Here is a 111,240-nt window from a genome sequence, read left to right on the forward strand (position 1 = left end):
ACTGCTGATCTTCATGACGGCGCTCAGCGAACTCACCGTCTCGGCGCTGCTGTGGTCGTCCGGGTCGGAGACGATCGGCGTGGTGATGTTTTCCTTCGAGCAGGGCGGCGATTCCAACTACGCGGCGGCGATGTCCGTCATCACGGTCGCGGTCACCTTCGTGCTGATGCTGGTGACCAATCTGCTTGCCCCTCATCTTCCGAGTGGAGTTCTGCCATGGCGCGACTGACCCTGGACCATGTAACCAAGAGCTTCGCCGATTTCGACGCCCTGAAGGACGTATCGATCGACGTCGCCGACGGCGAGTTCCTGGCGGTGCTCGGGCCGTCCGGCTGCGGCAAGACCACGCTGCTGCGGCTCGTCGCCGGATTCGAGAAAGTGACGTCAGGCGAGATCCGTATCGGCAGCCAGATCGTGTCGGCCAAGGGCGGCAGCGTCGCGCCGGAAAAGCGGCGCGTCGGCATCGTCTTCCAGAACTACGCGCTGTGGCCGCATATGACGGTCGCCGAAAACATCGGCTATTCGCTGAAAGTGGCGAAGCTCGACAAAGCGGCGGCGCGCCGGAAGGTCGAGGACGCACTCACCCTGGTCAACCTGCAGGGCTTGGGCGAGCGCAGGCCCGCCAATCTCTCCGGCGGCCAGCGTCAGCGCGTTGCCTTGGCGCGTTGTCTGGTCGCCGCGCCGTCACTGGTGCTGTTCGACGAACCGCTCGCCAATCTGGACGTGCATTTGAGAGCCTCGATGGAAGACGAGTTCGCCGCCTTCCACAAGCGCACGGGCACGACCATCGTGTACATCACCCACGACCAGGCCGAGGCGATGGCGCTGGCCGACCGCATCGCGGTGATGGATCATGGGCGCCTTGCGCAGCTGGCGACGCCGCGCGAGCTCTATCATGAGCCGGCAAATGAGATGGTGGCCTCCTTCATTTCGCATGGGATTTTGCTTCCTGCCGATGTGCTGAGCGCCGAAGATGCCGGTCACTGCAAGGTCAGGGTTCTCGGAGCCGAGTTGGTCGTTCGCTGCCGGGCCGGTGAGCAGCCACGCGCCGGCGCAAAGATATGCTGCCGCTCGGCCGATCTCGACGTTTCGCCTGACGGACCCGGCTTTGACGGCCTCGTCAAGCGGGTGATCTACCAGGGTGGTGCCGCGCGCATCGAATTCACGCCTTCCGCCGGTCCCGATCTCACCTTGCATTTCGAACAGCCCGATCCGGTGATCCTGGAGAGCGGAGCCCAGGCACGGCTGCGCATAAAGTCCGGTTGGCTGATCCCGGGGGCAGCATCGTGATGATGCTGGACTTGCTTGGCGGCTTTGGCGAAAAGGGCCGCACCAGCCTCGCCGTCAGCAGCGGCAGTGATCGCATCCTGCTCGATATCGGCATCAAGGTTGGTGCCTCGGGGGCGGAATACTATCCGGCGCTCGACGGGTCGGTCGCCGACATCGACGCGGTCTTCGTTTCGCATGCGCATGAGGATCATGTCGGTGCGCTGAGCTGGCTGCTGTCGCGCGGCTATGCCGGCCCGATCTTCGTGACGGCCGAGACCCGCGACGAGGCGCCGGCGACACTTGCCGCCTATGCCGATCCCGCGGACTTCAAGCGTTTTCCAATTCCAGACGATCGTATCGAAATCTTCGAACCCGGCGACACGCTGAAAAGCGGCAATTTGGCGATCAGGACGGGACGGTCGGGGCATGTCGTAGGCGGCGTCTGGTTCGCCGTCGATGACGGGAAAAGCCGTGTCGCCTATTCGGCCGACGTGGTGCCGGACAGTAGCGTCTTCGTCATGGATACGATCCCGCACTGCGATCTTCTGGTCTTCGATGCCTCCTACGGCGCCGACCCTGTGCCGGGCGCGGCGCGGGCGCGCGAAATCTCGCAGTGGGTGGCAAGGCATTCAGATGGGTGCCTGCTGCCGACGCCGCTGTCGGGACGACCGCTGGAGCTGATCGCGGCCTTGCCGGGGCCGTTTGCCGTTCACGCCGGCATGCGCTTATCGCTGGAAGCGCAGATCGGCGCCACGGGGGCCTTGCTGCCAGGCGTTTCCGAACTGCTGCGTGCCCGCTTGGCAAGCGCCACCGACTGGACCGATGCCGATCCTTTGCCGGCCTTGCCGCTGCTCGCGGATGACGGCATGGGTGCGGCCGGTCCGTCGTCGCGCCTTCTGCCGCGCGCCGAACAGGCCGGGTTGCCGGTGCTGCTTACCGGACATCTGCCCGCCGGTTCACCGGGCGATCTCCTGCACAAGGCCGGCCGTGCCGACTGGGTGCGCATGCCCACCCATCCGACCCTTTCAGGCAATGTCGGTATCTGGGAGAAGGCGGGACGGCCCGAGGCGCTCGGTCATTCCTGCACCACCGATCTCCTGGATGACCTGAAAACCCACATCCCGTCGCTGCGCACGCAATGCCGTACCGGCCAGCGCATCGCGGTGCCGGCTCTAAATCAAGGAGATCGAGCATGATGTCGTCCGAAAAACCGCTTCACACTTTTCATGCTCTGGGGAGCGAACAATGAGAATCCTGATCTGCAACGATGACGGCATCGAAGCGCCGGGACTTGCCCGTCTCGTCAACGCAGTCATTGGTCTGAGCGACGATGTCTGGGTGGTGGCGCCCGATGGCAAGCGCACCGCCGCCGGATCTTCGCTGACGATCGCGAGACCTTTGACGATGCGGCGCGTCAAGCCGAATTGGTACTCCTGCTCCGGCACGCCGGCCGATTGCGTGGTGAGCGCGATGACATGGCTGTTTGCCGACGAGAAGAAGCCGGACCTCGTGCTGTCGGGCGTCAATGACGGCCGCAACGTCGCCGAGGATCTCGCCTATTCCGGCACGCTCGGCATTGCCCGGGAAGCGACCTTCTGGGGCGTCCCGGCGATCGGCTTTTCGCGTGTGAAGAATCCTGATTTTACCGATGGCGACGACCACTGGCTCGGCACGTTGATTGCTTCATTGTGGCAATCGCGCTGGGATTGGACGAGCGAGGGACATTGGCTCAGCGTCAACCTGCCGACGGCGCTGCCGGCCGAGATCCGTCAGCCACGCATAGGCCGCGACAAGATCGGCCGGACGGCCGAAATCCTGGAGAGCGACGGCGATCGCACCGTCATCACCGTGCCGCGCGGTCGTGCCCATGCAAGCGAGCCGGGCGACGAGAACGCTGCGATCGATGCCGGCTTCGTCAGCATCAACCGGCTGTACTGGTTTGGCGAAACGCCGCTGGACGAACGGTTTCTCGACGGGATCGCGAGCCAGCGGCAAGCTGGCTGATCCGAGGTCTGGATCGTCGAGCCGCTTGAACCGTGCCAGCACTTTGGTCTCTCCGGCCCGCGACCGTGGATCACCAACCTGTCAGCGGCTAAATCGCGTCAATCCAATGCTTATGCTTGAAGCCGCCGTTATTTCATTCCACATCGGGCGCAATGAACGGCAAGATACGAGAATGGTTTCGCAGTTGGCGATGGGCCTTGGCCGCATCGCTGATCCTGCATGCCTTGATCGCAGGGTTCTTGTTTTTTGGCCTGCCGAGATCCGAGCAGCAGCCGGATCAGCAGGAACAGCCCGTCAATGTCGCGATCGTGCCGCCGCCCGAGATGCCCAAGCCGAAACCTGCCCCAAAGCCGCCGGAGCCGACACCTGAAAAGAAGGCCGAAAAACCGCCTGAACAGAAGCCGCCTCCGGAACCGCCGAAACCGCCAAACGACCAGGTTCTGAAGCGCGTTTTCCAGTACGGCCAGAAAGATACCGGGCCGGAGAAATCGCTCGACGGTAGCAGCGCCAAGCCCAACACGCCGTCGCCGGCCAAGGATGAGGCGGCGAAGCCGCCTGTAGCACCCACACCCACGCCAACCCAGCCCGCCCCGGCTGCAACGCCACAGCAGAAGGCGGAGCCCAGCAAGTCTGATGAGAAGCCGGCCACCGTTGCGCCGGACGAAAAGCCCGCGCAAAGCGAGGAGAAGCAGGCGGCCGAGGATACTGACAAACAGCCGCCGGAGGTCGCACCGCAACCCGCCGAAAAGCAAGCGGTCGTGACGCCAAAGCCATTGGAGGCTGAGACCGGTGGTAAGCCGGCGCCTCCAGCCTCGGCCGAAAAGGCAAAGCCCAAACCTTCAAAGCCTATGAAGTTCAAATCCGCAAGAGCCTTGAAGGCCCCAGGCGGGAATGCAGGGAAGCCAGGTTCGACGAACAACGAGGTTGCGGGATCGCCGGTCTATTCCGGCCTTCCGGGCGTTAGAAAGCTTTACTCGCAGGGGGCAACCGGCAATGCGTTCGCCACAAGCTCCATGGAGAACGTGCCGCGCGATCAGCGCATTGCCAACCTTTGCGCCAACGTACTGAACCAGGAATTGCAGCAGGCCGACTATTCTCCCAAATGGCTGCCAACCATTCCGCTTAAGGCAGGCAACGTTCTCAGCCGACCGGAGGCGGCCTTCAGCACGATGACCACTTGGTACCAGCTGAGCTTCCGGTGCGAGGTCGATACCGAGGCGACGAGGGTCTTGTCGTTCAACTTCCGTGTCGGCCCTGTGATCCCACGCAGCCAATGGCCGCGGCCTCTCTAGAATTGCTCTAACCGCCAGCCTAGGCCGGCACGCCGAGCCCAGATAATTGCCGGCTAACTTCATGCCAGTCGGCGCAGACGAAATCGGCGCCGGCGGCCGTCAGCCGCGCGCCATGCTCGGCATAGGTATGGCCGCCGCCGGTGTAGCCGATCGCCGTCATGCCGGCGGCGACCGCGCCCTGGATGCCGAAGGGCGAATCCTCGATGACGATGCAATCGGCTGGATTGGCGCCCATCCTGGCGGCGGCGAACAGGAAGATGTCCGGCGCGGGCTTGCCGTTCTTGACCATCGAGGAACTGTAGATCGCGTCGCCGAAAAACCCTGCCAGGCCGGTGACGGTAAGGCTGTGGTTGATGCGCTCGACCGACGATGACGAGGCAACGCAGCGGTCGCCCTCGAGCGTTTCCAAGAACGCGGCAATTCCTGGTGTCGGCTTCAATTCCTCGGAGAACAGGATCTTGGTCTCGGCCCAGATGTCGCTGGCCGCCGAAGCGGGAAACTGGTGGCCGGTTAACTCTTTGATTCGAATGATAATGTCGGACTGCTTCATGCCGACGCACTGGGCGATGATGCCGCCATGGACGCCGGGCATGCCGTGCTTTTCATAGACGCGTTCATAGGCCCTGGCGGCCAGCGGCTCGCTGTCGACGAGGACGCCGTCGCAATCGAAAATGATGGGCCTTGGTCGCGCCACGCGCTTCTCTCCGGACTCGATTTCGCACATCGCTATCGGCAAAAAGTCAAATGTTCAATAGCGCGATGTTTGTGGTGGGGTCAAAGCTGGCGCAGCGCGTCGCTGGCGCGGGCGGATCCGAGCGCCCGTTGCATGGCTTGCCGGGACTGCGCGCGGTCCGGCGTGATCCAGTTCGGTTCCGCACCCAGGAAGCGGTCGAGGAAAGCCACCGCATAGGCCGGCATCTCGGTGACGTTCTCGCGATAGGACCACCAGGTACGCAGATCGTCGGCACATTTGTCGATGCTGGGTGCCGTGCCGAATTCCTGCTCGTAGATCGCCGAAATGACCGAGACGCAGTAGTTGGTGTAGAGGAACCCTTCCGGCCAGAAGCGGATGATTTCCAGCGTGCCGGCGTTCTGGTCCGTCTCGATGAGCTGCTCGAGGCCCGAGATTTCCCTGGCCGGTGCCTGCTTGATCAATTCGCGCAGCACGAGGCCGGCGGCAAAGACGATGAAGTCGGCGCGGTCGACCGCGGCGAAGCGCTTCTGCTCTTCCATGATCTCGACCCAGTCGAGAAAAGCCCGGGTCAGCTTCGCCTCGTCGATCTCGAAACGCACGCCGAACGTGTCCGAGACCACCTTGGCGCTGCCGCGGAAGGTGGCGCGGAACCAGCGCAGCTGCCGCAACCGGTGGCGCAGGTCGGGCATGAGGGCCAGTTCGTCCCTGAAGGGCAATTCCATTTCACGCATCCCGTTTCGTCACAGGCTAGCACAGCCATGCCGCCGCCGAAATCGGCCGACGGCCCTGTGGATGACCGTGACCAGGGTCAATATCATACATATTGACATTCGAGGAAACAAATGTTCTCACTTTGCTGTTGTCGCGCGCCGGTCCAAGGTGAGCTTCAACTGAGGCTTCGGGAGGAGAACCGAATGGCGATTTGGCAGTGGGGACTGCTTCTGCTGGTTATTGTGTGGGCGCTGCAGTCGCTCGGCGTCTGGCTGCAGATGCGGCACTATTCGGATGTCTTCCGCGGTGTCACCGACCAGTACAAGGATGGCTTTGTCGGAGCCGGCAATTTTCGCGGCCGGCTGGCCAAGGGCACCATCGCGCTGGTCGTGGTGACGCCTGACTTGGTCGTGCGCCGCGTGATGGTGATGAGCGGCCGTTCCGTCTTCACCAAATTCAAGAGATTTCAAGAATTCGAGGGCGTTGCCCCCCCTCGACTCCGGTCCAACCCTGCAATCATGGGGGAGGGGGAACCCGGTGTGGCCGAGGCCGTGAAGCGCGCGATCGAGCAGATCGACAAAGCACGGTCGGAGCCGGGGAAGAAGCCGGGCCTATCCGGTTTGAACGTAGCAAGGGCCTAAAGCACGCCGCGCACCGACTGGGATAAACCGGCGGGCGGCATAAGGAGGAGAAATGTCTGTATTTTCGTTGTTGGCGCAGCATGCCGACATGGCCGTGCACAATCTGCATGTCGCAGGTGCCATGGTCTCGGATGCTGCTTTGCATGGCAAGCTCGCCGTCGAGCATGCCTCCGACCATCTCGTTGTCCTCGCACAGGCGGACAGCGGACCGATCACAGTCGATCAGTTCAAGGAAAAGCTGAAAGAGGTCCAGCAGGAAGAGCAGCTCGGCTGGCTGACCGCCATCGGCAAATACTTCATTGGCATCTTCCAGAAGGGCGGCGAAGTGTTCGCCGGCTTCGTCACCGGCATCATCCCGACGCTGGTGGTGCTGATGACCGCCTTCTACGCCGTCACCGAGCTGGTCGGCGAAGAGCGCGTGCACGGCCTGGCGCGCGGCGCCGGCCGTATCGCGCTGACGCGCTACACGCTGCTGCCGCTGCTGGCGGTGTTCTTCCTCACCAATCCGATGGCCTATACGTTCGGATCGTTCCTGGAAGAAAAGCACAAGCCGGCCTTCTATGACGCGGCCGTGTCCTACGTGCATCCGCCGCTTGGCCTGTTCCCGCACATCAATCCCGGCGAATATTTCGTCTGGGGCGGCATTCTCGTCGCGCTTCTGGAGCTGGAAAAGAAGGGTGCGGTCGTTGCCGGTTACCACGTCAAGGTGGCGATCTGGTACGCCATCGTCGGCCTCGTCGTCATCCTGCTCAAGGGCATGCTGACCGAGCGCATCACCGCCATCATGGCACGCCGCCAGGGCGTCGAGTTGTAAGGGCGGGAGGACATCATGGCCAAGACATACAAAGCCGTACGCATCTCCAGGGGCAACACAGGCTGGGGCGGCCCGCTCGTCATCGAGCCGACAGCGCAGCGCGACAAGGTGGTCTCCGTCACCGGCGGCGGCATTCATCCCGTGGCCCAACTTATCGCCGACATGACCGGCGCCACGGCCGTCGACGGCTTCAAGGCGCCGCCGGTCGAAGGCGAGATGGCGGTCGTCGTCGTCGACTGCGGCGGCACCGCTCGCTGCGGCGTCTATCCGCGCAAGCGCATCCCGACCGTCAACCTGACGCCGGTCGGCCAGGCTGGGCCGCTCGCCCAGTTCATCACGGAAGACATCTACGTTTCGGGCGTGAAGCCGGCCAACGTCACAATGGCGGACGGATCCGAAGCGGTCACCACTGCGGGGGGAGCAGCATCGATGAGTTCGAACAATAACACTGCAGCCGCGGCACCACAGCCGCTGCCGAGCGAAGGCGGGCTTATCGGCCTGATCAGCTCGATCGGCCGCGTCATGGGTCGGGTGGTCGGCATCTTCTTCAATTCCGGCCGCCGCACCATCGACCAGGTCGTCCGCAATGTGCTGCCGTTCATGGCCTTCGTGACCATGCTCATCGGCCTGATCCTGTACACCGGCATCGGTGACGTGCTGGCCCAGCCGATGGGACCGCTGGCCAACAACATCGTCGGCCTGCTGATCATCTCGGCAATCTGCGGCCTGCCGTTCCTGTCGCCCATCCTCGGGCCAGGCGCGGTCATCGCGCAGGTCATCGGCGTCGCCATCATCGGTCCGCAGATCGCCAATGGTACGATTTCGCCGGCGATGGCTCTGCCGGCGCTGTTTGCCTACAACACCCAGGTGGGCTGCGACTTCGTTCCGGTCGGCCTGGCGCTGGGCGAAGCCAAGCCGAAGACGATCGAAATCGGTGTGCCGGCGGTGCTCATCAGTCGCCAGATCATGGGTCCGGTCTCGGTGCTGATCGCCTGGATCGTCAGCCTGATCGTGTTTTAAAAAGGCAAATTCCGGGGAAAGTGTTCCACGGTTTCCCGTCCGGAATTGCTTCAAAACAAAAGACATGGAGTGGCTCGCCGTTTCCATAAAACGATGAGCCACTCTCAGAAGAATTGAAAAATGAGGTTCGCCATATGACGGTTCTGTTGAGAACACGGGTCACTGAAATCGGCCCCGAAGTGGCGGATCTTGCCGAAGGGGGCGTGGTCATCCTGTTCGCGGATGGCTCGCCGCCGGAGCTGGCCGAGGTTTCCGTGCTCCACAAGATGGAGCACGGACCCAGCGACGGCGCGCCGCAAAAGGGCGCGTCGATCACCCTTGGCGACGTTTCCGCGACCATAACCGCGGTCGGCTCCAGCGCGTGGAGCAAGGTCCTCGAGATGGGCCATGTCGTCATCTCGTTCAACGGCGCCAGCGAGGCCGAGAGGCCGGGCGAGATCTGTGCATCGCCGGTCGATACACAAGCGCTCGTGGCGGCCCTGAAGACAGACGCGATCATCACCATCGCCGCCTGAAAGCATTCGCGCCGCTGCCCGTCTGGTCATGGCGCTAGGAAAAGCAGAGTATTTGCCATGGAACGCTCGACCATCGTCAGAGTGCATGAAGGTTTGCACGCCCGCCCCGCCACGCGGTTCGTCAAGCTCGCCAAGGGTTTCGAATCCGATGTCGAGCTGGTCAAGGACGGCAAGGCGGTCAGCGCCAAGAGCTCCGTCAAGCTGATGCTGCTGGCCGTCAAGGAAAACCAGGAAGTCACGGTGCGGGCGAATGGCGCCGACGCCATCGAGGCCATCGAGGCGCTGATCGGCTATCTGGAAAACCCCAAGGCCGGTCTCGACGATGAAGAACCGCAGACCCCGGCGAATGATGCCGCACCTGCACCGGCGCCTCAACCGGCGCCGGCCGCATCCAGCGGAGCAAACAGCTTGCGCGGTGTCGCTGCGAGCGAAGGGGTCGCCATCGGGCCGGCCTTCGCGCATTTCCCGCCCGACATTGCCGGGCAGGGCCGCATGTTGCAGGCCGACGAGATCGCCGGCGAGATCGACAGGTTCCGCTCCGCCATTGCAGCCGTCCAGGCGCGCATGGACCGGGCGTTGGCGCAGGACAGCCTGTCGGCCGGAGATCGCGGCATCGTCGCCGCGCTCAGGGATATCGCCGCCGACGACAGCCTGACCGGCGAGGCCGAAAAGGCCATCAGGGGCGGCAATGACGCGGTTTCGGCCGTCATCACCGCCGCCTCTACCATCGCCGCCGATTTCAGCGCCGTCGACGATCATTATCTCAATGCCCGGGCCGACGATGTCCACGCCGTCGGGCGGCAGATTTGCCTGGTGCTGCTGGGCCAAGACGACGTCAGCCTCGAAAACATTCCCGAAGGCGCCATTCTCATCGCCGACGACATCGGCGCCTGGGATCTGGCGCGCGCGCCGCTGAAACGCATCGGTGGGGTGGTTTGCGGCCATGGCGGCGCCACCTCGCACATCGCCATCATCGCCCGCTCGCATGGCATTCCGGCGGTGCTGGGCCTCGGCTACCAGGTCAATGCCCTGCGTGCCGCGCAAGAGGTGGCGCTCGATGGCAACAGCGGCCAGGTGATCGTCGACCCCAATGCGGCGGTGCGCGCCGATTTCGCCGGCCGCGTCGAAGCGGCGGCAAAGGAGCGTGCAGGGCTTAGCGTCTTCAAGACGGTGACGCCGAAGCGCGCCGACGGCAGGGTTATCGAGGTCGCGGCCAATATCGGCTCGCTGGAAGAGATCGAGGCGGCGCAGGAAGCCGGCGCCATGGGCGTCGGCCTGTTCCGCACCGAGCTTCTGTTCATGCGCCATATGCATCTCCCCTCGGAGGACATGCAGGCCGAGACCTATGCGGCGCTGGCCAAGGCCTTCGCACCCTACCCGGTCATCGTGCGCACGCTCGACATCGGCGGCGACAAGCCGATTGCCGGCATCGAATTCCCCGACGAGGAGAATCCTTTCCTCGGCTGGCGCGGCATCCGCATGTGCCTCGACCGGCCCGATATCTTCAAGCGCCAGCTCAGGGCGCTGCTCCGGGCAGCCGTGCACGGCAACATCAAGGTGATGCTGCCGATGGTGTCCGATATTTCCGAAGTCACGCGCACCCGCGCACTGGTCGATGAATGCGCCGCCGAGCTGAAGGCCGAAGGCGCACCTTACGCAACGTTCGACCTCGGCGTGATGATCGAGACCCCGGCCGCCGTGCTGATCGCGCCGGCGCTGGCAAAAGAAGTGGCCTTCTTCTCGATCGGCACCAACGATCTCACCCAGTACATCATGGCCGCCGACAGGCTGAACCCGACGGTGGCCAAGCTCAACGACGTCACCAATCCGGCCGTCATGTCGGCGATCGGGCTGACGGCCAAGGCCGGCGTCGCCGCCGGCATCATGGTCGGCATGTGCGGTGAGGCGGCCGGGCGGCCGGATCTCATCCCCACCTTCGTCGAGATGGGGCTGACCGAACTTTCGATGAGCCCGGCCTCGATCCAGCGCGCCAAGAAAACGATCATGGCCATCGCCGGGGACTAAATCCCTGAGCTACGGCAAATGCGCAAGCAGGGTGGCGAAGACAGGCGTCAGTTCATTGACCGGGCTCGCCCTGCCGCAGGCCTGAGCGATGCGGTCGTGACGTATATCGGCCGCCAGGATCGCGATCTCCAGCATGTCGGGCTCCGGCGCGCCGTCGCGGCCGGTCGTCGCCAGGCCGCAAGCCAAGACGACCGGTGCCAGACAGCTTATGTCGAGTGCCCGGTCACCCGCCGCCGTCGTTTCCGGGGCGGTTTCGCCAAAGCGGACCGGACGCTGGGCGAGGCACTCAACCAGCAGCGCCGAACAGGTGGCCGCGATCGCCTGCAGGCCGGCACCGGGCGCGGTCAGCGCGGCCAGCAGATCGCCATGCCGCTTGCGCATCGTGGCATGAACGGCGGCGAAATCGGCTTCATGGATACGGGCATTGTCGATCTTCAGCCCGGCAAGCACCGCCTTGGTCAGATAGTACATGTCGCGCCGGAACAGGCGCTCCGCGCTCAACTGCCGGTCCTCGTTTCCGGCCGGGAAATAGGTGCCGAGGCCCTTTACGGTCGTTCCGTCGACCTTGATCGGTCGCTCGTGCGGGACAAAGGATTCGGCGATCGACAGGGCTTCGTCTACGGCACTCGCGGCGTGGCTGAGCAGGCCTTCGATGCCTTTGCCCGGAAATGGCGGCAGATGGCTGGTGGCTTCGCGCAAGAGGCTGGCGTCGCCGGTGCCGTCATGGCGGCTCTGGCGGATGATGTCGCGGACTTCCCGCAACCGGTCCTTCAGGTTGACGCGGACATCTTCGGAGATTTGTCGGAGCATCGCGGGTCGCCTCGAAAGTGCCATGGAGGGCCGTCAGCAGCAGCCAGCCACCAACACTACATTGTTCCTATCGATTGGCAGATCAATAGGCGATACTAAAACGGCATGCAGAATCGGCAATGGCGTGCTGGTCCATCGCTGCGGGGGAGGAATGATTTGGGCAGGCGACGACAAACCGGAGAGGGGCGGGCCGACGAGGGGCGGATAGGAGCCGGAGCGACCGAGCAGGTCGCCAGCGAGAGCCGGACGGATCGCCTCAGGATCCGCGCCGCCTGGATGTATTTCGTCGAGCAGATGACGCAGAACGAGATCGCCGACGTGCTCGGCGTCGGCCGCGTCACCATCGTGCGCATGCTGGCAGAGGCCCGCGCGCGCAACGAGGTGAAGATCACCATCGAGAGCGAGCTCCTGGAGATCGTGCGGCTGGAGCGTGCGCTCGAAAGGACCTTCGGCCTGCAGCAGGCGCTCGTGGCGCCGCTGACGGCGGCCAATGCCGATCCGATCCCGGCAATCGCCGCCAAGACCGGCATGTTCCTGTCCGATGCGATGAAATCGGGCATGCGGGTCGGTGTCGGCTGGGGTGTAACGCTGTTCGACACTTTGCCGTTCATCAGCGCCAAGTCGCTGACCGATTTCAGCGTGATATCGCTGCTTGGCGGTGTTGGCGTCGCGCGCCGGGTCAACCCGGCCGAGTTCGCCTGGCGCTTCGCCCAGATCTTCCAGGGTGACGGCTATCTGATGCCGACACCGGCCGTCGTCGACAGCGTCGAGACCAAGATCGCGCTGGTCGAGCGCTGCGGCCTGCAGGAGATTTTCGAAATGGCCGACGCGCTCGATGCCGTCCTGCTGAGCGTTGGCGGCATCGCTTCGGCCACCACCTTCTCGCGCGGCGGCTTTCTCAAGGAAGCGGACCGGGAGGCCCTGCTTGCGCGTGGCGCGGTCGGCGACCTTCTATTCCATTTCTATGACCGCAACGGCGACCTGGTCGACCATCCCGTCAATAGCCATGTGATGTCGGTGGATGTCGATCGCCTGCGCAAGGCGCCGATCCGCATCCTCACTTCCGGCGGCGAGGAGAAGACAGCGGCGCTGCTCGGCGCCATGAACCTGATCGCGCCGACGATCCTGATCACCGACGAGGAAAGCGCAAGGCGCATGCTCGATGCGGTCAGCGGAAGCTAAAGGAAGCCGTGATGTAGTCCGGCCAGGCCTGCTGCTCGTCGAAAACGGCGGCAAGATCCGATGTGTCGGCCAGGATTCCGCTCAGCACCAGCGCCGTGGCGACGCCGGCGCCATTTCCGCCCGCAATGTCGTGCTCGACGCTGTCGCCGACGCAAACCACGCTGTCACGGTTCGGCGCGCCGGCCAGCGCCAGCGCGGCGTCGAAAATCGCCGGATAGGGCTTGCCGATGCGGGTGACGCTGCCGCCAAGGCTTTCATAGAGATCGGCGAGTTCCCCGGCGCCGAAGCGGGGTCCGACCGCTGTCAGCATGATCCTGTCGGGATTGGTGCAGAAGCATGGCACCTGCCGTGCCGCTGCCGCGGCCAGCAGCCTGCGGTAATGGTCGAGGTCGTAACGGTCACCCTCGCTGGCCGAGATCAGCACCAGTTCGGCGTCTTCGCCGGCCTCGGTCAGCACAAAGGGCAGGCCGTCGATCGCCGTGCGGTCGTTGTCGCGGCTGATCAGCAGGCATTTTGTCCCGGGCCGCAGCCTTCCCGATGCCGCCATGTCATTGAAGGAGCGCCATGCCACCTCGCCGGAGGACACAAAATGGTCCCAGCTTCCGGCGACGAAGCCGAGCTTGAGCAGGCGCTCCTCGTTGGGCCTGGCACGCTTGCCGGAATTGGAAATCAGCACCACCGTCTTGCCGGCGTGCTTCAGCGCCGACAATGCCGCCACCGCGCCGGGATAAGGGGCCTGGCCGTCATGCAGCACGCCGAACTGGTCGAGCAGGAAAACCTGATAACGCTCAGCCAGCGGCGCGATGCCGTCGAGACGTTCGATCCTTTTCGCGCTCATGCCAGCCCTGCCTTGGCCGCGCCCTTCAGCGCCAGCCTGGCGGTGCCGGCTGCAGCCTCGTCGGAGAGCGTGGGCAGGAAATCGACGCCGAGCTTGCGCTGCCGGATCGCCGTCCATGCCGGATTTGCCGCACCGCCGCCGACGCTCCTGACCGATGTCAGCGCAGGTGCGCCAAGCTCTGCCAGCCTGCTGTAGCCGAGCGCCTCGATCGCGGCCATGCCCTCCAACATCGCCTTGAGATAGTCGGCGTCGTCTGCCGGCCTAGGGGTGAGGCGCGGCGGCAATGCTGGATCGGCGATCGGGAACCGTTCGCCCGCCGTGCTCAGCGGATAATAATCGAGGCCAGTCTCGGTCGCAGGGTCGATCGCCGCGCTGAGTTCGATGATCCGCGCGAGCGGAAAATACTGAGCCAGTACCTTGCCGCCGGAATTCGAGGCGCCGCCTGCCAGCCAGGTGTCGCCGAGGCGATGGCTGTAGATGCCGAAGCGCGGCGCCGAGATCGGCCGGTCGGACAGGATCTTGATGGTCAGCGAGGATCCCAGTGCGGTGACGCCGTCGCCGATGGCCGTGGCGCCGGTCGCCAGGAACGAGGCGCAGCCGTCGGTGGTGCCGGCAACCACGGCCACATCGCGCGGCAGGCCGAACAGATCCGCCATGGCTGGGGTGAGGGTGCCGGTGATATCGCCGGGCTCGACCACGCGCGGCAGCAAGTCCATGTGCATGCCGGCGGCCGCGATCCAGTCCGGCCAGCGCCGGGCCTCGACGTCATAGCCCGTCTTCAGCGCGTTGTTCTCGTCGCTGACATCGAAGCGGCCGGACAGGTTTGCGGCAATCCAGTCGGCCTGGTGCTGCACCGCCGCGATGCCGGGCAGATGCTGGAACAGCAAAGCCTTGGCGAGGCCCGACGTCGCCCCGTGGGCGGCGCTAGCCTCCGGTGCCTCGCGCGCGATCGCGGCCAGGATACCGTCGTCGGCGACCTTGTCGTTGTACATCAGCGGTTCCGCCAGCGGCCGCCCGGCGACGTCGACCGGCAGCAGCGTGCCCGACGTGCCGTCGATGGCGATGGCGCGAACCGTGGCGCGGTCGATGCCTGAAAGCAGCTCCGTCAGCGCCGCCTGGACCGCTTGCCACCATGCCGAGGGCGCGCGTGGATCCTGGCTGAACGTGTCGAGGCGGACAGCGGACTGGCCGGCAATGGAAAAGTCCGGACGCATGGCGACGGCGCGCGCGCCCGACGTGCCGATGTCGATGCCGATGACAAGAGGCATCATGTCAGTCCTTTGCTAGCCGCCGGCCGCGTTGAGCTTCTGGCGATACTGCTCGGCGTCCCAGTTGACCAGTTCGTCGTTTTCGGCGGCGGTGAGATAGTTCAGCCGCGCCGCGACGTCGACGCGTGCCGTCACGTCGGCGAGGCAACGCTGCATGGCATCGGCGCCGGCGCTGGCGTCGCCGCGCATCAGGACGCCGGCGCCGGGAAACAGGATCGCCACTGGTGCGGCGCCGAGCCGCGCGACGACGCCGGCCGCGTCCTCGCCTGGCTTGGCCACGACCGAGCCCCGGCCGAGGAAGATGACATGGTCCGGATAGAGGCTGCCGGCCTCGGCCATGCGGCGGCTTTCCGGATCGAGCGCGACCGCATGCGCCTCGATATCCGCCGGCAATCGGTAGACGCTGTCGCCGGCAAGCGTTGTCAGGGCCACGATATCTGGCGCGGCGGTAACGCGTGCCGGCCGCGCCAGCAGCGACCGGACGCGGCGCAGCAGAAGGTCAGCCTCGGCCACGGTTTCGGCGGCGACGACCAGTCCGTGATTGCCAAGGATCAGCACATCGACACCGGGCCGCAGCTTCTCGGCAATGCCGCGGGCGAGCGGCAGACCTGGCCGGAAATAGGGGACATAGGCCCATTCGATGCCGTCCAGCCGCCTAGCGACCTCAGTCTCGCCATTGGCCTGCACGGCAAGCGAAATCGTATCGACGCAATGCACGTGCAGGACCACGCGCTGTGGCATCAAGGCATGCACCGTGGTCTCGATCGATGGGCGCAGGCCGCGCGGATTGAGTTCATCGATGGCAAAGGCCTGCGGCTTGTCGGCTGCCGGATTGCGCTCTTCGACCGCCTTGAGCAACGGCGCCATCGCTACCGGCACCATGATGTCGTCGCTGAGCGCATCCTTCAGCCATGTGCCCGAAGCCTTGATCCACAGCGTGTCGCCGGCCTTGAGCGAGGTGTTGCCGCCCGCCGCCTGGGTCATGTGCGGGTTCAGCCCGATGCCGGCTGAAAGCGCCCGCAAGGCTGCCAGTTCCTGTGCATCAGCCTGGTTTGCCATGGCGCCTTCTTCTCCCTGCACGAAATCCCGTCGCCGGGACCGACATTTGGCGGAGATATCGCAGATATGAGTGATCTACGTCAACAGTGATCTACTATCCTCAAAACAGCTTGCAATCCGACTAATGTTGAGTAAGTTGCGCCAATTGTCATGAAAAATGGCATTTCGGGAGGAAAGTGTTGAGCGACTTCGGCCGCCAGCGTCAGATCGTCGAACTGCTGCGGGACCGCCCGTTCGCCTCGGTGCGCGAGCTGCAGGAGCGGCTCGGCGTTTCGGCGGCGACGGTCAGGCGCGATATCGACAGGATCGATGAAGCCGGGGAAGCCCGGAAGGTCTATGGCGGCATCTCGGCGCTCGACGGCGCTTCCCATGCGGGCGTCGCCTATGCCCGGCCCTATGACGAGAACCGTGACCTCGCCGTCGAGGCCAAGCGGCAGATCGCGGCCGTTGCCGCTACCATGGTGCGCGACGGCGACGCGGTCATCGTCCATGGCGGCTCGACCTGTTTCCATCTCGGCGTCAAGCTCGCCGAGCGCAACATCCGGCTCTACACCAATTCGATGCCGCTCGCGGCCTATCTCAGCGACCATGGCCATTGCAGCCTGACGGTTGCCGGCGGCGAGTTGCATCGCGAGCCCGGCATCATCCATTCGCCGACCCAGGCCACCCTCTTCTACGCCTCGAAATTCTTTCTCGGCGCGCAAGGCCTCAATCAGGAAGGGCTGCTGGAATCGCACCCGCTGCTGGTGCGCTCCATCGTCGATCTCAGCCTGTGCGCCGACCAGATCGTGGTGCTGGCCGACAGCCGCAAGCTTTCCATCCACGCGCGCAATGTCTCGCTGCCCCTGTCGCGCATCGGCACGCTGATCACCGATGATGGCCTCTCCGATACCGATGCACGCATGCTGGAGGACGCCGGCGTCATGGTGCGGATTGCTTCCACCTTGGGAGCCGTCCCATGAAACTGGCGGTGCTCGACTTCGGCAAGACCAATTCGAAGCTGTTCGTCTTCGGCCAGGACGGACGCATCCTCGATGAGCGCCGGACCCAGCCGAAATGGACGCGCCAGAACGGCTTCAGCGTGCTCGACGAGGCCGACCTCCACGATTGGGCGCTCAGTGCCGTCACTGACGCGGTCGACAACCATGGTGTCGAAGGGATGATGGTATCCGGCCATGGCTGCACCTTTGCCCTGGTGGACGATAAGGCGCTGACGCACCCGATTCTCGACTACGAGCAGGAGCCGCCGGCCGAGATCGCCGCTCGGATCGATCCTCGCATTCCGGATTTTGCCGAGACGTTCTCACCGCGCCTGCCGCTCGGTTTCAACTATGGCCGCCATATGCTGTGGCTGCAGGAGGTCGATCCCGACGCATTCGCGGCGGCGACATCGATCCTCGGCTATCCGCAATACTGGAGCTGGCGTCTCGGCGGCAGGCCGGTTTGCGAAGTGTCCTATCTCGGCTGCCATTCGCATTTGTGGGCGCCGCGCAAGCGTGATTTCTCTTCGCTGGTGGATACCGAAGGCTGGCGCGGCCGGATGCCGGCGTTCGCGCGTGCCGGCGCCGTCATCGGCGAGCAGCGTCTGGGCGGCGCGGCGCGGCCGGTCGCCATCCACAACGGCGTCCATGACTCCAATGCTGCACTCCACGCCTATCGTCGGCAGGAACTTGGCCCACTGACCGTGGTGTCGACCGGCACCTGGGTCGTCGTGCTCAATCCCGACTGCCCGCTCGACGCACTCGACCAGGATCGCGACATGCTGGTCAATGTCGATGTCGACGGCGGCCCGGTGCCGACCATCCGCTTCATGGGCGGGCGCGAATTCTCCGTCATCAGCGATGGCTGGCAAGGCGCGATCCCGAATGGCTCGATCCAGCAGGCAATCGACGCAGGCATCATGGCGCTGCCGAGCTTCGCGCCGGGCGGGCCGATGCCGGATCGTCCCGGCCGGCTGCTTGGGCGCATGCCCGATGCCGGGGAGCGCGCGGCCGTGGCACTGCTCTATGTCGCACTGATGGTCGATCTCTGCCTCGACCTGATCCATTCGCAAAACACTGTCATCGTCGATGGCGGGCTGAACGTTGGCGGACTGCTTGCCGGACTGCTGGCGCAACTGCGTCCCGGCCAAGCCTTCATGCAGGGCGCCTCGCTGGAGGGCAGCGCCACGGGTGCGGCAGCGCTCGCCTTCGAGAGTGTCGGGCGTGAATTCGCCGCCGAGGTACCGGGACCGGTGACAGCGGCGCGCTTCACCGGCCTTGCCGGCTACCGCGACGACTGGCGCGATCTCGTCGCCGGCCGCGGCACGGCGGGCAAAGCGGTAGGAGGCGCGCGATGACCGCGACAGCCAAGCCCGAAACGACACGTCAGCCGGTGCTGGAGATGCGCCACATCTCCAAGACCTTCGGTGCGATCCGCGCCTTGCACGATGTCTCGCTCAGCGTCCATGCCGGCGAGTTGCACGCGCTGATGGGCGAGAATGGTGCCGGCAAGTCGACACTGATGAAGGTGCTGTCGGGCGCCTATCGGCCGGATCCGGGTGGCGAGATCCTGATCGACGGCGTGCCCGCGGCGACCGGCGATCCGATCAAGGCGCGCGCTGCCGGCATCGCGGTGATCTATCAGGAGCTGTCGCTGGCGCCCAACCTGACAGTGGCGCAGAACATTTTCCTCGGCAACGAGCCGCGGCGTTTCGGCATCGTCGACCGTGAGCAGTGCAACCGGCGCGCCAGCGAGATCGTCGGCAGGCTCGGCGTCTCCTTCTCGGCGCGCGTCCTGGTCTCCAGCCTGTCGCTCGGCGAGCGCCAGCTGGTCGAGATCGCCCGCGCTTTGTCGACCAATGCGCGCATCATCGTCATGGACGAGCCGACGACGTCGCTGACCTCGCGCGAGACCGACCGCCTGTTCGAGGTGATCGCGACGCTGAAGGCGCAAGGCATCGCCATCATCTACATCAGCCATCGCATGGAAGAGGTCTACCAGCTGGCCGACCGCGTCAGCGTGCTGCGAGACAGCGGCTATGTCGGCACGCTGGAGCGTGCCGATCTCAACGCCTCGCGCCTGGTGTCGATGATGGTCGGCCGCGACCTCTCGGCTTTCTACAAGAAGGACCATCGCCCGCCGGACGAAAAGCGCGCGGTCGCGCTCTCGGTGCGCGGCATGTCCGACGGTCGGCTGCTGAAGAACTGTTCGTTCGACCTCCACAAGGGCGAGGTGCTGGCCTTGGCCGGTCTCGTCGGCTCCGGCCGCACCGAACTCGCCCGGCTGATCTTCGGCGCCGACAAGCGCAGCGCCGGTACGGTTGAACTCGACGGCAAACCGATCTCCATCGGCTCGCCGCGCGAGGCGCTCGAGGCCGGCATCGCCTACCTCACCGAGGACCGCAAGGAACTCGGCCTGTTCCTCGACATGTCGATCTCCGACAATATCAGCATGGGCGTGCTGGCCAGGGACGCACGGGCGGGCGGATTCCGCGACTTCACCGCAGCCGATCGTCGCGCGGCAAAGGCCATTGCGGATCTCTCGATCCGAACCCGCTCGGCGCAGGCCAATGCCGGCTCGCTGTCGGGCGGCAACCAGCAGAAGGTGCTGCTCGCCCGGCTGCTGGAGACCGAGCCGAAGGTCGTCATCCTCGACGAGCCGACCCGTGGCGTCGATGTCGGCGCCAAGTCGGAGATCTACCGGCTGATCGACAACCTCGCCAACCAGGGCATCGCCATCCTGATGATCTCCAGCGAATTGCCCGAGGTGATCGGCGTCGCCGACCGCGTACTGGTGATGCGCGACGGCGCCATATCGGGCGAGGTGACGGCATCCGGGGGCGAGCCGCTTCGTCAGGAAGCGATCATGGAACTTGCGACGGGAGCGGCCCAGGAATGATCGACAGAACGACCGAGAAGACGACCGGGACGGCGGCAGTGGACCAGGCGGCGGTCAGGAGCCGGCGGCTGCGCACCGTTTTCGCCGCGCTGGGCATGCTGCCGGTGCTGGTGCTGCTGGCGGGCGGCTTCCAGTTCATCAATCCCCGCTTCCTCACCCAGACCAACTTGTTGATCGTCACGCAGCAATCGTCGATCAATATCGTGCTCGCCGCCGGCATGACCTTCGTCATCCTGACCGGCGGCATCGACCTGTCGGTCGGCTCTATCCTCGCCGCCTCGGCGATGGTGGCGGTGCTGGTGTCCCTGGTGCCGGACTGGGGCCTGCTCGGCGTGCCGGCAGCCATTCTCGTCGGCCTCGGCTTCGGCCTCATCAACGGGCTGCTCGTCGCCTACATCAAGCTGCCGCCCTTCATCGTCACGCTCGGCTCGCTGACGGCGGTGCGGGGCGTTGCCCGCCTGCTCGGGCAGGACACGACCGTGTTCAACTCCGACCTGCCGTTCGACTTCATCGGCAATGGGTCGCTGTTCGGCATTCCCTGGCTGGTGGTCATCGCGCTGGCGGTGGTGGTGCTGTCCTGGCTGGTGCTCAAGCGCACGGTGCTCGGCACCTGGATCTATGCCGTCGGCGGCAATGCCGAGGCGGCGCGGCTGACCGGCATCAAGGTGCCGCTGGTGCTGCTCTTCGTCTATGGCGTTTCGGGCCTGCTCGCCGGCCTCGGCGGCGCCATGTCGGCGGCACGGCTCTACGCCGCCAACGGCTTGCAGCTCGGGCAGTCCTATGAGCTCGATGCCATCGCCGCCGTGATTTTGGGCGGCACCAGTTTTGTCGGCGGCGTCGGCTCGATCTGGGGCACGCTGATCGGCGGCCTGATCATCGCCGTGCTCTCCAACGGGCTCATCTTGGCCGGTGTCTCGGACATCTGGCAGTACATCATCAAGGGATTGGTCATCATCGTGGCGGTCGCCCTCGACCGCTACAGGCTCCAGGCAGGGGCAAGAACGTGAGTGACCTGGTCGCCGGCGCAAATGCCGGCTTGTGTAACGCACCGTGAGAGGCGCGGGCAATCGGAGGAAGTAAGCGTAATGAAGACCATCGCCAAACTGCTCTGCGGCGCCGCATTCGCGGCCGTCGCCATCGCGCCGGCATCGGCCAAGGACCTCAACAAGGTCGGCATCTCGGTCGGCCTGCTCGGCAACCCCTTCTTCGTCGCCACCATCAAGGGCATCGAGGACGCTGCCAAGAAGATCAACCCGAAGGTCGAGGTGACGTCGGTATCGGCCGACTACGACCTCAACAAGCAGGTTTCGCAGGTCGATTCCTTCATCGCCGCCGGCGTCGACGTGATCATGCTCAATGCCGTCGACGCCAAGGCGATCGCACCGGCGGTGAAGAAGGCGCAGGCCGCCGGCATCATCGTTGCCGCGTTCGATGTTTCGGCGCCGGGCGCGGATGTCACCGTGATGACCAACAACGTCAAGGCCGGCGAGGAGGCCTGCCAGTACCTGGTCGACAACACCGGCGGCAAGGGCGACTACGTCATCCTCAACGGCCCGGCGTCTTCGTCGATCCTGGAGCGGGTGAAGGGCTGCAAGAACGTGCTTTCGCAGCATCCCGACATCAAGATCCTCTCCGACGACCAGAATGCCGAAGGCTCGCGCGACGGCGGCCTGAAGGTATTCCAGTCGCTGCTCACCCGCTTCGACAAGATCGACGCGGTGTTCGCCATCAACGATCCGACGGCGATCGGCGCGCAGCTTGCCGCCAAGCAGCTCAACCGTTCGGAATTCATCATCACCGCGGTCGACGGCGCGCCCGATATCGAAAAGGAGCTCGCTTCCGGCAAGTCGATGATCAAGGCCTCAGCCTCGCAGGATCCCTATGTGATGGCCGGCCAGTCGCTGACCATGGCAGCCGAGCTGCTGGCCGGCAAGAAGCCTGCGGAGGCCACCGTGCTGCTCGATCCCAAGCTGATCACCGCCGAGAACCTCAAGGACTACAAGGGCTGGACCGCGGCCCGCTGATCACTTCAACAGGCGCGGCCGGTTGATCCCGGCCGCGCCCATCCTTTTCGCCGCAATCCGGAGACGATCATGTCGCGCATCGGAATCCATTCTTTCGTCTGGTCGGCAAGCTCGGCGCAAGGCGAGCTCGAACGCACGCTGGCCAACACCAGGGAGGCCGGCTTCGATCTGATCGAATTCTCCTATCTCGACCCGGCCGATGTCGACATTGGCGGGCTTGCCAAGCGCATCGCCGATCTCGGGCTCGGGGTGACGATCAGCATCGGACTGCCCGCCGACGGCGACATATCGAGCGCCGACAAGGCGGTCGCGGCGCGTGGCGTCGAAATCCTGAACCAAACCATCGCGCTGACGCGCGACCTTGGCGGCCGCAAGGTCGCCGGCATCCTGTCGACCAGCCACGGCTTGCAGGTCGAGGCGCCGACGCGCGATCAATGGAACCGCAGCGCGGCGGCGCTGGCCAAGGTTGCCGAGACGGCCAAGGCGGCCGGGGTCACGCTCAATCTCGAAATCGTCAACCGCTTCGAAAGCAACCTCCTCAACACCGCCGCGCAGGGGCTCGCCTTCATCGAAGACACCAGCTCGGACAACATCTTCCTGCATCTCGACACGTTCCACATGAACATCGAGGAGGCCGATGTCGGGCTCGCCATCCGCCACGCGGCAGCCAAGATCGGCTATGTCCATATCGGCGAAAGCCATCGCGGCTTCCTCGGCACCGGCAATATCGACTTCGCGGCGATCTTCGATGCGCTCACGGCCATCGGCTATGCCGACGATCTCAGCTTCGAATCCTTCTCCTCGGAGATCGTCGACGAGAACCTGTCGAAGAAGACCGCCATCTGGCGCAATCTGTGGACGGACAACATGGCGCTCGCCAAGCACGCGCGCGCCTTCATCGGCCTTGGACTGGAGACGGCGCGGCGCAAGGCGGAACTCGTCTCGGCCAGGCACAAGCCATAGTTTCGTTCGTCGAGGCGACTGTCCGGATGTCAGGCGCTGGCGGCGCCGGCATTGCCCGTTGCGGGTGCATCGGATATCCCACCGTCCAGGCAGATCACGCCAGCACAATTGACCAGACGGAGCCCTGACATGACAGACCAGACGATCTTCAAATTCGGCCCGGTCGAACACGCGGAGGCCGGCGATCTCGCCGGCTGGATCGTGGTCGAGGGCAGGCCGACCATGCAGACCGCCGTCCAACACACGACCGAGGACGGCAAGGTGATGTCGGGCACGTGGCGGGCGACGCCCGGCACCTATCACGCGACTTATACCGACTATGAGTTCGTGCACATGATTGCCGGCCGCATCATCATCACCCCCGACGGCGGCACGCCGGTCGAAGTGGGTCCCGGCGACGCCTTCGTGGTGGAAGCCGATTTCAAGGGCACCTGGAAGATCATCGAGCCAGTGACCAAGCATTTTGTGGTCAGGGTTGCCTGAGGCGGGGTGACCCGTCTGGCCGCATGAAAGTCCCGCCATGGTTCGCCATGGCGGGCGAATGCTCAAGCGAACGCCTTTCGTGCCTCTGCGGGGCTCTGCCGTCCGGCTTGTGGAACATTCATCTGGTGCCAGCGTTTGCTCGTACGCTGTCTTTCAGGAATGCACTGCAGGCCGCGAAGGGGTGCGCGCTGCCTTTTGGAGGCACTACCATGAGCCGCAACCCACAAAGCACGGCACGTGTTGCCGGCCATCCCATCCACCCGATGCTTATTCCGTTCCCGATCGCCTTTTTTGTCGCCACCTTCGTTTGCGACCTGATCTTTTGGCGAACAGGCAATCCGGGATGGGTCACCGCTAGCCTTTGGCTGCTTGGGGCGGGCCTGATAATGGCCGCCTTGGCCGCGCTTGCCGGCCTGACAGATGTCTTGGGCGATGTTCAGATCCGCAATTTGCGTGATGCATGGCTCCACGCTGGCGGCAATGTGGTCGTCGTCCTGATCGAACTCTACAACTGGTACTCGCGATACGCCCACGGCGAGGCGGCGGTGGTGCCCACCGGCGTGATCCTGTCGTTGATCGTGGTTCTCATCCTCCTGTTTACAGGTTGGAAGGGCTGGGAAATGGTCTACCGACACCGCGTGGGTGTCGCCGATGGCTCGGAGGAGGTGCGCTGACCCTGAGCCGCGGTAAGCGTGATCGCTGATCTGTGCATTTTCCTTCGCCGGGGCATCGGCCGGGCCACTCGGCTAATGAGTCGTGAAGGCGTCTGCGGCGTTATCCAGGCGGCCTTGACATCAGCGATATGGCACTCGCCAGCCAAGCGATCTCATCGATCCCTACCAGCTAAGTATCCTTGATACACCGGATTCATCCCCTAGTTCTTTCGGGGGCGCGGCAATCGCGAGGTTGCTCGGGCAGCGGCGGTTCGCGCCGTTCTGACTGCACGCCGCGGAAGGACGGTTGCGCATCCATGGAGGTCGTCTTGCGTCAATCGCGTGGATTCGCTTGTGCGTATTTCGTCATAGCTTGCTCGATCGCGGTGGTTTGCGCAGGAGCTGCAACCGGCGGTCAGCACGGCGGGGGGCAGGGCGGCGGCCATGGCTCTGGTGGCCATAGTGGCGGCGGAGGGCATGGCGCTGGCGGCCAAAACGGCAGCTCACAGAAAGGGACTAGCAACAATCCCGGCGGCTCCGGTTCGCCAGCGGACGATGAGACCAGCACAACCGGCACGACGACGGCCCCTGGGGCGGCCACTGCCACCGCTGTCGCGTCCGCGAGAGGCGGACAGTCGCTCGACCTCCCGGCTGCTCTCCAGCCTCCCAGCGACAGCAACACTCTATCAACGGTCAGCCGAATCGAGCCGCTGCCGGGCGTCCCGGATGAAGTCGTTCGGGCCTGCCACGATGCCATCGAGTCGGCAGCCGCCCGGTTTGGCGCGACCAGCGTGCGCGTCAGCAGCGCGGGTCTCGTACGTCAGTTGAGTCAGGATACGATCTCGGCTCCCGTTGAGGTCAGCATCGACTATCTACGGCAGGGCAGCGTGGAAACGCGGCAGGCGCCGGTCAAATGCGAATTGAATGCGACAGGCAGCGTGATCGGGCTGACATAGCGCATCGCGCAGAATTCCTCGCCGATAGGGCGTGGCATTCATCCTTTGCCCGAAATGGCAACAGGCCTCGCGCGTACTGCGAAGGGGTGCGGGCATTCAAAGATCATGGCCACAGAAGGGACCGCTCGGCCGGAAATCACTGCGATGTCGCGTATGTCGGCAAGAGCGAATAGGGAAGAGTGATAGAACGCACCCGTGTCACCCGTGAAGGGTTGCGTACCTTGCCAGTCTTCTGGCTGACGGCCTTCACCTGGCCGGTAGCTGCCGCGCGGGCAGAACGTGGCTTCGCAGGCGGCTCGATCTGCGCGCTGCGACGCTCAGTCCTGAGCCTGTCATTGTCCGCGCGCGCGGCGGTCAAGTCGCGGGCAAGAGAAACAGTGGCTTCGCGTTGCTCGTCCAGAGCCTCCTGCAGCTTGGCGACACGCAGCAAAAGAGCTTGGGTGGCCGCGCGTTCGATGCGAGCCTTGTCGAGATCCTGACGATTCAAGACGGCTGTAGCACGTTCCCGTGCCAGAGCCTGTGCCGTCTCGGTCGTGGTCTGCTCGGCACGCTCTTTCGCTGAGACTGCTCTGGTGCGCTCCTGTTCAGCCGCCTCGCGCTCGATGCGAGCCTGTTTCAGCTCCTCACCGGCCGATGCTGCTGCAGCGCGTTCCCGTGCCAGCGCCCGCTCCGCGTCAGCTGCGGTCTGCTCCACTTGTTGTCTCGCCTTGACCGCGCCGGTCAGCTCCTGCTCAGCCGCATCCGCACGCTTCGAGAGTGCGGCATTGGCCAGTTTCGCTTCGGCGAGATCGCCACGAAGCTGTTCCGACCTCCGGCGCTCGTCGTCGAGCATGCCGCTCGCCTGCGCCAGTGAAGCCCTGGCCGCGGCGCGATCCTTGGCGGCGTCGGTCTCAAGCTGTTCAATTTGCGCCCGCGCTTGCGATAGATCGCGCGCCTGCCTCTGCGCTTGCTGCTGCTCGAGATGAGCAGCGGGCATCTCCTTGAAGACATAGCTGGTGGCCTCGCCGACCAGCGTGCGGGCATCTCCCGCAATGCGCCGCAACGCGTCAAGGGTGCGGGCTGCCGCGAGTTCGTTGCGCAATCGCTCCTCGCGTGCATTGGCGGCTGCCATGCTTGCCCTCAGCGTGTCGATCTGCTTGCTCGACTCGAGGAGTGCTCCCTGCAGGGCAGCGCTCCTGGCACGCTCGCCTTCCGCCGCCCGGTGTTCCTGGTCGGCCAATTGTCTCGCAGCGGCTGCCTGACCACGATCTGTCCCGGCTTGCGCCTGTTTAGCCGTGAGATCCGGGCCGAGCAATTCGACATTCGCCGGAAGCTCCAAGGGGTGCGAAAGGTCTCGATTGGTCTGGCTTTGGGCTTGCGAAATGGCGGGGGCGCTTTCGACCCAGGTTTGTCTCGTCGTCGCATAACCAATCGGCGCGGCCAGACAAATGACGGCGAGGCCCAAGCGGAGTACAAGACCGATCGGCCTGCGAACCACAGGGGCTGAGGCAGGCGCCATGGCCCCGTCGGGTTCTCCCATCTGAGCCGTGAAATTCAAACCGGGATCCGCGGCATAGGCCAATGGAGCAATTTTTCGCGGTGAAGCCTTATGGCGCAATTGATCCCATGCCGACCCGCAAATCCGCTTCCCACGTTCCTTGATCGTGCTGATGGACGCTGCAAGCCGGCCAGGCCGAACTTTGTTCGGTGCAGGAGCACCGGTCTCGACCACCGACGAGCTCCCGCGAAGCTCGGACGTCATGTCGAAATGCTCGATTCGCACTCCGAACCGAGAGTAGTTGGCATTTTGTGCCCGAACATCCAGGTCGACGGTATCCAAGGGGTTGGCGACCTTGGAAGGAACAGGCTCGGCGACAAGGCCGGCCGGGCTTTCCCATTCCCAAGAAGCGTCGTCGGGGGGACCGGATCTGCCTTCGTCAGGCGGCGCAAGGCGGCGCCGTCGCACCGCGGCAAAGATACGCCAGAGCACAAAAAAGACGCCCACCGACACGAGCGTCACCACTGCGCCCAGAATGGCCAGATTTACGTCGTTCGCGTGAATTTCGGCAAGATAATTTGGCATTGCCGTGCCCGTGCGGTCTGGGGTGTCCCGTGCGGTCTGGGGTGTATTGTCAAGTTCGCAAAGCGATGTCTGGTCATTCGCCTTGACCAAGGCCTTATCCCTCTCGAAGTGTCGCTTTCTTGGGCTCCTCCCGGCGCTATGCTAGTTGTTGCGGATGGCGGGGCGCCGGTCGCATGCCGATAGATTGTCGACCAAGGACGCATGCAGGGCCCTGAAATGCCGATTTGCACCTCTGCATATCAGCCTTGCGAGGGTTCGCCATTTCCCGGCTCTGGACTGTCCATCATGAACTTTAAGCTAGGTCACAGCGCACCACGGTCAACCATCATATGCTGTTTGAACAATCGAGTGGGGTGAGAGGTATCCGGCGGCAATAGCGTAGCTTGCTGAGCCGCCAGTTCCCGTTCGTCATCTTCCGCTGTTAATGGAGATGTCGAGGCCCAGACCGGCTGACGCTGGAAAATCTCGATCGAGAGCTTCCAGGCGGTTCAATTTATAACCGCCACCGGCTTTATTTGTATCTGATCTGCTGATACGTAACCCGTGTGACGAGCGCGGGCCATATGTCGAATGAAATCATGGTTGTCGATCCGCTTGAGCGGCTCGACTTGTTGAAGAGCCTTGCGAGCGAGGTCCGGGTTCGAATTCTCGATCTGCTGCACCGCAAGGGGCCGAAAAACGTCAATCAGGTGGCTGAAGAACTGGGTCTTCCACAATCGACAATTTCGGCAAACATCCAGGTACTTGTCGATGTCGGTTTGATCGAGACGAAATCACAAAAGGCGCGCAAGGGAAGCCAGAAGGTATGCTATTCGACCTTCTCCGAACTGGTTGTCGTCTTCAAGGACCGCACTCCGGCGCAGGATCTCAGCGTGATAGAAGTGGCGATGCCGCTTGGACTCTATACGAGATGCGAAGTCTCCGCTCCCTGCGGCCTGTGTTCAAGGGACGGCGTCATCGGGCTGCTCGATGTGCCCAATACCTTCCTCGATCCTGACCGTATGCGGGCCGGGCTGCTGTGGTTCACGCGCGGCTTCGTCGAATACCAGTTTCCCAACAACGCGACGCTTGCCAATGCCAAAGTCGGCGGGTTGGAACTGGCGATGGAGCTTTCGTCCGAGGTGCCGGGCACATCGAAGGATTGGCCATCGGACATCACGGTCGCGATCAACGGACACGAGATCGATACCTGGACGGCGCCGGCCGACTATGGCGACAAGCGCGGCAAGCATACTCCCGGCTGGTGGAAACTAGCCGGATCGCAGTATGGCGACCTCGTCCACTGGCGCGTCACGAACAACGGCACCTATCGCGGTAATGACAAGGTTTCCAGATGCTCGCTGGCTGATCTGGAACTCGAGCGACACCGCTCGATCCGGATACGAATCGGCGTGAAAGAAGATGCACGTCACCCCGGCGGCATAAACATCTTCGGCAGCGGCTTCGGCAATTACAGCAACGACATCGTTCTGCGCCTGCTAAAGGCCTGAGAGCATAGACCCTTGACGGGCGGACGAACTCCGCCCTTAACTGACCCACGCCCCGGATATAAACCGGAAAATCGGATTGATAATCCGCAGTGGGAGGGATCATGAAGGCCAGAGTCACGGCGAACGCGGCCTACGCCGTCGCGGATATCGACAAACGTCTTTACGGCTCGTTTCTCGAGCATCTTGGCCGGGCGGTCTATACGGGCATCTACGAGCCCGGACATCCGCAAGCGGACGCAGAGGGGATGCGCAAGGACGTGATCGAGTTGGTGCGTGCGCTCGACACTCCGATCTGCCGTTACCCGGGTGGCAACTTCGTGTCCGCCTACAATTGGGAAGACGGCATAGGCCCCAAGGAGAACCGCCCGCGGCGGCTCGATCTTGCGTGGCGCACCACGGAGCCGAACCTAGTTGGAATCCACGAATTCGCCGACTGGGCCGAAAAAGCCGGCACCGAGATGATGCTTGCGGTCAATCTCGGTTCCCGCGGCCTCGACGAGGCGCGGGCCTTCGTTGAATACGTCAACCACCCGGGCGGCAGCTACTGGTCCGACCTCAGGGCCAAGAACGGACGCACGCAGCCCTGGAACTGCCGCCTCTGGTGCCTCGGCAACGAAATGGACGGTCCCTGGCAGGTCGGCCACAAGTCGGCGAGCGAATACGGCCATCTCGCAAACGAGACCGCCAAGGCGCTGCGCGGCCTCGACCCCACGGTTGAACTGGTCGTCTGCGGCTCGTCGCATTCCAATATGCCGACTTATCCCCAATGGGAAGCAACCGTGTTGGAGGCGACTTACGAGCAGGTCGACTACATCTCTCTCCACATGTATTTCGAGAATTACGAGAAGAATACGGCCGAATATCTCGCTCTCCCAGCCAAGCTCGACCGCTACATTGGCACGGTCGCGGGCATCATCGACTACGTGAAGGCCAAGACCCGCTCGAAGCGGGACGTGAAGATCTCCTTCGACGAGTGGAACGTCTGGTACCATCAGCGCAAGCGAGACGCCGAGCGTATGCGCGCCTGGGACTGGCCGGAAGCGCCCAGGCTTTTGGAAGACATCTACAATTTCGAGGACGTGCTCCAGGTCGGCTGCATCATCAATACCTTCATCCGCCGATCGGATATTGTTCGTATCGCCTGCATTGCGCAGCTGGTGAACGTTATCGCGCCGATCATGACCGAGCCCGGCGGCGGCGCCTGGCGGCAGACGATCTACTGGCCTTTCATGCTGGCCTCCAAGCACGGCCGCGGCACCGCGCTGCAGCTCGCGGTCGAGGTGCCCACCTATGACGCGGCCGCGGCCGACAAGGTGCCATGGCTCGACATTGCAGGCGTGCACGATTCGAACGCCGGCACGCTGACCTTCTTCGCAATCAACCGGCATGGGTCCGAGACGATAGAGGCCGACGTCGCCCTCGAGCGGTTCGCCGCCAAGTCCATCGAGCATACGATCATCCGTCATGACGATCTCGAGGCCTGCAACACGAAGGACGAGCCGGACAATGTAGCACCGGCCAAAGGCAACGGGGCAGCGCTCAGCAGCAAGGGAATGATGCTGAAGTTGCCGCCGCACTCCTACTCGATGGTGCGTCTGACACTCTGAGAAGATATCCGACTACCGGATATATACCGCAAAATCCGTTGCAGGCGGTTTGGTTTGGTGTAGCATTGAAATGTTCAAGGCGGATCTAACCGCCGTACTCGGGAGGAAGCTGAGATGAACTTTCGCAGGATGATGGCCATAGCGGTGGTTGCGGCCGGAGGATTTTGGGCCGTCGCGGCCCAGGCCGAAGAAACCGTCATATGGTGGGATTTCCTCGGCGGGGGTGACGGTGTGCGCATGAAGCAGATGATCACCGACTTCAACACCGCCCACGCCGGAAAGATCAAGATCGACGCCACGACGCTGGAGTGGGGCACGCCCTTCTACGCGAAGGTGCAGACCTCGGCCGCGGTCGGTGAGGCGCCAGACGTCATGACCTATCACGCCAGCCGCATCCCCTTGGCGGTGAGCCAGGAGATTCTCGAAGAAATCACCGCCGAGGACATGAGCAAGATGAGCCTCTCGGCCTCGGACTTCGCCCAGACGACGATGGACGCCGTGACGGTCGACGGCAAGCAATACGCAGTGCCGCTCGATACCCATCCAATTGTCCTGTACTACAATCGCGTCCTCTTGAAGAAGGCAGGCGTGCTCGGCGACGACGGCCGTCCGGTGGGCATGAGCAACAAAGAGGAATTCACCGCGACATTACAGAAGTTGAAGGATGCCGGCGTCGAGTTCCCGTTGGGCAGCGTCACCGCCGATGGCAACTTCATGTACCGCACCATTTATTCGCTGGTGTGCCAGCAAGGCGGCGAGCTTCTGACGGGCAAGGAGTTCCTCGCTGGCGACAATGCTGAAAAGCTGGCGAAAGCGTTAGCGGTTCTGCAAGGGTGGACGAAGGCTGGGCTGCAGTCGACCTATACGGACTATCCGGCAACCGTTGCCCTGTTCACCTCGGGCAAGGCCGCCATGATGATCAACGGCGTCTGGGAAGTTCCCACGATGACCGACCTCGCCAAGCAAGGCAAGCTGTTCGACTGGGGCGCCGTCGAGATCCCGGTGATCTTCGACAAGCCATGCACCTACGCGGACAGCCACTCGTTCGCGATCCCGAAGAACAAGGGCAAGGAGATCAGCCCGGAAAAGCGTGCCGCCGTTCTCGAGGTGATCTCATGGATGGACAAGCACTCGCTGTTCTGGGCCACGGCAGGCCACATCCCGGCATACAAGCCAGTCACCGAGACGGCGGAATACAAGGCAATGGAGCCAAATGCGACCTACTCGACGCTGACGGCCAATATGATCTTCGATCCGAAGTCGACCAAAGCTGGCGTCGCCGGGCCGATCTTCGACATCATGTCCAATTATTTCGTGCCAACCCTCAACGGAGAGATGGACCCGGGCGAGGCGGTGAAATCCATCAAGGAAGAGCTGAACAGCATGTAGGGTCTCAAAGGCTGGGACCGCCCTGCCCAGGTTGGTCCCAGCCATGTTTGAGGAAGAGCCATGCTTCGCAACTCCCGCACTGAACGTCTTGTCGCGCTGGTGCTGGTCGCTCCCTTCCTGGCGATCTACTTGCTGGCGTTCGTCTATCCGACGGTTCAGATGTTCCGCATCTCCTTCACCGATGCGCCGCTGATCGGTGCGGGTCAGTGGGTTGGTCTCGACAACTACCTGCGGCTCGACAATGACCCGATGTTCCGGCGCGCGGTCTGGAACACTGCTTACTTCGTGCTGATGACGGTCGTCCCGGGAACACTCGTCGCCCTTTTGATCGCGCTTGGCGTGTCACGCCTCAAGGGCCGGTTCCAGGCGGGTGTGCTGGCGTTGTTCTTCCTGCCCTACATCCTACCGGTATCCGTGGTCTATCTGATCTGGGACTGGACATTGAATTTCCAGTTCGGGATCGCGATGCATGTGCTGGACTGGCTGGGAATCGCGCGAGTACCGGTCTTTAAGTCGCGCGCCTGGTTCTTGCCGGCGGTGGCCGGGGTGACGATCTGGTGGACCGCGGGCTTCTCGATCCTCCTCTTCCTCGCCGGACTGCGGTCCATACCAGCGGAGATCTACGAAGCCGCCGCGCTCGACAACTCGACGCGATGGACCACGTTTCGGCGTATCACCTGGCCACTGCTTTGGCCGATCACCTCGCTGGTATTGACCATCCAGCTCATCCTGCAGCTCAAGATCTTCGATCAGGTCTATCTGTTCTCGATCGGCGGCCGGCCGAACGACAATATGGTGCTCGTCTACTACGTCTTCCAGAAGGCTTTCCAGCAGAACCAGGGAGGCAGGGCGGCGGCTGTCGCCGTCACCCTCTTCGTGCTTGTGGTCGTCGTCTCGGTCCTGCAATTCCAGCTGCTCCGGTTCGCCGAAAGGCGGCGCCGATGAACGCCATGGCTGCGCGGCGCTGGAATTTTTGGGGCGGGGTAATCACGGCAACGACGCTCGTCTGGGCCATCCTATGGGCATTCCCGCTCTATTGGGGCGTGATCTCATCGCTCAAACCGGACGACGAAGTCGTCCGGCCCTACATCGAACTCTGGCCCGAGACGCCGACGCTGGAGAACTATATTGACGCCCTGACCACCACGCAGATCGGCACCTGGTACGTCAATTCGGTGGCGGTCGCGGTCGGCGTAACGGCCATCACCATCTTCATCTCGATGCTGTGCGGCTACGCGATCTCGCAGTTGCGGTTCCCGGGGCGGATCGCGCTATGGTGGTTGATACTCGCCTCCTTCATGGTCCCAATTTCGGCGCTGATCATCAATCATTTCGTGCTGGTCGCCAACCTTGGCCTGCTCAACACCTGGGCCGGAATCATGTTGCCGCAGCTTATCCACCCCGTCATCATCATCGTGTACAAGCAGTTCTTCGATCAGGTCCCGAAGGACTTCCGCGAGGCCGCGGTCATGGACAATGCGTCTGAATTCGGGATCCTGTTCAAAATCTACGTGCCCATGAACTGGGGGGTAACGACGGCGCTGTCGATCGTCTGTTTCATCTGGACGTGGAACGCGTTTTTGTGGCCGTTCCTCTCTGTGACCCGCACCGAGATGATGACGATCACCGTCGGCATCACGCAGGTCAATGACGCCTTCGGCGTCTACTACGCGCGCCAGCTGTCGGCAGCTGTGCTGGCCGGCCTACCGGTGGCACTGGCCTACCTCTTCTTCCAGCGCCGGGTAACCGAAGCGATAACGCTCTCGGCAGGTATCAAGGGGTAGCCTCGGCCCGCAAGCGAACCGCAATGCCAGAGGGCATGACCCTGCTCGGCGGATTCGGGCCGGGTCAGCGTGCGTGCCAGGTCGATCCGTCCGCGGCGAAGAGATGCAGGGCGGAGATGTCGAACTTCAGCCGAACGGTGTCGCCCGGCTTGACGCTCGAGACCCCGCGATCTTGTGCCGTAACCTGCGTCCCATCGGCGAGCCGCGCATAGACGAGCGTTCGCTCGCCAAGGCGCTCGACAACGGTGGCCGTGGCGGATGCATCTTCGCCGTCGGAGACGACAGTCAGCGATTCCGGCCGCACTCCCAGTTCGCGCCAATCCATGTTGGACGGCGCGCCAGGAAGTTCGACGATCGATCCATCCGTCAAGCGCGCATTGAGCCTGTCGCCTGAGCCCGAAACCGTAACGGGCAGAATGTTCATCGCCGGAGATCCGACGAAGGTCGCGACGAAGCGCGATGCCGGACGTGCATAGACCTCGTCGGGTCTTCCCATCTGCTCTATCCGGCAGTCGTTGAGGATCACAATACGGTCGGCGAGGGTCATCGCTTCCACCTGGTCGTGGGTGACGTAGATCATCGTCGACTTCAAACGTTGATGCAGCTCGGCAAGCTCGACGCGCGTACGGGCCCGAAGCGCCGCGTCCAGATTGGAGAGCGGCTCGTCGAACAGGAATGCCTTGGGCTCCTTGACGATTGCCCGCCCGATGGCCACGCGCTGGCGCTGCCCGCCGGAGAGCTGCGACGGCCGCCGATTGAGCAGCGCTTCGATCTCCAGGATGCGCGCAGCCTCAGCGATCCGCTGGCGTATGACATCCGGCGCGACACGAATGTTCCTCAGCCCAAAGGCCATGTTCTCCGCGACTGTCATATGTGGATAAAGCGCATAGTTCTGGAAGACCATCGCAACGTTGCGCCTGCCCGGCGCCAGGTTCTCCGAGCGCACCCCGTCGATCGTCAGCGTGCCCTCGTCAATGCTTTCGAGGCCGGCGATCATCCGCAACAGCGTCGTCTTGCCAGAACCGGACGGACCGAGAAACACGACCAGCTCTCCTGGTTCAATGTCCAGGCTGACGCGGCGGATCACTTCGACTGCGCCAAAGTGCTTTGATACGCCCGACAGCGCGATTCCCGTCATGCTTGCGATCCTTGTTTCCTCCATAATTTCGGATAAATACCCGATGTCAAGGAACGTGGGGGGCTATGGCACAATGAGCGCCCTTATCCCTGGTCCCCGGAACAGCTGCTTTCCAAGCTACCTTGCCAAAAGCCGACCATCTGCAGGCCCCAAACACGACCCACAGGCTGACGGATTGTTCTCTTGAAAAAGACGGCGTCCATCCAAATCATAAAAGTCAGCGAAATTTGCCGTACTATGTCTCTCAAAATTTCTCAGAAAAATGCGGCAGATTTCTCGCTAAATCCTTGAAATGCATGGTGATCCCGACAGGAATCGAACCTGTGACCTACAGATTAGGAATCTGCCGCTCTATCCTACTGAGCTACGGGACCACGCGGCCCGACACATAGCCGCTTCGGATCGTTTCGCCAAGAGGCTGGCCGAAGGCAATTCAAGAGGCCGGCCGAAGACAATTCGGCGGCCTCTTGTCATCGTTCGTCACCGCGCGCCTCAGGCGGCCAGCGCGGTTTCGGCCAGTTTCACCCAGTAGCTCATGCCGTGCGGGATGGCCTCGTCGTTGAAATCATAGGCCGGGTTGTGGAGGCCGGCGGTGTCGCCATTGCCGATGAAGATGAAGGCGCCGGGGCGGGCTTCCAGCATGTAGGAGAAGTCCTCGCCGCCCATCACCGGCTGGATGCCGCGGTGGACATGGGCGTCGCCGGCGACGTTGGCCGCGATGTCGCTGGCGAACACCGTCTCTTCCGCGTGGTTGAAGGTCACCGGGTAATTGGCCTGGTAGTCGACCTCGATCTTGGCGCCGAAGGCGATCGCCAGCCCTTCGCAGATGGTGCGGATGCGCTCTTCGGACTTCTTGGCGATTTCCTTGCGCAAGGTGCGCACCGTGCCGGCGATCTCGGCCGATTCCGGAATGATGTTGTAGGCATCGCCGGCATGGAACTTGGTCACCGACACCACCACCGCCTCGACCGGATCGGTGCTGCGCGAAGCGATGGTCTGCAGCGCGCTGACCAGCTGGCTGGTGATGACGATCGGGTCGATCGTGCCGTGCGGCATGGCCGCATGGCCGCCACGGCCGTTCACGGTGATGGTGAATTCGGCCGTCGCCGCCATGATCGGGCCCGGCCGGATCGCGAACTGGCCGACAGGCAGGCCCGGCATGTTGTGCATGCCGAACACCTTGGAGATGTCGAAGCGCTCCATCATGCCGTCCTTGACCATCTCGTTGCCGCCGCCGCCGCCTTCCTCGGCCGGCTGGAAGATCACCGCCACGGAGCCCGCGAAATTGCGTGTTTCGGCGAGATATTTCGCCGCGCCCAGAAGCATCGCGGTGTGGCCGTCATGACCGCAAGCGTGCATCTTGCCGGGAACGGTCGAAGCGTAAGGCTTGCCGGTGATCTCGTTGAGCGGCAGCGCATCCATGTCGGCGCGCAGGCCGATGGTGGCGCCGTCGCCCTGGCGGCCACGGATGATGCCAACGACGCCGGTCTTGCCGAGCCCGGTCACCACGTCGTCGCAGCCGAACTCCTTCAGCTTCTCGGTCACGAAGGCGGCGGTCTTGAAGACGTCGAAGTTCAGTTCTGGCGTCTGGTGCAGGTGTTGGCGCCAGCCGGCGACTTCGTCCTGCATCTCGGCGGCTCGGTTCAGGATTGGCATGGTGGTTCCATCTCGCTGTTGGAGCAGGCGGGCTGGCCCGCTGCCTTTCAATTGTGATCGTCAGGCACTTTTGCCATGTTGGCGTCACATAGGGTAAATAGCACCGCAACGATGCGGTCCGTTTTTGAGGGGCGGACTCGTTATGCTGCCGGTCACGTAACGAAATCTTACGGAGCCAGGGGCGACTACGGCAAGAGGCGATTTCGGATTTGATCATGCGGCACAGGCATTTCCTCAAACTATTCTCGGCTGGCGCAATCATGCTGTCGGTCCTGGCTGGGCCGACGCTGGCCAATCCGGTGGTTGTCTTCGACCTCAAGAGCGGGCAGATCCTGCAGCATCAGGATGCCTTCAAGCGCTGGTATCCGGCCTCGCTGAGCAAGCTGATGACCGCCTACGTGACCTTCCGGGCGATCGCGGCCGGCGAAGTCCAGCTCGATTCGCCGATCAAGGTGACGAAACACTCGGCCGCGGAGCCGCCAAGCAAGATGGGCTTCAAGCCGGGTTCGGTGATGCGGCTCGACAATGCGCTGAAGATGATGCTGGTCAAATCGGCCAACGACATCGCCATGGCGGTCGGTGAGAATATCGGCGGCTCGCAAGCGGCCTTTGCCGAACGAATGAATGCCGAAGCAGTCCGGCTCGGCATGAACGGCACCCATTTCGTCAATCCGAACGGCCTTTATTCGCCGGACCAGTACACCACGGCGCGCGACCTTGCCGTGCTGGTGATGGCGATACGCCGGGAATTTCCGCAATATGCGCCATGGTTCTCGATCGAGGGGCTCGCGGTCGGCAAGAAGGCGATCCCGAACTACAATCTCTTGATCGGCCGCTATCCCGGCGCCGACGGCATGAAGACCGGCTTTGTCTGCCCTTCCGGCTTCAACATGATCGGTTCGGCGACGCGCAACGGGCGCACGCTGGTGGCGGTGGTGCTTGGCGAGAAGTCGGCGGTCAGCCGTGCCGAGGCCGCGGCCAGACTGCTCGACCAGGGTTTTGGCGCGCCCGCCGCCGGCTCGACCACCGTCGCCACGCTGGCGCCCTACGGCGATACGGTCTCGCCCAACGACATGCATGACGAGGTCTGCAAGAAGAAGACGCCGGAGGAGCAATCCGAAGCGCCGCCCGCCTTGGCCAAGGACGTGCCGAAATCGCCCTACCAGGTAAAGCTCGACCATGTGCCGACGCTGGTTGCCGTCGGTCTTGGCGGCGCCACCGGCCCGGCGCCGAAGGCGATACTCGACCAGGGCGGCCAGGAATATGCCGACGTGCCGATCCCGACCTGGCGGCCGGACAAACCCCAGCCCGCGGGCACCGGTCCCAAGGTGGCAGGCGCCGACGCGCAAGGTGACCGGCCCGCCAAGACCGCGAACTGACCGCAATGGCGAGCTTCCCGATACCCGTCTCGGTGCTGACCGGCTTCCTCGGCGCCGGCAAGACGACGCTGCTCAACCGGCTGCTGAAGGATCCGGCGCTGGCCGACACGGCGGTCATCATCAACGAGTTCGGCGAGGTGGCGATCGACCATCTGCTTGTCGAGCAGGCCTCCGACGGCATCATCCAGCTTTCCGACGGCTGCCTGTGCTGCACGGTGCGCGGCGAACTGGTCGATACGCTGGCCGACCTGGTCGACCGGCTGCAGACCGGGCGCATCGCACGCCTTGCCCGCGTCATCGTCGAGACCACTGGGCTCGCCGATCCGGCGCCCGTGCTGCAATCGATCATGGCGCATCCGGCGCTGGTCCAGGCTTTCCGGCTCGACGGCGTCATCACGCTGGTCGATGCGGTCAATGGCGACGCCACGCTCGATGCCCATGTCGAGGCGGTCAAGCAGGTCGCGGTCGCCGACCGCATCGTGCTGAGCAAGGCCGACCTGGTTGCCGGCCCCGTAGAACTTGAAATGCTGCGGGCGCGCCTGCGGCAGATCAATCCGGGTGCCGAACTGCTCGATGCCGGCGATACGGGGACGGGCGTGGCGGCGCTGTTCGACTGCGGCCTCTACAATCCAGCCACCAAATCCGCGGACGTGCGGCGCTGGCTCGGCGAGGAAGCGGCGCACGATCACCACCATCATGACCATCACCATGACGGGCACGATCACCATGAAGGGTACGATCACCATGACGGGCACGATCATGGTCACCGGCACGACCAGCGCGTGCGCTCCTATTCACTGGTGCATGATGGTCCGGTGCCGTTTTCGGCCATCGAAATGTTCCTCGACCTTCTGCGCTCGACGCATGGCGAACACCTCTTGCGCATGAAGGGCGTCATCGAATTGCAGGAAGATCCGTCGCGGCCGCTGGTCGTGCATGGCGTGCAGAAGATCCTGCATCCGCCGGTGCAGTTGCCCTCCTGGCCGGACAGCCAACGTGGCACGCGGCTGGTGCTGATCACGCTCGACATGCCGGAAGACTATGTGCGCCGGCTGTTCGCCGCCTTCACCAACCGGCCCTCGATCGACACGCCCGACCGCTCGGCGCTGGAAAACAATCCGCTGGCGATTGCCGGGCGGTAAACGCTATGATCCCTGCGCGCCGCGTTCGACCAGAAAACGGTGGCCGCCCACGACAGCCGCCGTTTCGATCAACTGATGGCCGGCGTCGGAACAGAAAGCGGGAATGTCGATGACGGCGAGCGGATCGGTGGTCTCGAGCCAAAGCCTGCTGCCCGGCGGCATGCCGGCAAGACGTTTTTTCGCTTTAAGCATGGGTAGGGGACAATTCAGCCCCTTGAGATCATAGATCGCGGTGCGTCCGGCCAAGGATAGAACCTCAGCCGCCGAACATGCCGAGCAGCTTGTTCTTGAGCTTGGTAACCCGGCTCTCATCGGCATTGGCGGCCTGCGTTTCGGCTTCCGGCGCGGCCTCGGTCGGGGCGGCTATGGTGGCGGTGGCGGCAGGCGCCTCCTTGGCGGCCTTGGCCGCTTCCTTCTCGGCGAGCGCCTGTGCCTTGGCGGCTTCCTTGGCCTGCTTGGCAGCCTCTATCGCAGCCAGCCTCTGCTCCTCGGCCTTCTGCTTGGCGGCTTTCTCGGCGTCGAGTGCAGCCATCTTGCGGCCGGTCGGCGAATCGATGCGGCCCATGCGCGTCGTCTCGGTCACCGTGCCATTGGAATTGAGCGAAGGCGGGTCGATCGGCACGCGCTCGCCGCGCGCCCGGCGCTTCGACCAGTCGGAGACGATGCTGGCTTCCTTGATGCCGGCGATGGTCGGCCTGGGCGGCGGCACGCTGGCCTTGAGCGCGCCGGTGAACGCCGCGTCATAGGTGCTCTGATAGGCGTTGTAGGCGCTCTTCAGCGAATCCGGCTGCGTGGTCGCCGGGCACGGTCCGGTCGGATCGAATGTCTGGCCGTCGGGGGCGACCTGGTTGAAGACGTAGCGCTTTTCGCAGACGTCGACCTTCGGCGGCACCTTGGTGATCTCGAAATTGTCGTAGCCGACCTTCAGCATCTTCCAGAACTCGTAGTTCGGGTCGTTGCGATAGCGCGCCATGTTGGCGGCGGTCATGCGGAACGGAAAGGCCTCGACCTGAAACTCGGTCTGCCCGCCCTGGAAGGCGTCGCGGCCGAAGGCATAGATCTGCTCGATCTGCGCGTCGGTCATCGAATAGCAGCCCGAGGACGAGCAGGCGCCGTGCACCATCAGGTTCTGGCCGGTGCGGCCGTTGGCACGGTCATAGGCGTTGGGAAAGCCGATGTTGAAGGACAGATGGTAGTTCGAGCGCGGGTTCATCTGCGACGGGCGAACCGTGTAGAAGCCTTCCGGCGCCTGGCGATCGCCCTCGGTGTATTTCGGACCGAGCTTGCCCGACCATTTGCAGATGTCGTAGCTGGCGACCATGTCGTAACGGCCGTTGGTCTTGGCCTTCCAGATTTCGAGCTTGCCTTCTTCCTTGAAGATACGTGCCATCACCGAGGAGGTGCGCACCATGCCCTTGGCCTTCATGTCGGCCAGGATCTTGTCCGGCAGCGGCTTGTTGGCCTCCGGGGCAAAGTCCTTCATCGACGAATCATTGCAGCCGGCGATAGCGATCGAGGCGACGAGGACTCCGGTACGGGCGAGCTTGGCAAACATGGATACGGCTATGTCTTTTCCCTCGGGCCAATGGCTTCGAAACGGCCGAGCCCACATGCTGAACACCGACGGACCGTAAGCCCGTTAACCTTGAAAATTCCTTACCGCAAGCGTCGGTCAACCCCTTCGCGGCAATTTCCCGAGCCTTCGTGGCAACTTCCCAACCCTTCGTTGCAACTTCATTGACCCGAATGCGGCGGCATTTTTGTGGCGAAATTGCTCATTGACGCCACATTGCGGTGGGCAAGCCGCTTCCGATGACCTCGTTCCGACGTCAGCGGGTCAGAGGCTGCGCCCCATCGCCAGGTATTTCTCGCGGCGCTGCTCGCGGAAATCGGTGTTGGCGCCGGCAAAGTCCTTCATCGTCTTGGCAATGAGGTCGCCGGTCGCGGCAATCACCGTCTCGGGCGCGCGCTGGGCGCCGCCCATCGGCTCGGGGATGATGGCGTCGATGATCTTCAATTCCAAAAGATCCTGCGCGGTGATCTTCATGTTGGTCGCCGCGTCCTTGGAGCGGGTGGTGTCGCGCCACAAGATCGAGGCCGCGCCCTCCGGCGAAATCACCGAATAGATGGCGTGTTCGAGCATGTAGACACGGTTGGCGGTGGCGATCGCGATGGCGCCGCCAGAACCGCCTTCGCCGATGACCACCGAAATCGACGGCACCTTGAGCGCAAGGCAGGCCGAGGTCGAGCGGGCGATGGCTTCCGCCTGGCCCCGCTCCTCGGCGCCGACGCCGGGATAGGCACCCGCCGTGTCGACCAGGGTCAGGAGCGGGATCTTGAAGCGGTCGGCAAGCTCCATCAGCCGCACCGCCTTGCGATAGCCTTCAGGGCGCACCGAACCGAAATTGTGCTTCAGCCGGCTGGTCGTATCCGAACCCTTCTCCTGGCCGATGATCGCGATGGGCTCGCCGCGGAAGCGGGCGAAACCGCCGACGATCGCCTGGTCCTCACCGAAATTGCGGTCGCCGGCGAGCGGCGTGAAATCGCTGAACAGGCCCTTGATGTAGTCGACGCAGTGCGGCCTGTCGGAGTGGCGTGCCACCTGCACTTTCTGCCAGGGCGTCAGCGCCTTGTAGAGATCGCGCAGCGCGTCGCGCGACCGCTTCTCCAGCCTGGTGATCTCGTCGGCGACATCGACCGCCTCGCCATTCTCGGCAAGCTTCTTCAGCTCGAGGATCTTGAGCTCAAGATCCTGCACCGGCTTTTCGAAATCGAGGTAATTGTACATGCGTGAGCGGACCGATACGTCGGAAGGCAATGACTGCGGAACCGTTTAATCCAAGGCCCCGGGCGGTGAAATGTCGTCCTCACATAGCGATATGAGGCCTAGTCGGCAAGCGGATGATGATCGTTGACCAGCCGCACCAGCCGCTCCTCCAGCACATGGGTGTAAATCTGTGTCGTCGATATGTCGGCATGGCCAAGCAACTGCTGCACGGCCCTGAGATCGGCGCCGTTCTGCAGGAGATGGCTGGCAAAGGCATGGCGCAGCACGTGTGGTGAAATCTTGGCCGAGGCGATGCCGGCCCGCGCCGCCAGCCCTTTCAGATCGCGGGCAAAGACCTGGCGGGAAAGATAGCCGCTGTCGGAGGCGGCCGGAAACAGGAACGGGCTTTCTGCGAAGGCGGGCACTCCGGCCCGGGCGGCAAGCCAGGTTCGCATCGCCGCGCGCGCCTTGGCCGACAGCGGCACCATGCGTTCCTTGTCGCCCTTGCCGCGCACCATGAAGAAGCGGTCGTCGCGCTGCGCCACCGTCACCGGCAGGCCGACCAGTTCGGAAACGCGCAGACCCGTGGCGTACAGCACCTCGACCAGCGCATGCAGGCGCAGGGCCGCCAGCCTGTCAGCATGGCCGAGCCCGGCGTCGCCGGCTTCGGTGGCGGCGCGGTCGATCAGCCTGCCGGTGTCGGCCTCGGACATCGTCTTGGGCAGCGGCCGTCCCTTTTTCGGGCTGTCCAGCGTGCCGGTCGGGTCGTCGCCGCGCAGGCCCTCGGCGTAGAGAAACTTGAAGAACTGACGGATCGCAGACAATTTGCGCGCCTGTGACGTCGGCGCGAAGCCGCGGACGGCGATGTCGTCGAGATAGGCGCGGATGTCGGCGGCCGCCGCACCGGCAAGCCCGCCATCGATCCCGTTCGAAGCGTCTTCGAGATCGCGGCGATAGGAGGAAAGCGTGTTCTCGGCAGCACCACGCTCGGCGCTCATCATTTCCAGGAAAGCCTCGATGCGGGCGGCGCTGTTCATCCTTGAGGATCAGTTCTTCTTGGGATTCAGTTCTTTTTGGGATTCAGCTTTTCCAACGGGATGCGCACGCTCATCTCCGCTTTTTTCGGTTCGACGAACATCACCAGCGCGAACATCGTACCATAGGCAATGCCGGCCAGAATCGCGAGGGTCACGACAAAGCGAAACAGTGTCGGCATCAATCTTCGCCCGTCTTCTTGTTCTGCGTTTCCAAACCCTGTGCCCTTATGGGACGCCAATCCGGCCAATTCAAGGACGAAGCGGAGGCTTGTTAGCAACTTCTGATGCAGGCATTCCTTGGCCGATATAGGCTTGCCTCTACTCGGCATGCTTGACGCAAACGGGCTTTTCATGTCGATACGCCGGCAAAGAGGGCCCCAGAACCGTCATGGTGTCATGAACGCGCTACACGCAAATCCTCCAGGCGAGACCAGCGCCGCGCTGGTTAACCGGCTGGGCAGCCGGTCCATCGTCTTTGTCGGGCTGATGGGCGCCGGCAAGACGGCGATCGGCCGCAAGGTGGCGACGATGCTTTCGCTGCCCTTCATCGACAGCGACCAGGAGATCGAAAGCGTCTCGCGCATGACCGTGCCGGAGCTGTTCGAGCGCTATGGCGAAACCGAGTTCAGGGCGCTGGAACAGCGTGTCATCCTGCGCGTGCTGGAAAATGGCCCCCAGGTGCTCTCCACGGGCGGCGGCGCCTTCATGAACGCACAGATGCGCGAGGCCGTCGCCACGCATGGCGTGTCGGTGTGGCTGAAGGCCGAGCTCGACCTCTTGATGGAACGCGTCTCCAAGAAGCAGAACCGGCCGCTGTTGAAGAGCGCCGATCCCCGTGCCGTGCTGGAGCGGCTGATGGGCGAGCGCTATCCGGTCTACGCAACCGCTGATGTCACCGTGCCGACCCGCGACGACCGCAAGGAAATCATCGCCGCCGAGGTGCTGGAGGCGCTCTGCCGGCATTTCGGCATCGAGGAAAATGCCGCGACAGGCGAGGTCGAATCGTGAGCGTGGATCAGCCTGTCACCGTCGAAGTCGGGCTTGGCGACCGGGCCTACGACATACTCATCGGCTCAGGGTTGCTGTCCCGCGCGGGTGAGGAGATCTCGCGCCGGCTGCCGGGCACGCGCGCGGCCGTCATCACCGACGCCAATGTCGCGGCGGTGCATCTCGAGGCGCTGAAGACCGGGCTCGAAAAGGGCGGCATCCAGCCCGCCGTCATCACATTGCCGCCCGGCGAGAAGACCAAGAGTTTTGTCCATCTCGAAGAGGTGGTCGACGGCGTGCTGGCCGCCAGGCTGGAGCGCGGCGACATCGTCATCGCCTTGGGCGGCGGCGTCATCGGCGACCTTGCCGGCTTTGCCGCCGGCATCGTGCGGCGCGGCATGAATTTCGTGCAGATCCCGACCTCGCTGCTGGCCCAGGTCGATTCCTCCGTCGGCGGCAAGACCGGCATCAACAGTCCACGCGGCAAGAACCTCGTCGGTGTTTTCCATCAGCCGAAGCTGGTGCTGGCCGACACCGAAGTGCTCGACACGCTGCCGATCCGCGAATTCCGCGCCGGCTATGCCGAGCTCGCCAAATACGGGCTGATCGACCGGCCGCAATTCTTCGCCTGGCTGGAAGAAAACTGGAGGCAGGTGTTCGCCGGCGGCCCGGAGAGGGCGCAGGCGATTGCCGAGGCCTGCCGCGCCAAGGCCGACGTCGTCGCCCGCGACGAGTTCGAGACCGGCGACCGGGCGCTGCTCAATCTCGGCCACACGTTCGGCCACGCGCTGGAAGCCGCCACGCAGTATGACGGCGCCCGCCTCGTCCATGGCGAGGGGGTCGCCATCGGCATGGCGCTGGCGCACCGGTTCTCCTCGCGCCTCAATCTGGCCAGCCCCGACGACGCGGCGCGCGTCGAGACCCATCTGCGCGCCGTTGGGCTGCCGTGGCGCATGGCCGACATTCCTGGCGATCTGCCCGACGCCGAGGCACTGCTGGCCTTCATCACCCAGGACAAGAAGGTGTCGCGCGGCGCGCTGACCTTCATCCTGACGCGCGGCGTCGGCCAGGCCTTCATCGCCAAGGACGTGCCGGCTTCGGAAGTGCTGTCGTTCCTCCGGGAGAACCACCCGGCCAACGGGAAAGCCGGCTGAGATGAGCAACCAGACGGGCTGGGTCGTCGTCGCCGTCCTTGCAATCCTCATCCTGCTGATCGTTGCCGTGCGCACGCGCCTGCTTGCCATGTTCGGCTACGAGCTGTCGCGCATCGAGCCGCAGCGCTCGAGCCAGGACGAGTTGCGCGGTGCGGTCGACGATTTCCGCCGCGACGGTCAGGTGGTGCGCGAGGATCGTGATCGCATTGGCGGCCTGTTCGATCTCGAGGAGCTCGAAGTCTCCGATGTCATGGTGCACCGCACCAACATGCGCTCGGTCAATGCCGACAACGCGCCGGAGGCGGTGGTGCGCGAGATCCTGCAGAGCCCGCACACGCGCATGCCGTTGTGGAAGGGCTCGCTCGACAACATTGTCGGCGTGCTGCACGCCAAGGACCTGCTGCGCGCGTTGAACGAAGTCGGCAACGACTTTTCCAAGATCGACGTGATGAAGATCGCCTCGAAACCCTGGTTCGTGCCGGACACCACGACGTTGCAGGAACAGCTCAACGCCTTCCTGCGCCGCAAGGCGCATTTTGCCGTCGTCGTTGACGAATATGGCGAGGTCGAAGGGCTGGTGACGCTGGAGGATATCATCGAGGAGATCGTCGGCGAGATCGCCGACGAGCATGATGTCGACATCCATGGCGTCAAGCAGGAAGCCGACGGTTCCGTCGTCGTCGAGGGCACGGTGCCGATCCGCGACCTGAACCGGGCGCTCGACTGGAACCTGCCCGACGAGGAGGCGACCACCATTGCCGGCCTCGTCATTCACGAGACGCAGTCGATCCCCGAGGAAAAACAGGCCTTCACCTTCCACGGCAAGCGCTTCACCGTGATGAAACGCGACAAGAACCGGATTGCCCGGTTGAGGATCAGGCCTGCCGCCGACACTTAAGCGCGTCGCGCTGAAACGGATCCCGTCCGGCGCTCAGCAATCCTTGGTCCAGCGTTCGCTGAGCGTTGCGTCTGTTTCCGCATCGACCGACGCCAGGCTGACCTCATAGCCCCAAAGGCTTCGGATGTGGCGAAGTGTTGCGTCGCGGCTCTCATTGTCGAGCAGGACGCCGTCCTTCACCTTGTGCTGCAGTCGCAAATGCCGGTCGCCGAGCAAGTCCACGTCCACGATCTGGATGTCGGGCCGGTTTGCGCCCCAATCATAGTTTTGGGCCAGCGCGGCCCGTATTTTGTTGTAGCCCCGCTCGTCGTGGATCGATGCGACTTCGTAGTGCGGTCGGTCGGATCCGTCGGCCAGCACGAAGAGCCGCCATTTCCGGATCAGGGTCGGACTGAGATATTGGCGAATGAAGGATTCGTCACGGTGATTGGCCCAGGCGTCGAGCAAGGTTTCGAGCCAGTCGCCGCGGCCGGCAATGTCGGGAAACCAGTCGCGGTCTTCCGCCGTCGGCTCGGTCGAGATGCGCTGGATGTCCTGCATCATGTCAAGGCCGAGGGCATAGGGGTTGATGCCGGAAAACCGCGGGTCGTCGAAGGAAGGCTGGAAGATCACGTTCGAGTGGTTGCGCAGGATTTCGAGCATGGTGCCTTCATTGATCCGGCCACGGTCGAACAACATGTTCATCAAGGTATAATGGACGAAAGTGGCGCACCCCTCATTCATGACCTGGGTTTGCCGCTGCGGGTAAAAATACTGTGCGATGACCCGGACAATGCGGAGGATCTCGCGTTGCCAAGGTTCCAGGACGAGGCTGTTCTTTTCCAGGAAATAGAGCAGGTTCTCCTCGGGCAGGCTCAGCGATTTTTTCCGTTCAGCCAAGACTTCTTCCCCGGCTTCGGCCTTGTCGGCGTCCTGCACCGGAGGCAGAGTCCGCCACAGATCATTGTAGGAGCGCTCCTCGTATTCGAGACGTTCGCGAAGGCCTTCGCGTTGCTGTTCCGACGAGAGTTTCGGCGGCCGGTGGTATCGGAACACGCCTTGCTCCATCAGCGCGTGAGCCGAATCGAGAACCGCTTCCACGGCGGCGAGACCGTAACGCTCCTCGCACCGGGCGATGTAGCCTTTCGCGAAGTCCAGGTAGCTCAGAATCCCGCCTGCGTCCGTCCACTGGCGGAAAAGGTGATTGTTCTTGAAGAAATGGTTGTGTCCGAGTGCCGCATGGGCCGTCACCAGGGCCTGCAGGGCCATGGTGTTTTCTTCCATCAGGTAGACGATGCAGGGATCGGAATTGATGACCAGCTCATAAGCCAGCCCGCGCCCACCTTTGCGGTAGAGAAGCTCGTTGTAGAGGAAATGCTTACCGAACGACCAATGCCGGTACATCAGCGGCATGCCGACCGAGGAGTAGGCGTCGAGCATCTGCTGCGAGGAAATAACCTCCATCTGCACCGGGTAGGTGTCGAGGTGAAGCTGATCAATCGCGATTGCCTCGATCTCGTCATAGGCTCGCGACAGTGTCTTGAAGTCCCAGTCGGACCCTGAGAAAAGCAACCTGGATTTACCGGCTTGGCTAGCCATCCGACATACCTCACGCGCTCGCACGCATCGCCGGCTGCCTGGCGAAGAGCTGGCGAAAGACGGGGTAGATATCCGCTGGGGATGCGATGCGCCGCATCTGGAAATTCGGCCATTTCTGCTCGATGGCGCTGTAGGCGCGCCAAAGAGAGGTGCCATTTTCGGTCGACCCAAAAATATGGCTTTCGCGCTCGTCGATGATCTCCACATAGGCGAAATACTGGCACAACCGCATCAGTTTGCCGCCGAGCAGCTCGATGCAGCGTTCGGAATCGGTGGCGAAATTGTCGCCGTCGGAGGCCTGGGCGGCATAGATGTTCCATTCCGTCGGGGGATAACGCTGTTCAATGATGCGGTGCATTTCCTCGAGCGCCGTGGAAACGACCGTGCCGCCGCTCTGGGTATGGTAGAAGAACGTCTGCTCGTCGACCTCCTGGGCCTCGTGGGTGTGACGAATGAAAACGATGTCCGTCCGCTCATAACGCCGCGTCAGGAATAGATGGAGCAGCACGAAGAAGCGTTTGGCCAGATCCTTTTCGCGCTCCCCCATCGATCCCGATACATCCATCAGGCAAAACATGACGGCGCTGGCATTGGGCTGCGGCTGGGGGTCGAAGCGGTTGAAGCGGATGTCGACCGGGTCGACATAGGAAATTCGCCGGCGACGACGCTCCATCAAATCGAGTTCTTCGCGCAGGGCAGCGATGCGTTCGCGCCTTGCCGCGTTCGGGGGTTGCGCTTCGAGCAGTGCAAGCTGGCGGGCGATCTCATCCAATTGCGCCTGTTTGGGACGCCGGAGCGCAATGCGGCGACCATGGCTGTTGCGCATCGTGCGGCCGACATTGATGTTGGTCGGCGAGCCGCTGGCGCTGAAGCCCGCCCGCTTCGGCTTGAACGTCAATATCTGCTTGAGATTGAGCTTGACCAGATCGGGCAGTTCAAGATCCTCGAAGAAAAGATCGAGAACCTCCTCGCGTGACAGCATGAAACGAAAATCGTCTTCGGATTCGCTATTTCCCGGAGACGAGGAGCCCATGCCTCCCAGACCTGGCTTTGGGATCAGATCTCCGGAAATGTAAGTTCTGTTGCCAGGCAAGATGTGCTGGCGCCGGCCGCTGTCCCTGGCATCGCTGAAGACCGGCTCGCTGGTGCCTTTCCGGGGCATGGGCACGGCATGCTCCCGGTCAACCTCGGCGATGCGGCCGGCGCGGACCTGGTCGCGGATGTTTCGCTTGAGTTCCTCCCGCGCGCGCTTCAGAAACCGCTGGCGGTTGCCCAGGCTTTTGTCCTTCGGATTCAGGCGTCTGTCGATAAAGATCGGCATGGAAGCATCCGGGCCTGCCTCAACCCGCCTTGTTCACACGCATGTACCAGTCGACAAGCCGGCGCACCTGCCGCTCGGTGTAACCACGTTGCACCATGCGCTGCACGAATTCATTGTGGCGTTTTTCCGTGACGCTGTCCTGTTTGGAGCCGAAACTGATCACGGGCAGAAGGTCTTCAACCTGTCCGAACATCCGCTTCTCGATCACTTCACGCAGCTTTTCATAGCTGGTCCATGACGGATTGCGGCCATGGTTGCGCGCCCGGGCGCGCAATGTGAATTTGACCACTTCGTTGCGAAAATCCTTGGGATTGGCGATGCCGGCCGGCTTTTCGACCTGCGACAGTTCCTTGTCCAGGATCTCGCGGTCGAGGATCTGGCCGGTATCGGGGTCCTTGTAGTCCTGATCCTCGATCCACGCGTCGGCATAGGCGATGTAGCGGTCGAAAAGGTTCTGGCCATATTCGCTATATGACTCCAGATAGGCCTTCTGGATTTCGTGGCCGATGAACTCGGCATAGCGGGTCGCGAGCTCCGACTTGATGAATTCGAGATAGGCGGCTTCCGTTTCCTTCGGGAACTGCTCGCGCTTGATCGCCTCTTCCAGGATGTACATCAGGTGCACCGGGTCCGCCGCGACCTCGTTGGTGTCGTAGTTGAACGTCTGCGACAGGATTTTGAAGGCGAAGCGCGTGCTTACGCCGGTCATGCCCTCGTCGACGCCGGCTGCGTCGCGATACTCCTGAACGGACTTGGCCCTGGGATCGACCTCCTTGAGGTTTTCACCGTCATAGGCGCGCATCTTGGTATAGAGCGGCGAATTGTCGTGCTCGGCAAGGCGAGTCGAGACGGTGAACCGGCTGAGAATGTCCAGCACTTCAGGTGCGCACGGGCTGCCGGCCAGTTCGCTCTCGCGCAGCAATTTCTCGTAAATATGCCTCTCTTCGGTGATCCGCAGGCAATATGGCACCTTGACCACGAGGATGCGGTCCAGAAAGGCCTCGTTGTTTTTGTTGTTCTTGAACTGCTGCCATTCCGATTCGTTGGAATGGGCAATGATGATGCCTTGATAGGGGAAGGCGCCGAAATTCTCAGTGCCATTGTAGCTGCCTTCCTGGGTCGCCGTGAGCAGCGGGTGCAGGACCTTGATGGGCGCCTTGAACATCTCGACGAATTCGAGCAGGCCTTGCGTGGTCCGGTTCAGGCCGCCGCTGTAGGAATAGGCGTCCGGATCGGACTGGCTGAAATTTTCCAATTGCCTGATGTCGACCTTGCCGACCAAGGCCGAGACGTCCTGGTTGTTCTCGTCGCCAGGCTCTGTCTTGGCAATGCCGATCTGGCGCAGCCGCGACGGCATCAGCTTGACGACACTGAACTTGGAAATATCGCCCGACAGTTCGTCGAGCCGCTTGGCCGCCCAGGGCGAGATAAGTCCGTTGAGACGGCGCCGGGCTATCCCGTATTTATCCTCCAGCAGGTCTCCCATGCGGTCGGGATGGAAAAGGCCAAGCGGCGATTCGAAAATCGGACTGATCTGGCTGCCGGCCTTCAGCGTGTAGATCGGCCGTTCCTCCATCAGTTTCTTCAGCCGTTCGGCAAGGGAGGATTTGCCGCCGCCGACGGGGCCGAGGAGGTAGAGGATCTGCTTGCGCTCCTCCAGTCCCTGAGAGGCATAGCGGAAATATCCGGCGATGCGCTCGATCGTGTCCTCCATCCCGTAGAACTCGGAGAAGGATGGATAGACCTTGACGGTGCGGTTCGAAAAAATGCGGCCGAGCCGTTCATCCTTGCTGGTGTCGACCAGGTTCGGTTCGCCGATTGCCTCGACCATCCGTTCAGGCGCCGAGGCATACATCGACTTGTCCTCTCGGCAAGCAAGGAGATACTGCTGGAGGCTGATTTCTTCCTGGGCCGCGTTCGCATAAATCTCCGAAAACAGATCGAAGACGTCGGACTGATTCTCACGCATGATGCTTTGCCCTCAGAGCCGTTCTGGCTGTCAGCTAGCTCATCATATTCAACTGCCGGAGCGCATTGTGGTTCCCTTCACATGAAGGAGAGAACGTGCATTTGGCAGTGAAACCTGGGACGCCATCCCGTGTGGCCGGAATGCTTATCCAATACTGAAGGTGGTGATGGCGCGATGAGATCGTCAAGGGGCAGATATGATTTCGTGAACTGAACAAAAAAGAGCCGTGCATTTGAAGCGGGCTGATACGGCGAGAGTTACGGCCCGATGCGAGTTCGACGAAGGGCGGTCGATCCGGCCTCGTCGACAGCGGTGAGTCCCAAGATATCGAGTGCCATTCTCGCAGGTCGAATCGATGGTCGATCGCCAAGCCGTACCTCTGGTATTACCAATCCTTGACTGGACGCTCGTGGCGCCTGCGGGCACTCTCTGGCCGATACGGTCGGGAGACCATGATGATCGATCGACGAAGCCTCATTCTGGCCGCGGTGACGGCGCTGTTGCCATTGGGAGCATCGGCGGCATGGCGCCTGCGCCAGCCCGCGCCAACGACCTTCGACTATGGGCCGGCCAAACTCGACATCTATGCTCCCGATGGCGCGAAAAACCTGCCGGTGGTGTTTTTCGTCCATGGCGGGGCCTGGCAGTTCGGCAAACGCAGCCAGGTGGGTGCAAAGCCGGCTTTCCTGCTCGCCAATGGGTTCTGCTTCGTTTCCATCGACTATCGCATGCTGCCGCAGGTGGATGTCGCCACCCAGGCCAGCGATGTCGAAAAGGCCTATGCCTATGTCAGGGCCAATATTGCCGGGCATGGCGGCGATCCCAGGCGCATCGTCGGCATGGGGCATTCGGCCGGCTGCCATCTGATTGCGCTGACGGGAATGCGCGGCGGGCTGCCAGGCGTCGCCGGGCTGCTTCTCGACGATACCAGGGCCTATGATCTCGCCAGGCTTGAGAAAAATGGCGGCATGGTGCGGGCCTATGCCCGGGTGTTTTCCGATCCATCGCAATGGGCGGCATTGTCGCCGGCGAGCCATGTCGACGGCAGCAAGCATCCGCCGACCTTCATCGCCTATTCCCGCGCCGAGGGTCGCGGCGAGGAGTCGAAAGCCTTTGCCGAGCGCTTGCGCGCCACCGGTACCAAGGTCACGCTGTTCGACGGCAGCGCCTATACGCACATGTCGATCAATCGCGATTTCGGCGAAGACGGCGACGCGCTGACGGCGGCCGCGCTGGCGTTCCTGAAGTCGACGGTCGGCTGAAGGGGAGCGTAGGCGTCAGCGGCACTGGATCAGACCAAAAGCGGCGGCGGGATATTGCCGTGCGGCCATCGGCGAGTGCTATTGGCTTCGTGATGGGGAGAAAATTGCATGAATGGCGCCGATGTCCTGTGCGATGTGCTGCTGGCCAATGACGTGACGGTCTGCTTCGCCAACCCCGGCACATCCGAAATGCATTTCGTTGCCGCGCTTGACCGCAAACCGCGGATGCGTTGCGTGCTCGGCCTTTTCGAGGGCGTGGTGACCGGTGCCGCCGACGGCTATGCGCGCATGACCGACCGTCCCGCCGCGACTTTGCTGCATACGGGGCCTGGTCTGGCCAATGGCCTGGCCAACATGCACAACGCCCGGCGCGCCTTGAGCCCGATGATCAACATCGTCGGCGACCATGCCTCCTATCATTTGCCGCTCGACGCACCACTCACCAGCGATATCGAGGGCCTCGCGGCGCCGATGTCGAACTGGGTCGGCCGCGTCAAAGGTCCTGAGGATGTCGCGCCGGCGGCCGAAGCCGCCTTTCGCGCCTCGCTGACGCCGCCGGGCGTCGCGACGCTGATCCTGCCGGCGGATGCCGCCTGGGGTGAAGTCGGCGCGGTCCCGGTCGGCAAGGTGAAGCTGGCGCCGACGCGAGCCGCCGACATGGACGCCGTACGCAAGATCGCCGCGGCGATCCGTGCCACTCCGGGGCGGGTCGGCATGATCGTGCGCGGGCGCGCCGCGCGCGCCGATGCGCTCGACATTGCCGGCCAGATTTCCACCGCAGGCGGTGTCCGTCTGTTCAGCGAGGTCCTGACCGCGCGGATGCAGCGCGGACGCGGGCGCGTGGCGCCGATCCGCATCCCCTATCCGGTCGATGCCGCGACGGCGCTGCTCAAGGACATCGACGTCCTGGTGCTGGTCGGCGGCAAGGAGCCGGTCGCCTTCTTCGCCTATCCGGGAAAACCCGGACGGCTGGTCCGCGAAGACTGTCAGGTGCTGACGCTCGCCGCCCATGGCGACGATCTCCATGCGGCGCTGGAAGCGCTTCGCGAGGAACTCGGCATCAAGCCATCGCAGCAGACGGCGTTCGCGGCCGCTTTCCCGGACGAGGCAACGCCGAATGGCAAGTTGACCGAAGATGCCATCGCGCTGTCGGTGGCGCGCAAGCTGCCGGACAATGCGATCATCTGCGACGAAGCGGTCACCTCGGCGCGGCGCTTTTTCGCGCTGTCGGCATATGCGGCGCCGCACGACCACATGATGGGTACGGGCGGATCGATCGGCGGCGGCATCCCGATGGCGACCGGGGCGGCAGTCGCCTGTCCCGACCGCAAGGTGATCAATTTGGAGGCCGACGGCAGCGGCATGTACACGGTGCAGGGGCTGTGGACGCAGGCCCGGGAAAATCTCGATGTGGTGACGATCGTCTTTTCCAACCGCACCTACGCTATCCTGCATGGCGAGATGAAGAATGTCGGCGTCGGGGCGATCGGCGAGAACGCCAGGCGCATGCTCGACCTCGACCATCCGTCGCTGGACTGGGTGTCGCTGGCCAAAGGCATGGGCGTGGAGGCCGCGCGCGCCGAGACCTGCGAACGGTTCGACGCGCTTCTGGACAGTGCCTTGTCGCGGCGGGGGCCGTTCCTGATCGAAGCGGTGCTCTGAGCGCCCGTGACAGGGCTGGCTGGCCTACCAGCGGGTCTTTTCGCCGGGAGCCGCCGGTTCGATCGCCAGCGCGTGCACGCCGGCCTTCAATTCGTCGGCGAGCAGTTCGTTGACGGCGCGGTGGCGGTCGATGCGGTTCATGCCGGCAAAGGCGGACGCGACGACACGGACGCGAAAATGCGTCTCGCCGGTGCCGTCATAGACGCCGTGATGGTCGGAGCCGTGATGATGGTGGCCGGCATGAAGATGGCTTTCGTTGATGATCACCAGCCGCTCCGGCGAAAATGCCTTGTTGAGCTTGTCTTCCATGGTCGCCTGTATGGACATAGTCGTCTCCGTTCACCACATATGGCCAGCGCGCCAGCGTGAAAACCGCAAACCGGTTCATACGGGGCCGCTACCGCGCAACAAAATCCGCCATTCGCCTGCTTTATGCCGCGATTCAGCGGTTAGGGCGATGATCGCGAAAATGTCAATTCTTGTTTCGCATCTGCGAACGCCCCATAAATGGGTCAGATGAAGCCGTATCCCAAATATTTCGAAAAGATTCGCGTCCGCCCCGACAAGGACGCGGAGCTGAAGTCGCATTCGCCGATTTGCCAGTGGGACGGCTGCAAGGAGGCGGGCACCCATCGCGCGCCGGTCGGGCGGATGAAGGAGGGCGAGTATTTCCGCTTCTGCTTCGACCATGTGCGTGAGTACAACAAGGGCTTCAACTACTTCTCCGGCGTGCCGGACACCGAGGTCGCACGCTTCCAGAAGGAAGCGATGACCGGCCACCGGCCGACCTGGAAGATGGGCGTCAACGGCGCCTCGACACGTTCGTCGCCCGATATGGCGCAGATGCGCTCCGGCCGCGCCGGCTACTACAACCGCATGCGCGACCCGTTCGATCTGTTCAAGGGGCCGAAGGATCCGCGTGAGGCGCGCGAGCGCAAGGCCAAGCCGCTTGAGGCCAAGGCGCTGGAAACGCTTGGCCTTGATACAAAGGCGACTGGCAAGGATATCAAGGCGCGCTATAAGGAACTGGTGAAGCGCCACCATCCGGATGCGAATGGTGGCGACAGAGGTTCGGAAGACCGGTTCCGCGATGTGCTGCAGGCCTATCGCGTGCTCAAGCAGGCGGGCCTGTGCTGAGCGACCCAATGGTTTGTGTCGTTTTCCAACTTTCATAAGGGTGGAAAAGGCTTTAAGACCGCCCCCGAACAAAATCGATTGCCGGCGAAACGGGACGTTTCGCCCGTGGAGACGTTGAGAGATATGAACAAGGTCGATCGCGACATCGCCAACCTGCCCGACACGACGGTCTCGGTGAAGGACAAATTCGGCTTCGACTCCAAGATGGTGGTGCCGGCCTATTCGGTAACCAGCGAACATGTGCCGGATATCGATCCGGACTATCTGTTCGACAAGGCGACCACCTTGGCGATCCTTGCCGGCTTCGCCTACAACCGCCGCGTCATGGTCTCGGGCTATCACGGCACCGGCAAGTCGACCCATATCGAACAGGTCGCCGCCCGGCTCAACTGGCCCTGCGTGCGCGTCAATCTCGACAGCCATGTCAGCCGCATCGATCTCGTCGGCAAGGACGCCATCGTCGTCAAGGACGGGTTGCAGATCACCGAATTCCGCGACGGCATCCTGCCCTGGGCCTATCAGCACAATGTCGCGCTGTGCTTCGACGAATATGACGCCGGGCGTCCGGACGTGATGTTCGTCATCCAGCGCGTGCTGGAATCGTCGGGCCGCCTGACGCTGCTCGACCAGAGCCGGGTCATCCGTCCGCATCCGGCTTTCCGGCTGTTCTCGACCGCCAACACGGTGGGTCTCGGCGACACCACCGGCCTCTATCACGGCACGCAGCAGATCAACCAGGCGCAGATGGACCGCTGGTCGATCGTCACCACGCTGAACTATCTGCCGCATGACAATGAAGTGAACATCGTACTGGCCAAGGCCAAGCACTATCGCGACGGCAAAGGCAAGGACATCGTCAACAAGATGGTGCGCGTCGCCGACATGACGCGCTCGGCCTTCATCAACGGCGATCTGTCGACGGTGATGAGCCCGCGTACCGTCATCACCTGGGCCGAGAATGCCGAGATCTTCGGCAATATAGGCATGGCGTTCCGGCTGACCTTCCTCAACAAGTGCGACGAACTGGAACGCTCGGTAGTGGCCGAGTTCTACCAGCGTGCCTTCGGCGAGGATCTGCCGGAGAGCGCGGCCAACGTGGTGCTGGGCTAAGCAGAGTCTCGATGGCGGGTCCGGGCGACAACACGCGCAACAAGTCGAAGACGGGGTCTGAAGCCGATAGCTTCAAGCGCGCCATCACCGTCTGCATGCGCGCCATTGCCGGCGACAAGGAAATGGAAGTCGGCTTCGCCAAGGATAGGCCGGCGCTCGCCGGCAGCCGCGCGCGCTTGCCCGAACTGCCGAAGAAGGCATCGAAGACCGACATTGCGATTACCCGCGGCCTCGGCGATTCCATGGCGCTGAAGCGCGCCTGCCACGATCAGCGCATCCACACCAAGCTGGCGCCGGAAGGCAAGGCGGCCCGCGCCATCTATGACGCGGTCGAGCAGGCCCGTGTCGAGGCGATCGGCAGCCGCGCCATGCAAGGCGTCGCCGACAATATCGGCTCGATGCTGGAGGACAAATACGCCAAGGCCAACCTCATCGACGTCAAGGACAAGGCCGACGCACCGATCGAGGAAGCGCTGGCGCTGATGGTGCGCGAGAAGCTGACCGGAAGGTCGATCCCGAAGAGCGGCGAGCGGCTGGTCGAGCTCTGGCGCCCCTGGGTCGAGGAAAAGGCCAAGGCCGATCTCGAAGGCCTGTCGGCCAAGCTCGAGGACCAGCAGGCCTTCGCCCGGGTCGTGCGCGAGATGCTCGCCTCCATGGAAATGGCCGAGGAACTCGGCGACGACCAGGAGACGGAAGACTCCGAGGACAATGACGACAACCAGCCGCAAGGCGAGGAGCAGAGCGAGGAGGGCGGCGAAGAGGATTCCGGCTCCGAGCAGTCGCAGTCCGAGGACGCCGAAGCTTCGGCCGACGATGAGCAGTCGTCCGAAACGGAAGCGTCCGACGCCACCGCCGACGATCTGTCCGACGATGATGATGCCGATGCCGAGACGCCCGGCGAGGCGCGCCGCAACGACAATCCCTTCACCAACCTGCCGAAGGAAATCGACTACAAGGTCTTCACCACCGCTTTCGACGAGACGGTCGGGGCCGAGGAGCTTTGCGAAGAAGAAGAGCTCGACCGGCTGCGCGCCTTCCTCGACAAGCAGCTTGCCAATCTGTCCGGCGTCGTCGGGCGGCTCGCCAACCGGCTGCAGCGCCGCCTGATGGCGCAGCAGAACCGGTCCTGGGATTTCGACCTGGAAGAGGGTTACCTCGACCCGGCGCGCCTGGTGCGCGTCGTCATCGACCCGATGCAGCCGCTGTCCTTCAAGCAGGAGCGTGACACCAAATTCCGCGACACGGTGGTGACGCTGGTGCTCGATAATTCCGGCTCGATGCGCGGCCGGCCGATCACTGTCGCCGCCACCTGCGCCGACATCCTGGCGCGCACGCTGGAGCGCTGCGGCGTCTCGGTCGAGATCCTCGGCTTCACCACGCGGGCGTGGAAGGGCGGGCAGGCGCGTGAGAAGTGGCTGAAGGACGGCAAGCCGCCGAATCCCGGCCGCCTCAACGATTTGCGCCACATCATCTACAAATCCGCCGACCATCCGTGGCGGCGGGCACGGCGCAATCTCGGCCTGATGATGCGCGAAGGCCTGCTCAAGGAAAACATCGACGGCGAGGCGCTGCTGTGGGCGCACAACCGCCTGATCGCCCGGCCGGAGCAGCGCAAGATCCTGATGATGATCTCGGACGGCGCGCCGGTCGACGATTCGACGCTGTCGGTCAATCCGGGCAACTATCTGGAACGCCATCTGCGCGCCGTCATCGAACTGATCGAGACGCGCTCGCCGGTCGAACTCTTGGCCATCGGCATCGGCCATGACGTCACGCGCTATTATCGGCGCGCCGTCACCATCGTCGATGCCGAGGAACTGGCCGGCGCCATGACCGAGCAATTGGCCTCGCTGTTTGCCGAGGAAAGCGCGCGCGACACGCGGCGTGGCGGCATGCGGCGCGCCGGATGATCCTTTCGCGGGGCGGTTTTCGACGGACGCTTTTCGCTGCCATCGCCCTGTTCGCCGGCGTGGCTTCGGCGCCGGCCGGTCCGGTCCGGTCCAGCTCTGTCGAGCCGGTCGAGATCTCGGCCCGCCCGATCACCCAGTTTCATATCGGTCGCGCCGACAAGCAGTTCGGGCCGCTCGAATTCGTCGGCGGCCTGGAGATGACCTCGCCGACGCGCGATTTCGGTGCGTTGTCGGCCTTCCGTTTCGTGAAGGCGGGCGGCGATTTCATCGGGGTGGCCGACACCGGCTTCTGGTTCTTCGGGACGGTGGTTCGTGACGCCGACAAGCGACCGTCCGGCATCCAGAATTTCCGCATGCAGCAGATGGTCGATGAAAACGGCCAGCCGATCGACGAGAAATGGATGGTCGACGCCGAAGGGCTCGACGTCAAGGACGGCATCGCCACCGTCGGCTTCGAACGCAACCATCGCGTCGCCCAGTTCAAGATCGACCCGAGTGACATGAAGGCGCCGTTCAAGCAGCTGGATTTCCTCATTCCAGCGTGGGAGTTGCGCCAGAATCGCGGTTTCGAGACCGTCACCCATGCCAATGCCAATGGCCAGCATGAGGGCGGCCTGGTGGTGGTGTCGGAGAAGAGCCTCGACAAATCAGGCAACATCTATGCCGCCATCATCGAAGGGCCGCACAAGGGCGTGTTCACCGTCAAGCGCAACGGTGATTTCGACATCACCGACGGTGCGTTCCTGCCGGATGGCGACCTGCTGCTCCTGGAGCGCAGCTTCTCGATGGCAGGCGGCCTCAAGATGCGGCTGCGGCGTATCTATGGCGAAAGCGTCGAGAAGGGCGCCGTCGCCGACGGACCGGTGCTGCTGGAAGCCGACATGGGCTACCAGATCGACAATATGGAAGGACTCGACGTCTGGCCCCGCGATGACGGCGCGCTGATGGTGTCGCTGGTCTCCGACGACAACCACTCGATCCTGCAGCGCAACCTCTATCTGGAATTTATCCTCCACCAGGATTGAGCGGCGCTCCAAGTGCGAACCTGACGTTGAGAGTTTTCAATGGGGGTTCGTTTGAGTTGGATGCCTTCCCCCACTCCGTCGCTGCTTCGCAGCGCCACCTCTCCCCCCTCCGGAGGGAGAGGAAGGGAGCCTCCCGGCATAAGCTCGCGCCCTTCCTCTACCCCGTCGATCGGGGGAGAGGTGGCGCTGCGAAGCAGCGACGGAGTGGGGGTCGACTGTTCATCGCGAGCCGTTGGTGGCGATCCAGATGACGTGGCGCGCGCCGCGCTTGCCGTTGGCGCGCGTGTTGACCTCTTCGACCGCGAAGCCGGCCTGCTTCAGCCGTCGCGTGAAGCCGCTGTCCGGGCCTTGCGACCACACCGCCAGCACGCCGCCAGGCTTCAGCGCCGTGCGTGTGGCCTTGAGGCCCGCGAGGCTGTAGAGCGCATCGTTGCCCTTGTGGACGATGCCTTCGGGACCATTGTCGACATCGAGCAGGATGGCGTCCCAGCGGGAGGGCTGCGACCGTATCAGATCTCCGACATCGGTCTCCCGGACCTCGACCCGGGAATCGTCGAGACAGCCGCCAAACACTTCCGTCATCGGGCCATGTGCCCAGGCGACCACCGCCGGCACCAGTTCCGCGACGACGATGCCGGCGTCACCGCCCAATTCGGCGAGAGCGGCGCGCAGGGTAAAACCCATGCCAAGCCCGCCAATGAGGACCCTCGGTTGGCGATGGCTGGCAATCTTCCGGCAGGAGAGCCTGGCCAGCGCTTCCTCGGAGCCGCTGAGGCGGCTGTTCATCAGCTCATTGGTGCCGAGCATGATCGAGAATTCGGAACCGCGCCGCTTGAGGCGAAGCTCCTGCGCGCCATCCCCGGTCTTTGCCGAATCGAGCTGGACCCAGGGGATCATGATGTTTGTCCGACCATGATCTCTTCCAAAAATCGGGTCCCACTTTTCGGGATCATGGTCTAAGCCGCGACCGCCGGCTGGCTCCAGCGGGCGGCGAGCAGCCGGTAGGGGATGAGCGCGACAACGGCGATGATCAGCTTCACGGAGAGGTCGCCGAGCGCCCAGGAAACCCAGCGCATGGCGTCGAGATGGAAAACACCCATCAGCGGCGCCGTTTCGAGCGCAAAACCGTCATTGGAGCCGGCGAAGGCGAAAGCGGCCGAAAATGCCACGGTAAAGAAGACCATCGTGTCGAACACCGATCCGACCAGCGTGCCGACGATCGGCGCCCGCCACCAGCTCTGCCGGCGCAAACGATTGAACACGGTGACGTCGAGCAATTGCGCGGAGAGGAATGCCGCCCCGGAAGCCGCCGCGATGCGCACCAGCCGGTCGGCGGCGGTCTCGAATTCGATCAGGCCATGACGAAACAGGAAGGGCGGAACGAGGATCGAGCAGACCACAGCCGTCATGAAGCCGACAAAGACGATCCGGCGCGCCACGGCGGGTCCATAGCGGCGGTTGGCGAGGTCGGTTACCAGGAAGGAGAAGGGGTAGGTGAAAGCGCCCCAGGTCAAAAGGTCGGCCAGCGACAGGCTGCCGATCTGGCCCTGCATCGGGAACTGCACGAGAATGTTCGATGCCACGACGACAAGCGCCATGGCGGCCACGAAGGGCAAATACCGCGAGAATGAAGTCATTTTTTTATCCTGGGTAATGGAACCAGCGGAGCATTATACCGATCGGATGATGCTCGCTTCGTATTCGAGCATCGGATTGTCAAACCTTGCGGCTTCTATCCGATGCCCCAGAGGCCAACAAGAGCTTGGCCAGAGACCAACAAGAGGTTGGCCAGAGACCAACAAGATGTTGACCAGGGCGGTTGTCCCCCGCCTTTAAACGATGTCAGGCAGCGACCTGCTCGGCCAGCTTCTTGGCGATCTGCTTCTTCAGCAGGCGCGCACGCTGCGACAGTTCCTTGACGTCGGCCTTGGCCAGGAAGGCATCGAGACCACCGCGATGTTCGACCGAACGCAGCGCGTTGGCCGAGATGCGCAGGCGCACGTTCTGGTTCAGCGCTTCCGAGATCAGCGTCACATTGACGAGGTTTGGCAGGAAGCGACGCTTGGTCTTGTTGTTGGCGTGGCTCACATTGTTGCCGGTCTGGACTGCCTTGGCAGTGAGTTCGCAGGTGCGGGACATGGTTCTAACCTTCAGTTCTCTCGGGACCTGCCAAACCTTTGTGCCCACGCCGGGTGGCGCGCGGTTCTGGTCAGGCGGCCTTATGGAAAAAGTTGGCGTTCCATAGTTGCATTTCACCGGGGCGTCAAGCTCCGGCTTCCCCACGGAAGCGCCCGGCATTTCATATTAAGGCCGGAATTCACCCTATAAGCGGTCTCATAGGGACATGCCAGACCGGAGTTGCCCGCCTCCGGCCGAAAATCAAGGATCCGATCCCGCCATGCCTCGTTCGTCTCGTGCATTTGTTGCCGTGCTTGCCATCGCCTTGCCCTCCACCGCATCGGCGGCCTCGCCGCAGTCCTTCAAGGGCGAGTACACCGTGTCGTTCCTTGGTCTCTCGATCGCGAGATCGACCTTCGCGAGCCACTACGAGAATGGCGCCTACGCAATCGAAGGCAGCGTTTCGGCCGCTGGCCTGGCCAAACTGTTCGACGATACGCGGGGCACGATCTCGTCCAAGGGCACGATTTCAGGCCAAAAGATGGTGCCGCAGGCGTTCCGCGCCGACTATACCTCGGGCAAGAAGGCGTCGGCGATCGACATCCGCTTCGCCAATGGCACGGTGACCTCGACGCAGGTCGTCCCGGCGCCGGGCAAGCGCGACCCGAAGGCCTGGGTGCCGATCGGCGCCGGCGACCTGGCAGGGGTGCTCGATCCGATGGCGGCGACCGTCATCCATGCCGACAGCCTCGACCAAGTCTGCGGCCGCAAGGTCAAGTTCTACGATGGCGAGATGCGCGCCGATCTGACGCTGACCTACGATTCGAAAGGCACGATCTCGGTGCCGGGCTACAAGGGCGACACCGTCACTTGCCGGATGGGCTTCGAGCCCGTGGCGGGCTATCGCAAGGGCCGCAAGGCGCTCAACTATCTCAAGAACAAAAGCCGCATGATGGTGACGTTTGCGCCGCTCGGCCAAACCGGAGTATATGCGCCGATCCATGCCACGGTCGGCACGCAGATCGGCACCTTGACCATCAGCGCCGGGCGTTTCGAAGCAGTGCAATAGACCAGGCCCGCCACTGGCGACAGAATGGGGCGCGCCACTGGAGACGGAATGGCGCGCGCAACACTGATCGGCTTTTCGGCGGTCGCCATGTGGGCGCTTTTGGCGTTGCTCACCGACGCGTCCGGAAAGGTGCCGCCGTTCCTGTTGTCGGCGATCACCTTCTCGATCGGCACCGGAGTCGGGCTTGTCGCGCGCCTTTTCATGCCGGCCGCGGATAAAAGCCAGAAAATACCGCCGCAGGTCTGGCTGATCGGCATTGCCGGCCTGTTCGGCTACCATTTCTTCTACTTCACCGCGCTGCGTAACGCGCCTGCCGTCGAGGCGAGCCTGATCGCCTATCTGTGGCCGCTGCTGATCGTGCTCGGTTCGGCGCTGATGCCGGGCGAAAAACTGGCGTGGAACCATGTCGTCGGCGCGCTGCTTGGCCTTGCCGGCACGGTGCTGATCGTCACCAAGGGCGGCGGGCTGGCCTTCGACGCGCGCTACGCCTTCGGCTATGCCATGGCCGCCGTCTGCGCCGTCTTGTGGTCGTCCTATTCGCTTCTGTCGCGGCGTTTTCCGTCGGTGCCGACCTCGATCGTCACCTGGTTCTGCGCGGCTACGGCGTTGCTGTCGCTTGCCTGCCATCTCCTGTTGGAACAAACGGTGCTGCCTGACGGCGCCGGCCAGTGGCTCGCCGTGCTCGGGCTTGGCCTGATGCCGGTGGGCGCCGCCTTCTACGCCTGGGACATCGGCGTCAAGCGCGGCAACATCCAGGTGCTGGGCGCCGCGAGCTATGCGGCGCCGCTGCTGTCGACGCTGGTGCTGATCGCGGCGGGTGTCGCCGAACCGTCGCTGCGCATCCTCGCCGCTTGCGTGCTCATCACCGGCGGGGCCGCACTGGCGGCAAAATCGCTGTTCCTGCGCAAGCCGGCAGCAGCCCAAAGCGAGGCCGGGGCATCCGAAACCGGAGCCCGGGCATCCGAAACCGGAGCCGGGGCATCCAAAACCGGAGCCCGGGCATGACGATGCCGTTTGCCGGCGGCATCGACGCTAACGCCAATGCAACGCTGATCTTTTCGCTGGTGGCCGCGGTCATCTACGCCTTCACGCTCGGCATGCCACCATCGCTCGCCCGTTCGGCGGCAAAGACGCTCGCCGTGGCGATGCTCGCCGTGCTTTCGGCGCTGCAAGGCGGCCCGCCGCTACTGGTGGCCGCCCTTGCGCTCAGCGCGGTCGGCGACGCCTTCCTGTCGCGCGAGGGAGAGAAGGCGTTTCTGGGCGGGCTGACGAGCTTTCTCATCGCCCACATCGTCTATGTCGCGCTGTTCCTGCGCAGTGGCGGCGGATTGGGTGTTCTCGGCGCCGAATCCTGGCGCGGCGCGATCGCGCTGGCGATGGCGGTATTCGTGATCGTCATGCTGGCGGCGTTATGGCGCCGGGTCGGCCCAGGCCTGCGCATTCCGATCGCTATCTATGTCGTGGCGATCCTGGCGATGGGCCTGTCGGCGCTGACGACGAGCAGCGCCTGGGTAATCGGCGGCGCCGTGCTGTTCATGGCGTCGGACGCTTTGCTCGCCACGGAAAAATTCCTGGTCGCTGCCATCTCGCCGCATCGCGCCTGGATGCGCTTGGCGGTGTGGGTGCTGTACTACGCAGCTCAGGTCGCGATCACGCTGGGCTTCCTGCTGGGGTAGGCTGCCAGCCCGGCGCGGCCAGTTCGAAGGCGGCGAAATCGAACCCCGGCGCCACGGTGCAGCCGACCAGCGTCCATTCGCCCAGGCTGCGCGCCGATTGCCAGCAGCCCGCCGACACGACGACCTGCGGCCGTTCGCCCGCCGTGAGTTCGATGCCGAGCACCTGCTCGATAACGGCACTGCCTTCTTCCCACATCGACAATGCCAGCGGCGCGCCGGCGTAGAAATGCCAGACCTCGGCGGCGTCCTTGACCCGGTGCCAAGCCGAGACCTGGTGCTGTTCCAGCAGGAAATAGATGGCGGTCGAATGGCCGCGCGCGCCGCCGGCGTCGTCGCGAAAGGTCTCGGCGTACCAGCCGCCTTCCGGATGCGGTTTCAGGCCGAGCGTTGCGATGATTTCCGCGGAGCTGGTCATGCTAGCGCGGCGCTCAGAAGTTGTCCTTGCGCTTGCGGATCTCGGCGAACACCTCGGCATCGCCGGCCTTTTCCATGCCGAGATGCTTGCGGATTGCCGGATCGTGCCAGCGCAGGAAAGGATTGGTCGACAGTTCCTCGCCGATCGTCGTCGGCAGCGTCGGCTTGTTGTCGGCCCGCAGCGCCTCGATCCTGGCGGCGCGCTCCCTCAATGCCGAGTTGGTCGGGTCGACGGTCAGCGCGAAACGCGCGTTGGCGAGGGTGTATTCGTGGCCGCAGTAGATGACCGTGGCGGCGGGAAGTGCCGCAAGCTTCTTCAGCGAGCCATACATCACCGGCGGCTTGCACTCGAACAGCCGACCGCAGCCCAGAGCGAACAGGGTGTCGGCGGTGAACGCAACTTTCGATGCCGGCAGGTGATAGGAGACATGGCCGGCGGTGTGGCCGGGGGTCGCGATCACCTCGATGCGTTCCTCGCCGAGATGCAGGACCGAGCTCTCTTCGACGGTTTCGTCGATGCCGGGGATCTTGGCCTTTTCCGCTTCCGGGCCGACGATGCGCAGCTTGAAGCGTTCCTTCAACGCCAGATTGGCCTCGACGTGATCCATGTGGTGGTGCGTGGTCAGGATCATCGTCGGCGTCCAGCCGGTGCGCTTGACCGCGGCCAGGATCGGCGCTTCCTCGGGCGCATCGATGATCGCGGTCTGGCCGCTTTCGGGGTCATGCACCAGCACGCCGAAATTGTCGCTGCGGCACATGAACTGTTCGATTTCGACCGGCATTGCATCTCTCCATCTGTCGCCGCAGACATAGGGCGCCGGCGCGCGGATGTCATCCCGGGGATGACAACTGTCGCTCCCGGAGATGACGGGTGTCACTCCCGGAGATGACAAGTGTCACTCCCGGAGATGACGGGTATCACTCGGGGGATGTGTCGGTCGCCTCGGGCCTTTGTTGAATCCGGCCGATATCACGGCTACATCCCTGACATGCATTCCGACATCGTCGATCTTCGCTCCTTCTATTCGACAACGCTCGGCCGGTTCGCCGAGCACTCGATCACCATGGCGCTGTCGTCGATATGGGCCACTGTCCCGAATGAGCGGCTGGTCGGCCTCGGCTACACATTACCCTGGCTGGAGCGGTTCGGCTCCGACGCCGAGCGGGTCTTTGCCTTCATGCCGGCGACGCAGGGCGCCGTCGTCTGGCCGACCACGGGGCCGACCGCGACAGCCCTGGTTTTCGACGAGGAACTGCCGCTGGTCGATTCCTGCATCGACCGCATGCTGCTCGTCCATTCGCTCGAACATGTCGAGAATCCGCGCGAGACGCTGAACGAGATCTGGCGGGTGCTGTCGCCCGCCGGGCGCGTCGTCATCGTCGTGCCGAACCGGCGCGGCGTCTGGGCGCGTTTCGAGCATACGCCGTTCGGCAATGGGCGACCCTTCTCGCGCGGGCAGCTCACGGAACTATTGCGCGAGGCGAATTTCACGCCGGCGGCCTGGTCGGATGCGCTGTTCTTCCCGCCGTCACGGCGGCGCTTCATGATGCGCTTCCACAATGTGCTGGAGCGCGCCGGCCGGCGGCTATGGCCGATCTTTTCCGGCGTCATCGTCGTCGAGGCGCAGAAACGGCTCTATCAAGGCGTGCCGGTGGCGCAGCGCGCGTCTCGCCGCGTCTTCGTGCCGGTGCTGTCGCCGCATGGCGCGACGCGGCTCGGCCGCCGGGCCGAGGGCAATGCGTCGGCCCGCCAGGTGAAACCTTCGTGATCATGGCGGAAATTTGCACCGTGCGGCATTTCCCAACCTATCTGTCGTGGTGAATTCGCAGCCAGATCGATATGGCGAATGCCGCTTGTTCTCTTCATCCGGTTTCAGCACCGCTTCTGAACGTTAGGGACCTCCGATATGGCTGATCAACCGGAAAAGGACGCCACGGTCCAGCTCGTTGCCGTCGAAGCCAGCAGCCTGCGCGACCAGGTGGCGACGATCAGGCTGGCACTGGTGGGGTCGCCGGTTCGCAAATGGTTGCTGTGGACGTCTGTCGGCATCATGGCCGTCATCATCGCGACATCGATCGGCCAGGTCCTGCTCAATCGCTGGAACCAACCCTTCTACGACGCGCTCGCGCGCCGCGACATGGCGGCCTTCGTGCATCAGCTCGTCGTCTTTGCGATGATCGCCGGCGGGCTTCTGGTGCTCAATATTGGTCAGACCTGGCTCAATCAGATGATCCGGCTGAAGCTGCGCGAGGCGCTGACGCTGGACCTGATCGACCAGTGGATGCGGCCGACGCGTGCCTTCAGGCTCGCCAATGCCGGCGCCATCGGCGTCAATCCCGACCAGCGCATGCAGCAGGATGCCGCGCATCTCTCGGACCTGTCGACCGATCTCGGCGTCGGTCTCTTACAGTCGCTGATCCTGCTGGTGTCCTTCGTCGGTGTGCTGTGGCAATTGTCGTCGGGCTTCGTCTTCCACGTCAACGGCTGGTCGCTGGCCATACCGGGCTACATGGTCTGGGCGGCCTTCCTCTATGCCGGCACGGCTTCCTGGCTGAGCTGGCTGGTCGGACGGCCGCTGATCCGCCTCAACAGCGACCGCTACACACGAGAGGCGGAGCTGCGGTCCTCGATGGTGCGCGTCAACGAGAATGTCGATGCCATCGCGCTTTACCATGGCGAAGCCGATGCCAAGCGACGGCTCGAACTCGACCTCGGCACGGTGCTGGGCGCCATGCGGCGCATCTATACCGCCCAGATCAACCTGTCCTGGGTGACCGACACCTATGGCTGGATCACGGTGGTGGCGCCGATCCTGGTTGCCTCACCGGTCTATTTCTCGGGCGATATCAGCTTTGGCGGGCTGATGATGGCGGTCGGTGCCTTCAACCAGGTCCATTCTTCGTTGCGATGGTTCATCAACAACATCGGCAGCATCGCCGACTGGCGCGCCACGCTGATGCGCGTCGCCGACTTCCGCATCGCGCTCTATGAAACCGATGTGCTGCACGACACCGAAAAGCGTATCGCCTTCGATCAAAATGCCAATGGCAGCCTGACGTTCGAGAAGCTCCAAGTGGCCTCGCCGGAAGGCTGCACCAAACTCTCCGACCAGCATGTCGAAATCCGCCCCGGCGAGCGCGTCATGATCACCGGCGAACCAGGTGCCGGCAAGACGCTGTTCTTCCGCGCCATTGCCGGGCTTTGGCCCTGGGGCAGCGGAAAGATCGGCCTGCCGGCTGGAGAAACCCTCATCTTCGTGCCGCGTGTCCCGTACTTGCCGGCCGGCACGTTGCGCGAGGTGCTCAACCACGCAAACGGGCATGCGCCGGCGAGTGATGCCGAGATTTCGGCTGTATTGGCCGAGGTCGGTCTTGAACGGCTGTCGGGGTCGCTCGACCGTGTCGGGCGCTGGGACCATGAGCTGGGCGATGACGAACAGCGCTTGCTGGGCGTGGCCAGGCTCGCCTTGCGGCAGCCGAAATGGGTGATCATCGACGAAGCGATGGACGCATTCGACGGCCCGTCGCTGCGGCGTGTGCTGGCAATGCTGGAAAAGCACCTGAAGGGAACCGCGATCATCAACATCGGGCGCGGCCAGCACAACAACCAATTCTTTCCGCGCGGCTTGACGATCGTCAAGGATCCCGACGCGCCGGCGCTGAAGCCTGTCCATGTCAGGGCCGGCGCGATCGAACCGCCGCCGGTAGCGGCTCATCGCAAAAAATAGGCGTTTTCTCCGGTTGCGGGGGCAAAACCTTATTTTGCCGTGATCGCAATGGAAGATTTCCTGCAGAAACAACCTGGCATTGGCCATGCTTGATGCGCTGCGCCTGCTTGCTTGCCTTGCCTGCACCCAGGCAACTCCCGTCGGCTCGCCACCGGAGGCATTGGCCGTCGACGTCGAGCTGGTGCTGGCGGTCGACATCTCCTTGTCGATGGACGAGACGGAGTTCGCCCTGCAACGCGCCGGCTATGTCGAAGCGCTGCGGCATCCCGACTTCATCCAGGCTGTCCGTTCCGGCAATACAGGCCGGATCGCGATTGCTTATTTCGAATGGGCCGGCACGGTGCGCGATGACGCGGTCATCAGCTGGCAGGTCATCGACAGCGCCGAGAGCGCCAACCGCTTTGCCGACAAGGTCGCGGCGCGCCCGTTCCGGAGTTTTCGCGGCACCTCGATTTCGACCGCGCTCGCCTTCGGCGCCGGGCTGTTCGACAGGACGGATTTCGCCGGCGAACGCAGCGTCATCGACATATCGGGCGACGGTCCCAACAATATCGGGCCGCCGGTCACCGCCACGCGCGATGCGGCCGTTGCCAAAGGCATAATCATCAACGGTCTGCCGATCCTGATCAAGCCGTCGCCGACCTTCAGCCATCTCGACCGGTATTATGCGCAGTGCGTGACCGGCGGGCCTGGTTCCTTCGTGCTGCCGATTTATGCGTCCGCGGAGTTCTCGACGGCGATCCGGCGCAAGCTGATCCTCGAAGTGAGCGGCATTCAGGACAAGGCCAAGGTCACCCCCATCGAGACGGATGCACCGATCGACTGCCTGCAAGGCGAGCGGGACAGGCGGTTCCTGTCTGATCCGTATTTCCCGGAACTCGACCGGTAGATCGTCGGCCGCGCCGGCGACGCAGCAAATTAGTCGCGAACTTCATCGTAGAGATCGCGACGCCAACGCCGGCCATGGACGTAGCCATTGATCAGTTCCGGCAATGAATAGCCAAGCGCTTCCGACGAGCGGTTAGCCATGTAGCCTGCGAAGGCCTCAGGTATCCGACCTTTGAGAAGATCGGCGATGATCTGCCGCGTGATCATGAACGGCGGGACGTGAGGGTAGCAGCGGGCGATATGCGGGTGTTTGCCCATCAGGTCCGCATAGGCTTCGACGTAACCCGCCCTGCGGCCAGAAATCGAATTCTGCGAACTGTGTTTCGTCCAGTCGATATCCCTGGACAATTGCGCGCCGAAGCGTCTTGCCAGGCGCAGCAACAATTCCCGATCCTGCATCCGGGTGATGTCGCTGTCGTAGCCGCCGATCGCCAGCAAGGCGTCGCGACGGGCCGTTATCGCAGAGCCGGCGACGAAGGCCGTCTGTGCCACCACCGCTCGCTCCAGCATTGATGGGCTCAGAAAAGCAGTCCGGTTGACGCTGTTGGTGGCTCGGTTTCCCTTCAGGGAAACGTATGAAGAGAGCAGCACCTGAAGCGCCGGATTGTCATCAAACCATTTCAAGGTCCGTTCGACCCGATGCGGCAAGTAGACGTCGTCCGAATCAAGGAAGGTCACCACCGGCGCCCGCGCCCGCTCGATGCCGGCATTCCTGGCGGCGTTGGCGCCCCGCCATTTCGCGCCGACATAGATCAGCCGAGGATCGCGAATACGGGCCAGCGCCGCCTCCGTACCATCGGTGGAGCCGTCGTCGACGACGATATGCTCAAGCCTAGGCATGCTCTGGGAAAGCACGCTTTCGACGGCGCGCAACACTTTGTCGCGTCGATTGTGGGTCGGCGTAATGACCGTGATGAGGGGAGAGCGCTCCGTTTTCGCGGTCATGGCGCGTCAGCCGCTTCCAGCGCAAATGTGCGCTTCCTGTCCGGTCTATGGATCTTCAGGATGGTCGAATGGATCGGACTCCCCCTCCGTGACTCCTCGGTCGTATTTGGCGGAAGCTATAAAAAACAGCCGCTCCTGTCACGCGTCGTGCAACGGTACAATCGCGCGCGAGACGACGAATTGGTGCAGCGCGCGGTTCAAATGCAACACCGTCGCCCTCCAGTCTTCCCGTGAATCAGTCTTCCGCGAATCAGTCCTCCCGGGAATCAATCTTGCGAAGATGGCCAAACCCGGAGCGGAATTGCATACATTCCTTTACGTCAGACGTAATCGCATCGCCGCGGGAGCTTGGGCAGATTGTCCTAGAGACGGAGCATGATCCGAAAACCGCTTCACACCTTTCGGCATCATGCTCTAGCGAGGCCGGCCGATCGGCTTCGATCCGAAGGGAGTAAGATCATGACCGCCTACGCCGTTGCCCATATGCGCCAAGCCACAATGGGTCCGCAGATTGTCGAATATCTGCACAAGATCGATGCCACGCTGGAGCCCTTCGGTGGCCGGTTCCTGGTCCATGGCGGCGATGTCGAGGTGATAGAGAACGACTGGCAAGGCCACCTCATCATCATCGAATTCCCCGACAGGGAGCATGTGCGCGGCTGGTACAATTCGCCGGCCTATCAGGCGATCCTCGCCCTGCGGACCGACAATTCGCAATCCGACGTCATCTTCGTCGACGGTGTCGAACATCCGCACAAGGCCACCGATGTCCTGGACTAGATGCGTGGTGCCTTATCGTTTCAGCAGGAACACCGCCTGCTGGCCGAAGAAGTTCCAGAACCACCAGGGCATCGACAGGCCGATCTTCTGACCGTTGGCGTCGAGCGCGGTTGCCTTTTCCACCGTAGCGCCAAGCTCTTCGCACAGATTGACGAAGTCCCGGATAGTGCAGAAGTGGATGTTGGGTGTGTCGTACCAGGAATAGGGCAGGTCCGAGGTCACCGGCATGCGGCCCTTGACGAACAGTGACAGCCGCACCCGCCAGTGGCCGAAATTGGGGAAGGACACGATCGCCCGGTTGCCGATCCGGAGCAATTCGTCGAGCACCAGCTTCGGGTTGCGGGTGGCCTGCAAGGTCTGCGACAGGACGACGAAGTCAAAGCCCTTGTCGGGATAGAATTCGAGATCCTTGTCGGCATCGCCCTGGATGACCGAGAGGCCGCGCGCCACGCATTCGTTGACGCCACGCTGCGACAATTCAAGCCCGCGGCCGTCGACCTGCTTGGTGTCCTGCAGCAATTCGAGCAGCGAACCGTCGCCCGAACCGACGTCGAGCACCCGCGACTGCGGCGGGATCAGGTTGGCGACGACCTCGAGGTCGACGCGCTGGTTGCCGTTGACGCTCATGATGTCGCCCCTTGCCTGGCGCATGATCCCGATCCGAAAAGTCTGCAACTTTTCGGGGTCATGCGCTGACGCCTGGCACATGATCTCGATCCGAAAAACCTGCAACTTTTCGGGGTCATGCGCTGACGCCTGGCACATGATCTCGATCCGGAAAGTCTGCAACTGTTCGGGATCATGCGCTGAGCCCTCTCGCCCTTGCCGCCGAGCCGATGAAGCCGTTGATGGCGGCGAACAGTTCCGGTTCGTCGAGCAGGAAGGCGTCATGGCCGCGATCGGTCTCGATCTCGACGAAGGATACCGAGGCGCCGGCGGCGTTGAGCGCATGCACGATCGAGCGGCTCTCCTCGGTCGGAAACAGCCAGTCGCTGGTGAAGGACACCAGGCAGAACCGGGTCTTGGTGCCGGCAAAGGCGTCCGCCAACCGGCCGCCATGGTCGGCGGCGAGGTCGAAATAGTCCATCGACCGCGTCATGTAGAGATAGGAATTGGCGTCGAAGCGGTCGACGAAGGTCATGCCCTGGTGTCGCAGATAGCTCTCGATCTGGAAGTCTGCGTCGAAGCCGAAGGTCAGTGCTTCGCGATCCTGCAGGTTGCGGCCGAATTTCCGGTGCAGGGCGGCTTCCGACAGATAGGTGATGTGGGCGGCCATGCGCGCCACCGCCAGACCCTTTTCCGGGCGCTTGCCGTGCTCGAAATATTTGCCGCCATGCCAGTCCGGGTCGGCCATGACGGCTTGCCGGCCGACCTCGTGGAAGGCGATGTTCTGCGAGGAATGGCGCGCGCCAGTGGCGATCGGCAGCGCCGAGAAGACGCGCTCGGGATAGCTCGATGCCCATTCCAGCACCTGCATGCCGCCCATCGAGCCGCCGAGCACGCAGAACAGCTTCTCGATGCCGAAATGGTCGATCAGCATCTGCTGCGCCCGCACCATATCGCGGATGGTGATGATCGGCAGATCGAGCCCATAGGGCTTGCCGGTGGCTGGGTTGGTCGATGCCGGGCCGGTCGAACCCAGGCAGCCGCCGATGACGTTGGAGCAGATGACGAAGAACCGGTTGGTGTCGATGATCCGGCCCGGGCCGATCAGGACTTCCCACCAGCCCGGCTTGCCGGTCACCGGATTGGTGCTGGCGACATGCTGGTCGCCGGTCAGCGCATGGCAGACGAGGATGGCGTTGGAGCGGGCATCATTCAGCGTGCCATAGGTCTGGTAAGCGATCTGGAACGGCGACAGCAGCGTGCCGGCATCGAGCTTGAGCGGCTTGTCGGACCCGAAACGCAACACCGGGCTCGACGGCTTGTCGAACTCGTTGTTGGTCTTTCCTGCGCGCAGAGCGGCCATCAATTCTCTCTTGTTGCACCGTGCTTTCGCGGAAATCGCTGCCGATCTCCGCGTCGCCGATGCGTTCGTCCGGCCGGCAGCGGACAACAAAAAACCGGCATTGCCTTCGCAAAGCCGGTTACGTCACGCAAACGGCCCTTTAGCGAATTGTTTAACGTGGCTGCAAGCCGACCGGCCAAATCACCACGGAACTGTCGCTGTCCTTCTAGAACTCGCCTGGCTCGCCGTCAATGCCGGTCCCGGGCCGGTCCTGAGCCGGTCACTGGGCCGGCAGTTGAGCCGGTTGCTGGGCCGGCCGCCGGCACCAATGGCACCTCTCGACATTGCGGGCCATGGCTTGTATTTCCGCAGCGGCCTCCGGGTGGAGGCGATTTCGACGGATTTTGAAAAAAATGAACCAGATACCGGATCGGGCACGTCCAACGCCGCGCGCGGGCATCATGGACATAGATGCCTACGTGCCCGGCAAGAGCACGGCGCCGGCCGGGGTCGCCAAGGTCTACAAGCTGTCGTCGAACGAGAACCCGCTCGGTCCGTCGCCGAAGGCGATCGAGGCCGCGCGGGAGGTTGCGGGAAAGCTCGACGTCTACCCCGATGGCACGGCGAGGCGGCTGCGCGAGGCGATCGCCGAGGTGCATGGCCTCAACCCGCAGAACATCATCTGCTCCAACGGTTCCGACGAGATCCTTGGCCTGCTGGCGCAGACCTACCTCGCGCCGGGCGACGAGGCCGTGTTCACCGAACACGCCTTCATGGTCTACAAAATCTACATCCAGTCGGCTGGTGCCGCGCCGATCGCGGTCAAGGAGACCGACGAGCGCGCCGACATCGATGCGATACTGGCCGCAATTACGCCGCGCACGAAGATCGTGTTCCTCGCCAATCCGAACAATCCGACCGGCACCTATGTGCCGTTCCAGGAGGTGCGCCGGCTGCATGCCGGCCTGCCGCGCAACGTGCTTCTGGTGCTCGACGCGGCCTATGCCGAATATGTCCGCCGCAACGACTACGAGGCGGGCATCGAGTTGGTCGGCAGTACCGAGAACGTGGTGATGACGCGCACCTTCTCCAAGATCGGCCTCGGCGGGGCGCGGCTCGGCTGGATGTACGGGCCGATGCACATCGTCGATGCGATCAACCGCGTGCGCGGCCCTTTCAACGTCAATGCGACTGCGATCGAGGCCGGCATCGCGGCGATCCGAGACCGTGCCCATGTCGAGCGCAGCGTGGCGCATAACGAGACCTGGCTCGCCTGGCTGAGCCAGGAGATGACCGGACTTGGGCTGCGGGTGACGCCCAGCGTCGGCAATTTCATCCTCATCCATTTTCCCGACGACCAGAAGCATTCCGCGGCGGCGGCCGACGACTACCTGACGGCGCGCGGCTATATTTTGCGGCGCGTTTCCGGCTACGGATTTCCCAACGCGCTGCGCATGACCGTCGGCACCGAAGAGGCCAATCGCGGCGTTGTCGCCGCGCTCACGACATTCCTGAAAAGCTAGAACGCCGAAAAGCCAGAACGCCAAAAAAGCTGGAACGCCCAGAGCTGGAAACACCATGACATCACCGATGTTTGAAAAGATCGCGCTGGTCGGCATCGGCCTGATCGGCTCGTCGCTGGCCCGCGTCATTCGCCGCGAGGGTCTTGCCAGCCATGTCGCCATCTCGACCCGCAGCGCCGCGACACTGGCGCGAGCTGAAGAGCTTGGGCTCGGCTCCTCCTACACCACGGATGCGAAAGAAGCTGTTCGCGACGCCGATCTGGTCATCGTCTCGGTACCCGTCGGCTCATCGGGCGCGGTCGCCGAGGAAATCGCGCCGGCGCTGAAAAAGGGCGCGATCCTCACCGATGTCGGCTCGACCAAGGCCTCTGTCATCGCGCAGATGCAGCCGCATGTGCCTGATGGCGTCCACTTCATTCCCGGACACCCGCTGGCCGGTACCGAAAAATCGGGGCCGGACGCCGGGTTTGCCGACCTGTTCGACAATCGCTGGTGCATCTTTACGCCGCTGCCGGATACCGATCCGGACGCAATGGAGCAGCTATCGGAATTCTGGCGCCGCTGCGGCGCCAACATCGACACGATGGACCCCCAGCATCACGACATGACGCTGGCCATCGTCTCGCATTTGCCACACATCATTGCCTACAACATCGTCGGTACCGCCGACGATCTGGAATCGGTGACCAAGACGGAAGTAATCAAATATTCCGCCTCCGGTTTTCGCGACTTCACGCGTCTGGCCGCCTCCGACCCGACAATGTGGCGGGACGTCTGCCTGCACAACAAGGATGCCATCCTCGAAATGCTGGCGCGGTTCTCGGAAGATTTGGCGTTCCTGCAGCGGGCGATCCGCTGGGGCGACGGCGACAAGCTCTTCGACCTGTTCACCCGGACGCGCGCCGTGCGCCGCTCGATCATCGAGGCCGGCCAGGATATCGACGCGCCCGATTTCGGCCGCCAGGCCGTCGAGCATCCTGCAAAAAGCTAAGCCTGTCCAGGCCAGGTCGCGGCGACCATGGCCAGTGTCTCGGCCCGGTTTGGCGCGCCGAGCCTGCCGCCGAAGCGCAGGCATTTGAGCGCGGCGGCGGCGCTGGCAAAGCGCAAGGCCTGCTCGGCGGGCATGGCTTCCGCCAGCCCGACGGCAAAGGCGCCGTGAAAGACATCGCCGGCGGCCAGCGTGTCGACCGCCTTTATCCTCGGCGCGTCGACATGGCGGATGCCTCTGCTCGCACGATCGGACCACCATGTTCCGGACGCGCCGGCGGTCACCGCGACAAAGGCATCGGTGCGGGAGGCAAGGTCGGCGCAAGCGGTCTCCAGATCCAGCGCCTGGCCGCAAATGATGCGGACCGCCGGCTCGGAGGCGACGATGTGCGAGGCCAGCGGCAACAGCTGCTCCAGCACCGCCAGCGGCGCTGTGTCGGCATCGAGGATGGCCGGACGGCCGGCGGCGCGGGCGGCCTTCAGGGCAAGTGCCGCCGCGCCCGGCCAGCGCACGTCGGCCAGCACGGCATCGAACGCGGAGAGGTCGGCGACCGGCAACGCATCGGGATCGGCCTGGGCCTTGCTGTCGTAGAACGGCACGATGATGCGCTCACCATGCGCGTCGACCAGGATCGAAGCCAGCGCCGACCGCGCGCCGCTGACGCGGCGGACATGGGTGCAATCGACGCCCTCCGCCTCGATCCCGGCAATCAGCTGATCGCCGACCGGATCATCGCCGGCGCTCGCCCACAGCGACACTTCCGCGCCGAGGCGATGCGCGGCGCAGGCAGCGCTCGTGGCCATGCCGGAGGCGATCTGGACGCCGTCGGAGGCGATGAATTTTCCCTGATGCGCGGGGAGGGTGTCGACCCGAAGAATGGTATCGAGCGTCAGCGCGCCGACGCTCAGAAGCTTTGCCGGTCTGTCCATGCCGGAATGCTTAATTGACAGGCTTGAGCTTGCCCAGCGGAATGAAGCCGAGCGAGGCCTTGCCCTTGACGACCCTCAGCGGCATCGACGGTTCGCTGCCGAGCATGGCGAGTGCTGCGAAACCCTGTTCGATCGCGTTCTTCTGCTCGGGTATGGCGCCGGCCAGAATGGTCGCCACGGCCTTGGGATCCTTGATCCTGATCATCAGATCGGCATTGACCAGACCTTCGGCATCGACCGACAGCGGCCCGGAAAGGGTGACGCGCGCCGTCCCCGACGACAAATCGAGGTTGCGGATCTCGATACTCTGGCCGCGCAGGCTTTTCACCTGCGTGCCGACCAGCGCAACGCCGTTGTTCAGCGTGACGTCGCCGCTTGCATCGAGCGCCGGCAGCACGCGGCCACCGATCGCGTCGGCGTCGATCTCCAGATCGCCAAAGCTGCCGGCATAGTCGAGATTCCCGCCATTCGGCTGCAATTGGCCCGATGCCTTGCCGGCGCTGAACAGTTCGACAGGGTCGGTGTCGTCGGCCGGATCGGTCTGGCCCGACAGGCCTTCGGCCTGCAGCGATATGCGGTGCGGCAGCGGATACCACAATTTGACATTGGCCTGCAGGTTGTCCCAGTCGATCCACAGCGGCATCATGCCCGGGACGGAAGTCCTGAGCGGACCGCGCAGACTGGCGACCGGCGACAAGGGCTGAACGATCTGGGCGACGGCATTGAAGGAGCCGGCGGAGGCGGCAATGTTCTTGGCATCGTCCTCGTAGGCGAGATTGTCGCAGGAGACCGTGAAGTTCAGGGGATAGCCGCTGACCTGGAGATTGGCGCAACCGGCCTCAATGCCGCTCTTGTTGAGCGTGGCAACCGCCTTGTCGGCCTCGGTCCTGACCCTGTTGGCCAGATAGAACCAGCCGGCGCTGTAGATGGCGAACAGCACAACGATAAACGCCACAAGCCAGAACAGGCCGCGGCGGGATTTTGGTTGGCGTTCGTCACTTGACGTCATGCTTTGGCTCTCATTAACGCAATGGGTATCGTGAACGGACCTTCGATTCCGGCAACACCAGGTAGATGTTGACGAATAGGTAGACGGGGACGGGCGGAAAAAACACCGGTTTCCGGTGAAGCATTGTCATTCTTTTTGCAATCAGGCGCGGCGATATGGGCGATTTTTGGGTGTTTGGCTATGGTTCGCTGATCTGGCGGCCCGGTTTCGCGCATGTCGAGACACGACGGGCCCACCTGCACGGCTACCGGCGCTCGCTTTGTGTCTATTCCTTCGTGCATCGCGGCACGCGCCAGCGGCCCGGACTGGTGCTCGGCCTCGACCATGGCGGTTCCTGCGTCGGCCTGGCGTTCCGCGTCCCTGGCGAGCTGCGCGACGAGGTCATTGCCTATCTGCGCGAGCGGGAGCTCGTCACCAGCGTCTATCTCGAGCGGACGCTGAAGGTTCGCCTCGATGGTGGCGGGACAGTCGAAGCGGTGGCCTATGTCGTCGACCGCAAGCATGAGCAATATGCCGGCGCGCTCGACGCGGCGGATGCGGCAGCGGTGGTGCGGGGCGCGGCCGGCCAGTCCGGCGACAACGAGGATTATGTCCTCAGCACGCTGAAGCACCTGGAAGCACTCGGCATTCGCGATCACTGGTTGGAAGAGGTGGCGCGGGAGATAGCGCCTTTGTGAAGCGCTGGCTCTGCGGAAAAGGCGGCCAGGCCTTTGACCCCGAAGCCGCGAGACCTAGGTTAGGCTGCGAACCCAGCCAACGGGCGGCATCCGCCCTGCCAATCACGGAGATCCGTCTTGCAGAAACGCCGTCTCGGTCGCACCGACCTTTCCATCGCGCCGCTGGTTCTGGGTGGCAATGTCTTCGGCTGGACCGCGGACGAGAAGACTTCGTTCGACCTGCTCGACCGCTTCGTCGGCGCTGGCCTGAACGCGGTCGATACGGCGGACGCCTATTCGCGCTGGGTGCCCGGTCACAAGGGCGGCGAATCGGAAACCATCATCGGCAAATGGATGAAAGACCGCGGCAATCGCGACAAGGTGATCGTGGTGACCAAGGTCGGCTCGGATATGGGGCAGGGTCACAAGGATCTTTCCGCCGCCTATATCGAGAAGGCCGTCGATGCGTCACTGAAGCGCCTGCAGACCGAAGTCATCGACCTTTATCTGTCGCACTGGCCGGATCCGGCCACGCCTTATGAGGAAACACTTGGCGCCTACGAAAAGCTGCTCGCCAAAGGCAAGGTCCGTCATGTCGGCTGCTCGAACCTCGACGCCGGCCAGTTGCGTGCCGCTCTCGACGTGGCGAGCCTGCGCAGCCTGCCGCGCTACGAAGTGCTGCAGCCGGAATACAATCTCTACGATCGCTCGTCCTTCGACGGCCCGCTGCACGATCTCTGCGTGGCCGAGGATATCGGCGTCATCACCTATTTCAGCCTGGCCAAGGGTTTTCTGAGCGGCAAATACCGCAATGAGGCAGATCTTGGCCAAAGCGAGCGCGGCGAGGATGTCGGCAGCTATTTGAATGCGCGAGGCATGCGCATCCTTGCGGCACTCGACGCGGTGTCATCAAGGCATTCCGCCAAGCAGGCGGAAGTGGCGCTTGCCTGGGTGATCGCGCGGCCCGGTATCACCGCACCGATCGCCAGTGCGACCAAGCCTGACCAGATGGATAGCCTGATCAGGGCAGTATCGCTGAAACTGACGGCGGACGACATGGCCGAACTCGACAAAGCGAGCGGCTGACGCTTCCGGCAACCACCGGCGCACGAACGTCCAAGACGATCCGCATCGCCTGCCATACCGTCCTTCGCACGGGGCAGGATAGAGGATCGGATGGCCGGACCACTTGTTTCGCAGCCGGAGCTTTGGCCTCAGCTGCTCGCGCTGGTGCTTGCCGCCACTGTCGTCATGGGCAGTCCGGGGCCGGCGACGATAAGCGTCACCGCCGTCGGTGCCGCCTTCGGCCTGCGCCACTCGCTGCGCTACACCTGCGGGATCGTGCTTGGCACCGTCGCCGTGCTGCTGGTCGTGGCGACCGGGGTGATGGCGGCGCTGACCTCGATGCCAAGGTTGGCGCCGGTGCTGGCTGTCGCGTCCGCCGCCTATATCCTCTATCTCGCGTTCAGGATCGCCACCGCCCCGCCACTGGCGGCCCATGCCGCCGAGACGTCGCGCCCGACATGGCTGGCCGGGTTTCTCCTGGCGATAGCAAATCCAAAAGCCTATGTGGCGATCGCCGCCGTGTTTGCCGGCGCCGCTCCAAAGCAAGGCGCCGCTGAGCTTGGCCTATCGTTGAAGCTGACGGTCCTGGCGGCGATGATCATTGTCATCCATGCCGTGTGGCTGCTCGCGGGCGCGGCATTCGCGCGCTTTCTGCGCCGGCCGGTGGCATCCCGGGTCATCAATCTGGTCTTCGCCGCGACGCTGGTGCTGACCACGGTACTGGCTGTGTTCGGCTGATTGCCTGGCAGCAAAGCTCAGGATTTCGCGCCGAGCTCCCGCAGCCGCTTCACCGCTGTCGGCGGCAAGGCCGGCGGATTCGGCGCTTGGGAGGCTTCGATGAGGAGCTGGTCGCAGGCGGCTTCCGTGTCGCCGATCAGCCGCGCCATGAATTCGTCCTTGCCCAGGCCAGGCGGGATCGGCGGCAGGAAGCGCGCCTTGATGGTGCCGGGATAGCGCAGGAACTTGCGGCGCGGCCAATAGAGGCCGGCGACATGGGCAACCGGCACCACCGGAACGCCAAGTTGCGCATAGATTTCGACGATGCCGTATTTGTAGGCCGGCTCGTCGCCCGGCGCGCGGCGCGTGCCTTCGGGATAGATGATCAGCTGGCGCGGGTTGCGCGCCAGTTCCTCCCTGGTCGCCGCGACCACCGCCTTCAGGGCCTTGGAGCGGCTGCCGCGATCGACCGGGATCATGCGCATCTTCAGGATGTACCAGCCGAAGAACGGGATCCAGGTCAGCTCGCGCTTGAGGATATAGAGCGGATCCTGGAGGAATGGGAAGAAGGCGATCGCGTCCCAGAACGACTGGTGCTTGGGTGCCAGGATAAAGGAACCCTCGGGCAGGTTTTCCAGCCCGGTGATGTCGTTCTTCGTTCCGGCGATCTTGTCGTAGAGCCACATGCAGGTGCGCGACCAGAATTTCGGCACGAACCAAGCGCGGTGACGCGGCGACAGGAAATAGTAGGGGGTCCAGAGGATCATCTGGACGATCAGATTGACGTAGAAGACGAAGTTGAACGCCAGCGATCTGACATAGAGCATGGGGGAGGTCCGGTGAGGAAGTGTGCGTTGGTTACACCAAGCAGGCGCAAAAAGGAAACGGTACGATACGGCTCATTCTACCAGGTCGCCTGCGCCAGACGTTCCCTGAGGCGCGGGCCGGCAAAGTCCAGGAAGGCGCGCAGTTTCACCGGCAGTCGGCCCTGGCCGGCGTGCACCAGGTTTACCGGCCACGGCTCAGGTTCGAAATCCTCGAGTACGGGCTGCAGTGCCCCTGAGCGTACAGCGGCGACGATCTGGTAGGAGAGCACACGCGTCATCCCGACCCCCGCGGTCGCCGCATCGATCGCCGCCTCGGCGGTGTTGACGCGGAGCCTGGAACGGACAGGGACAGGAACATCAGACTTGTCCACCGCAAAGGTCCATGTGGCGAGTGAGCCTAGGCCCTCGAAGGTGATGCAGCTATGCGTTTCAAGGTCTTTCGGGGTTTTCGGCGCCCCGTGCTCGGCCAGATACGCCGGACTTGCGCAGACGACATGCCGGATCGAACCGACCCTGGTCGCGACCATCCGCGAGTCCGGCAGCCGGCCGATGCGGATGGCGAGGTCGATATGGTCCTCGGCCAATTGGGCTATTCTGTCGCCGAGCGTCAGGCGGATATCCACCTGCGGGTAAGCGGCGAGGAACGCGGTGACGACCGGCAGGACATGGAGGCGGCCGAAAACGATCGGCGCGGTGATGATCAGCCCACCTGTCGGTGCGCTGTACTCGCCGCCGGCGGTACGCTCGGCGTCTCCGACGTCCTCCAGGATACGACGGCAGGCGGCAAGATAGGCATGGCCCGCGTCGGTCAGCGTCAGCCGCCGTGTCGACCGGTTCAACAAGCGTGTCTTGAGATGCCGTTCCAGTTCGGAGACCTTGCGGCTGACAGTCGCTAGAGGAGTGCCCAGACGACGCGCGGCAGCGGAAAGGCTGCCGGACTCCGCCGCCGCGACGAAAAGGGACATGGCTTCGAGGCGATCCATAGTTTTTCCAGAAATTGGAAGGATGAATTGCAGTTATGGCATCTACATCCGCAAGATGGAAGGATGCATATAGGAGGGGCAAATCCAGAGGAATTCCCATGCCCCGCATCGCCACGCCTTCGTCCATCGCCACCGCTCCCGCAGCCGCGCAGCCCATGCTGCAGGCGGTGGAAAAACAGCTCGGTGTCGTGCCGAACCTGTTTCGGATGGTCGCCAACAGTCCAGCCGCGCTTGAAGGTTATCTCGGCATGTCGGGTGCGCTGGCCAAGGGCCGGCTGCCGGCGCCGACGCGTGAGCGCATCGCGCTGGCGGTCGCCGAGATCAATGGCTGCAGTTATTGTCTGTCCGCGCACAGCTATCTCGGCAAGAATCTCGCCAAGCTCGACGACGCCGAGATGATCGCCAACCGCCATGGCGGTTCCACGGATCCCAAGGCGGCCGCGGCGGTGCGTTTTGCCGCCAAGGTTGCGCAAAGCCGCGGACATGTCGGCGATGAAGACCTCGCCGCTGTAAGGCTGGCGGGCTACGATGATGGGCAGATCATCGAGATTGTTCAGCATGTCGCCCTGAACGTCTGGACCAACTATATCAACGAAGTTGCCCGCACCGCGATCGATTTTCCGGTTGTTTCCGCCCGCGATGCTGCCTGAATGAGGGCAGGGCCGGCGGTGTCAGCCGGGTCCCCATTCTTCATGACGCAGAGGAATCCCATGTCTGAAAGCCGCCCGCCGCTTCCGCCCTTCAACGCCGAGACCGCAGCGCAGAAGGCGCGCTTGGCCGAGGATGCGTGGAACTCCCGCGATCCGGCACGGGTCGCGCTCGCCTATACGACCGACAGCCGCTGGCGCAACCGCGCCGAATTCCTGCAGGGCCGCGATGCCATCCAGGCTTTCCTGACCCGCAAATGGAGCCGCGAACTTGACTACCGGCTGATCAAGGAGGTTTGGGCCTTCCACGGCAACCGCATCGCCGTGCGCTTCGCCTATGAATGGCACGATGACTCAGGTTCGTGGTTCCGCAGCTACGGCAACGAGAATTGGGAGTTCGACGAACATGGGCTGATGCGCCTGCGCATCGCCAGCATCAACGACCTGCCGATCGGCGAGGCCGACCGCAAATACCATTGGCCGCTCGGCCGCCGTCCGGACGACCACCCGACATTGTCGGAGCTCGGGCTTTAGCACCGTCTCTCAAGTGCTTGGGCCGGAGACATCAAGGAGGTTTCGATGAACGCACATGCTTTCACCAGCGATGTCGCCTTCACGCCGACCGTCAAGGCGATCCAGGCCCGCAAGGGCTCGCGCCAGTCCTATGCGCGGGTCGAGGAGCGTGGCGGCTGGCAGGGCGTCATTACGCCCGACCTTGCCGCTTTCCTATCGATGCAGACCAGCGTCTTCCTGTCGACGGCCAATGGCGAGGGCCAGCCCTATATCCAGCACCGGGGTGGGCCTGCCGGCTTTCTCAAGGTGCTGGACGAAAAGACGATCGGCTTCGCGGATTTCTCCGGCAACAGGCAATTCATCACCCAGGGCAATCTTGCCGACAATCCGAGGGCCTTCCTGTTCCTGATCGACTATATGTTGCGCCAGCGCATCAAGATCTGGGGCACGGCGCGCGTCGTCGAAAACGATGCCGAGCTGATGGCGAGGCTGATGCCGCACGATTACAAGGCGCGGCCCGAGCAAGTCATCCTGTTCACCGTTTCGGCCTGGGACGCCAATTGCCCGCAGCACATTCCGCAGCGCTTCGAGGCGGCCGATGTCGCGGCAGCACTTGGAGAGCGGGACCGGCGCATTCAACAGCTCGAACAGGAGATCGCGCGTCTCAAGGAAATTTCAGGGGCTGCCGCCGAGGGCTGATACCGGTTCAGCCGCCAGCCGCGGTTTCGGCCAGCGCTATGCCGTCTGGGGTCGGCTTCACCGGCACGATGCCGCGCGCCAGCGCCAGCAGATATTTGGTGTATTCGGTAAACAGCACCCGCAACGCCCGCGGCTTGGTCAGCCAGCCGCCATTGTCGAGATTGGAATTGACCACCGGATAGGGCTCGAGCCTTGCGCCATGCAGCAGCCGGCCCATTTCCAGCAGGCTGCGCGGCATGTGATAGTTGTTGGTGACCAGGATCACCGTGCCATAGGCATGGTTCGTCACCCATTTGGCGCTTTGCTCGGCGTTGCCGATCGTGTCGAGCGCGGCGCGGTCGATGTCGACGCAGCAGGAAAACAGCTTCTTGTCACCGCCGGTAGCGGCCTGGAGCTGGCGTCGGCTGGCGGAAGGATGCACACCGCTGATCAGCAGCCGCTCGCCCTTGCCGGATGCCAGCAATTCCATCGCCGCGTCGAGGCGCGACTGGCCGCCGGTCAGCACGATAATGGCATCGGCTTTGGTCGGATTGGCAGGCGTGGTGAGATGGCTGACCTTGTTGGCGAACCAGCCGAAGCCGCCGGCAAACAAGGTTGCGAGGACGAGGAGCGAGAGCGCGGAGATCCGAATTGCCGTCTTTAAACGGCCAACCTTGCCGTGGTCGCGCGAACGAGCAACCACCACTGGCATCTGCCCAGCCGTCCCGGTCGAATCCCGCACGTCCATGGCCATATCGTTAATCCCGAAATGCGGCCTTTGGTAGGTAAAAGACGCACTTTGCGTTACGCGGTTTCTCCATCCGTGATCCGCCTCGTTTCCACCCGCGCCCTCGAACCAAAGACACGCTCCCTTTTCATGCGTCGGGTTGGCGGACGTCGATGTCGCTGAGATAGGCGACAACGGTGGCATGGGAGGTTGCCGCTGTCAGTGCGCCGATCACCAGCACCATCAGCACGACGCCGAAATAGCCGGCCGAGCCAATGGCGAAATTGCCGAACAGGGCAGTGGCCTGGTCGGCCTGCGGCGTCGCCATGTTGCGCGACGACCACCAGGAAAAGACGATGAAGACGAGCACTGCGGCCGCCCCCCCGGCGGCCCCGCCCTTCATGCCGGTGACCAGGAAATGCCGACGGAACTCGCGCGCGATGAAAGCCGCCTCGGCGCCGACGAAATGCAGCACCTCGATGATATGGCCGTTGCCGGCCATGGCGCCGCGGGTCGCGAACACGACCGTCAGCACGGTCGCCGCCAGCATCAGCGCCAAAACGGCGATACCGATGGTCACCGTGGTGCGGGCCATGGCCACCAGCCGGTCGACCCAGGTGCGGTGATCGTCGAGCGAGGCGCTCGGCAGCTTCGGCGTGATCGCGGCGCGCATGGCGGCGAAATCGGGCGGACTGTTCTCGTCGATGGTGACGATGATCAGGCGCGGCACCGGAAGGTCGTCGATGTTGAGGCCCGAGCCAAGCCACGGTTCCAGCAGCCTGGCGGTCGCCTCGCGGTCGATGATCCGCGTCGACTTCACGCCGGGGAACTCGCCGGCGATCTGCGAAGCTTGGGTGAGCGCTGCCTCCATGTCGAGGCCGTCGGCCGGCTTGACCTGGATCGTCGCCTCACGCGAGATCTGGTTCTCCCAGACAGAGGCCGTATCACGCACCAGCGTCACCGCACCGAAGGTCAGGCAGGACAGGAAAGTCATGATGGCGATGACCAGCACCAGGGCGCGGCCGGCGATGTTCTGCGCCGGCACGATCGGCGCCATCTTGCGCTGGGCGCGTGGTCTTGCCTCGGCCGTGTCGGCTTCCTGCTCGTGCTCGTGGAGATGTTCGACGGACAAATCAGTCATAGATGTCCAGCCTTCCACCGGCCAGGATCATGCGGCGTGCGTCGACCTGTTCCATCAGGCCGAGATCGTGGGTCGCGATCACCACGGCGGTGCCGAGACGATTGAGTTCGATGAACAGCCGCAGCAGACGCCGCGCCAGCGGCGGATCGACATTGCCGGTCGGCTCGTCGGCGAGCAGGATCTCCGGCTGTTCGATCAGAGCGCGCGCAATCGCGGCGCGCTGCTTCTCGCCGCCCGACAGGACGGGCGGCAGCACATGCATGCGCTCGCCCAGCCCCACCCACTTCAACAGCTCGGTGACATCGGTGCGGTAGCTTGCTTCCTCGCGCCCGCGCACGCGCAGCGGCAGCGCGACGTTCTCGTAGGTGGTCATGTGGTCGAGCAGGCGAAAATCCTGGAAAACCACGCCGATGCGGCGCCGCAAATGCGGCAGTTCGGTGCGCGAGATGCGCGAGCGGTCCTTGCCGAAGATGGTGATCAACCCGCGCGTCGGCTTCAGCGACATGAACAAAAGGCGCAGCAAGGTGGTCTTCCCGGCGCCCGACGGCCCGCTCAGGAACTGGAACGAGCGCTCCGGTATATGCAGGGAAATGTCGCGGAGGATTTCCGGACCCATGCCATAGCGGAGGCCGACATTTTCGAAGCGAATCAATTTCGACGACCTGAATTTCGTGGCAGCGCAGAACCTGCCTGTTCTGCGAAAAGACCATCGGCCGGCATGGTTAACCGGCGGTTAATTCCTGGGTTCTTTCGGCTCGTCACAAGGGCTCCGGTGGGGAAGCGTTAACCATTTTTGTTTACGCAAAAGAAACGAAAAGCGAACACGTGCTGCAACGCTGGGGCCATGATGGCTGACGAACGAACCGCGCGCCCGGTTTCCGGCGAAATCATGACCGATGCTCCGGCAATCGCCGCGGCGGACCGGTTCATGCGCGGTCCTGCGGCCGACATCGTCGATGCCGACTATGTGGTGATGTCGCGGCCCCCGGTCGAAAACGTTTCATCGCCGCCGCGTGCGATCGTCACGCCGCCCATCGAGGGCATGGACATGCTGCGCAAGCCCGAGGCGCCGGCGGAGCGGCCGCCGGCCTCGCGCGGCGGGCCGATCTTCTGGATCGCCGGCATCGCCGCTGCCCTTGCCGCCTTCTGGGTCTCCGGCGGGCACGCGCTGGTGCGCCAGGCGCCGTTTCTCTCCGGTGGGCAAACATCGGCGCTGACGATTTCGGGCGTCACCTCTCGCGTCGACGCCTCCGGACCCAATCCCGTGCTGTTCGTCGATGGGGAGGCCGCCAATGACGGCGCGAAGCCGGCACAGCTGCCGCCGCTCGAGATCCGGGTGACCGGCAATGACGGGCGCACAACCCGCTATACGTTGGGGACATCCGGCCATTCGCTGGCGTCGGGAGAAAGATTTGGCTTTGCCAGCCGGCTCGACGTGCCTAAGAACGGCGTAAGGACCGTTTTGGTCACTTTTGCGCAGTAGGCGATCACCGGGGAAGACGAGCAATGCCCATCGTACGCGACAAGGACATCGAGGTCCTATTTTCGGCGTCGGCGATCGCGCGGCGCAATCTTGAGCTGGCCAAGGAGATCGCCGAGCACGACTATCACGATCTCCTGGTGATCTCGGTGCTGAAGGGCTCGTTCATCTTCGCCGCCGATCTGATCCGCGCCATGCACGACGTCGGCCTGTCGCCCGAGGTCGAGTTCATCTTCATCTCCAGCTATGGCGCCGGCACCAGCAGCGGCGAGGTGAGGGTGCTGCGCGACATCGACAATGAGGTCGCCGGCCGCGACGTGCTGTTGATCGACGACATCCTCGAATCGGGCAAGACGCTGAGCTTCACCCGTGACCTGATGCTGTCGCGTGGCGCGAAAAGCTGTTCCATCGCCGTGCTGCTCGACAAGCGCATGCGCCGCCAGACCGCGCTCAACGCCGACTATGTCGGCTTCGACTGCCCGGATTATTTCGTCGTCGGCTATGGCATGGACGTTGCACATGCTTTCCGCGAATTGCCGTTCGTGGGTGTTGTGAAAGGCGACGCGTAAAGCCTTTGCCTCGTCCTGGCGGTTCTGAAAAAGGCCTTAACGGCGTCCAAGAAAATTAGCCCGCCGGCCAGCCGGGGCTTTCAGGAAAAGTCAACGTTTGGCCGCCAAATATTCCGGCCATGGCAAAGCTTCTGATCGTCGAGGACGATGAATCCGTCCGCACCCTCGCCGCCCGCGCGCTCGAACGCGCCGGCCATACAATCGATATCGCCGCCGATGGCGCGCAAGGGCTTTCGCTGATCCGCGCCGCGAATGGCGGCTACGACCTCGTGGTCTCCGATATCCGCATGCCGGAGATGGACGGCATCGAGATGGCGATCGCGGCGGCCGCGCTTTTCCCGGCGATGAAGATCCTGCTGATGACCGGTTATGCCGACCAGCGCGAGCGCGCCGAGGAGTTGAACGGCATCATCCTCGATGTCGTGCAAAAGCCCTTCACGCTGGCTGAAATCCGCTCGCGGGTCGAGCGGGCGCTGATCTGCTTCGCCTGATCAGGCTGGGTCGGTGGCAGCCAAAGCCGCTGCCGGGCTCTTGCGCAACCCGCTGTTGAGCGCCAGCAGGCCGGCGCCAATGATCAGGGCCGCACCGATGACGGTCGTCGACCGCGGCACTTCGGCGAAGAACAGAAAACCCCACAGCGGCGACCACAGGATGCCGGTGTATTCGAAGGTGGCGACGCGGTTGGCCGGCGCCAGCCGGTAGCCCTGCGACAACAGGATCATGCCGGCCGAAGCGACGAAACCGCAGGCCGCCATCTTGAGGAAATCCGGCAGCGTCGGCCATATCCACGGCCGCACCAGGAACTCCAGGCTCGGATGGACGGCGTGGGTGATGCCGGCAAGGTGAAAACTGCCGGCGACCATGGCAGCACCGATGAGGTAGGCGCCGTTCTGATAGAAAGCCATGACGGTGGACGATTCGGTATCGCCGATCTTGCGGGCCATCAACTGCGAGAAGCCGTAGAGCGCCGCCGAGCCCAGCGATAGCAGGGCCGCCCAGTCGAACAGGCCGGCGCCCGGGCGCACCATCACGACGACGCCAAGCAGCCCGATCAGCACGGTCGCCAGCGTGCGCCAGGAGACGCGCTCGCCAAGATACGGCCCGGCCAGCGCCATGATGAACAACGGCGCCATGAAGTAGAGCGCCACGGCATCGGCCAGCGGCAGGGCGGCGATGGCCAGATAGTACATCGTATAGGAGGTGAACTGGATGAAGGCGCGTATCGTCAGCAGGCCGAACCGCCGCGACAGGATTGCCGGCAGGCCGACATCGGCGTGGACGAGAAGGATCAGGATCGGCAAGGCGACGATCGAGCGGATCGCCATCACCTCGGTCACTGGATAGCCACTCGACACCGCCTTGACGAGCGGATCCTGCAGCGAGAAGACCAGCACGCCGAGGCACAGGCTCAGGATGCCGCGCACCATCCTATTTTGCATCCGCGTTCAGGCTCCCGCGCGTATGACCGGAGGCCCCCGCCTGCAGATCAAAAAGAACCCGCCACCGTTTCGGGCAGCGGGCACGAGTGAGGACTCTCGATTGGTCCGCGGCTGATTCCGCAGCCGCATATCCAATGGGTGAGGCGACTATCGTCCGGTGTTTGACATGTTGCAAACGAATTGGAATGATATCAGCGATCAAATTTTCTTATGGCGGATTCCATGAGGCCGACCCTCGACAGCGATCTCCTGCGCACCTTCGTGGCCATTGCCGATGCCGGCAATTTCACCAAGGCGGCGGAACTGGCCGGCCGCACCCAGTCGGCCGTGTCGATGCAGATGAAGAAGCTCGAAAGCCTGATCGGCGACAGCCTGTTCGAGCGCGGTTCACGCGGCGTCGCACTGACGCGGCGCGGCGGCGAACTCATCGTGAATGCCCGCCGCATCGTCTCGCTGCTCGACGAAACGGCAGCGTCGATGGCGGCCGCGCCGCTCGGCGGGCCGGTGCGCATCGGCATTCCGGAGGAGTATGGCCACGCTATCCTGTCGCGGGCGCTCGGCGCGTTTTCGAAGCGCCACGCACAGGTCGAGGTCACCGTGCGCTATGCCCATTCCTGGGCGCAGATGGCGTCGCTCGCCGCCGGCGAACTCGATCTATGCGTGGTGTTCGAATGGCAGGATGCTTCCGGCGGCGAAGTGCTGATGCACGATCCGACCGTGTGGGTGACATCGACCCTGCATCACATGCATGAGGAGCGTCCGGTGCCGATCGCGCTCTACAACCGGGCCGGCTGGTGCAAGGATTTCGCCATCAAATCGCTGGAGCAGCGTGGCCTTGCCTATCGCGTCGCCTATACCAGTGACACCAATGGCGGCCTGAAGCTTGCCGTCACCTCGGGGCTGGCGATCGCGCCGATTTCGCGCAGCAACATTCCGGACGGCTGCCGTGAGCTGACGTCGGCCGACGGGTTCGGCGACATCGATTCCTCCAATGTGGTGATGCATCGCAACCCGAACGCGTCGGGCGAGGCGATCGACGGCATGCAAGAGGCGATCCGGGAAGCGTTCGTCAACAGGCAAGCCCACCCTGCCGTTGCATAAAAGCAGCCGGTTGCTCCGGCCGTCCTATTTCAGCTCCAGCAGCCGTTCGAGATAGCTGCGCTCGACATCGGGACTGAGTGCATTGCCGAGCCGCTTGCGGATCGCTTCGAGGATCTGGCGCGCGCGCTGGACATCGATCTCGTCGGGCACTTTCACCGAATCGCCGAAATCCGGCCCCTTGCTGGCGCGTGGCCGGCCGAGCGGGTCGCGGTCGGCATTCTGCTGGCGTCCGCCTTGCTCGCTGCCGCCCTGGTCGCCCTGCATGGCCTGCATCTGTTTCATCATGTCCTTGGCGCCCTTGCGCAGCGCCTCCAGCGCCCGGCCCTGATGGCCGACGGCTTCGTCGCCCTGGCCCTCGCCGAGCGCCTGCTCGGCGCTGCCCATGGACTTGCCGGCCTCGCCAAATCCTTCATTGGGCTCCATGCCCATGCCTTCGAGGCCCTTCTTCAGCTTGTCGAGATCGCTTTTCAGCTGGCCCTGGCCTTCCTGCAACTGCTTCAGCGCATCGGCGAATTCCTGTGGCGTCATCGGCTTCTGCCTGGCGAGCGGATCGCGATCCTGGCCGACGCCCGGCTTGTCCTGGTCCTCGCCGCCGCCCTGGCCAAGCTGCTCGTCGCGGTTCTGTCCGCGCTGGCGCTCGCCGCGCTGCATCTGATCCATGCGGAAGGTGTCGTTCATCATCTCCTGCTGACGTCGCAGGATTTCGCCGAGCTTGTCCATCTGCTGGCGCATCTCGCTGTCCTGCTGACCGCCCTGCTGCTGACGGCCGGCCTGGAGGTTGTTCATCATATCCTGCAGTTGCGACAGCAATTGCTGCGCCTTGTCGCGGTCGCCCGACTTCGCCAGGTTCTCGATCTGGTCCATCATGCGGTCGATGTCGCTCTGGCGCAGTTCCTGGCCATTCTGCTGCATCTGCGGCGCGTTCGGGTTCTGCTTGGCGCGTTCGGCGAATTCCTGCAGGAACTGGTTCATCGCCTCGCGCAGTTCCTTCATCGCCTTTTCGATTTCCTGGTCGCTGGCGCCGTTCTTGATGGCATCCTGCAACGCCTGCTGCGCCTGGCGCAGCCGCTTTTCGGCGGCAGAGAGGTTGCCCTCCTCGATGCCGAGCGCGATTTCCCAGAGATAGGCGACCTCGCTGCGCAGCTGATCGTCGCTTTCGGCCAGCTTCAGCCGGCTGCGCGCGCTCATGATGGCGAGGTAGTGGGACATGTTGTCGAACGTGTCTTCCGGCCGCAGCGTGATGGCGTCCATCAGGTCGAGCACGCGCGGCTTGGCATTGGCGTCGAGCGCCAGCAGGCGGCGCTGTTCGATCACCGCCCGGGCCAGCGGGTTGGCGAATGGCCGTTCGGGCATCACCAGCGTCTTGGTCTCGCTCGACGCGGTGTGCCCGGCGTCGTCGGTGGCGACGAGCGTCAGCTTGATGCTGCTGCCGGCCCAGACGTGCTCTGTCAGGTCCTTCGAGGTCTTGGCCGCATTCGACTTCCCGCCGCGGCGCGGCAGCGTCAGCGGCATCTCGGGTGGGCCGTAGAGCGGGCGTGCACCCGGGGCCTGCGGGTCGGCCAGCGCGAACACCGCCTTGGCGTTGGCGGCACCGTAGTCGTCGTCGATCTGGTAGTTGAGCTCGAAGGCGCCGTTGGCGGCGCGCTTGGGCTCGCCGACGAAGCGGATCTGCGGCGGCTTGTCTGGCACGACGGCGAAGGCCCAGCGGCCGAGCTGATCCTCACCCGACTTCAGCGTCAGCGTGCCGTCGCCGGTCAGCTTGCCGGTGAACTGGCGTATCTTCGACGGCGACGAGGACGGCGCCGGGCTTGCTGCCGGCTTGGCCGAGGCAGCCTGCTGGCTGGCCGGGTCGATGGCGCGGGCGTTGCCGTCCTTGTCGGCATAGGCGAGCGTTTCCTCGCCCGAGCCTCCGGTGACGCGCAAGGAGACCTCGCTACCTTCGGGAACATGAAACGTCGGCGTCGCCTGGTTGGCGTCGGCGGTCAGGAAGATCGGCGGCTTGCCGGTATAGGCCGGCGGCGTCACCCATGCGTCGATGCGCGGCGGCACGATGTCGTATGTGCCATGGGCCATGAAACCATCGCTTAGCCGGCCGCCCGTCGGCCCGAAGGAGAAGGCAAAGGCGGTGACGAGCAGAAGTGCCGCCACGGCGCGCAGCCCCCAGGGGTCGCGCTCCGGCACGCGCGTGCGCGGCAAATCGGCCCCGAGGCTGTCGAGCTTTGCGGCCATGCGCTTCTGATGCTCGCGCCAGAGCGCCTGGGAGAAGCTGCCTTCCCGGCCGCTTGGCCGGTCGGCCTGCGTCAGCACGGGACTGTGCAGCAGCCTGTTGGCTGCCTCGATGCGGCGATCGACCTCGGCAGCACCTGGCATGCGGAAGAAGCGCAGCGGATAGAGGGCGGCGAGCCCGGCGACGCCGAATGCGGCGACAAGGCCGATGCGCACCATATCCGGCAGCCGGGAGAAAATGCCGAACCAGGAGGCGCTGAGGAACAGGGTGGCGACGATGACAAGCGGGAGCAGCAGCGGCCAGCCACGCTCGACCATCATCGAGACCCGTGTCGCCAGCCGGCTCAAGGCGAGGCGCCCGGCCAGGCCGCGGTCATTGCTGAAGGTGGGTCGTTGCGTCATCGGCCCTTCCCAGAGCCTGTTCCATCCCAAAAAACCCGGGATGGGGCTCTATCTCTTTGAGCATGATCTGATTTCGGGATCATGCTGTGGAGGCGGACAAAATAGCCCAAGCCTCACGACTCGAAGAATACCAGCAAACACGGCAAAGGCGAGGCAGTTTGAAAAAACGTGAAGCCGGCCGAAATGGTTGCAATCAGAAATTGGCGGGGTTTGCGTTGGCGCCACAGACCAGCACGGCGACGCGTTCTCCCGATGCCGGCGCGTAGCGGCCGGACAGCAACGCGGCGAAAGCGGCGGCACCTCCCGGCTCGGAGATGATGCGCACGCGGTTCCACAGCGCTTTCTGCGCGGCGATGATGTCGTCGTCGCTGACCAGGATGGAGCGCTCGACGAAGGCTTCGGCGATCGGGAACATCATTTCGCCGACGCGCTTTGGCGCCAGCGAATCGGCTGCGATGCCTTCCGCCGGCGCATCGACGGGGTGACCCGCCTCGAAGGCGCGGTGAAGCGTCGGCGCGCCTTCCGGCTCGACGGCGACGATGCGGATGCGGCCTGCATACCAGGCGGCGATGCCGCCGATCAGGCCTCCGCCGCCGACCGCGACCAGCAGCGTGTCGATCTCGGGCAGGTCGCCCTCGATCTCCAACCCGAGCGTGCCCTGGCCGACCAGCGTCTCTTCCTGATTGAAGGCGTGGATCTGCAGAGCGCCGGTTTCCTCGGCGAAACGTTCGCTGGCGGCCAGCGCTTCGGCATAGCGGGCGCCGCCAACGACCAGTTCGGCGCCATAGCCGCGAATACGCTCCAGCTTGGCCTGTGGGCTGACTTCGGGAACGAAGATGGTCGCCTTGTGCCCAAGCCGCATGGCTGCGTAGGCGCCGGCGGCGCCATGATTGCCGCCCGACGCGGCGACGACGCCGGCCTCGGGAACCCGCCGCTCGAGAAGATTGGTGAAGGCGCCGCGCGCCTTGAACGAGCCGGAATGCTGCAGGCATTCGAGCTTGAGGTCGACCGTCAGCGGCGGCCGGTCGAAGTCGGCCATGTCGACGCGCAGCACCGGCGTGCGCCTGATATAAGGGCGAATGCGCGGCTCCATCGCGGCAATGCGTTCGCGTGTGACGGTGTTGCCTTGCGGCATGGCGATCTCCTCGGGATTGACTGTAATTAGTAACTTGGCAAAATAGCTAAATGCAAGAGGTTGATATCTTCAAGGCGATTGCCAACGAGCGCAGGCTGCAAATCCTCGACTGGTTGAAGGATCCGCGCGCGCATTTTCCGGCCCAGGCAGACGGCGACCTTGTCGAGGACGGCGTTTGCGCGTTGCTGATCGCGGAGAAGCTCGGCATTACGCAAGCGACGCTCTCCGAGCATATGCGCGTGCTTACCCATGCCGGCCTGCTGCGCACCAAGCGCATCAAGCAATGGACGTTTTATCGGCGTGACGAGGATAGGATCGCCGACACAAGGGCGCTCATCCAGAACCGGCTATAGCTCAACCGGCTGTGCGGCTTCTAGAGCAATTCCAGGAAAAGTGTGCGCGGTTTTCCGTACGGAATTGTGTCAAAACAAGGAGACAGAGCGGCTCGCCGTTTCGGTGAAACGGTGAAACGCTCTATGCCAGCCAATCGGGCACCGAATCCAGCCCGATCAAATCGTCATAGGTCAGGCGCGGACGCACGACGTGGAAACGGTCGCCGTCGACCAGCACCTCAGGCACCAGAAGACGCGTGTTGTAGGTGCCGGCCTGCACCGCGCCATAGGCGCCGGCCGTGGAAACCGCCACCAGATCGCCGGCCTTCAGCCTGGGCAGGTCGCGGTCGAGGCCGATATAATCGCCGGTCTCGCAGACCGGCCCGACCACATCGACCATCATGCGTGGCGTGTCGGCCGGCGGCTGGACGACCGGCCTGATGTCGTGGAAGGCATCGTAGAGCGTCGGCCGGACCAGGTCGTTCATGGCGGCATCGACGACCAGAAAATTCTTGGCGTCGCCTTCCTTCACGAAGATCACCTCCGAGACGAGGATGCCGGCATTCCCGACGATCAGCCGGCCCGGTTCGAACATCACCTTGAGCCCAAGCTTGGTGACATGCTTCCTGACGATCTGGGCATAGGCATCAGGCAGCGGAGGCGGGTTGTTGTCGACACGGTAGGGAATGCCGAGGCCGCCGCCGACATCGATATGCTCGATGGCGTGGCCGTCGTCGCGCAGTGCCCCGACCAGATCGACAAGCAGCGCGAAAGCATCGTCGAAGGGCTGCAATTCGGTGATCTGGCTGCCGATGTGGGTGTCGATGCCGGTAACCTTGATGCCCGGCAATTCGGCAGCGCGGGCATAGACCTGACGCGCCCGCTGCCACGGAATGCCGAACTTGTTCTCTGCCTTGCCGGTGGAGATCTTCTTGTGGGTCCTGGCGTCGACATCGGGATTGATGCGCAACGAGATCGGCGCCACCTTGCCGAGAGCCACGGCGCGGGAGGACAGGAGTTCGAGTTCCGGCTCGGATTCGACATTGAAGCAAAGGATGCCGGCGGTGAGCGCAAAATCCATTTCACGCGCCGTCTTGCCGACGCCTGAGAACAGGATCTTGCCGGCCGGGATGCCGGCGGCCAGTGCCCGGCGCAACTCGCCTTCCGACACCACGTCGGCGCCGGCGCCGAGCCTCGCCAGCGTCCGCAGCACCGCCTGGTTGGAATTCGCCTTCATGGCATAGCAGACCAGCGCGTCGAGCCCGGCAAAGGCCTGGGCGAATACGCGGTAGTGCCTGGTCAGCGTGGCCGTCGAATAGCAATAGAACGGCGTGCCGACCTCCGAGGCGATATCTGGTATCGCCACGTCCTCGGCATGCAGCACGCCGTCGCGGTAATCGAAATGGTTCACGAGAGTGTTTTCCGGAAAGTTGGGGCACTGTGAGATCAGGTTTGGAAGACCAAACCCGCTCTCTTCGGCTCTAGATCAGCGGGTCGAGGAAGAACTTCTTGTCCTTGACCGGTTTTTCCGGCTCCGGCGGCACGGGCTGCTTGGCCTTCTCGGCATCCTTGCGGGCCTGCACGGCCGCCTCGTAGGGCGTATCGAGGCCGGCCCTGCGGCCGCAGGCCGTCACCGCGGCGACCGCCACCAGAAGCGTCAGCGTCACCAAAATCCTGCTTCCGGTCATCGATCCATCCGTCCGAAACGTTTGCCAGCCGCCGCTTTTAGCCGAGTTCTCGGCGCATTGCACCCCGGATATTGTTGTTCGCAATATCCTGATATTGCCGATCGCAATGTCGGCATATTGCTGGTCGCAATATCCGGGTATTACGCCTTTGCGATGCGCTTTTTCCAGGCGCGGATCTGCTTCCTCACCTCCGATGGCGCCGTGCCGCCGAAACTGGTGCGGCTCTTGATCGAGTTCTGCACCGTCAGCACCGAGAAAATATCCGGGGTGATGCCGGGGTTGATCGACTGCAGATCCTCCAGCGAAAGCTTCTCCAGCCCGACCTTCCTCTCCTCGGCTAACGCCACCGCGCGGCCGGTGACGTGGTGCGCCTCGCGGAACGGCAGGCCGAGCGTGCGCACCAGCCAGTCGGCAAGGTCGGTGGCGGTGGCGTGACCGGAGCCGGCGGCCTTCTTCATCGCCATGGCGTTGACCGTCATGTCCGAGACCATGCCGGTCATCGCGGCGAGCATCAGGTCGAGCGTCTCGGCGGCATCGAAGACCGATTCCTTGTCTTCCTGCATGTCCTTGCCATAGGTCAAAGGCATGCCCTTCATCACCGTCAGCAGGCCGACCAGATGGCCGTTGACGCGGCCCGTCTTGCCGCGCACCAGTTCGGCGGCGTCGGGGTTCTTCTTCTGCGGCATGATCGAGGAGCCGGTGGAAAACGAGTCCGATAGCCTGACGAAGCCGAACTGCGGCGTCGACCAGATGATGATCTCCTCGGCGAGCCGCGACAGATGCGTGGCGCAGATCGCCGCCATCGCCAGGAACTCCAGCGCGAAATCGCGGTCCGAAACGCTGTCCAGCGAATTGCGCATCGGCTCGCGAAAGCCGAGCGCCCTGGCGGTCTGGTGGCGGTCGATCGGGAAGCTGGTGCCGGCCAGGGCGGCAGCACCCAGCGGGCTCTCGTCCATCCGTTCGATGGCGTCGCGCACGCGCGACAGATCGCGTCCGAACATCTCGACATAGGCCATGCAGTGGTGACCGAAGGTCACCGGCTGCGCCGCCTGCATATGGGTAAAGCCCGGCATCACGGTCGCCGCGTGTTCCTCGGCCCGTTCCAGCAGCGCCCGGATCAGGCCCTTCAATGCTTCGGCGACGCGAAAGCACTCGTCCTTGACCCAGAGCCGCAGGTCGACCGCCACCTGGTCGTTGCGCGAGCGGGCGGTGTGCAGCCGGCCAGCCGCCGAACCGATGAGGTCGGCGAGGCGAGCCTCGATATTCATGTGGATGTCTTCCAACCGGGTCGAAAACTCGAAGCTGCCGGCCTCGATCTCTTTCAGGATCGTGTTCAGGCCGTGAGCGATTTTTTCTTGATCGGCCGCCGAAATAATGCCCGTTTGCGCCAGCATCTCGCTATGGGCGATCGAGCCTCTGATGTCCTGCGCATAGAGTTTGCGGTCGAACGAGATCGACGCGTTGATCGCTTCCATGATCGCGGCCGGACCCGAGGCAAATCGTCCGCCCCACATCTGGTTGCTGGTCTTCTTGTCGCTCATCGCTATAAAACCCGTGCTTCGGAGCAGTTTTGAGAAAATGGCAGACGGAAACAGATTTTTCCCGGCCCCGCGCCTGATCCTCGCCGCCCTGGTGGCGGGAGTGCTGGCCGGCGCGGTCGCGGTATATGTCAGCGAGAGCCGGTCTGGCAACAACGCCGCGCCGCAAGTGGCCGCCGACGACGGCAAGGACGACGTCGCCTGCGCCGCCAAGAGCGACCGCGCCAAGAAGATCGCCGCCGCTGCCACCGGCGAGGTTGCGGCGCTGTTGCCGGCCGATCCGCCGCAATCCATGAAGCGCCTCGCCTTCAACGGTCCGGACGGCAAGCCGATGACGATCGCCGACCATGCCGGCAAGACGGTGCTGCTCAATCTGTGGGCGACATGGTGCGCGCCTTGCCGTGCCGAAATGCCGGCGCTCGATGCGCTGCAGAAGGAGAAAGGCAGCGATGCCTTTCAGGTCGTCGCCGTCAATGTCGATACCGGCGACGATGTGAAGCCGAAGAAGTTCCTCAAGGATACCGGTGTCGCGACGCTCGGCTACTACCGCGATTCAACGATGGCGCTGTTCAACGACCTCAAGACGCGCGGCCTGGCGCTCGGCCTTCCCGTCACCATGCTGATCGACGGCGAAGGCTGCCTGATTGCCCATATGAACGGGCCGGCCGAATGGTCGGGTCCTGATGCCAAACGGCTGGTCGAGACGGCGCTCGGATCATAGCTTCAACAGAATTCGGTTTCGGGCGACCGCTTTACGCCGAACGTATGTTTGGCTTGAGCAACAGGAGGCTGCCATCCTGGCGGTCGGCGCGCAGCGGCGCGCGCTTGCCGAGGCCGGTCAGGTCGTCGAACGCCTCGATCGGCGCCGGTTTGCCGAGATAATAGCCCTGGCCGATCTCACAGGCCTCGGCGTCCAGGAACTTCAACTCGCCAAGGGTCTCGACGCCCTCCGCCAGGACCGGCAGGCCAAGGCCGCGCCCCAGCCCCAGCACGGCGCGCACGATCGCCGCGACCTGGCCGTTGGTGTCCACCGCCTTGATGAAGGAAGAGTCGATCTTGATCTTGTCGAAGGGGAAGGCGCGCAGGTTGGAGAGGGAGGAATAGCCGGTTCCGAAATCGTCCATGGCCACGCGCACGCCAAGCGCCTTGACCTGCCGCAGGGTTGCCAGCGCGCGCGGCATGTCCTTCACCAGTGCGGTTTCGGTGATCTCGAGTTCCAGCCTTGTCGCTGCAAGACCTGTCTTCAGCAAGGTCTCGTGGACCTTGCGGCTGAAATTGGGATTGTGGAGCTGTACGGCGGAGACGTTGACCGCGACCATGAGCGGGTTTTCCCAGCGGGCGGCCTCCTCGCAGGCTGCCTCGAGCACCCAGTCGCCGATCTGCCCGATGGCGCCGCTGTCCTCGGCCACCGGGATGAATATGGCGGGTGAGACCTCGCCACGTTCGGGATGGCGCCAGCGGATCAGGGCTTCGAAGCCAACCATCCTGCCGCTGCTGATCTCCTTCTGCGGCTGATAGACGAGATAGAATTCGCCACGCGCCACGGCCTGGCGCAATTCGTGCTCCATCACACGCTTGTCGCGGGCCTCGGCACCCATCGACGCCTCGAAATAGCGATAGGTGTCCCTGCCTTCGGTCTTGGCGCGATAGAGTGCCGTGTCGGCATGGCTGATCAGGCTGGTCTGGTCATCGGCATCGAGTGGATAGATCGCTATGCCGATGCTGGCCGAGACCAGACCGCCGCCGACGGCTGCCCGGTTTTCCTCGCGCATGGCGGCGAGCACTGCGCCCGCGATGCGACCCGCCGCCTGCGGGTCGGGCAGGTTGGGGGCGATGATGGCGAATTCGTCGCCGCCGAGGCGCGCCAGCATTTGCCCGTGACGCAGAACGCCGGCAGCGCAGCTTGCCACCCTCTGCAGCATCGCATCGCCGGCGCCGTGTCCATAAAGGTCGTTCACCTCCTTGAAGCGGTCGAGGTCGAGCAGCAGGAGCGCAAGATGCCTGCCCTTGACGCCTGCGCCGGTGTTCCCGATGCGGTTCATAGACGCGATTTCCGCGTCGAGACGGCCGGAAAAGGAGCGGCGATTGGCAAGTCCCGTCAAGGGGTCGAAATGGGCGAGGCGAAGGATCTCCTGCTCCGCCTTCTTGCGTTCGCGGATGTCGCGGACGGCAATGACATTGTGGGGCTTGCCGCAATAATCGATGCTGCGGGCGATCAGCTCGACGGGAATTCGCGTTCCGTCGCGGCTTTTCAACTCCGCCTCCCGCGGCTGACCCTCCAGGCTGGCCGTGCCGGATACGGCGTGTTCGTCAAAGAGACCGTCCAGCTCCGTGCCGTTCAGCATTGCGGCCACCGTGCCGGTCAGCTTGCCCATGCTGTCATTGGCGCTGACGATGCGGTTGCCGTCGCAGACGATCAGGCCCTCCACGGCGGCGTTGGCCAGGCCGTGCATGCGATCGACCTCGAGCTTCTGGCGGCGAAAGCGCAGATCGATCCACAGCGCCGATGCCGACAACACCAGGATCACCAGCGTGGCGGCGGCGGCCGCGAAAGCCTGCGAGGTCGGCTCGATCGTGTATTCGGATATGACGATCGAGGGATCGGGAAAGATCGAGACGGCGCCCATGCCGATGAAATGCAAGATGCAGATCGCCAGCGTCAGCAGCAGCGCGCCGACCGATGTCGCCAACAGAGAGGGGCGGCGCAGAACGGTACGCAGCGCCAGCGCCGCGAGCGCCACGCCGGAGAGCAGGGAAGCGGCGACAAGCAACAGGTTCCATTCTATCCGGCCCTGGACCTCGAATGCCGCCATGCCGATGTAATGCATGGCTGCAATGCCGCCGCCCAGGATAGCGCCGCCGACGAGATGATGGTCGAACTCGTCCCGCAAGGTGGCGATCCACATGCCGGCCGCCGTCAGTGCGACCGAGGCAGCGAGCGAGAGCACGGAGAGCTCCGGATCGTAGGCACTCGGTATGCCCGGCGTGAAGGCAAGCATGGCGATGAAATGCGTTGCCCAGATGCCGAAGCCGGTCGAGGTCGCCGCGATCATCAGCCAGACCAGGCGGTTCCGGTCGGTCGAGCGGCTGATGTGGTGAAGCAGGTTGACGGCGGAGAAACAGGAAATACCGCAGATCAGCGCGGCGAGTGCGACCAGTCTCAGATCGTGCTGGTTCACGATACAATTATAGACCGTCAACATCTTATTTCCCCCAACCCCTTGGAAATAAAACCGGAGATATGAGTGATTAATGCTTGGCCGTTGAAGGATCTATGAAGACGCCTGCAACCACAGCGTGCCTCTTTGGCGTAGCCGCGCCGCGGCAACGGGATATTCTGGCCGAAGCCAGCTATTTCAGGCGAACGGTCACCGCCAGGGCTTCATGATCCGAGCTCGGGCCGCCGCCCGGCAGCACCGCGGGGAGAACGGCAGGGGCGCTGGCCTCGAGGCCGCGCGTGAAGAACCAGTCGATGCGGCCGACCGGCGTCCCGGCCTCCCGTCGCTGGGTCGGCAGGTCGAGATTGTTGGCGGCCTGCCAATCATAGCCGCGCCCGGCAAGGACCGCGAACAGCGGTTCGTGACGCTCGACATGGATAAGGCGCCCGGGTTCGGCCGCGAGCCGCGCCATCCACGCTCGCGGGTCGTCATGGCGTTCCTCATGGCTAGCGGTCAGTGTGTTGAAGTCGCCGCCGAGCAGCACCGGCGCTTCCGGATCATATTTGTCGATAGCGTCGAGGAGATGGCGCGTCTGGATGGCCCTGCCGGCGGGATCGGTGCGGTTTTCCAGATGCACCGAGACGACCGTCACCTTGCGGTTGCCGATCCGCACTTGGCCACCGATCGCCATGCGCCCGCCGATGCGCGGCTGGTCGTGCTCGGGCCGGAACCAGCCGCCGGCGGCGTCGAGGCGCACCAGGAAGGGGCGCAGCAGCGGAAACGCGCTGGTTACGGCATTGCCGTGAAAGCCTTCGGCATTGGCGACCTCGCCGGTTGCCGCACGCTCGCCCTCGTTGCCGCCGCCAAGCTCGACGAACTCGACGCCGTAGGCGAAGGCATGCCCGAGCCGCTCCGCAAGGACGCCAAGAGGATGGCCGTTGCCGGAGCGCGCCATGCCGTTGTCGACCTCGGACAGCAGCACGACGTCCGGAGCCTGTCCGGCGAGCGTTGCGGCGATGGCATCGACATGACGGAGCCGCTCGACGTTCCAGGCCACCACCTTCAAGGCATCGCCGGAGTCCCCGCGCGACGCAGTGCCGCCGATCTCGATCTGGCCGAGGGCGGGAATGGCGGCGGCATGCCGCAAATGCGTGGCGCTGTCGCGGGGGCCGTCGCGCATCGCCTGCCTGTCGGCGACGGGTACATGTGTCAGCTTCCGCACCAGCATTTCATCATCCCTTTAGCCGGTTAATCATGACGGCCTTTGATGGTCTTTACGTCCTCGACAGCCGCCCTAGCTACCTAAGGCGCCGGTGTGACGTTTTCATGCCGGGGCAACCGCCAAGGGGGAGGAAAGACTGGCTGTCCACAGGCCCGAGAGGCCACAACAGAACTGTCACATACCTTCTCTAAGAGAGCGGGCAAGGATTTGCGCAAGACCCTTGTCAACAGCCATTCAAGAGGGAAGAAATTATGACCATCATCAAGCGGGGCCTCGCTGCCCTTGCCGCTGGCGCGCTCGGCAGCGCGCTGGCGGTTCCTGCCTTCGCGGAGCCGGTGAAATTCGACTTCTGGTTCGGCCTTTCGGGCGACCTCGCCCGCGTCGTCGACACGATGTGCAAGAACTTCAACGAATCGCAGAAGGACTATGAAGTCGTCTGCACCAGCCAGGGCAATTACGACGCCACGCTGCAGAACACCATCGCCGCCTTCCGCGCCGGCAAACAGCCCACCGTCGTCCAGGTTTATGACGTCGGCACCGCCACCATGATGCTGTCGGGCGCCTACAAGCCCGCCGACAAGCTGATGGAAGAGAATGGCTACAAGATCGACTACGCGGACTATTTCCCCGGCATCGCGCGCTACTACGCAACGTCGAAGGGCGAGATGCTGTCCTTTCCGTTCAATTCCTCGACCGCGCTGATGTACTGGAACAAGGACGCCTTCGCCAAGATCGGCAAGACCGAAGCGCCGAAGACCTGGGAAGACGTCGGCGCCGACCTTCAGGCCATGAAGGACGCCGGCTATGAATGCCCGATGGCGATCAATATCTCGGCCAACGAAAGCTGGCAGTTGATGGAGCAGTTCTCGGCGATCCATAACCAGCCGATCGCCACCAAGAACAACGGCTATGACGGCCTCGACGCCCGTCTCGAAGTCAACAAGACCAAGTTCGTCCAATATGTCACCGATCTCAAGAAGTGGTATGATGCCGGCCTGATCAAGATCAAGTCCAAGGATCTTGGGCAGGACATGGTCCAGGCCTTCGCGTCCGGCACCTGCCAGGTCATCCTGACCTCGGTCGGCGACCACGGCACCGTCGGCAGGACCCAGAAGGAAGGTATGAACTGGGATGTCGCCGAACTGCCGGTCTATGCCGGCACCGAGCGCAAGAATTCGCTCGTCGGCGGCGCATCGCTGTGGGTTCTCTCCGGCAAGTCGGATGCGGAATACAAGGGCGCGGCGGCGTTCCTCAACTTCATCCACGATCCCAAGACGGCTCTGTTCTGGTCGACCAACACCGGCTACATCCCGGTGACCAAGTCGGGCTTCGATTACATGAAGGGCCAGGGGTTCTACGACAAGGCGCCCTATAAGGGGCGTGAGGTCGCGATCGCCAGTTTGACCGCGTCCGAGCCGACCGAGATCACCCGCGGTATCCGCCTGGGCAATTTCACACAGATCCGCGCCGAGTTCGGCACGCAGATGCAGGCGATCTTCGCCAACAAGGTCAGTGTCCAGGAAGGTCTCGACACGCTGGTCAAGAATGGCGACGCCATCCTCGACCGCTTCCACCAGACCTATCCGGGCAAGACCCTGCCCTGATCGCTGACAAACTCATGGCCGCCCGCGGACGCTTCCAGGCATGATCTCCCGTTTCGAGATCATGCCTGGGTCGACGGGCGGCCATTTCGTTATTAATCTCACCTTTGCTTACAGCTAGCTGTCAAGCGGCGCCGGCGGACCGATGGAAAAACGCGTTACCTTCAGCAGGTGGACAATCGGCATCCTTTTCGCGGTGCCGCAACTTCTGCTGATCTTCACGTTCTTCTACTGGCCGGCAGGCCAGGCCGTATACTGGTCGCTGACGCTGCAGCAGCCCTGGGGCGGCGGCAATATCTGGGTTGGGCTCGACAATTTCCGCTCGATCCTGTCCAACGCCGACTATTGGAACTCGATCACCGCCAGCCTGGTCTTTGCCGGGATCAGCACGGGTCTGGCGATGTTCATCGCGCTGGTGCTCGCTGCCTTGACCGACCGGCAGCTCGCCGGCTCGCGTCTCTACCGCGTGGTGCTGATCTGGCCCTATGGCATCGCCGCACCGGCGCTGGCGCTGGCGTTCCGCTTCATCCTGGCGCCGGAAGCCGGCTTCATGGCCGTCGTCAACCGGGTCTGGCCCGGCTTCTGGGATCCCGGTCTCGATGGTGCCGATGCCATGGCGTCGATCATCGTCGCCTTCTCCTGGAAATATGTCGGCTACAACTTCATTTTCTTCCTGGCCGCGTTCCAGGCCATCCCGCGTTCGCTGATCGAGGCGGCGGCGATGGACGGCTCCGGCGTCATCAGGCGGTTCTGGGACATCCAGTTCCCGCTGATCACGCCGACGATCTTCTTCCTGCTGGTCATCAACATCACCGAAAGCTTCCAGGATTCCTTCGGCATTGTCGACATCATGACGTCGGGCGGACCGGCGAACGCCACCAATCTGATGGTCTACAAGATCTATTCCGACGGCTTCAAAGGCCTCGATTTTTCAGGCGCCGCCGCGCAGAGCATCATCCTGATGCTGCTCATCATCGTGCTCACCATCTTCCAGTTCCGCTTCATCGAGCGGCGCGTGCATTACAGGTGATATAGCGATGGTCGAGCGCACCCCGATCCTCAATTTCTTCACGCACCTAATCCTGTTCGTCGGCTTCGTCTTTTGTGTCGCGCCGTTCGTGATCGTGGCCATCGCTGCGTCGCACAACCTCAAGGACGTCAACGACGTCCCGATGTCGCTGCTGCCGGGCAGCGACTTCTGGGTTAACATCAAGACGGCGTGGACGACGGCGGATCTCGGCCCTAAACTTCTGAACAGCTTCATCGTCGCAGCCGGCGTGGCATCAGGCAAAGTGATCATCTCGGCACTCACCGCCTTCTCGATCGTCTATTTCCGCTATCCAGGGCGCACCTTCATCTTCTGGCTGATCTTCGTGACACTGATGCTGCCGCTGGAAGTGCGCATCGTGCCGACATACGCGGTCGTCGCCAATGTGCTGTCGCCCTATCAGGCCATTCTTGACGTAACCGGTATTAGCTGGCTGATCGAGAAGGTGTCGGGCGTGCAGGTCTCGCTCAACTTCGGGCTGCTCAATACGTATCCCGGCCTGATCCTGCCGCTGGTCGCCACCGCCACCGGGACGTTCCTCTACCGGCAGTTCTTCCTGACCGTGCCGGACGAGCTGACCGAGGCCGCGCGCATGGACGGCGCCGGGCCGCTGCGTTTCTTCATCGATATCCTGCTGCCGCTGTCGCGCAACAACATGGCCGCACTTGGCACCATCATGTTCCTGTGGGCGTGGAACCAGTATCTGTGGCCGTTGCTCATCACCACCGACCAGTCGCATGCAATGGCGGTGACCGAGCTCAAGCAGCTCATCCCCAATGTCGGCGGCGCCCCGGAATGGCATATCGCCATGGCTGGAACGCTGATCATCATGCTGCCGCCGCTGGTCGTCGTGGTGCTCATGCAGCGCTGGTTCGTGCGCGGCCTGATCGCCACCGAAAAGTGACCTGGACGAAAGTGACCTGGAAAGGACAGCCAATGGCCTCCATCACCATTCGCGACGTGAAGAAGAGCTACGCCAAGATGCAGGTCGTGCATGGCGTCGACCTCGACATCAGGTCGGGCGAATTCGTCGTCATCCTCGGGCCGTCGGGCTGCGGCAAGTCCACACTGCTGCGCATGATCGCCGGGCTGGAGGATATCTCCGGTGGCGAGATCGCGATCGACGGCACGGTGGTCAACAGACTGGAGCCGCGCGAGCGCGGCTGCGCCATGGTGTTCCAGAACTACGCGCTCTATCCGCATATGAGCGTGGCGCAGAACATCGGCTATTCGCTCAAGGTCGCCGGCGTTCCCGCCGCCGAGCGTACCCAGCGCATCCAGGCGGTCGCGCGCACGCTGGAACTCGAACAGCTGCTCGACCGCAAGCCGATGGCGCTTTCCGGCGGCCAGCGGCAGCGCGTCGCCATGGGGCGCGCCATGATCCGCGAACCGAAAGTGTTCCTGTTCGACGAACCGTTGTCCAATCTCGATGCCAAGCTGCGCGTGCAGATGCGCTCGGAAATCCGCAAGCTGCACCGCCGGCTGAACGCCACCTCCGTTTTCGTCACCCATGACCAGGTCGAGGCGATGACGCTCGCCGACCGGCTGGTGGTGATGAATGGCGGACGGGTCGAGCAGGTCGGCACCCCAGGCGAGATCTACACCCGTCCAGCCAGCCGCTTCGTCGCCACCTTCGTCGGCGCGCCGGCAATGAACATGCTCGAAGGCACGGTCGAACTCGACGGGTTGTCGCTGCTCGACGGCAGCCGGCGCCTGACCATGGCCCGCGCCGGCCTGCCGGTCGGCACCAAGGTTGCGATGGGCATCCGGCCGGAAGCCGTCCGGCTGGTGGCGCCGGGCACGGCGGGTTCCCTCAAGGCCACAGTCGACCTGGTCGAGGAGCTGGGCGCCGGGCGTGTCATCTATGTCGATCTCGACGGCGCGCCGTTTTCGGTGATGACGTCGGAGGCCGTGCACCCCGAGCCCGGCAGTGCCGTCGGCCTGAAGCTTTCGCCCGACGACATGCATTTCTTCTCGTCGGAGACGGGAACCCGTCTCGATGTCTTCAAGGCTTCCGTTCCCGAACCGGCGCTCTGATCCCGAAGCCTCCATCATCGCCGGAGACAGACCCCGGCCTTCGGCACCTCCAGGAAAGCATCATGAAAATCATTCAGGTCACGGATGTGCATCTTGGCCGGCAAGGCGAGCGCCGCTTCGGCGCGGACCTGCATCAGCGGCTGGCCTCATGCATCGCGCACATCAATGCGCATCACGCCGATGCGGCGCTTTGCGTCTTTACCGGCGACCTGACCGAGACCGGCGCGCCGGAGAGCTATGCCGATCTCAGGACTGCTCTGAGCACGCTGTCGATGCCTTGGCGGCTGCTGCCGGGCAACCATGACAGAAGGGCCAATCTCGTCGCGGCGTTTCCGGACATTCCGGTCGACGAGAACGGCTTCGTGCAGTCGGTCCATGACAGCGGGGAGGAAGTCTTGCTGTTCCTCGACTGCCTGGCGGAAGGGCGCGTCGAAGGCGAACTGTGCGGAACGCGGCTTGCCTGGCTGGAAGCCCGGCTCGAACAATCGGCCGGCAGGCCCGCCTACGTTTTCCTGCACCATCCGCCGGTCGCGCTCGGCCTGCCGCAGCTCGACCCGCTGGCGCTCGAACAACCCGAGCGGCTGCTGGGACTGCTGCGGGACTATGGCAATGTCCGCCACGTCTTCTTCGGCCATGTCCATCGCGACATCGCCGGCACGGTCGCCGGCATTCCGTTCTCGGCGCAGCGCGGCCTGCACGCCCGGTTCGAGCTTGCGCTTGACCGATCGAGCGAGACCGTCGAGCAGGCGCCGCCCTCCTATGCGGTCATCCTCATCGACAGCGCCAACCAGCGCGTGGTCGTGCATGGCTGCGATTTTCTCGAGCGGTGGCCGATCTATTCAGCCGAGACCGGCGCGCTCGTCTTGCCGGGCATTGCACCGGAGATGGACTGAGGCCGCATCTTGATCCGTGTTGGCGCCGGTCAGGCGAACACGTGCGCCTTGCCCGACACGGTGAGCCGCACGATCTCGCCGACCGCCGGTGCGTCCATGCCGGATTTGCGCAGGATCAGCGGCGTGTTGCCGATGGCGGCGGCGTCCGGCGGATCGAAATTGTTGAGGAGCCGCACCGCGATCGTGCATGTCGAGCCGGCGAATTCGGATTCCGTCACCTCGCCGAAAAGCATGTCGGGGGTGCCCGACATGCCCTCGCGCGATGTCCGTTTCAGCGCGATCTGCTCCGGCCGCAGCATGATGCGGGCGACATCGCGGCTGTCCGGCGAGTCGACCGCGATGCGGCCCAGCGGCGAGCTGGCGAAGCCACCCGATATCCTGGCCGGCAGGATGATGGCGTCGCCGAGGAACTCGGCGATCATCCTGTCCTTCGGCCGGAGATACAGTTCGCGCGGCGTGCCGACCTGCGAGAATTTTCCGTCGCGCATAACCGCCACCTGGGCAGCGAAGGACAGCGCCTCGGCCTGGTCGTGCGTCACCAGGATGGTGGTGATGCCGGCGGCCTCCAGCAGTTCGGCCACCGCCTTGCGCATCGAGGCGCGCAGGCCGGTGTCGAGCGCCGAGAACGGCTCGTCGAGCAGCATCAGCCTGGGCTTCATCGCCATGGCGCGGGCGAGCGCCACGCGCTGCTGCTGGCCGCCGGAAAGCTCGTGAGGGCGGCGCTTGAGGATCGCCTTGTCCAGCCCGACGATGTAGGCGAGCTCGACGATGCGTTCGGCGCGCTTGTCCTCGCTACGGCCCATGCCGAAACCGATATTGTCGGATATGGTCAGATGCGGGAACAGGGCGCCGTCCTGCGCCACCACGCCGATGCCGCGGCGATGTGCCGGAACGGCAACGCCGCCATTGGCCAGCACCTCGCCGTCGAGCACGATGCGGCCCTGGTCGGGCGCCTCGAAGCCGGCGATCAGCCGCAGCAATGTCGTCTTGCCGCAACCCGAGGGTCCGACGATCGCCGTGCGGCTGCCACTGGCGACACTGAGGTCGACGCCGGCCAGCGCGGCGACCGGGCCGTAATGCTTGTGCAGATCGCGGAGTTCAAGAAAGCTCATCGTCCGGCCATCCGTTTCGACTGGACATAGAGCAGCCAGGTCAGCGGCAACGACATCGCCACCATGATGAAGGCGTAGGGGGCGGCCGAGGCATAATCGATCTCGCCGCTGTAGGACCAGAACGCCATCGCGAGCGTGCGGGTGCCGTTCGGCGCCAGCATCTGGGTCGCGGTCAGTTCGTTCATGATGCCGAGCGCCACAAGGGCCATGCCGGCCGCCGCACCCGGCGCCGACAGGCGGATCGTCGTCGACCACAGCGCGTTGAGTGGACGCCGGCCGAGGCTGGACGCGGCGCGCTCGAGCTCGACCGGTGCCTGGGCGATCGACGCCCGCAGGCTGACCAGGGCACGTGGCAGGAACATCAGGGCATAGGCGACCAGGATGGTGAACAGGGTTTGATAGAGCGGCAGGGCGATACGCACGGTTATGGTGACCAGAGCCAATGCAATGACCACACCCGGCAGCGAGCCGACGATGTAGTTGCAACCTTCGAGCAGGCGCTGCAATGGCCCCGGCGCGCGGATCGATATCCAGGCCATCGGCATGGCGGCGACGGTGGCAAGCACAGCGCCGGCAAGCGACAGGAACAGCGTCTGGCCGAGAGCCAATCCGATCTCGTCGAGCCGCCAGACATCGGTGCCGCCGGCGAGCAGCCAGCGGCCGATGGTCACGAACGGCACGCCGAGCGCCAGCAGCGTGACGACCGCAAGCAAGGCCAGGCTGGGGATGGTGGCATGGCCAAGGCGCGTCCGTTGCTGATGCCGCGCCGCGCCGGACCCGACACGGGCATAGCGCTCCTCGCCGCGCACCAGCACTTCGAGGCCCAGAAGCACGAAACAGCATGTCACCAGGACACCGGCCAGCATGTTGGCGGCCGGCCCATTGAAGGTCGACTGGAACTGATCGACGATCGCGGTGGTGAAGGTATCGAAGCGGATGAAGACATAAAGGCCGTATTCGGCCAGCAGATGCAGCCCAACCAGCAGCGAGCCGCCGCAGATGGCGAGCCTGAGCTGCGGCAACACCACGCGCCGGAAGACGCGCCAGGGTCCAAGGCCAAGTGCCGCAGCCGCGTCCTCGAGGGCGGGATCGAGCCGGCGCAGCGCCGCCGACACCGGCAGATAGAGGAACGGGAAATAGGCGATCACGGACACCAGCACGCCGGCCCAAAGGCCGTGCAGACCGGGCACCATGGTGATCCAGGCGTAGCTGTGCACGAAAGCGGGAATGGCGAGCGGCGCCACGCACAGCCAGGCCCAGAACCGGGCGCCGGGCAGGTCGCTGCGCTCGGTCAGCCAGGCGAGCGCCACCGACAGGACGATGGCGATCGGCACGGCCAACAGCACCAGCAGGCCGGTGTTGACAAGCAGCTCGCCGACACGCGGCCGGAAGACCAGCGCCGAGACGGTCTCCCAGCCCGTTTGCACCGCGGTCCATATGATGAAGGCGAGCGGCAGCAGCGCCAGCAGGGAGACGAAGATGGCGGCGGCAACGAGCCAGCGCGCCGCGCGTCGCCGCGCCTTTCGGCGCACCTTCGGCGGCAGGCCCGGGCGCGCGAAATCGACTGCCGACTGCATCGGCTCAGGCGCCGTTCGGTTGCGGCGCGGCGGCGGCAATCATGGGACCATGGTCGCGGTCAGGAACGCAGCGTGTCGTCATGGACGAATGCATCTCGAAAACAAAACGCTCCCGCGGAAGGCAAAGTCCCGCGGGAGCACGGTCGGTTGCCCTTATTAGGACGAACGACAACTAAAGCAAGCCGGCTGCCGTCATCAGGTCGGTGACCTTCTTGGAGTTCAGCGTCGCGGCGTCGACCTTCGGCGCCTGCAGGTCAACCAGCGGCACCAGCTTGGGATTGGACTCCGCGCCCTTGCCGACCGCGTATTCGAAGGAGGTTCCGTTCTTCAGCACGTCCTGGCCGCCCTTGCCGGTCACCCATTTCAGGAAAGCCTGGGCTTCCTTCGGATGCTTGCTCGAGGCGAGCACGCCGCCACCCGAGACCGAGACGAAAGCGCCCGGATCCTGGTTCTTGAAATAGTGCAGCGCGACGTTCTTGCTGTTCTCGCCGGTCTTGGCCTGATCGCCGAAATAGTAATAGTGGTAGATCACGCCGCCTTCGATCTCGCCGGCGTTGACCGCCTTCATCACGGTGCTGTTGCCCTTATAGGCGGTGAAGTTCGCCTTCATCGCCTTCAGCCAGTCCGCCGTGGCGGCCTCGCCCTTGAGCTGCAGCAATGCGCTGACGATGGCCTGGAAATCGGCGCCCGAGGGCGACGCCGCCCAACGGCCCTTCCAGCTCGGGTCGGCGAGGTCGAGCAGCGATTTGGGCAACTGGTCGGCCTTGAGCTTGGTGGTGTTGTAGGCAAACACGGTGCTGCGCGCGGCTACACCCACCCATTTGCCGCTGGCCGCCTGATAGTCCTGCGGGACCTGGGCCAGCGTGTCGGCGTCGACTGGCGCGAACAGGCCGGCATTCTCGACCAGCACCATGGCCGGCGAATTCTCCGTCAGGAACACGTCGGCGGGCGAGGCGGTGCCTTCGGCGACGATCTGGTTGGAGAAATCGCTGTCGCCGCCATTGCGCAAGGTGACCTTGATGCCGGTCTCCTTGGTGAACCCTGCGGCCCATTCCTTGGCCAGGCTTTCGTGCTGGGCGTTGTAGACGATGATGCCGGCATCTTCGGCCATCGCCGGACCGGCGGCCAGGCCGATTGCAAGCGCGGTGGCACCGGCAAGGGCGCAAAGGGTGTATTTCATGGCGTCATCCTCGATCTGGTTGGTCTTGGCACGCTGCACCTACATATACCTGACATCGGTAGTCAACATTGTGATCTGCTTCAATCGGTCGCTGGAGCCGCAAAGACCGGTACGAAAGGGACAAATCCACGTGATGGAGGGCCGGATCGGCGACCTTTTTGCGCGACATACTCACAATGCCTGTAAGGCGACCCGCTGCGCGGCCGGACCTCAGGACCCGCAAACTTTCGTGACTTGCCCGTAGTTTGGCTTGGACATTATTTCGCCGGCCACGTAACAAATCAGTGCCGAAGCGCGAAAATCGGGGAGTGAACTCTTGTGAGCGGCAAGGACGAGGCCGAGCTTTCCCGGCTGTTGCGGGCCGCGATCGCGGGAGATGAAAGGGCCTACGCCGACTTTCTGCACCGGATCGCCGCGCTGGTGCGCGGTTTTGTCAGGCGCAAGATCGTGCAGGGCGGGGTCGATCCCGAGGATGTCGTGCAGGAAACCTTGCTGGCCATTCATGTGAAACGGCATACCTGGCGCCAGGACGCGCCGGTATTGCCCTGGGTCTATGCGATCGCCCGCTTCAAGCTGATCGATGCATTCCGGCGGCGCGGGCGGCGCATCGAGATCGACGTCGACGACATCGCCGAGACGTTCGCCGAGCCGGAAACCGAGACCGTCAGCGAACGCGACATCAACCGGGCCTTGGGCGGACTGCCGCCGGCACAGCGTTCCGTGGTCTCGGCCATATCCGTGGAGGGCCGCTCGATCGGCGAGACGGCGGCGAAGTTCGGCATCAGCGAGACGGCGGTGCGCGTGTCGCTGCATCGAGGGCTTGCCGCGATAGCCAAGAGATTTGGGCAGGGGCGGTTCGGGCGGGAATGACATGAGGACTGACGATCTCATCAAGGCGTTGGACGCCGATGCAGGCAGCATGGCGATGCCGTTGCGCTCGGCGTGGTGGCTGGCCGCCGGTGCGGCCAT

107 protein-coding genes, 1 tRNA gene and 1 riboswitch (2 of these 109 cut by a window edge) are annotated in these 111,240 nt (G+C 63.7%); of the genes, 63 read left to right on the forward strand and 45 right to left on the reverse strand.

From position 1 onward, the window contains the following. From LB568_RS10315 to LB568_RS10335, 5 genes are all read left to right on the forward strand, one after another. Positions 1–229, forward strand: the 3' portion of a protein-coding gene (locus LB568_RS10315; protein WP_013892725.1) for an ABC transporter permease. The gene continues 1,475 nt to the left of window position 1, outside the view; only the last 229 of its 1,704 coding nucleotides appear in the window; the start codon falls outside the window, past its left edge; the stop codon is at positions 227–229. After that, on the forward strand, positions 217–1,290 hold the full coding sequence (locus LB568_RS10320) for an ABC transporter ATP-binding protein (protein WP_013892726.1): 1,074 nt from the start codon (positions 217–219) through the stop codon (positions 1,288–1,290). The genes LB568_RS10315 and LB568_RS10320 overlap by 13 nt, the downstream gene beginning before the upstream one ends. Beyond that, positions 1,290–2,465, forward strand: a complete 1,176-nt coding sequence (locus LB568_RS10325) for an MBL fold metallo-hydrolase (RefSeq protein ID WP_224730038.1) — start codon at positions 1,290–1,292, stop codon at positions 2,463–2,465. The genes LB568_RS10320 and LB568_RS10325 overlap by 1 nt, the downstream gene beginning before the upstream one ends. 49 nt (positions 2,466–2,514) lie before the next feature. Next, complete coding sequence (locus tag LB568_RS10330; RefSeq protein ID WP_224730039.1) at positions 2,515–3,273, forward strand: 5'/3'-nucleotidase SurE; 759 nt, start codon at positions 2,515–2,517, stop codon at positions 3,271–3,273. Between the two features lie 152 nt (positions 3,274–3,425). Continuing rightward, positions 3,426–4,565 (forward strand): DUF930 domain-containing protein, encoded by a 1,140-nt coding sequence (locus tag LB568_RS10335; protein WP_224730040.1) that lies wholly within the window; start codon positions 3,426–3,428, stop codon positions 4,563–4,565. Between the two features lie 19 nt (positions 4,566–4,584). Here LB568_RS10335 and LB568_RS10340 read toward each other — a convergent pair whose 3' ends face one another. Together LB568_RS10340 and LB568_RS10345 are read right to left on the reverse strand one after the other, a co-directional pair. Then, entirely contained in the window at positions 4,585–5,259 is a 675-nt protein-coding gene (locus LB568_RS10340; protein ID WP_224730041.1) for an HAD family hydrolase, read from the reverse strand. Between the two features lie 80 nt (positions 5,260–5,339). Continuing rightward, positions 5,340–5,981, reverse strand: coding sequence for a hypothetical protein (locus LB568_RS10345; protein WP_013892731.1), 642 nt, complete (start codon positions 5,979–5,981; stop codon positions 5,340–5,342). Positions 5,982–6,173: 192 nt separating this feature from the next. Between LB568_RS10345 and LB568_RS10350 the strand changes: the two genes are divergently transcribed. The 5 genes from LB568_RS10350 (at position 6,174) to ptsP (ending at position 10,985) form a co-directional block, all read left to right on the forward strand. Next, positions 6,174–6,611 carry a transcriptional regulator GutM gene (locus tag LB568_RS10350; RefSeq protein ID WP_224730042.1) on the forward strand — a complete coding sequence of 146 codons (438 nt, stop codon included), beginning with the start codon at positions 6,174–6,176 and terminating at the stop codon, positions 6,609–6,611. 52 nt (positions 6,612–6,663) lie between these two features. Continuing rightward, complete coding sequence (locus tag LB568_RS10355) at positions 6,664–7,425, forward strand: PTS glucitol/sorbitol transporter subunit IIC (RefSeq protein WP_013892733.1); 762 nt, start codon at positions 6,664–6,666, stop codon at positions 7,423–7,425. A gap of 15 nt (positions 7,426–7,440) precedes the next feature. After that, positions 7,441–8,445, forward strand: a complete 1,005-nt coding sequence (locus LB568_RS10360; RefSeq protein ID WP_224730043.1) for a PTS glucitol/sorbitol transporter subunit IIB — start codon at positions 7,441–7,443, stop codon at positions 8,443–8,445. Positions 8,446–8,579: 134 nt separating this feature from the next. Beyond that, positions 8,580–8,960 (forward strand): PTS glucitol/sorbitol transporter subunit IIA, encoded by a 381-nt coding sequence (locus tag LB568_RS10365; RefSeq protein ID WP_224730044.1) that lies wholly within the window; start codon positions 8,580–8,582, stop codon positions 8,958–8,960. 57 nt (positions 8,961–9,017) lie between these two features. Then, positions 9,018–10,985, forward strand: coding sequence for a phosphoenolpyruvate--protein phosphotransferase (ptsP, locus tag LB568_RS10370; protein ID WP_224730045.1), 1,968 nt, complete (start codon positions 9,018–9,020; stop codon positions 10,983–10,985). A 9-nt stretch (positions 10,986–10,994) separates the two neighbouring features. Here the strand turns inward: ptsP and LB568_RS10375 are convergent, their stop codons facing one another. Beyond that, positions 10,995–11,795, reverse strand: a complete 801-nt coding sequence (locus tag LB568_RS10375) for a hypothetical protein (protein ID WP_224730046.1) — start codon at positions 11,793–11,795, stop codon at positions 10,995–10,997. A 156-nt stretch (positions 11,796–11,951) separates the two neighbouring features. On the opposite strand from LB568_RS10375, the gene LB568_RS10380 reads away from it, so the two are divergent. Next, a complete protein-coding gene (locus LB568_RS10380) occupies positions 11,952–12,977 on the forward strand; it encodes a sugar-binding transcriptional regulator (RefSeq protein WP_224730047.1) in 1,026 nt (341 codons plus the stop codon). Here the strand turns inward: LB568_RS10380 and LB568_RS10385 are convergent. The 3 genes from LB568_RS10385 to LB568_RS10395 are packed head-to-tail and all read right to left on the reverse strand — an operon-like array spanning position 12,964 to position 16,142. After that, a complete protein-coding gene (locus LB568_RS10385) occupies positions 12,964–13,815 on the reverse strand; it encodes a TIGR01459 family HAD-type hydrolase (RefSeq protein ID WP_013892739.1) in 852 nt (283 codons plus the stop codon). The genes LB568_RS10380 and LB568_RS10385 overlap by 14 nt on opposite strands. Beyond that, complete coding sequence (locus LB568_RS10390; RefSeq protein ID WP_224730048.1) at positions 13,812–15,086, reverse strand: FGGY-family carbohydrate kinase; 1,275 nt, start codon at positions 15,084–15,086, stop codon at positions 13,812–13,814. Before LB568_RS10390 ends, LB568_RS10385 begins: the two co-directional genes overlap by 4 nt. A 12-nt stretch (positions 15,087–15,098) precedes the next feature. Beyond that, complete coding sequence (locus LB568_RS10395; protein WP_013892741.1) at positions 15,099–16,142, reverse strand: class II aldolase/adducin family protein; 1,044 nt, start codon at positions 16,140–16,142, stop codon at positions 15,099–15,101. Positions 16,143–16,321: 179 nt separating this feature from the next. Between LB568_RS10395 and LB568_RS10400 the strand changes: the two genes are divergently transcribed. From LB568_RS10400 to LB568_RS10435, 8 genes are all read left to right on the forward strand, one after another. After that, complete coding sequence (locus LB568_RS10400; RefSeq protein ID WP_224730049.1) at positions 16,322–17,104, forward strand: DeoR/GlpR family DNA-binding transcription regulator; 783 nt, start codon at positions 16,322–16,324, stop codon at positions 17,102–17,104. Beyond that, positions 17,101–18,480 (forward strand): FGGY-family carbohydrate kinase, encoded by a 1,380-nt coding sequence (locus tag LB568_RS10405; protein ID WP_224730050.1) that lies wholly within the window; start codon positions 17,101–17,103, stop codon positions 18,478–18,480. The genes LB568_RS10400 and LB568_RS10405 overlap by 4 nt, the downstream gene beginning before the upstream one ends. Continuing rightward, a complete protein-coding gene (locus LB568_RS10410) occupies positions 18,477–20,021 on the forward strand; it encodes a sugar ABC transporter ATP-binding protein (RefSeq protein ID WP_224730051.1) in 1,545 nt (514 codons plus the stop codon). The genes LB568_RS10405 and LB568_RS10410 overlap by 4 nt, the downstream gene beginning before the upstream one ends. Beyond that, positions 20,018–21,028: an ABC transporter permease subunit gene (locus tag LB568_RS10415; RefSeq protein ID WP_224730052.1), complete on the forward strand. Its 1,011-nt coding sequence runs from the start codon at positions 20,018–20,020 to the stop codon at positions 21,026–21,028. The genes LB568_RS10410 and LB568_RS10415 overlap by 4 nt, the downstream gene beginning before the upstream one ends. 78 nt (positions 21,029–21,106) lie before the next feature. Continuing rightward, positions 21,107–22,045 (forward strand): ABC transporter substrate-binding protein, encoded by a 939-nt coding sequence (locus LB568_RS10420; RefSeq protein WP_013892746.1) that lies wholly within the window; start codon positions 21,107–21,109, stop codon positions 22,043–22,045. 69 nt (positions 22,046–22,114) lie between these two features. Then, positions 22,115–23,008, forward strand: a complete 894-nt coding sequence (locus LB568_RS10425; protein ID WP_224730053.1) for a sugar phosphate isomerase/epimerase family protein — start codon at positions 22,115–22,117, stop codon at positions 23,006–23,008. A gap of 129 nt (positions 23,009–23,137) precedes the next feature. Continuing rightward, positions 23,138–23,491 carry a cupin domain-containing protein gene (locus LB568_RS10430; RefSeq protein ID WP_023763827.1) on the forward strand — a complete coding sequence of 118 codons (354 nt, stop codon included), beginning with the start codon at positions 23,138–23,140 and terminating at the stop codon, positions 23,489–23,491. A 209-nt stretch (positions 23,492–23,700) separates the two neighbouring features. Continuing rightward, positions 23,701–24,165 (forward strand): DUF2231 domain-containing protein, encoded by a 465-nt coding sequence (locus LB568_RS10435; RefSeq protein WP_140573244.1) that lies wholly within the window; start codon positions 23,701–23,703, stop codon positions 24,163–24,165. Positions 24,166–25,236: 1,071 nt separating this feature from the next. On the opposite strand, the gene LB568_RS10440 is transcribed toward LB568_RS10435, so the two are convergent. Further along, positions 25,237–27,252 (reverse strand): hypothetical protein, encoded by a 2,016-nt coding sequence (locus LB568_RS10440; RefSeq protein ID WP_224730054.1) that lies wholly within the window; start codon positions 27,250–27,252, stop codon positions 25,237–25,239. A 473-nt stretch (positions 27,253–27,725) separates the two neighbouring features. On the opposite strand from LB568_RS10440, the gene LB568_RS10445 reads away from it, so the two are divergent. From LB568_RS10445 to LB568_RS10465, 5 genes are all read left to right on the forward strand, one after another. Beyond that, on the forward strand, positions 27,726–28,652 hold the full coding sequence (locus LB568_RS10445) for an ArsR/SmtB family transcription factor (RefSeq protein WP_224730055.1): 927 nt from the start codon (positions 27,726–27,728) through the stop codon (positions 28,650–28,652). A 101-nt stretch (positions 28,653–28,753) separates the two neighbouring features. Next, a complete protein-coding gene (locus LB568_RS10450) occupies positions 28,754–30,259 on the forward strand; it encodes an alpha-N-arabinofuranosidase (protein ID WP_140573242.1) in 1,506 nt (501 codons plus the stop codon). Positions 30,260–30,373: 114 nt separating this feature from the next. After that, complete coding sequence (locus LB568_RS10455; protein ID WP_224730056.1) at positions 30,374–31,648, forward strand: extracellular solute-binding protein; 1,275 nt, start codon at positions 30,374–30,376, stop codon at positions 31,646–31,648. Positions 31,649–31,708: 60 nt separating this feature from the next. Next, positions 31,709–32,593, forward strand: coding sequence for a carbohydrate ABC transporter permease (locus LB568_RS10460; protein ID WP_013892756.1), 885 nt, complete (start codon positions 31,709–31,711; stop codon positions 32,591–32,593). Beyond that, a complete protein-coding gene (locus tag LB568_RS10465) occupies positions 32,590–33,432 on the forward strand; it encodes a carbohydrate ABC transporter permease (RefSeq protein ID WP_013892757.1) in 843 nt (280 codons plus the stop codon). The genes LB568_RS10460 and LB568_RS10465 overlap by 4 nt, the downstream gene beginning before the upstream one ends. A gap of 64 nt (positions 33,433–33,496) precedes the next feature. Here LB568_RS10465 and LB568_RS10470 read toward each other — a convergent pair whose 3' ends face one another. The 3 genes from LB568_RS10470 to LB568_RS10480 form a co-directional block, all read right to left on the reverse strand. Then, positions 33,497–34,570, reverse strand: a complete 1,074-nt coding sequence (locus LB568_RS10470; protein ID WP_224730057.1) for an ABC transporter ATP-binding protein — start codon at positions 34,568–34,570, stop codon at positions 33,497–33,499. Positions 34,571–34,867: 297 nt separating this feature from the next. Continuing rightward, positions 34,868–34,944 (reverse strand) — tRNA-Arg (locus LB568_RS10475). 118 nt (positions 34,945–35,062) lie between these two features. After that, on the reverse strand, positions 35,063–36,226 hold the full coding sequence (locus tag LB568_RS10480) for a M20 aminoacylase family protein (protein ID WP_224730058.1): 1,164 nt from the start codon (positions 36,224–36,226) through the stop codon (positions 35,063–35,065). A 215-nt stretch (positions 36,227–36,441) separates the two neighbouring features. Here LB568_RS10480 and LB568_RS10485 point away from each other — a divergent pair, with 215 nt between their 5' ends. Continuing rightward, entirely contained in the window at positions 36,442–37,605 is a 1,164-nt protein-coding gene (locus LB568_RS10485; RefSeq protein ID WP_224730059.1) for a D-alanyl-D-alanine carboxypeptidase family protein, read from the forward strand. 5 nt (positions 37,606–37,610) lie between these two features. Beyond that, positions 37,611–38,747, forward strand: a complete 1,137-nt coding sequence (locus LB568_RS10490; protein WP_224730060.1) for a CobW family GTP-binding protein — start codon at positions 37,611–37,613, stop codon at positions 38,745–38,747. 3 nt (positions 38,748–38,750) lie between these two features. Here the strand turns inward: LB568_RS10490 and LB568_RS10495 are convergent, their stop codons facing one another. The 5 genes from LB568_RS10495 to LB568_RS10515 form a co-directional block, all read right to left on the reverse strand. Then, positions 38,751–38,993, reverse strand: coding sequence for a sulfurtransferase TusA family protein (locus tag LB568_RS10495; protein WP_224730061.1), 243 nt, complete (start codon positions 38,991–38,993; stop codon positions 38,751–38,753). Positions 38,994–39,003: 10 nt separating this feature from the next. Beyond that, positions 39,004–40,302, reverse strand: a complete 1,299-nt coding sequence (locus tag LB568_RS10500; protein WP_013892764.1) for a L,D-transpeptidase family protein — start codon at positions 40,300–40,302, stop codon at positions 39,004–39,006. A gap of 282 nt (positions 40,303–40,584) precedes the next feature. Next, positions 40,585–41,535 carry an acetyl-CoA carboxylase carboxyltransferase subunit alpha gene (locus tag LB568_RS10505; RefSeq protein ID WP_013892765.1) on the reverse strand — a complete coding sequence of 317 codons (951 nt, stop codon included), beginning with the start codon at positions 41,533–41,535 and terminating at the stop codon, positions 40,585–40,587. 98 nt (positions 41,536–41,633) lie between these two features. Further along, a complete protein-coding gene (locus LB568_RS10510; protein WP_140573234.1) occupies positions 41,634–42,551 on the reverse strand; it encodes a site-specific tyrosine recombinase XerD in 918 nt (305 codons plus the stop codon). A 26-nt stretch (positions 42,552–42,577) separates the two neighbouring features. After that, positions 42,578–42,730, reverse strand: coding sequence for a hypothetical protein (locus LB568_RS10515; RefSeq protein WP_013892767.1), 153 nt, complete (start codon positions 42,728–42,730; stop codon positions 42,578–42,580). Positions 42,731–42,947: 217 nt separating this feature from the next. Here LB568_RS10515 and LB568_RS10520 point away from each other — a divergent pair, with 217 nt between their 5' ends. From LB568_RS10520 to LB568_RS10530, 3 genes are read left to right on the forward strand one after another with little or no spacing between them, the layout of a single operon-like run. Then, a complete protein-coding gene (locus tag LB568_RS10520) occupies positions 42,948–43,559 on the forward strand; it encodes a shikimate kinase (RefSeq protein ID WP_140573233.1) in 612 nt (203 codons plus the stop codon). Next, positions 43,556–44,692, forward strand: a complete 1,137-nt coding sequence (gene aroB / locus LB568_RS10525; RefSeq protein WP_140573232.1) for a 3-dehydroquinate synthase — start codon at positions 43,556–43,558, stop codon at positions 44,690–44,692. Before LB568_RS10520 ends, aroB begins: the two co-directional genes overlap by 4 nt. Position 44,693: 1 nt before the next feature. Continuing rightward, positions 44,694–45,590: an HlyC/CorC family transporter gene (locus LB568_RS10530; protein ID WP_224730062.1), complete on the forward strand. Its 897-nt coding sequence runs from the start codon at positions 44,694–44,696 to the stop codon at positions 45,588–45,590. A 33-nt stretch (positions 45,591–45,623) separates the two neighbouring features. Here the strand turns inward: LB568_RS10530 and LB568_RS10535 are convergent, their stop codons facing one another. The 3 genes from LB568_RS10535 to LB568_RS10545 are packed head-to-tail and all read right to left on the reverse strand — an operon-like array spanning position 45,624 to position 50,458. Next, positions 45,624–47,168, reverse strand: a complete 1,545-nt coding sequence (locus LB568_RS10535; protein ID WP_224730107.1) for a SpoVR family protein — start codon at positions 47,166–47,168, stop codon at positions 45,624–45,626. 10 nt (positions 47,169–47,178) lie between these two features. Then, complete coding sequence (locus LB568_RS10540; RefSeq protein WP_224730063.1) at positions 47,179–48,489, reverse strand: YeaH/YhbH family protein; 1,311 nt, start codon at positions 48,487–48,489, stop codon at positions 47,179–47,181. A 19-nt stretch (positions 48,490–48,508) separates the two neighbouring features. Beyond that, positions 48,509–50,458, reverse strand: a complete 1,950-nt coding sequence (locus LB568_RS10545) for a PrkA family serine protein kinase (protein ID WP_013892773.1) — start codon at positions 50,456–50,458, stop codon at positions 48,509–48,511. Positions 50,459–50,913: 455 nt separating this feature from the next. On the opposite strand from LB568_RS10545, the gene LB568_RS10550 reads away from it, so the two are divergent. Both LB568_RS10550 and LB568_RS10555 read left to right on the forward strand, forming a co-directional pair. Continuing rightward, positions 50,914–51,720: an alpha/beta hydrolase gene (locus LB568_RS10550; RefSeq protein WP_013892774.1), complete on the forward strand. Its 807-nt coding sequence runs from the start codon at positions 50,914–50,916 to the stop codon at positions 51,718–51,720. A gap of 108 nt (positions 51,721–51,828) precedes the next feature. Continuing rightward, positions 51,829–53,382, forward strand: coding sequence for an acetolactate synthase large subunit (locus LB568_RS10555; protein WP_224730064.1), 1,554 nt, complete (start codon positions 51,829–51,831; stop codon positions 53,380–53,382). Positions 53,383–53,406: 24 nt separating this feature from the next. On the opposite strand, the gene LB568_RS10560 is transcribed toward LB568_RS10555, so the two are convergent. After that, complete coding sequence (locus LB568_RS10560; RefSeq protein ID WP_224730065.1) at positions 53,407–53,709, reverse strand: BolA family protein; 303 nt, start codon at positions 53,707–53,709, stop codon at positions 53,407–53,409. Positions 53,710–53,889: 180 nt separating this feature from the next. On the opposite strand from LB568_RS10560, the gene LB568_RS10565 reads away from it, so the two are divergent. From LB568_RS10565 to LB568_RS10580, 4 genes are all read left to right on the forward strand, one after another. Next, positions 53,890–54,519, forward strand: a complete 630-nt coding sequence (locus LB568_RS10565; RefSeq protein WP_013892777.1) for a J domain-containing protein — start codon at positions 53,890–53,892, stop codon at positions 54,517–54,519. Positions 54,520–54,642: 123 nt separating this feature from the next. After that, positions 54,643–55,629, forward strand: coding sequence for a cobaltochelatase subunit CobS (gene cobS / locus LB568_RS10570; RefSeq protein WP_023763848.1), 987 nt, complete (start codon positions 54,643–54,645; stop codon positions 55,627–55,629). Positions 55,630–55,640: 11 nt separating this feature from the next. Next, a complete protein-coding gene (gene cobT, locus LB568_RS10575) occupies positions 55,641–57,539 on the forward strand; it encodes a cobaltochelatase subunit CobT (RefSeq protein ID WP_224730066.1) in 1,899 nt (632 codons plus the stop codon). After that, positions 57,536–58,564 (forward strand): esterase-like activity of phytase family protein, encoded by a 1,029-nt coding sequence (locus tag LB568_RS10580; protein ID WP_224730067.1) that lies wholly within the window; start codon positions 57,536–57,538, stop codon positions 58,562–58,564. Before cobT ends, LB568_RS10580 begins: the two co-directional genes overlap by 4 nt. Before the next feature lie 219 nt (positions 58,565–58,783). Here the strand turns inward: LB568_RS10580 and LB568_RS10585 are convergent, their stop codons facing one another. The 3 genes from LB568_RS10585 to rpmB all read right to left on the reverse strand — a co-directional run bounded on the left by LB568_RS10585 (position 58,784) and on the right by rpmB (position 60,703). After that, a complete protein-coding gene (locus LB568_RS10585) occupies positions 58,784–59,461 on the reverse strand; it encodes a spermidine synthase (protein ID WP_224730068.1) in 678 nt (225 codons plus the stop codon). Positions 59,462–59,520: 59 nt separating this feature from the next. Then, positions 59,521–60,201 carry a queuosine precursor transporter gene (locus LB568_RS10590; protein WP_224730069.1) on the reverse strand — a complete coding sequence of 227 codons (681 nt, stop codon included), beginning with the start codon at positions 60,199–60,201 and terminating at the stop codon, positions 59,521–59,523. A 205-nt stretch (positions 60,202–60,406) separates the two neighbouring features. Then, a complete protein-coding gene (rpmB, locus tag LB568_RS10595) occupies positions 60,407–60,703 on the reverse strand; it encodes a 50S ribosomal protein L28 (protein ID WP_010911765.1) in 297 nt (98 codons plus the stop codon). 259 nt (positions 60,704–60,962) lie between these two features. Between rpmB and LB568_RS10600 the strand changes: the two genes are divergently transcribed. Genes LB568_RS10600 through LB568_RS10610 form a run of 3 tightly spaced genes read left to right on the forward strand, consistent with a single transcriptional unit; the run spans position 60,963 to position 63,427 of the window. After that, positions 60,963–61,751: a DUF3108 domain-containing protein gene (locus tag LB568_RS10600; RefSeq protein WP_224730070.1), complete on the forward strand. Its 789-nt coding sequence runs from the start codon at positions 60,963–60,965 to the stop codon at positions 61,749–61,751. A gap of 48 nt (positions 61,752–61,799) precedes the next feature. Further along, positions 61,800–62,756 (forward strand): DMT family transporter, encoded by a 957-nt coding sequence (locus LB568_RS10605; protein WP_224730071.1) that lies wholly within the window; start codon positions 61,800–61,802, stop codon positions 62,754–62,756. Then, the gene (locus LB568_RS10610) at positions 62,753–63,427 is read left to right on the forward strand and encodes a lysoplasmalogenase (RefSeq protein ID WP_013892785.1); all 675 of its coding nucleotides are present in this window, start codon (positions 62,753–62,755) and stop codon (positions 63,425–63,427) included. Before LB568_RS10605 ends, LB568_RS10610 begins: the two co-directional genes overlap by 4 nt. Here the strand turns inward: LB568_RS10610 and LB568_RS10615 are convergent. Together LB568_RS10615 and gloB are read right to left on the reverse strand one after the other, a co-directional pair. Then, positions 63,402–63,842, reverse strand: coding sequence for a cupin domain-containing protein (locus LB568_RS10615; RefSeq protein WP_013892786.1), 441 nt, complete (start codon positions 63,840–63,842; stop codon positions 63,402–63,404). The genes LB568_RS10610 and LB568_RS10615 overlap by 26 nt on opposite strands. Before the next feature lie 13 nt (positions 63,843–63,855). Continuing rightward, the gene (gene gloB / locus LB568_RS10620) at positions 63,856–64,623 is read right to left on the reverse strand and encodes a hydroxyacylglutathione hydrolase (RefSeq protein WP_013892787.1); all 768 of its coding nucleotides are present in this window, start codon (positions 64,621–64,623) and stop codon (positions 63,856–63,858) included. A gap of 207 nt (positions 64,624–64,830) precedes the next feature. On the opposite strand from gloB, the gene LB568_RS10625 reads away from it, so the two are divergent. The 3 genes from LB568_RS10625 to LB568_RS10635 all read left to right on the forward strand — a co-directional run bounded on the left by LB568_RS10625 (position 64,831) and on the right by LB568_RS10635 (position 68,458). After that, entirely contained in the window at positions 64,831–65,610 is a 780-nt protein-coding gene (locus tag LB568_RS10625; RefSeq protein ID WP_041164028.1) for a class I SAM-dependent methyltransferase, read from the forward strand. A 138-nt stretch (positions 65,611–65,748) separates the two neighbouring features. Further along, positions 65,749–67,569: an ABC transporter ATP-binding protein/permease gene (locus tag LB568_RS10630; RefSeq protein WP_013892789.1), complete on the forward strand. Its 1,821-nt coding sequence runs from the start codon at positions 65,749–65,751 to the stop codon at positions 67,567–67,569. Between the two features lie 85 nt (positions 67,570–67,654). Next, entirely contained in the window at positions 67,655–68,458 is an 804-nt protein-coding gene (locus LB568_RS10635; protein WP_224730072.1) for a DUF1194 domain-containing protein, read from the forward strand. A gap of 29 nt (positions 68,459–68,487) precedes the next feature. Here LB568_RS10635 and LB568_RS10640 read toward each other — a convergent pair whose 3' ends face one another. Next, on the reverse strand, positions 68,488–69,402 hold the full coding sequence (locus tag LB568_RS10640; protein ID WP_224730073.1) for a glycosyltransferase family 2 protein: 915 nt from the start codon (positions 69,400–69,402) through the stop codon (positions 68,488–68,490). A gap of 459 nt (positions 69,403–69,861) precedes the next feature. Here LB568_RS10640 and LB568_RS10645 point away from each other — a divergent pair, with 459 nt between their 5' ends. Next, a complete protein-coding gene (locus LB568_RS10645) occupies positions 69,862–70,182 on the forward strand; it encodes a DUF1330 domain-containing protein (RefSeq protein WP_224730074.1) in 321 nt (106 codons plus the stop codon). A 12-nt stretch (positions 70,183–70,194) separates the two neighbouring features. Here the strand turns inward: LB568_RS10645 and metW are convergent, their stop codons facing one another. Together metW and metX are read right to left on the reverse strand one after the other, a co-directional pair. Further along, entirely contained in the window at positions 70,195–70,809 is a 615-nt protein-coding gene (gene metW, locus LB568_RS10650) for a methionine biosynthesis protein MetW (protein WP_041164566.1), read from the reverse strand. A gap of 172 nt (positions 70,810–70,981) precedes the next feature. Next, positions 70,982–72,151: a homoserine O-acetyltransferase MetX gene (metX, locus tag LB568_RS10655; protein WP_224730075.1), complete on the reverse strand. Its 1,170-nt coding sequence runs from the start codon at positions 72,149–72,151 to the stop codon at positions 70,982–70,984. Positions 72,152–72,270: 119 nt separating this feature from the next. Beyond that, positions 72,271–72,348: riboswitch (SAM riboswitch) on the reverse strand. Between the two features lie 195 nt (positions 72,349–72,543). Here metX and hisC point away from each other — a divergent pair. Together hisC and LB568_RS10665 are read left to right on the forward strand one after the other, a co-directional pair. Then, entirely contained in the window at positions 72,544–73,653 is a 1,110-nt protein-coding gene (gene hisC, locus LB568_RS10660) for a histidinol-phosphate transaminase (RefSeq protein WP_224730076.1), read from the forward strand. 55 nt (positions 73,654–73,708) lie between these two features. Next, positions 73,709–74,644, forward strand: a complete 936-nt coding sequence (locus LB568_RS10665) for a prephenate/arogenate dehydrogenase family protein (RefSeq protein ID WP_224730077.1) — start codon at positions 73,709–73,711, stop codon at positions 74,642–74,644. Here the strand turns inward: LB568_RS10665 and LB568_RS10670 are convergent. Together LB568_RS10670 and LB568_RS10675 are read right to left on the reverse strand one after the other, a co-directional pair. Beyond that, the gene (locus tag LB568_RS10670) at positions 74,641–75,570 is read right to left on the reverse strand and encodes a sugar kinase (RefSeq protein ID WP_224730078.1); all 930 of its coding nucleotides are present in this window, start codon (positions 75,568–75,570) and stop codon (positions 74,641–74,643) included. The genes LB568_RS10665 and LB568_RS10670 overlap by 4 nt on opposite strands. A 10-nt stretch (positions 75,571–75,580) precedes the next feature. Next, complete coding sequence (locus LB568_RS10675; RefSeq protein WP_224730079.1) at positions 75,581–76,579, reverse strand: DUF2125 domain-containing protein; 999 nt, start codon at positions 76,577–76,579, stop codon at positions 75,581–75,583. Positions 76,580–76,734: 155 nt separating this feature from the next. Between LB568_RS10675 and LB568_RS10680 the strand changes: the two genes are divergently transcribed. The 3 genes from LB568_RS10680 (at position 76,735) to LB568_RS10690 (ending at position 79,038) form a co-directional block, all read left to right on the forward strand. Continuing rightward, on the forward strand, positions 76,735–77,256 hold the full coding sequence (locus LB568_RS10680; RefSeq protein ID WP_013892799.1) for a gamma-glutamylcyclotransferase: 522 nt from the start codon (positions 76,735–76,737) through the stop codon (positions 77,254–77,256). A gap of 117 nt (positions 77,257–77,373) precedes the next feature. Continuing rightward, on the forward strand, positions 77,374–78,321 hold the full coding sequence (locus LB568_RS10685) for an aldo/keto reductase (RefSeq protein ID WP_224730080.1): 948 nt from the start codon (positions 77,374–77,376) through the stop codon (positions 78,319–78,321). Positions 78,322–78,411: 90 nt separating this feature from the next. Continuing rightward, entirely contained in the window at positions 78,412–79,038 is a 627-nt protein-coding gene (locus tag LB568_RS10690; RefSeq protein ID WP_140573207.1) for a LysE family translocator, read from the forward strand. Positions 79,039–79,055: 17 nt separating this feature from the next. Here the strand turns inward: LB568_RS10690 and LB568_RS10695 are convergent, their stop codons facing one another. After that, complete coding sequence (locus tag LB568_RS10695; protein WP_013892802.1) at positions 79,056–79,844, reverse strand: lysophospholipid acyltransferase family protein; 789 nt, start codon at positions 79,842–79,844, stop codon at positions 79,056–79,058. Between the two features lie 77 nt (positions 79,845–79,921). After that, positions 79,922–80,827, reverse strand: coding sequence for a LysR family transcriptional regulator (locus LB568_RS10700; protein WP_140573206.1), 906 nt, complete (start codon positions 80,825–80,827; stop codon positions 79,922–79,924). Positions 80,828–80,925: 98 nt separating this feature from the next. Here LB568_RS10700 and LB568_RS10705 point away from each other — a divergent pair, with 98 nt between their 5' ends. The 3 genes from LB568_RS10705 to LB568_RS10715 are packed head-to-tail and all read left to right on the forward strand — an operon-like array spanning position 80,926 to position 82,686. After that, positions 80,926–81,477 (forward strand): carboxymuconolactone decarboxylase family protein, encoded by a 552-nt coding sequence (locus tag LB568_RS10705; protein ID WP_013892804.1) that lies wholly within the window; start codon positions 80,926–80,928, stop codon positions 81,475–81,477. Between the two features lie 60 nt (positions 81,478–81,537). After that, the gene (locus LB568_RS10710; protein ID WP_140573205.1) at positions 81,538–82,008 is read left to right on the forward strand and encodes a DUF1348 family protein; all 471 of its coding nucleotides are present in this window, start codon (positions 81,538–81,540) and stop codon (positions 82,006–82,008) included. A 45-nt stretch (positions 82,009–82,053) separates the two neighbouring features. After that, on the forward strand, positions 82,054–82,686 hold the full coding sequence (locus LB568_RS10715; protein WP_140573204.1) for a pyridoxamine 5'-phosphate oxidase family protein: 633 nt from the start codon (positions 82,054–82,056) through the stop codon (positions 82,684–82,686). Positions 82,687–82,693: 7 nt separating this feature from the next. On the opposite strand, the gene LB568_RS10720 is transcribed toward LB568_RS10715, so the two are convergent. The 3 genes from LB568_RS10720 to ftsE form a co-directional block, all read right to left on the reverse strand. Further along, on the reverse strand, positions 82,694–83,419 hold the full coding sequence (locus LB568_RS10720) for a YdcF family protein (protein ID WP_224730081.1): 726 nt from the start codon (positions 83,417–83,419) through the stop codon (positions 82,694–82,696). Positions 83,420–83,540: 121 nt separating this feature from the next. Beyond that, positions 83,541–84,533 (reverse strand): cell division protein FtsX, encoded by a 993-nt coding sequence (locus LB568_RS10725; protein WP_224730082.1) that lies wholly within the window; start codon positions 84,531–84,533, stop codon positions 83,541–83,543. Continuing rightward, positions 84,526–85,185 carry a cell division ATP-binding protein FtsE gene (gene ftsE / locus LB568_RS10730; RefSeq protein WP_010911739.1) on the reverse strand — a complete coding sequence of 220 codons (660 nt, stop codon included), beginning with the start codon at positions 85,183–85,185 and terminating at the stop codon, positions 84,526–84,528. Before ftsE ends, LB568_RS10725 begins: the two co-directional genes overlap by 8 nt. A 192-nt stretch (positions 85,186–85,377) precedes the next feature. On the opposite strand from ftsE, the gene LB568_RS10735 reads away from it, so the two are divergent. From LB568_RS10735 to LB568_RS10745, 3 genes are all read left to right on the forward strand, one after another. Beyond that, positions 85,378–86,016 (forward strand): hypothetical protein, encoded by a 639-nt coding sequence (locus tag LB568_RS10735; protein WP_224730083.1) that lies wholly within the window; start codon positions 85,378–85,380, stop codon positions 86,014–86,016. 23 nt (positions 86,017–86,039) lie between these two features. Continuing rightward, entirely contained in the window at positions 86,040–86,582 is a 543-nt protein-coding gene (gene hpt / locus LB568_RS10740; RefSeq protein WP_023776768.1) for a hypoxanthine phosphoribosyltransferase, read from the forward strand. A gap of 119 nt (positions 86,583–86,701) precedes the next feature. Continuing rightward, complete coding sequence (locus LB568_RS10745) at positions 86,702–87,073, forward strand: response regulator (RefSeq protein ID WP_023763880.1); 372 nt, start codon at positions 86,702–86,704, stop codon at positions 87,071–87,073. Here the strand turns inward: LB568_RS10745 and LB568_RS10750 are convergent, their stop codons facing one another. Beyond that, positions 87,074–88,021 (reverse strand): DMT family transporter, encoded by a 948-nt coding sequence (locus LB568_RS10750; RefSeq protein WP_224730084.1) that lies wholly within the window; start codon positions 88,019–88,021, stop codon positions 87,074–87,076. 222 nt (positions 88,022–88,243) lie between these two features. Here LB568_RS10750 and LB568_RS10755 point away from each other — a divergent pair, with 222 nt between their 5' ends. Continuing rightward, on the forward strand, positions 88,244–89,122 hold the full coding sequence (locus LB568_RS10755) for a LysR family transcriptional regulator (RefSeq protein WP_224730085.1): 879 nt from the start codon (positions 88,244–88,246) through the stop codon (positions 89,120–89,122). Positions 89,123–89,146: 24 nt separating this feature from the next. On the opposite strand, the gene LB568_RS10760 is transcribed toward LB568_RS10755, so the two are convergent. Together LB568_RS10760 and LB568_RS10765 are read right to left on the reverse strand one after the other, a co-directional pair. After that, a complete protein-coding gene (locus LB568_RS10760; protein WP_224730086.1) occupies positions 89,147–91,750 on the reverse strand; it encodes a TIGR02302 family protein in 2,604 nt (867 codons plus the stop codon). A gap of 193 nt (positions 91,751–91,943) precedes the next feature. Next, positions 91,944–92,885, reverse strand: coding sequence for a threonine/serine dehydratase (locus tag LB568_RS10765; RefSeq protein ID WP_224730087.1), 942 nt, complete (start codon positions 92,883–92,885; stop codon positions 91,944–91,946). Between the two features lie 50 nt (positions 92,886–92,935). Between LB568_RS10765 and LB568_RS10770 the strand changes: the two genes are divergently transcribed. Beyond that, positions 92,936–93,238, forward strand: a complete 303-nt coding sequence (locus LB568_RS10770) for an ArsR/SmtB family transcription factor (protein WP_023763885.1) — start codon at positions 92,936–92,938, stop codon at positions 93,236–93,238. Positions 93,239–93,359: 121 nt separating this feature from the next. Here the strand turns inward: LB568_RS10770 and lysA are convergent, their stop codons facing one another. The 3 genes from lysA to argH form a co-directional block, all read right to left on the reverse strand. Continuing rightward, positions 93,360–94,628 carry a diaminopimelate decarboxylase gene (gene lysA / locus LB568_RS10775; RefSeq protein ID WP_224730088.1) on the reverse strand — a complete coding sequence of 423 codons (1,269 nt, stop codon included), beginning with the start codon at positions 94,626–94,628 and terminating at the stop codon, positions 93,360–93,362. Between the two features lie 70 nt (positions 94,629–94,698). Continuing rightward, positions 94,699–94,905, reverse strand: coding sequence for a hypothetical protein (locus tag LB568_RS10780; protein WP_013892818.1), 207 nt, complete (start codon positions 94,903–94,905; stop codon positions 94,699–94,701). 140 nt (positions 94,906–95,045) lie between these two features. Beyond that, entirely contained in the window at positions 95,046–96,446 is a 1,401-nt protein-coding gene (gene argH, locus LB568_RS10785; protein ID WP_224730089.1) for an argininosuccinate lyase, read from the reverse strand. Between the two features lie 37 nt (positions 96,447–96,483). Between argH and tlpA the strand changes: the two genes are divergently transcribed. Continuing rightward, positions 96,484–97,164 (forward strand): thiol:disulfide interchange protein TlpA, encoded by a 681-nt coding sequence (gene tlpA / locus LB568_RS10790; RefSeq protein ID WP_224730090.1) that lies wholly within the window; start codon positions 96,484–96,486, stop codon positions 97,162–97,164. A 31-nt stretch (positions 97,165–97,195) separates the two neighbouring features. Here tlpA and LB568_RS10795 read toward each other — a convergent pair whose 3' ends face one another. Together LB568_RS10795 and LB568_RS10800 are read right to left on the reverse strand one after the other, a co-directional pair. After that, a complete protein-coding gene (locus tag LB568_RS10795) occupies positions 97,196–99,646 on the reverse strand; it encodes an EAL domain-containing protein (RefSeq protein ID WP_224730091.1) in 2,451 nt (816 codons plus the stop codon). 148 nt (positions 99,647–99,794) lie between these two features. After that, entirely contained in the window at positions 99,795–100,829 is a 1,035-nt protein-coding gene (locus LB568_RS10800) for an endonuclease/exonuclease/phosphatase family protein (RefSeq protein ID WP_224730092.1), read from the reverse strand. A 245-nt stretch (positions 100,830–101,074) separates the two neighbouring features. On the opposite strand from LB568_RS10800, the gene LB568_RS10805 reads away from it, so the two are divergent. From LB568_RS10805 to LB568_RS10825, 5 genes are all read left to right on the forward strand, one after another. Next, entirely contained in the window at positions 101,075–102,427 is a 1,353-nt protein-coding gene (locus tag LB568_RS10805; protein WP_224730093.1) for an extracellular solute-binding protein, read from the forward strand. 142 nt (positions 102,428–102,569) lie between these two features. Next, a complete protein-coding gene (locus LB568_RS10810) occupies positions 102,570–103,454 on the forward strand; it encodes a carbohydrate ABC transporter permease (RefSeq protein WP_013892824.1) in 885 nt (294 codons plus the stop codon). 7 nt (positions 103,455–103,461) lie between these two features. After that, positions 103,462–104,376, forward strand: coding sequence for an ABC transporter permease subunit (locus LB568_RS10815; RefSeq protein WP_224730094.1), 915 nt, complete (start codon positions 103,462–103,464; stop codon positions 104,374–104,376). A gap of 32 nt (positions 104,377–104,408) precedes the next feature. After that, positions 104,409–105,509 carry a sn-glycerol-3-phosphate import ATP-binding protein UgpC gene (locus tag LB568_RS10820; RefSeq protein ID WP_224730095.1) on the forward strand — a complete coding sequence of 367 codons (1,101 nt, stop codon included), beginning with the start codon at positions 104,409–104,411 and terminating at the stop codon, positions 105,507–105,509. A 62-nt stretch (positions 105,510–105,571) separates the two neighbouring features. Then, positions 105,572–106,402, forward strand: coding sequence for a phosphodiesterase (locus tag LB568_RS10825; protein ID WP_224730096.1), 831 nt, complete (start codon positions 105,572–105,574; stop codon positions 106,400–106,402). A gap of 29 nt (positions 106,403–106,431) precedes the next feature. Here the strand turns inward: LB568_RS10825 and LB568_RS10830 are convergent, their stop codons facing one another. The 3 genes from LB568_RS10830 to LB568_RS10840 form a co-directional block, all read right to left on the reverse strand. Next, complete coding sequence (locus LB568_RS10830; protein ID WP_224730097.1) at positions 106,432–107,514, reverse strand: ABC transporter ATP-binding protein; 1,083 nt, start codon at positions 107,512–107,514, stop codon at positions 106,432–106,434. Continuing rightward, positions 107,511–109,091 carry an ABC transporter permease gene (locus LB568_RS10835; RefSeq protein WP_224730098.1) on the reverse strand — a complete coding sequence of 527 codons (1,581 nt, stop codon included), beginning with the start codon at positions 109,089–109,091 and terminating at the stop codon, positions 107,511–107,513. The genes LB568_RS10830 and LB568_RS10835 overlap by 4 nt, the downstream gene beginning before the upstream one ends. Before the next feature lie 172 nt (positions 109,092–109,263). Continuing rightward, positions 109,264–110,271: an iron ABC transporter substrate-binding protein gene (locus LB568_RS10840; protein ID WP_041164568.1), complete on the reverse strand. Its 1,008-nt coding sequence runs from the start codon at positions 110,269–110,271 to the stop codon at positions 109,264–109,266. Between the two features lie 318 nt (positions 110,272–110,589). On the opposite strand from LB568_RS10840, the gene LB568_RS10845 reads away from it, so the two are divergent. Beyond that, entirely contained in the window at positions 110,590–111,141 is a 552-nt protein-coding gene (locus LB568_RS10845; protein ID WP_013892831.1) for a sigma-70 family RNA polymerase sigma factor, read from the forward strand. Position 111,142: 1 nt separating this feature from the next. Further along, on the forward strand, positions 111,143–111,240 hold the start of the coding sequence (locus LB568_RS10850; RefSeq protein WP_140573189.1) for an NrsF family protein. It continues 541 nt past the right edge of the window; only the first 98 of its 639 coding nucleotides appear in the window; its start codon is at positions 111,143–111,145; its stop codon lies off the right edge, out of view.

Origin of the sequence: Mesorhizobium sp. B263B2A (assembly GCF_020165775.1) — a bacterium.
Taxonomy (GTDB): domain Bacteria; phylum Pseudomonadota; class Alphaproteobacteria; order Rhizobiales; family Rhizobiaceae; genus Mesorhizobium; species Mesorhizobium opportunistum.

What these genes read in the sequence shown, in the direction of transcription:
- LB568_RS10840 (WP_041164568.1), bottom strand. Translation starts at nt 110,271, where the DNA reads ATGAAATACACCCTTTGCGCCCTTGCCGGTGCCACCGCGCTTGCAATC.
- LB568_RS10560 (WP_224730065.1), bottom strand. Translation starts at nt 53,709, where the DNA reads ATGTCCATACAGGCGACCATGGAAGACAAGCTCAACAAGGCATTTTCG.
- LB568_RS10510 (WP_140573234.1), bottom strand. Translation starts at nt 42,551, where the DNA reads ATGAACAGCGCCGCCCGCATCGAGGCTTTCCTGGAAATGATGAGCGCC.
- LB568_RS10430 (WP_023763827.1), top strand. Translation starts at nt 23,138, where the DNA reads ATGACAGACCAGACGATCTTCAAATTCGGCCCGGTCGAACACGCGGAG.
- argH (WP_224730089.1), bottom strand. Translation starts at nt 96,446, where the DNA reads ATGAGCGACAAGAAGACCAGCAACCAGATGTGGGGCGGACGATTTGCC.
- cobT (WP_224730066.1), top strand. Translation starts at nt 55,641, where the DNA reads ATGGCGGGTCCGGGCGACAACACGCGCAACAAGTCGAAGACGGGGTCT.
- LB568_RS10420 (WP_013892746.1), top strand. Translation starts at nt 21,107, where the DNA reads ATGAAGACCATCGCCAAACTGCTCTGCGGCGCCGCATTCGCGGCCGTC.
- LB568_RS10355 (WP_013892733.1), top strand. Translation starts at nt 6,664, where the DNA reads ATGTCTGTATTTTCGTTGTTGGCGCAGCATGCCGACATGGCCGTGCAC.
- LB568_RS10515 (WP_013892767.1), bottom strand. Translation starts at nt 42,730, where the DNA reads ATGCCGACACTGTTTCGCTTTGTCGTGACCCTCGCGATTCTGGCCGGC.
- hpt (WP_023776768.1), top strand. Translation starts at nt 86,040, where the DNA reads ATGCCCATCGTACGCGACAAGGACATCGAGGTCCTATTTTCGGCGTCG.
- LB568_RS10760 (WP_224730086.1), bottom strand. Translation starts at nt 91,750, where the DNA reads ATGACGCAACGACCCACCTTCAGCAATGACCGCGGCCTGGCCGGGCGC.
- LB568_RS10520 (WP_140573233.1), top strand. Translation starts at nt 42,948, where the DNA reads ATGAACGCGCTACACGCAAATCCTCCAGGCGAGACCAGCGCCGCGCTG.
- gloB (WP_013892787.1), bottom strand. Translation starts at nt 64,623, where the DNA reads ATGCCGGTCGAAATCGAACAGTTCATGTGCCGCAGCGACAATTTCGGC.
- cobS (WP_023763848.1), top strand. Translation starts at nt 54,643, where the DNA reads ATGAACAAGGTCGATCGCGACATCGCCAACCTGCCCGACACGACGGTC.
- LB568_RS10715 (WP_140573204.1), top strand. Translation starts at nt 82,054, where the DNA reads ATGAACGCACATGCTTTCACCAGCGATGTCGCCTTCACGCCGACCGTC.
- LB568_RS10405 (WP_224730050.1), top strand. Translation starts at nt 17,101, where the DNA reads ATGAAACTGGCGGTGCTCGACTTCGGCAAGACCAATTCGAAGCTGTTC.
- LB568_RS10480 (WP_224730058.1), bottom strand. Translation starts at nt 36,226, where the DNA reads ATGCCAATCCTGAACCGAGCCGCCGAGATGCAGGACGAAGTCGCCGGC.
- LB568_RS10625 (WP_041164028.1), top strand. Translation starts at nt 64,831, where the DNA reads ATGCATTCCGACATCGTCGATCTTCGCTCCTTCTATTCGACAACGCTC.
- LB568_RS10550 (WP_013892774.1), top strand. Translation starts at nt 50,914, where the DNA reads ATGATCGATCGACGAAGCCTCATTCTGGCCGCGGTGACGGCGCTGTTG.
- LB568_RS10540 (WP_224730063.1), bottom strand. Translation starts at nt 48,489, where the DNA reads ATGCCGATCTTTATCGACAGACGCCTGAATCCGAAGGACAAAAGCCTG.
- LB568_RS10640 (WP_224730073.1), bottom strand. Translation starts at nt 69,402, where the DNA reads ATGACCGCGAAAACGGAGCGCTCTCCCCTCATCACGGTCATTACGCCG.
- LB568_RS10470 (WP_224730057.1), bottom strand. Translation starts at nt 34,570, where the DNA reads ATGACGGGAATCGCGCTGTCGGGCGTATCAAAGCACTTTGGCGCAGTC.
- LB568_RS10445 (WP_224730055.1), top strand. Translation starts at nt 27,726, where the DNA reads ATGTCGAATGAAATCATGGTTGTCGATCCGCTTGAGCGGCTCGACTTG.
- LB568_RS10325 (WP_224730038.1), top strand. Translation starts at nt 1,290, where the DNA reads ATGATGCTGGACTTGCTTGGCGGCTTTGGCGAAAAGGGCCGCACCAGC.
- LB568_RS10345 (WP_013892731.1), bottom strand. Translation starts at nt 5,981, where the DNA reads ATGGAATTGCCCTTCAGGGACGAACTGGCCCTCATGCCCGACCTGCGC.
- LB568_RS10725 (WP_224730082.1), bottom strand. Translation starts at nt 84,533, where the DNA reads ATGACTGATTTGTCCGTCGAACATCTCCACGAGCACGAGCAGGAAGCC.
- LB568_RS10485 (WP_224730059.1), top strand. Translation starts at nt 36,442, where the DNA reads ATGCGGCACAGGCATTTCCTCAAACTATTCTCGGCTGGCGCAATCATG.
- hisC (WP_224730076.1), top strand. Translation starts at nt 72,544, where the DNA reads ATGAACCAGATACCGGATCGGGCACGTCCAACGCCGCGCGCGGGCATC.
- LB568_RS10800 (WP_224730092.1), bottom strand. Translation starts at nt 100,829, where the DNA reads ATGCTGGTGCGGAAGCTGACACATGTACCCGTCGCCGACAGGCAGGCG.
- LB568_RS10825 (WP_224730096.1), top strand. Translation starts at nt 105,572, where the DNA reads ATGAAAATCATTCAGGTCACGGATGTGCATCTTGGCCGGCAAGGCGAG.
- LB568_RS10395 (WP_013892741.1), bottom strand. Translation starts at nt 16,142, where the DNA reads ATGGCAAACCAGGCTGATGCACAGGAACTGGCAGCCTTGCGGGCGCTT.
- LB568_RS10705 (WP_013892804.1), top strand. Translation starts at nt 80,926, where the DNA reads ATGCCCCGCATCGCCACGCCTTCGTCCATCGCCACCGCTCCCGCAGCC.
- LB568_RS10780 (WP_013892818.1), bottom strand. Translation starts at nt 94,905, where the DNA reads ATGACCGGAAGCAGGATTTTGGTGACGCTGACGCTTCTGGTGGCGGTC.
- LB568_RS10465 (WP_013892757.1), top strand. Translation starts at nt 32,590, where the DNA reads ATGAACGCCATGGCTGCGCGGCGCTGGAATTTTTGGGGCGGGGTAATC.
- LB568_RS10820 (WP_224730095.1), top strand. Translation starts at nt 104,409, where the DNA reads ATGGCCTCCATCACCATTCGCGACGTGAAGAAGAGCTACGCCAAGATG.
- LB568_RS10635 (WP_224730072.1), top strand. Translation starts at nt 67,655, where the DNA reads ATGCTTGATGCGCTGCGCCTGCTTGCTTGCCTTGCCTGCACCCAGGCA.
- LB568_RS10700 (WP_140573206.1), bottom strand. Translation starts at nt 80,827, where the DNA reads ATGGATCGCCTCGAAGCCATGTCCCTTTTCGTCGCGGCGGCGGAGTCC.
- LB568_RS10590 (WP_224730069.1), bottom strand. Translation starts at nt 60,201, where the DNA reads ATGACTTCATTCTCGCGGTATTTGCCCTTCGTGGCCGCCATGGCGCTT.
- LB568_RS10350 (WP_224730042.1), top strand. Translation starts at nt 6,174, where the DNA reads ATGGCGATTTGGCAGTGGGGACTGCTTCTGCTGGTTATTGTGTGGGCG.
- LB568_RS10645 (WP_224730074.1), top strand. Translation starts at nt 69,862, where the DNA reads ATGACCGCCTACGCCGTTGCCCATATGCGCCAAGCCACAATGGGTCCG.
- LB568_RS10605 (WP_224730071.1), top strand. Translation starts at nt 61,800, where the DNA reads ATGGCGCGCGCAACACTGATCGGCTTTTCGGCGGTCGCCATGTGGGCG.
- LB568_RS10555 (WP_224730064.1), top strand. Translation starts at nt 51,829, where the DNA reads ATGAATGGCGCCGATGTCCTGTGCGATGTGCTGCTGGCCAATGACGTG.
- LB568_RS10815 (WP_224730094.1), top strand. Translation starts at nt 103,462, where the DNA reads ATGGTCGAGCGCACCCCGATCCTCAATTTCTTCACGCACCTAATCCTG.
- LB568_RS10810 (WP_013892824.1), top strand. Translation starts at nt 102,570, where the DNA reads ATGGAAAAACGCGTTACCTTCAGCAGGTGGACAATCGGCATCCTTTTC.
- LB568_RS10460 (WP_013892756.1), top strand. Translation starts at nt 31,709, where the DNA reads ATGCTTCGCAACTCCCGCACTGAACGTCTTGTCGCGCTGGTGCTGGTC.
- LB568_RS10545 (WP_013892773.1), bottom strand. Translation starts at nt 50,458, where the DNA reads ATGCGTGAGAATCAGTCCGACGTCTTCGATCTGTTTTCGGAGATTTAT.
- LB568_RS10435 (WP_140573244.1), top strand. Translation starts at nt 23,701, where the DNA reads ATGAGCCGCAACCCACAAAGCACGGCACGTGTTGCCGGCCATCCCATC.
- rpmB (WP_010911765.1), bottom strand. Translation starts at nt 60,703, where the DNA reads ATGTCCCGCACCTGCGAACTCACTGCCAAGGCAGTCCAGACCGGCAAC.
- LB568_RS10585 (WP_224730068.1), bottom strand. Translation starts at nt 59,461, where the DNA reads ATGATCCCCTGGGTCCAGCTCGATTCGGCAAAGACCGGGGATGGCGCG.
- LB568_RS10410 (WP_224730051.1), top strand. Translation starts at nt 18,477, where the DNA reads ATGACCGCGACAGCCAAGCCCGAAACGACACGTCAGCCGGTGCTGGAG.
- LB568_RS10680 (WP_013892799.1), top strand. Translation starts at nt 76,735, where the DNA reads ATGGGCGATTTTTGGGTGTTTGGCTATGGTTCGCTGATCTGGCGGCCC.
- LB568_RS10750 (WP_224730084.1), bottom strand. Translation starts at nt 88,021, where the DNA reads ATGCAAAATAGGATGGTGCGCGGCATCCTGAGCCTGTGCCTCGGCGTG.
- LB568_RS10360 (WP_224730043.1), top strand. Translation starts at nt 7,441, where the DNA reads ATGGCCAAGACATACAAAGCCGTACGCATCTCCAGGGGCAACACAGGC.
- LB568_RS10425 (WP_224730053.1), top strand. Translation starts at nt 22,115, where the DNA reads ATGTCGCGCATCGGAATCCATTCTTTCGTCTGGTCGGCAAGCTCGGCG.
- LB568_RS10390 (WP_224730048.1), bottom strand. Translation starts at nt 15,086, where the DNA reads ATGATGCCTCTTGTCATCGGCATCGACATCGGCACGTCGGGCGCGCGC.
- LB568_RS10330 (WP_224730039.1), top strand. Translation starts at nt 2,515, where the DNA reads ATGAGAATCCTGATCTGCAACGATGACGGCATCGAAGCGCCGGGACTT.
- LB568_RS10665 (WP_224730077.1), top strand. Translation starts at nt 73,709, where the DNA reads ATGACATCACCGATGTTTGAAAAGATCGCGCTGGTCGGCATCGGCCTG.
- LB568_RS10530 (WP_224730062.1), top strand. Translation starts at nt 44,694, where the DNA reads ATGAGCAACCAGACGGGCTGGGTCGTCGTCGCCGTCCTTGCAATCCTC.
- LB568_RS10490 (WP_224730060.1), top strand. Translation starts at nt 37,611, where the DNA reads ATGGCGAGCTTCCCGATACCCGTCTCGGTGCTGACCGGCTTCCTCGGC.
- LB568_RS10695 (WP_013892802.1), bottom strand. Translation starts at nt 79,844, where the DNA reads ATGCTCTATGTCAGATCGCTGGCGTTCAACTTCGTCTTCTACGTCAAT.
- LB568_RS10690 (WP_140573207.1), top strand. Translation starts at nt 78,412, where the DNA reads ATGGCCGGACCACTTGTTTCGCAGCCGGAGCTTTGGCCTCAGCTGCTC.
- LB568_RS10375 (WP_224730046.1), bottom strand. Translation starts at nt 11,795, where the DNA reads ATGCTCCGACAAATCTCCGAAGATGTCCGCGTCAACCTGAAGGACCGG.
- metX (WP_224730075.1), bottom strand. Translation starts at nt 72,151, where the DNA reads ATGGCCGCTCTGCGCGCAGGAAAGACCAACAACGAGTTCGACAAGCCG.
- LB568_RS10630 (WP_013892789.1), top strand. Translation starts at nt 65,749, where the DNA reads ATGGCTGATCAACCGGAAAAGGACGCCACGGTCCAGCTCGTTGCCGTC.
- LB568_RS10535 (WP_224730107.1), bottom strand. Translation starts at nt 47,168, where the DNA reads ATGGCTAGCCAAGCCGGTAAATCCAGGTTGCTTTTCTCAGGGTCCGAC.
- LB568_RS10735 (WP_224730083.1), top strand. Translation starts at nt 85,378, where the DNA reads ATGATGGCTGACGAACGAACCGCGCGCCCGGTTTCCGGCGAAATCATG.
- LB568_RS10615 (WP_013892786.1), bottom strand. Translation starts at nt 63,842, where the DNA reads ATGACCAGCTCCGCGGAAATCATCGCAACGCTCGGCCTGAAACCGCAT.
- LB568_RS10580 (WP_224730067.1), top strand. Translation starts at nt 57,536, where the DNA reads ATGATCCTTTCGCGGGGCGGTTTTCGACGGACGCTTTTCGCTGCCATC.
- LB568_RS10385 (WP_013892739.1), bottom strand. Translation starts at nt 13,815, where the DNA reads ATGAGCGCGAAAAGGATCGAACGTCTCGACGGCATCGCGCCGCTGGCT.
- LB568_RS10415 (WP_224730052.1), top strand. Translation starts at nt 20,018, where the DNA reads ATGATCGACAGAACGACCGAGAAGACGACCGGGACGGCGGCAGTGGAC.
- LB568_RS10795 (WP_224730091.1), bottom strand. Translation starts at nt 99,646, where the DNA reads ATGTTGACGGTCTATAATTGTATCGTGAACCAGCACGATCTGAGACTG.
- LB568_RS10505 (WP_013892765.1), bottom strand. Translation starts at nt 41,535, where the DNA reads ATGTACAATTACCTCGATTTCGAAAAGCCGGTGCAGGATCTTGAGCTC.
- LB568_RS10365 (WP_224730044.1), top strand. Translation starts at nt 8,580, where the DNA reads ATGACGGTTCTGTTGAGAACACGGGTCACTGAAATCGGCCCCGAAGTG.
- LB568_RS10710 (WP_140573205.1), top strand. Translation starts at nt 81,538, where the DNA reads ATGTCTGAAAGCCGCCCGCCGCTTCCGCCCTTCAACGCCGAGACCGCA.
- LB568_RS10765 (WP_224730087.1), bottom strand. Translation starts at nt 92,885, where the DNA reads ATGCCGCAAGGCAACACCGTCACACGCGAACGCATTGCCGCGATGGAG.
- LB568_RS10755 (WP_224730085.1), top strand. Translation starts at nt 88,244, where the DNA reads ATGAGGCCGACCCTCGACAGCGATCTCCTGCGCACCTTCGTGGCCATT.
- LB568_RS10745 (WP_023763880.1), top strand. Translation starts at nt 86,702, where the DNA reads ATGGCAAAGCTTCTGATCGTCGAGGACGATGAATCCGTCCGCACCCTC.
- metW (WP_041164566.1), bottom strand. Translation starts at nt 70,809, where the DNA reads ATGAGCGTCAACGGCAACCAGCGCGTCGACCTCGAGGTCGTCGCCAAC.
- LB568_RS10830 (WP_224730097.1), bottom strand. Translation starts at nt 107,514, where the DNA reads ATGAGCTTTCTTGAACTCCGCGATCTGCACAAGCATTACGGCCCGGTC.
- LB568_RS10670 (WP_224730078.1), bottom strand. Translation starts at nt 75,570, where the DNA reads ATGGACAGACCGGCAAAGCTTCTGAGCGTCGGCGCGCTGACGCTCGAT.
- LB568_RS10770 (WP_023763885.1), top strand. Translation starts at nt 92,936, where the DNA reads ATGCAAGAGGTTGATATCTTCAAGGCGATTGCCAACGAGCGCAGGCTG.
- LB568_RS10675 (WP_224730079.1), bottom strand. Translation starts at nt 76,579, where the DNA reads ATGACGTCAAGTGACGAACGCCAACCAAAATCCCGCCGCGGCCTGTTC.
- tlpA (WP_224730090.1), top strand. Translation starts at nt 96,484, where the DNA reads ATGGCAGACGGAAACAGATTTTTCCCGGCCCCGCGCCTGATCCTCGCC.
- LB568_RS10320 (WP_013892726.1), top strand. Translation starts at nt 217, where the DNA reads ATGGCGCGACTGACCCTGGACCATGTAACCAAGAGCTTCGCCGATTTC.
- LB568_RS10500 (WP_013892764.1), bottom strand. Translation starts at nt 40,302, where the DNA reads ATGTTTGCCAAGCTCGCCCGTACCGGAGTCCTCGTCGCCTCGATCGCT.
- LB568_RS10720 (WP_224730081.1), bottom strand. Translation starts at nt 83,419, where the DNA reads ATGGCCATGGACGTGCGGGATTCGACCGGGACGGCTGGGCAGATGCCA.
- LB568_RS10565 (WP_013892777.1), top strand. Translation starts at nt 53,890, where the DNA reads ATGGGTCAGATGAAGCCGTATCCCAAATATTTCGAAAAGATTCGCGTC.
- LB568_RS10835 (WP_224730098.1), bottom strand. Translation starts at nt 109,091, where the DNA reads ATGCAGTCGGCAGTCGATTTCGCGCGCCCGGGCCTGCCGCCGAAGGTG.
- LB568_RS10455 (WP_224730056.1), top strand. Translation starts at nt 30,374, where the DNA reads ATGAACTTTCGCAGGATGATGGCCATAGCGGTGGTTGCGGCCGGAGGA.
- ptsP (WP_224730045.1), top strand. Translation starts at nt 9,018, where the DNA reads ATGGAACGCTCGACCATCGTCAGAGTGCATGAAGGTTTGCACGCCCGC.
- LB568_RS10600 (WP_224730070.1), top strand. Translation starts at nt 60,963, where the DNA reads ATGCCTCGTTCGTCTCGTGCATTTGTTGCCGTGCTTGCCATCGCCTTG.
- LB568_RS10335 (WP_224730040.1), top strand. Translation starts at nt 3,426, where the DNA reads ATGAACGGCAAGATACGAGAATGGTTTCGCAGTTGGCGATGGGCCTTG.
- LB568_RS10805 (WP_224730093.1), top strand. Translation starts at nt 101,075, where the DNA reads ATGACCATCATCAAGCGGGGCCTCGCTGCCCTTGCCGCTGGCGCGCTC.
- LB568_RS10450 (WP_140573242.1), top strand. Translation starts at nt 28,754, where the DNA reads ATGAAGGCCAGAGTCACGGCGAACGCGGCCTACGCCGTCGCGGATATC.
- LB568_RS10610 (WP_013892785.1), top strand. Translation starts at nt 62,753, where the DNA reads ATGACGATGCCGTTTGCCGGCGGCATCGACGCTAACGCCAATGCAACG.